Origin of the sequence: Novosphingobium endophyticum (assembly GCF_014640675.1) — a bacterium.
Classification (GTDB): domain Bacteria; phylum Pseudomonadota; class Alphaproteobacteria; order Sphingomonadales; family Sphingomonadaceae; genus Novosphingobium; species Novosphingobium endophyticum.
In genome coordinates this window covers 1-110,995 of record NZ_BMHK01000002.1, presented here as the reverse complement: position 1 = coordinate 110,995, position 110,995 = coordinate 1, and the positions used below count along the sequence as shown (strand labels likewise).

109 protein-coding genes and 1 pseudogene (1 of these 110 cut by a window edge) are annotated in these 110,995 nt (G+C 65.2%); 63 read left to right on the top strand and 47 right to left on the bottom strand.

The genetic code is table 11. The features are described from left to right. Window positions 1-846: the 3' portion of a peptide MFS transporter gene (locus tag IEX32_RS02010; protein WP_188767816.1), read on the top strand. Its footprint begins 810 nt before the window's first position; only the last 846 of its 1,656 coding nucleotides appear in the window; the start codon falls outside the window, past its left edge; its stop codon occupies window positions 844-846. A 107-nt stretch (window positions 847-953) separates the two neighbouring features. Here IEX32_RS02010 and dxs read toward each other — a convergent pair whose 3' ends face one another. The 5 genes from dxs to purH form a co-directional block, all read right to left on the bottom strand. Then, on the bottom strand, window positions 954-2,876 hold the full coding sequence (dxs, locus tag IEX32_RS02005) for a 1-deoxy-D-xylulose-5-phosphate synthase (RefSeq protein WP_188767814.1): 1,923 nt from the start codon (window positions 2,874-2,876) through the stop codon (window positions 954-956). Window positions 2,877-2,989: 113 nt separating this feature from the next. Further along, window positions 2,990-3,451, bottom strand: coding sequence for a Fur family transcriptional regulator (locus IEX32_RS02000; protein WP_188767811.1), 462 nt, complete (start codon window positions 3,449-3,451; stop codon window positions 2,990-2,992). A 53-nt stretch (window positions 3,452-3,504) separates the two neighbouring features. Next, complete coding sequence (locus IEX32_RS01995) at window positions 3,505-3,654, bottom strand: hypothetical protein (RefSeq protein ID WP_188767809.1); 150 nt, start codon at window positions 3,652-3,654, stop codon at window positions 3,505-3,507. A gap of 146 nt (window positions 3,655-3,800) precedes the next feature. Further along, a complete protein-coding gene (locus IEX32_RS01990; protein ID WP_188767807.1) occupies window positions 3,801-4,001 on the bottom strand; it encodes a hypothetical protein in 201 nt (66 codons plus the stop codon). A 22-nt stretch (window positions 4,002-4,023) separates the two neighbouring features. Continuing rightward, window positions 4,024-5,616: a bifunctional phosphoribosylaminoimidazolecarboxamide formyltransferase/IMP cyclohydrolase gene (purH, locus tag IEX32_RS01985; RefSeq protein ID WP_188767804.1), complete on the bottom strand. Its 1,593-nt coding sequence runs from the start codon at window positions 5,614-5,616 to the stop codon at window positions 4,024-4,026. Between the two features lie 187 nt (window positions 5,617-5,803). Between purH and glmM the strand changes: the two genes are divergently transcribed. Genes glmM through thiD form a run of 3 tightly spaced genes read left to right on the top strand, consistent with a single transcriptional unit; the run spans window position 5,804 to window position 8,165 of the window. After that, window positions 5,804-7,144, top strand: coding sequence for a phosphoglucosamine mutase (gene glmM / locus IEX32_RS01980; RefSeq protein ID WP_188767802.1), 1,341 nt, complete (start codon window positions 5,804-5,806; stop codon window positions 7,142-7,144). Then, a complete protein-coding gene (locus tag IEX32_RS01975) occupies window positions 7,144-7,368 on the top strand; it encodes a DUF1272 domain-containing protein (protein ID WP_188767800.1) in 225 nt (74 codons plus the stop codon). The genes glmM and IEX32_RS01975 overlap by 1 nt, the downstream gene beginning before the upstream one ends. 38 nt (window positions 7,369-7,406) lie before the next feature. Next, window positions 7,407-8,165, top strand: a complete 759-nt coding sequence (thiD, locus tag IEX32_RS01970; RefSeq protein WP_188767798.1) for a bifunctional hydroxymethylpyrimidine kinase/phosphomethylpyrimidine kinase — start codon at window positions 7,407-7,409, stop codon at window positions 8,163-8,165. A 122-nt stretch (window positions 8,166-8,287) separates the two neighbouring features. Here the strand turns inward: thiD and IEX32_RS01965 are convergent, their stop codons facing one another. Beyond that, the gene (locus IEX32_RS01965) at window positions 8,288-9,172 is read right to left on the bottom strand and encodes an LOG family protein (protein ID WP_188767796.1); all 885 of its coding nucleotides are present in this window, start codon (window positions 9,170-9,172) and stop codon (window positions 8,288-8,290) included. 125 nt (window positions 9,173-9,297) lie between these two features. Here IEX32_RS01965 and IEX32_RS01960 point away from each other — a divergent pair, with 125 nt between their 5' ends. Next, entirely contained in the window at window positions 9,298-10,344 is a 1,047-nt protein-coding gene (locus IEX32_RS01960; protein ID WP_188767794.1) for a S66 peptidase family protein, read from the top strand. Window positions 10,345-10,613: 269 nt separating this feature from the next. Here IEX32_RS01960 and IEX32_RS01955 read toward each other — a convergent pair whose 3' ends face one another. Then, entirely contained in the window at window positions 10,614-10,964 is a 351-nt protein-coding gene (locus tag IEX32_RS01955) for a hypothetical protein (protein ID WP_188767792.1), read from the bottom strand. 162 nt (window positions 10,965-11,126) lie between these two features. Then, window positions 11,127-11,408: a response regulator transcription factor gene (locus tag IEX32_RS01950; protein ID WP_188767790.1), complete on the bottom strand. Its 282-nt coding sequence runs from the start codon at window positions 11,406-11,408 to the stop codon at window positions 11,127-11,129. A 607-nt stretch (window positions 11,409-12,015) separates the two neighbouring features. Here IEX32_RS01950 and IEX32_RS01945 point away from each other — a divergent pair. The 5 genes from IEX32_RS01945 (at window position 12,016) to IEX32_RS01925 (ending at window position 14,937) form a co-directional block, all read left to right on the top strand. Continuing rightward, entirely contained in the window at window positions 12,016-12,510 is a 495-nt protein-coding gene (locus IEX32_RS01945; protein WP_188767788.1) for a hypothetical protein, read from the top strand. An 86-nt stretch (window positions 12,511-12,596) separates the two neighbouring features. After that, window positions 12,597-12,968 (top strand): hypothetical protein, encoded by a 372-nt coding sequence (locus IEX32_RS01940; RefSeq protein WP_188767786.1) that lies wholly within the window; start codon window positions 12,597-12,599, stop codon window positions 12,966-12,968. Between the two features lie 54 nt (window positions 12,969-13,022). Continuing rightward, the gene (locus tag IEX32_RS01935) at window positions 13,023-13,760 is read left to right on the top strand and encodes a C39 family peptidase (RefSeq protein ID WP_188767784.1); all 738 of its coding nucleotides are present in this window, start codon (window positions 13,023-13,025) and stop codon (window positions 13,758-13,760) included. A gap of 25 nt (window positions 13,761-13,785) precedes the next feature. Further along, entirely contained in the window at window positions 13,786-14,397 is a 612-nt protein-coding gene (locus tag IEX32_RS01930; RefSeq protein WP_188767782.1) for a hypothetical protein, read from the top strand. A 216-nt stretch (window positions 14,398-14,613) separates the two neighbouring features. Next, window positions 14,614-14,937, top strand: a complete 324-nt coding sequence (locus IEX32_RS01925) for a YnfA family protein (protein ID WP_188767780.1) — start codon at window positions 14,614-14,616, stop codon at window positions 14,935-14,937. Window positions 14,938-15,049: 112 nt separating this feature from the next. Here IEX32_RS01925 and IEX32_RS01920 read toward each other — a convergent pair whose 3' ends face one another. Next, window positions 15,050-16,372, bottom strand: a complete 1,323-nt coding sequence (locus tag IEX32_RS01920; RefSeq protein ID WP_188767778.1) for a transporter — start codon at window positions 16,370-16,372, stop codon at window positions 15,050-15,052. After that, a complete protein-coding gene (locus IEX32_RS01915) occupies window positions 16,369-17,085 on the bottom strand; it encodes a helix-turn-helix domain-containing protein (RefSeq protein ID WP_188767776.1) in 717 nt (238 codons plus the stop codon). The genes IEX32_RS01920 and IEX32_RS01915 overlap by 4 nt, the downstream gene beginning before the upstream one ends. A gap of 310 nt (window positions 17,086-17,395) precedes the next feature. Between IEX32_RS01915 and IEX32_RS01910 the strand changes: the two genes are divergently transcribed. Continuing rightward, window positions 17,396-18,640, top strand: coding sequence for a Zn-dependent hydrolase (locus tag IEX32_RS01910; protein WP_229735789.1), 1,245 nt, complete (start codon window positions 17,396-17,398; stop codon window positions 18,638-18,640). 421 nt (window positions 18,641-19,061) lie between these two features. Here the strand turns inward: IEX32_RS01910 and asnB are convergent, their stop codons facing one another. From asnB to IEX32_RS01885, 6 genes are all read right to left on the bottom strand, one after another. After that, the gene (gene asnB, locus IEX32_RS01905; protein WP_188767772.1) at window positions 19,062-20,990 is read right to left on the bottom strand and encodes an asparagine synthase (glutamine-hydrolyzing); all 1,929 of its coding nucleotides are present in this window, start codon (window positions 20,988-20,990) and stop codon (window positions 19,062-19,064) included. Window positions 20,991-21,037: 47 nt separating this feature from the next. Then, a complete protein-coding gene (locus tag IEX32_RS01900) occupies window positions 21,038-22,132 on the bottom strand; it encodes an aspartate/ornithine carbamoyltransferase family protein (protein ID WP_229735788.1) in 1,095 nt (364 codons plus the stop codon). Further along, complete coding sequence (locus IEX32_RS20890) at window positions 22,129-22,251, bottom strand: hypothetical protein (protein WP_268236699.1); 123 nt, start codon at window positions 22,249-22,251, stop codon at window positions 22,129-22,131. Before IEX32_RS20890 ends, IEX32_RS01900 begins: the two co-directional genes overlap by 4 nt. Then, window positions 22,252-23,673: a sodium:solute symporter family transporter gene (locus IEX32_RS01895; protein ID WP_188767768.1), complete on the bottom strand. Its 1,422-nt coding sequence runs from the start codon at window positions 23,671-23,673 to the stop codon at window positions 22,252-22,254. Beyond that, window positions 23,666-24,040 (bottom strand): hypothetical protein, encoded by a 375-nt coding sequence (locus tag IEX32_RS01890; RefSeq protein WP_229735786.1) that lies wholly within the window; start codon window positions 24,038-24,040, stop codon window positions 23,666-23,668. The genes IEX32_RS01895 and IEX32_RS01890 overlap by 8 nt, the downstream gene beginning before the upstream one ends. Before the next feature lie 312 nt (window positions 24,041-24,352). Then, window positions 24,353-24,670, bottom strand: coding sequence for a hypothetical protein (locus IEX32_RS01885; protein ID WP_188767766.1), 318 nt, complete (start codon window positions 24,668-24,670; stop codon window positions 24,353-24,355). Window positions 24,671-24,988: 318 nt separating this feature from the next. Between IEX32_RS01885 and IEX32_RS01880 the strand changes: the two genes are divergently transcribed. From IEX32_RS01880 to IEX32_RS01870, 3 genes are all read left to right on the top strand, one after another. After that, window positions 24,989-25,126: a hypothetical protein gene (locus IEX32_RS01880; protein ID WP_188767764.1), complete on the top strand. Its 138-nt coding sequence runs from the start codon at window positions 24,989-24,991 to the stop codon at window positions 25,124-25,126. Between the two features lie 199 nt (window positions 25,127-25,325). Continuing rightward, window positions 25,326-25,664 (top strand): P-II family nitrogen regulator, encoded by a 339-nt coding sequence (locus IEX32_RS01875; protein ID WP_188767762.1) that lies wholly within the window; start codon window positions 25,326-25,328, stop codon window positions 25,662-25,664. Between the two features lie 17 nt (window positions 25,665-25,681). Then, the gene (locus IEX32_RS01870) at window positions 25,682-27,004 is read left to right on the top strand and encodes an ammonium transporter (RefSeq protein ID WP_188767760.1); all 1,323 of its coding nucleotides are present in this window, start codon (window positions 25,682-25,684) and stop codon (window positions 27,002-27,004) included. Window positions 27,005-27,166: 162 nt separating this feature from the next. On the opposite strand, the gene IEX32_RS01865 is transcribed toward IEX32_RS01870, so the two are convergent. Further along, window positions 27,167-27,595, bottom strand: a complete 429-nt coding sequence (locus IEX32_RS01865) for a protein tyrosine phosphatase family protein (RefSeq protein ID WP_188768155.1) — start codon at window positions 27,593-27,595, stop codon at window positions 27,167-27,169. A gap of 301 nt (window positions 27,596-27,896) precedes the next feature. On the opposite strand from IEX32_RS01865, the gene IEX32_RS20975 reads away from it, so the two are divergent. The 6 genes from IEX32_RS20975 to queC all read left to right on the top strand — a co-directional run bounded on the left by IEX32_RS20975 (window position 27,897) and on the right by queC (window position 33,065). Beyond that, entirely contained in the window at window positions 27,897-28,646 is a 750-nt protein-coding gene (locus IEX32_RS20975; protein ID WP_188767758.1) for a cold-shock protein, read from the top strand. Between the two features lie 143 nt (window positions 28,647-28,789). Then, window positions 28,790-29,980 (top strand): aspartate aminotransferase family protein, encoded by a 1,191-nt coding sequence (locus IEX32_RS01855; protein ID WP_188767756.1) that lies wholly within the window; start codon window positions 28,790-28,792, stop codon window positions 29,978-29,980. Beyond that, complete coding sequence (argF, locus tag IEX32_RS01850) at window positions 29,980-30,906, top strand: ornithine carbamoyltransferase (RefSeq protein WP_188767754.1); 927 nt, start codon at window positions 29,980-29,982, stop codon at window positions 30,904-30,906. Before IEX32_RS01855 ends, argF begins: the two co-directional genes overlap by 1 nt. After that, the gene (gene hslO / locus IEX32_RS01845; RefSeq protein ID WP_188767752.1) at window positions 30,903-31,814 is read left to right on the top strand and encodes an Hsp33 family molecular chaperone HslO; all 912 of its coding nucleotides are present in this window, start codon (window positions 30,903-30,905) and stop codon (window positions 31,812-31,814) included. Before argF ends, hslO begins: the two co-directional genes overlap by 4 nt. 111 nt (window positions 31,815-31,925) lie before the next feature. Then, window positions 31,926-32,330: a hypothetical protein gene (locus IEX32_RS01840; protein ID WP_188767750.1), complete on the top strand. Its 405-nt coding sequence runs from the start codon at window positions 31,926-31,928 to the stop codon at window positions 32,328-32,330. A gap of 39 nt (window positions 32,331-32,369) precedes the next feature. Then, complete coding sequence (gene queC / locus IEX32_RS01835) at window positions 32,370-33,065, top strand: 7-cyano-7-deazaguanine synthase QueC (RefSeq protein ID WP_188767748.1); 696 nt, start codon at window positions 32,370-32,372, stop codon at window positions 33,063-33,065. A 214-nt stretch (window positions 33,066-33,279) separates the two neighbouring features. On the opposite strand, the gene IEX32_RS01830 is transcribed toward queC, so the two are convergent. The 4 genes and pseudogenes from IEX32_RS01830 to IEX32_RS01815 form a co-directional block, all read right to left on the bottom strand. Beyond that, complete coding sequence (locus IEX32_RS01830; RefSeq protein ID WP_188767739.1) at window positions 33,280-34,299, bottom strand: OmpA family protein; 1,020 nt, start codon at window positions 34,297-34,299, stop codon at window positions 33,280-33,282. Between the two features lie 191 nt (window positions 34,300-34,490). Further along, window positions 34,491-34,817: a DUF2793 domain-containing protein gene (locus IEX32_RS01825; RefSeq protein WP_229735826.1), complete on the bottom strand. Its 327-nt coding sequence runs from the start codon at window positions 34,815-34,817 to the stop codon at window positions 34,491-34,493. Between the two features lie 73 nt (window positions 34,818-34,890). Then, window positions 34,891-35,352 (bottom strand): annotated as a pseudogene (locus IEX32_RS01820) (terminase large subunit domain-containing protein); the annotation flags it as partial. Then, entirely contained in the window at window positions 35,345-35,830 is a 486-nt protein-coding gene (locus IEX32_RS01815) for a hypothetical protein (RefSeq protein WP_188767737.1), read from the bottom strand. The pseudogene IEX32_RS01820 and the gene IEX32_RS01815, both read right to left, overlap by 8 nt. A 194-nt stretch (window positions 35,831-36,024) precedes the next feature. On the opposite strand from IEX32_RS01815, the gene IEX32_RS01810 reads away from it, so the two are divergent. From IEX32_RS01810 to IEX32_RS01785, 6 genes are all read left to right on the top strand, one after another. Continuing rightward, complete coding sequence (locus tag IEX32_RS01810; protein WP_188767735.1) at window positions 36,025-36,663, top strand: YqaA family protein; 639 nt, start codon at window positions 36,025-36,027, stop codon at window positions 36,661-36,663. 66 nt (window positions 36,664-36,729) lie between these two features. Continuing rightward, a complete protein-coding gene (locus tag IEX32_RS01805) occupies window positions 36,730-37,689 on the top strand; it encodes a TauD/TfdA dioxygenase family protein (RefSeq protein ID WP_188767733.1) in 960 nt (319 codons plus the stop codon). A gap of 35 nt (window positions 37,690-37,724) precedes the next feature. Next, window positions 37,725-38,591, top strand: a complete 867-nt coding sequence (locus tag IEX32_RS01800; RefSeq protein ID WP_188767731.1) for an alpha/beta fold hydrolase — start codon at window positions 37,725-37,727, stop codon at window positions 38,589-38,591. A gap of 4 nt (window positions 38,592-38,595) precedes the next feature. Next, entirely contained in the window at window positions 38,596-39,138 is a 543-nt protein-coding gene (locus IEX32_RS01795) for a nuclear transport factor 2 family protein (protein ID WP_188767729.1), read from the top strand. Between the two features lie 122 nt (window positions 39,139-39,260). Then, on the top strand, window positions 39,261-39,548 hold the full coding sequence (locus tag IEX32_RS01790) for an usg protein (RefSeq protein ID WP_188767727.1): 288 nt from the start codon (window positions 39,261-39,263) through the stop codon (window positions 39,546-39,548). Window positions 39,549-39,625: 77 nt separating this feature from the next. Next, window positions 39,626-40,183, top strand: a complete 558-nt coding sequence (locus tag IEX32_RS01785; protein WP_188767723.1) for an NADPH-dependent FMN reductase — start codon at window positions 39,626-39,628, stop codon at window positions 40,181-40,183. A 50-nt stretch (window positions 40,184-40,233) separates the two neighbouring features. Here the strand turns inward: IEX32_RS01785 and spt are convergent, their stop codons facing one another. From spt to IEX32_RS01770, 3 genes are all read right to left on the bottom strand, one after another. Next, entirely contained in the window at window positions 40,234-41,469 is a 1,236-nt protein-coding gene (spt, locus tag IEX32_RS01780; RefSeq protein WP_188767721.1) for a serine palmitoyltransferase, read from the bottom strand. Between the two features lie 66 nt (window positions 41,470-41,535). Next, the gene (locus IEX32_RS01775; protein ID WP_188767720.1) at window positions 41,536-41,775 is read right to left on the bottom strand and encodes an acyl carrier protein; all 240 of its coding nucleotides are present in this window, start codon (window positions 41,773-41,775) and stop codon (window positions 41,536-41,538) included. 215 nt (window positions 41,776-41,990) lie between these two features. Further along, entirely contained in the window at window positions 41,991-42,353 is a 363-nt protein-coding gene (locus tag IEX32_RS01770; RefSeq protein WP_188767718.1) for a response regulator, read from the bottom strand. A gap of 24 nt (window positions 42,354-42,377) precedes the next feature. On the opposite strand from IEX32_RS01770, the gene IEX32_RS01765 reads away from it, so the two are divergent. From IEX32_RS01765 to IEX32_RS01745, 5 genes are read left to right on the top strand one after another with little or no spacing between them, the layout of a single operon-like run. Then, window positions 42,378-42,704, top strand: a complete 327-nt coding sequence (locus tag IEX32_RS01765; RefSeq protein ID WP_308421014.1) for a DUF3572 domain-containing protein — start codon at window positions 42,378-42,380, stop codon at window positions 42,702-42,704. Continuing rightward, window positions 42,701-43,336, top strand: a complete 636-nt coding sequence (locus tag IEX32_RS01760; protein WP_188767717.1) for an HAD family hydrolase — start codon at window positions 42,701-42,703, stop codon at window positions 43,334-43,336. The genes IEX32_RS01765 and IEX32_RS01760 overlap by 4 nt, the downstream gene beginning before the upstream one ends. A 4-nt stretch (window positions 43,337-43,340) precedes the next feature. Beyond that, window positions 43,341-43,805, top strand: coding sequence for a RidA family protein (locus IEX32_RS01755; protein ID WP_188767716.1), 465 nt, complete (start codon window positions 43,341-43,343; stop codon window positions 43,803-43,805). Then, window positions 43,786-44,574 carry a glycerophosphodiester phosphodiesterase family protein gene (locus IEX32_RS01750; protein ID WP_188767715.1) on the top strand — a complete coding sequence of 263 codons (789 nt, stop codon included), beginning with the start codon at window positions 43,786-43,788 and terminating at the stop codon, window positions 44,572-44,574. Before IEX32_RS01755 ends, IEX32_RS01750 begins: the two co-directional genes overlap by 20 nt. After that, entirely contained in the window at window positions 44,571-45,707 is a 1,137-nt protein-coding gene (locus IEX32_RS01745; protein WP_188767714.1) for a GNAT family N-acetyltransferase, read from the top strand. Before IEX32_RS01750 ends, IEX32_RS01745 begins: the two co-directional genes overlap by 4 nt. A gap of 19 nt (window positions 45,708-45,726) precedes the next feature. Here IEX32_RS01745 and IEX32_RS01740 read toward each other — a convergent pair whose 3' ends face one another. Beyond that, on the bottom strand, window positions 45,727-46,065 hold the full coding sequence (locus IEX32_RS01740) for an SEL1-like repeat protein (RefSeq protein WP_188767713.1): 339 nt from the start codon (window positions 46,063-46,065) through the stop codon (window positions 45,727-45,729). Between the two features lie 304 nt (window positions 46,066-46,369). Here IEX32_RS01740 and dksA point away from each other — a divergent pair, with 304 nt between their 5' ends. The 14 genes from dksA to IEX32_RS01670 all read left to right on the top strand — a co-directional run bounded on the left by dksA (window position 46,370) and on the right by IEX32_RS01670 (window position 63,868). Then, the gene (gene dksA, locus IEX32_RS01735) at window positions 46,370-46,828 is read left to right on the top strand and encodes an RNA polymerase-binding protein DksA (protein WP_188767712.1); all 459 of its coding nucleotides are present in this window, start codon (window positions 46,370-46,372) and stop codon (window positions 46,826-46,828) included. Between the two features lie 148 nt (window positions 46,829-46,976). Then, window positions 46,977-47,339, top strand: a complete 363-nt coding sequence (locus IEX32_RS01730; protein ID WP_188767704.1) for a PilZ domain-containing protein — start codon at window positions 46,977-46,979, stop codon at window positions 47,337-47,339. 67 nt (window positions 47,340-47,406) lie between these two features. Next, window positions 47,407-48,933, top strand: a complete 1,527-nt coding sequence (locus tag IEX32_RS01725; protein ID WP_188767700.1) for an ABC transporter substrate-binding protein — start codon at window positions 47,407-47,409, stop codon at window positions 48,931-48,933. A gap of 70 nt (window positions 48,934-49,003) precedes the next feature. Further along, on the top strand, window positions 49,004-49,393 hold the full coding sequence (locus tag IEX32_RS01720; protein WP_188768144.1) for a DUF4112 domain-containing protein: 390 nt from the start codon (window positions 49,004-49,006) through the stop codon (window positions 49,391-49,393). Between the two features lie 26 nt (window positions 49,394-49,419). Beyond that, the gene (locus IEX32_RS01715) at window positions 49,420-49,620 is read left to right on the top strand and encodes a hypothetical protein (protein ID WP_188767698.1); all 201 of its coding nucleotides are present in this window, start codon (window positions 49,420-49,422) and stop codon (window positions 49,618-49,620) included. A 221-nt stretch (window positions 49,621-49,841) separates the two neighbouring features. Next, on the top strand, window positions 49,842-52,349 hold the full coding sequence (locus IEX32_RS01710; RefSeq protein WP_188767696.1) for a GcvT family protein: 2,508 nt from the start codon (window positions 49,842-49,844) through the stop codon (window positions 52,347-52,349). A 3-nt stretch (window positions 52,350-52,352) separates the two neighbouring features. Beyond that, a complete protein-coding gene (locus tag IEX32_RS01705; protein WP_188767694.1) occupies window positions 52,353-53,606 on the top strand; it encodes an aromatic ring-hydroxylating oxygenase subunit alpha in 1,254 nt (417 codons plus the stop codon). After that, window positions 53,603-53,974 carry a cupin domain-containing protein gene (locus IEX32_RS01700; protein ID WP_188767692.1) on the top strand — a complete coding sequence of 124 codons (372 nt, stop codon included), beginning with the start codon at window positions 53,603-53,605 and terminating at the stop codon, window positions 53,972-53,974. Before IEX32_RS01705 ends, IEX32_RS01700 begins: the two co-directional genes overlap by 4 nt. Then, window positions 53,971-55,224, top strand: coding sequence for a sarcosine oxidase subunit beta family protein (locus IEX32_RS01695; protein ID WP_188767690.1), 1,254 nt, complete (start codon window positions 53,971-53,973; stop codon window positions 55,222-55,224). Before IEX32_RS01700 ends, IEX32_RS01695 begins: the two co-directional genes overlap by 4 nt. Window position 55,225: 1 nt before the next feature. Beyond that, entirely contained in the window at window positions 55,226-55,498 is a 273-nt protein-coding gene (locus tag IEX32_RS01690; RefSeq protein WP_188767689.1) for a sarcosine oxidase subunit delta, read from the top strand. Beyond that, window positions 55,495-58,356, top strand: coding sequence for a 2Fe-2S iron-sulfur cluster-binding protein (locus tag IEX32_RS01685; protein ID WP_188767687.1), 2,862 nt, complete (start codon window positions 55,495-55,497; stop codon window positions 58,354-58,356). The genes IEX32_RS01690 and IEX32_RS01685 overlap by 4 nt, the downstream gene beginning before the upstream one ends. Further along, window positions 58,349-58,855 carry a sarcosine oxidase subunit gamma gene (locus IEX32_RS01680; RefSeq protein ID WP_188767685.1) on the top strand — a complete coding sequence of 169 codons (507 nt, stop codon included), beginning with the start codon at window positions 58,349-58,351 and terminating at the stop codon, window positions 58,853-58,855. Before IEX32_RS01685 ends, IEX32_RS01680 begins: the two co-directional genes overlap by 8 nt. A 297-nt stretch (window positions 58,856-59,152) precedes the next feature. Next, window positions 59,153-61,798, top strand: a complete 2,646-nt coding sequence (locus IEX32_RS01675; protein WP_188767683.1) for a TonB-dependent receptor — start codon at window positions 59,153-59,155, stop codon at window positions 61,796-61,798. A gap of 93 nt (window positions 61,799-61,891) precedes the next feature. Next, window positions 61,892-63,868: a sulfotransferase family protein gene (locus tag IEX32_RS01670; RefSeq protein WP_444543970.1), complete on the top strand. Its 1,977-nt coding sequence runs from the start codon at window positions 61,892-61,894 to the stop codon at window positions 63,866-63,868. A 7-nt stretch (window positions 63,869-63,875) separates the two neighbouring features. On the opposite strand, the gene IEX32_RS01665 is transcribed toward IEX32_RS01670, so the two are convergent. Genes IEX32_RS01665 through purU form a run of 3 tightly spaced genes read right to left on the bottom strand, consistent with a single transcriptional unit; the run spans window position 63,876 to window position 66,600 of the window. Further along, complete coding sequence (locus IEX32_RS01665; RefSeq protein ID WP_188767679.1) at window positions 63,876-65,252, bottom strand: L-serine ammonia-lyase; 1,377 nt, start codon at window positions 65,250-65,252, stop codon at window positions 63,876-63,878. After that, window positions 65,249-65,743, bottom strand: coding sequence for a prolyl-tRNA synthetase associated domain-containing protein (locus IEX32_RS01660; protein WP_188767670.1), 495 nt, complete (start codon window positions 65,741-65,743; stop codon window positions 65,249-65,251). The genes IEX32_RS01665 and IEX32_RS01660 overlap by 4 nt, the downstream gene beginning before the upstream one ends. Continuing rightward, window positions 65,740-66,600, bottom strand: a complete 861-nt coding sequence (purU, locus tag IEX32_RS01655; protein ID WP_188767667.1) for a formyltetrahydrofolate deformylase — start codon at window positions 66,598-66,600, stop codon at window positions 65,740-65,742. Before purU ends, IEX32_RS01660 begins: the two co-directional genes overlap by 4 nt. A gap of 125 nt (window positions 66,601-66,725) precedes the next feature. Here purU and IEX32_RS01650 point away from each other — a divergent pair, with 125 nt between their 5' ends. After that, complete coding sequence (locus tag IEX32_RS01650) at window positions 66,726-67,694, top strand: LysR family transcriptional regulator (protein ID WP_229735782.1); 969 nt, start codon at window positions 66,726-66,728, stop codon at window positions 67,692-67,694. A 15-nt stretch (window positions 67,695-67,709) separates the two neighbouring features. Here IEX32_RS01650 and IEX32_RS01645 read toward each other — a convergent pair whose 3' ends face one another. Beyond that, complete coding sequence (locus IEX32_RS01645) at window positions 67,710-69,695, bottom strand: BCCT family transporter (RefSeq protein WP_188767662.1); 1,986 nt, start codon at window positions 69,693-69,695, stop codon at window positions 67,710-67,712. Between the two features lie 313 nt (window positions 69,696-70,008). On the opposite strand from IEX32_RS01645, the gene malQ reads away from it, so the two are divergent. After that, window positions 70,009-71,988 carry a 4-alpha-glucanotransferase gene (gene malQ / locus IEX32_RS01640; RefSeq protein ID WP_188767660.1) on the top strand — a complete coding sequence of 660 codons (1,980 nt, stop codon included), beginning with the start codon at window positions 70,009-70,011 and terminating at the stop codon, window positions 71,986-71,988. Here the strand turns inward: malQ and IEX32_RS01635 are convergent. Next, entirely contained in the window at window positions 71,966-72,487 is a 522-nt protein-coding gene (locus IEX32_RS01635) for a GbsR/MarR family transcriptional regulator (protein ID WP_188767658.1), read from the bottom strand. The two genes, malQ and IEX32_RS01635, sit on opposite strands and share 23 nt — an antisense overlap. 88 nt (window positions 72,488-72,575) lie before the next feature. Here IEX32_RS01635 and IEX32_RS01630 point away from each other — a divergent pair, with 88 nt between their 5' ends. Then, a complete protein-coding gene (locus tag IEX32_RS01630) occupies window positions 72,576-73,754 on the top strand; it encodes a sulfotransferase family protein (protein WP_188767656.1) in 1,179 nt (392 codons plus the stop codon). Continuing rightward, on the top strand, window positions 73,751-74,767 hold the full coding sequence (locus IEX32_RS01625; protein ID WP_188767655.1) for a hypothetical protein: 1,017 nt from the start codon (window positions 73,751-73,753) through the stop codon (window positions 74,765-74,767). The genes IEX32_RS01630 and IEX32_RS01625 overlap by 4 nt, the downstream gene beginning before the upstream one ends. 25 nt (window positions 74,768-74,792) lie before the next feature. Here IEX32_RS01625 and arfB read toward each other — a convergent pair whose 3' ends face one another. The 4 genes from arfB to pabB all read right to left on the bottom strand — a co-directional run bounded on the left by arfB (window position 74,793) and on the right by pabB (window position 78,976). Further along, a complete protein-coding gene (gene arfB, locus IEX32_RS01620) occupies window positions 74,793-75,203 on the bottom strand; it encodes an alternative ribosome rescue aminoacyl-tRNA hydrolase ArfB (protein ID WP_188767653.1) in 411 nt (136 codons plus the stop codon). After that, window positions 75,196-75,849, bottom strand: a complete 654-nt coding sequence (locus tag IEX32_RS01615; RefSeq protein WP_188767651.1) for an RluA family pseudouridine synthase — start codon at window positions 75,847-75,849, stop codon at window positions 75,196-75,198. The genes arfB and IEX32_RS01615 overlap by 8 nt, the downstream gene beginning before the upstream one ends. A gap of 140 nt (window positions 75,850-75,989) precedes the next feature. Then, the gene (locus IEX32_RS01610; protein ID WP_188767649.1) at window positions 75,990-77,156 is read right to left on the bottom strand and encodes a pyridoxal phosphate-dependent aminotransferase; all 1,167 of its coding nucleotides are present in this window, start codon (window positions 77,154-77,156) and stop codon (window positions 75,990-75,992) included. Continuing rightward, a complete protein-coding gene (gene pabB, locus IEX32_RS01605; RefSeq protein ID WP_188767647.1) occupies window positions 77,156-78,976 on the bottom strand; it encodes an aminodeoxychorismate synthase component I in 1,821 nt (606 codons plus the stop codon). Before pabB ends, IEX32_RS01610 begins: the two co-directional genes overlap by 1 nt. Before the next feature lie 124 nt (window positions 78,977-79,100). On the opposite strand from pabB, the gene IEX32_RS01600 reads away from it, so the two are divergent. Continuing rightward, on the top strand, window positions 79,101-80,699 hold the full coding sequence (locus tag IEX32_RS01600) for a helicase HerA-like domain-containing protein (RefSeq protein ID WP_188767645.1): 1,599 nt from the start codon (window positions 79,101-79,103) through the stop codon (window positions 80,697-80,699). Between the two features lie 45 nt (window positions 80,700-80,744). Here IEX32_RS01600 and IEX32_RS01595 read toward each other — a convergent pair whose 3' ends face one another. The 4 genes from IEX32_RS01595 to IEX32_RS01580 all read right to left on the bottom strand — a co-directional run bounded on the left by IEX32_RS01595 (window position 80,745) and on the right by IEX32_RS01580 (window position 85,531). Next, window positions 80,745-82,166, bottom strand: a complete 1,422-nt coding sequence (locus IEX32_RS01595; RefSeq protein WP_188767643.1) for an ATP-binding protein — start codon at window positions 82,164-82,166, stop codon at window positions 80,745-80,747. Then, window positions 82,163-82,897: a response regulator gene (locus tag IEX32_RS01590; protein WP_188768142.1), complete on the bottom strand. Its 735-nt coding sequence runs from the start codon at window positions 82,895-82,897 to the stop codon at window positions 82,163-82,165. Before IEX32_RS01590 ends, IEX32_RS01595 begins: the two co-directional genes overlap by 4 nt. Window positions 82,898-82,923: 26 nt before the next feature. Further along, the gene (locus IEX32_RS01585) at window positions 82,924-83,514 is read right to left on the bottom strand and encodes an EF-hand domain-containing protein (protein WP_188767642.1); all 591 of its coding nucleotides are present in this window, start codon (window positions 83,512-83,514) and stop codon (window positions 82,924-82,926) included. A 202-nt stretch (window positions 83,515-83,716) separates the two neighbouring features. Then, window positions 83,717-85,531 carry an aminopeptidase P family protein gene (locus IEX32_RS01580; protein WP_188768140.1) on the bottom strand — a complete coding sequence of 605 codons (1,815 nt, stop codon included), beginning with the start codon at window positions 85,529-85,531 and terminating at the stop codon, window positions 83,717-83,719. Window positions 85,532-85,591: 60 nt separating this feature from the next. Between IEX32_RS01580 and IEX32_RS01575 the strand changes: the two genes are divergently transcribed. Next, window positions 85,592-87,670 carry a S9 family peptidase gene (locus IEX32_RS01575; RefSeq protein WP_188767641.1) on the top strand — a complete coding sequence of 693 codons (2,079 nt, stop codon included), beginning with the start codon at window positions 85,592-85,594 and terminating at the stop codon, window positions 87,668-87,670. A gap of 10 nt (window positions 87,671-87,680) precedes the next feature. Next, complete coding sequence (locus tag IEX32_RS01570; RefSeq protein WP_188767640.1) at window positions 87,681-88,079, top strand: acyl-CoA thioesterase; 399 nt, start codon at window positions 87,681-87,683, stop codon at window positions 88,077-88,079. Here IEX32_RS01570 and IEX32_RS01565 read toward each other — a convergent pair. From IEX32_RS01565 to IEX32_RS01550, 4 genes are all read right to left on the bottom strand, one after another. Next, entirely contained in the window at window positions 88,066-89,778 is a 1,713-nt protein-coding gene (locus IEX32_RS01565; RefSeq protein WP_188767639.1) for a sensor domain-containing diguanylate cyclase, read from the bottom strand. The genes IEX32_RS01570 and IEX32_RS01565 overlap by 14 nt on opposite strands. A gap of 69 nt (window positions 89,779-89,847) precedes the next feature. Continuing rightward, window positions 89,848-91,602: a cation:proton antiporter domain-containing protein gene (locus IEX32_RS01560; RefSeq protein WP_188767638.1), complete on the bottom strand. Its 1,755-nt coding sequence runs from the start codon at window positions 91,600-91,602 to the stop codon at window positions 89,848-89,850. Window positions 91,603-91,694: 92 nt separating this feature from the next. Continuing rightward, a complete protein-coding gene (locus IEX32_RS01555) occupies window positions 91,695-94,073 on the bottom strand; it encodes an FtsK/SpoIIIE family DNA translocase (RefSeq protein WP_188767629.1) in 2,379 nt (792 codons plus the stop codon). A 53-nt stretch (window positions 94,074-94,126) separates the two neighbouring features. Beyond that, on the bottom strand, window positions 94,127-94,732 hold the full coding sequence (locus tag IEX32_RS01550) for a thiamine phosphate synthase (RefSeq protein ID WP_188767620.1): 606 nt from the start codon (window positions 94,730-94,732) through the stop codon (window positions 94,127-94,129). Between IEX32_RS01550 and IEX32_RS01545 the strand changes: the two genes are divergently transcribed. Continuing rightward, window positions 94,731-95,396, top strand: coding sequence for a YggS family pyridoxal phosphate-dependent enzyme (locus IEX32_RS01545; protein WP_188767612.1), 666 nt, complete (start codon window positions 94,731-94,733; stop codon window positions 95,394-95,396). The genes IEX32_RS01550 and IEX32_RS01545 overlap by 2 nt on opposite strands. A gap of 162 nt (window positions 95,397-95,558) precedes the next feature. On the opposite strand, the gene pyk is transcribed toward IEX32_RS01545, so the two are convergent. Beyond that, window positions 95,559-97,040 (bottom strand): pyruvate kinase, encoded by a 1,482-nt coding sequence (gene pyk / locus IEX32_RS01540; RefSeq protein WP_188767610.1) that lies wholly within the window; start codon window positions 97,038-97,040, stop codon window positions 95,559-95,561. A gap of 77 nt (window positions 97,041-97,117) precedes the next feature. On the opposite strand from pyk, the gene IEX32_RS01535 reads away from it, so the two are divergent. The 7 genes from IEX32_RS01535 (at window position 97,118) to ruvC (ending at window position 102,571) form a co-directional block, all read left to right on the top strand. Further along, complete coding sequence (locus tag IEX32_RS01535; RefSeq protein ID WP_188767608.1) at window positions 97,118-97,438, top strand: DUF1244 domain-containing protein; 321 nt, start codon at window positions 97,118-97,120, stop codon at window positions 97,436-97,438. A gap of 143 nt (window positions 97,439-97,581) precedes the next feature. After that, window positions 97,582-97,809 (top strand): hypothetical protein, encoded by a 228-nt coding sequence (locus IEX32_RS01530; protein WP_229735780.1) that lies wholly within the window; start codon window positions 97,582-97,584, stop codon window positions 97,807-97,809. Beyond that, on the top strand, window positions 97,809-99,188 hold the full coding sequence (locus tag IEX32_RS01525) for a class I SAM-dependent methyltransferase (protein WP_188767606.1): 1,380 nt from the start codon (window positions 97,809-97,811) through the stop codon (window positions 99,186-99,188). The genes IEX32_RS01530 and IEX32_RS01525 overlap by 1 nt, the downstream gene beginning before the upstream one ends. Window positions 99,189-99,191: 3 nt before the next feature. Beyond that, a complete protein-coding gene (locus tag IEX32_RS01520) occupies window positions 99,192-100,751 on the top strand; it encodes a sulfatase-like hydrolase/transferase (protein ID WP_188767604.1) in 1,560 nt (519 codons plus the stop codon). A gap of 117 nt (window positions 100,752-100,868) precedes the next feature. After that, window positions 100,869-101,105 (top strand): DUF2312 domain-containing protein, encoded by a 237-nt coding sequence (locus tag IEX32_RS01515; protein WP_188767602.1) that lies wholly within the window; start codon window positions 100,869-100,871, stop codon window positions 101,103-101,105. 249 nt (window positions 101,106-101,354) lie between these two features. Next, window positions 101,355-102,098 (top strand): YebC/PmpR family DNA-binding transcriptional regulator, encoded by a 744-nt coding sequence (locus IEX32_RS01510; protein WP_188767600.1) that lies wholly within the window; start codon window positions 101,355-101,357, stop codon window positions 102,096-102,098. Then, window positions 102,095-102,571: a crossover junction endodeoxyribonuclease RuvC gene (ruvC, locus tag IEX32_RS01505; RefSeq protein WP_188768137.1), complete on the top strand. Its 477-nt coding sequence runs from the start codon at window positions 102,095-102,097 to the stop codon at window positions 102,569-102,571. The genes IEX32_RS01510 and ruvC overlap by 4 nt, the downstream gene beginning before the upstream one ends. Before the next feature lie 3 nt (window positions 102,572-102,574). Here ruvC and IEX32_RS01500 read toward each other — a convergent pair whose 3' ends face one another. Further along, window positions 102,575-104,086 (bottom strand): glycosyltransferase family protein, encoded by a 1,512-nt coding sequence (locus IEX32_RS01500; RefSeq protein ID WP_188767598.1) that lies wholly within the window; start codon window positions 104,084-104,086, stop codon window positions 102,575-102,577. A 95-nt stretch (window positions 104,087-104,181) separates the two neighbouring features. On the opposite strand from IEX32_RS01500, the gene ruvA reads away from it, so the two are divergent. From ruvA to ruvB, 3 genes are read left to right on the top strand one after another with little or no spacing between them, the layout of a single operon-like run. Continuing rightward, window positions 104,182-104,781 carry a Holliday junction branch migration protein RuvA gene (ruvA, locus tag IEX32_RS01495; protein ID WP_188767596.1) on the top strand — a complete coding sequence of 200 codons (600 nt, stop codon included), beginning with the start codon at window positions 104,182-104,184 and terminating at the stop codon, window positions 104,779-104,781. A gap of 2 nt (window positions 104,782-104,783) precedes the next feature. Next, window positions 104,784-105,266, top strand: a complete 483-nt coding sequence (locus IEX32_RS01490; protein WP_188767595.1) for a hypothetical protein — start codon at window positions 104,784-104,786, stop codon at window positions 105,264-105,266. Then, entirely contained in the window at window positions 105,263-106,300 is a 1,038-nt protein-coding gene (gene ruvB / locus IEX32_RS01485) for a Holliday junction branch migration DNA helicase RuvB (protein WP_188767594.1), read from the top strand. The genes IEX32_RS01490 and ruvB overlap by 4 nt, the downstream gene beginning before the upstream one ends. Before the next feature lie 498 nt (window positions 106,301-106,798). Here ruvB and IEX32_RS01480 read toward each other — a convergent pair whose 3' ends face one another. The 3 genes from IEX32_RS01480 to acnA form a co-directional block, all read right to left on the bottom strand. Next, window positions 106,799-107,332: a hypothetical protein gene (locus IEX32_RS01480; protein ID WP_188767593.1), complete on the bottom strand. Its 534-nt coding sequence runs from the start codon at window positions 107,330-107,332 to the stop codon at window positions 106,799-106,801. A gap of 277 nt (window positions 107,333-107,609) precedes the next feature. Further along, window positions 107,610-107,918: an alkylphosphonate utilization protein gene (locus tag IEX32_RS01475; protein WP_188767592.1), complete on the bottom strand. Its 309-nt coding sequence runs from the start codon at window positions 107,916-107,918 to the stop codon at window positions 107,610-107,612. Between the two features lie 134 nt (window positions 107,919-108,052). Beyond that, window positions 108,053-110,728, bottom strand: a complete 2,676-nt coding sequence (gene acnA / locus IEX32_RS01470; RefSeq protein WP_188767591.1) for an aconitate hydratase AcnA — start codon at window positions 110,726-110,728, stop codon at window positions 108,053-108,055. Window positions 110,729-110,995: the final 267 nt, after the last annotated feature.

The window sequence follows — 110,995 nt, the reverse complement described above, 5'->3', positions numbered from 1 at the left end:
TTCCTGATCCAGTTCGTCGACGTGATCCAGAGCCTGCTGATCGTCTCGGGCCTGGCGATGCTCGCCTATACGCTCTACGAGGCGTTCAAGCTGCCCAAGGAGCCGCGCGAGCGCATGTTCGCGATGCTGTTCCTGATCGCGCTCAATCCGGTTTTCTGGGGCCTGTTCGAGCAGGCCGGCGGTTCGCTCAGCCTCTTTACCGACAAGTACGTCGATCGCGGCGGAGTGCCGACCAGCCTGTTCCAGTCGATCAACCCGATCTACATCGTGATCTTCGCGCCGCTTTTCGCCGGGTTCTGGCAGTTCCTCGCCAAACGCGGGCTTGAGCCTTCGGCGCCGGCGAAGTTCGGTTTCGCGCTGGTCCAGGTCGGGCTGGGTTTCCTGGTCTTCGTCTGGGGCGCGGGCACCGGCGATCCGGCGGTGATGACCTCGGTCGTGTTCGTCTTTCTGATCTACCTGCTGCACACCACCGGCGAGCTGTGCCTGTCACCCGTCGGCCTTTCGGCGATGACGCGCCTCGCGCCGCTGCATCTGGGCAGCTTCATCATGGGCGCGTGGTTCTACATGACCGCCGTCGGCAACTTCGTCGCCGGCAGGATCGGCGAGGCGACCGGCGGCGAGACCGGTGAGATGTCCAAGGCGCTGACGCTCGAAATCTATAGCAAGATCGGCTGGATCACGATCGGCGTTGCCGTCGTCGTCCTGCTGGTTTCGCCCATCGTCAAGCGCTGGATGCACCTCGATACGCTGGGCGATTCAAACCCAACCAACGATCTGGCGGGGCAAAGAGAGATGGGCATCGAGGCGCAGGAGGCCGGGATGCATCCGGCCACCAGGACGGACTGATTGCTTGTGCGAGGGATATGTCGCGAGGTCTTCGCCGGCATGTGACGGCGAGCGCCCGCGCTTCTCGTGCCGGGACCGGCACGACGGCGACGGGGCGAGAAACGCGCTCAGGCGCGCGCTTCGCTGACCCCCGCGCTGTTGTGGCGTAGCGCTTTCAGCACCGTATCCACGATCTGCGGCGCATTAAGCCCGGCTGCGTCGTACTGCACCTCGGGCTTGTCCTGGTCCTGGAACACGTCCGGCAGGCGCATGGTGCGGATCTTGAGGCCCGAATCCGTCAGGCCCTCGTCGCTGGCCATGGTGAGGACGTGCGCGCCGAGGCCGCCGATCGCGCCTTCCTCGATCGTCACGATCACGTCGTGGCTCAGCATCAGCTTGCGGATCAGCGCGGTGTCGAGCGGCTTGGCGAAGCGCAGGTCGGCGACGGTGGCGGAAAGGCCCTTGGCCTCCAGCGTATCGGCAGCCTTCATCGCCTCGGAAAGACGCGTGCCGAGCGAGAGCAGGGCAACCTTGCTGCCTTCCCTGACGATCCGGCCCTTGCCGATCTCGAGCAGTTCCGGCGTTTCGGGAAGCTCGACGCCGGTGCCGTTGCCGCGCGGATAGCGAAAGGCGATCGGCCCCGCGTCGTACCGCGCGGCGGTGTGGACCATGTGGACCAGTTCCGCCTCGTCCGCCGCCGCCATGACGACAAGGTTGGGCAGCGTCGCCAGATACGTGATGTCGAACGAGCCGGCATGGGTCGCGCCGTCCGCGCCGACCAGGCCCGCGCGGTCGATGGCGAAGCGCACCGGCAGGTTCTGGATCGCCACGTCATGCACCACCTGGTCGAAGGCGCGTTGCAGGAACGTGGAATAGATCGCGCAGAACGGGCGCATGCCCTGTGCCGCGAGGCCGGCGGCGAACGTCACCGCGTGCTGTTCGGCGATGCCGACATCGAAACTGCGCTCGGGGAAAGCCTGCGCGAACTTGTCGAGCCCCGTGCCCGAGGGCATGGCCGCCGTGATCGCGCAGATCGACGCGTCCTTCTCGGCCTCGGCGATCAGCGCTTTGGCGAAGATGCCGGTGTAGCTGGGCGGGCCGGCGGGGGCCTTGGCCTGCTCGCCGGTGACGACGTTGAACTTCTGCACGCCGTGATACTTGTCGTCCGCTTCCTCGGCCGGGGCGTAGCCCTTGCCCTTCTGGGTCACGACGTGGATCAGGCATGGCCCCTCGGCGGCGTCGCGCACGTTTTCCAGAATCGGGATGAGCTGGTCGAGGTTATGGCCGTCGACCGGGCCGACGTAGTAAAAGCCCAGTTCCTCGAACAGCGTGCCGCCCATTGCCATGCCGCGCGCGAATTCGTCGGTCTTCTTGGCGGCGCGGTGCAGCGGTTCGGGCAGGCGGCGCGAGAGCTTGCGCGCGAACTCGCGGATGTTGAGGAACGGGCGCGAGGATACGAGCTGCGCGAGATAGGCCGAAAGCCCGCCGACGGGCGGCGCGATCGACATGTCGTTGTCGTTGAGGATCACGATCAGGCGATTGCCGGCCTGCTTGGCGTTGTTCATCGCCTCGTAGGCCATGCCCGCGCTCATCGCGCCGTCGCCGATCACGGCGATGCCGCGTCCGGGCTCGTCCCTCAGCTTCGCGGCGGTGGCAAAGCCCAGGGCGGCCGAAATCGACGTCGAGCTGTGCGCGGCGCCGAACGGATCGTATTCGCTCTCGGACCGCTTGGTGAAGCCGGAAAGGCCGCCGCTCTGGCGCAGCGTGCGGATACGGTCGCGCCGGCCGGTCAGGATCTTGTGGGGATAGGCCTGGTGGCCGACGTCCCAGATCAGCCGATCCGCGGGCGTGTCGAACACGTAGTGGATCGCGACGGTCAGTTCGACCACGCCGAGGCCCGATCCCAGGTGGCCGCCGGTCTGGCCGACGGCGGAGATCGTCTCCGCGCGCAGTTCGTCGGCGAGCTGGCGCAACTGTGCGGGCCTGAGCTGACGCAGGTCCCTGGGCGTATCGACGGTGTCGAGAAGAGGCGTTGCCGGGTTGGCGGTCATGGGTCTCGTCTACACGTATTGCGCAAGGGAGTCGAATGCGCGCTCCTGCCGAAGGTTGGCATACTTCGCAAGCATGGGAGGCACATACGTCAGTCCAGCTCGCCGAATATCCGTCAATTGCAGGCGGCGCAGGTGCCGCGCAGCTCTACGACGGGGCGCACGTCCGCGAATCCCGCTTCGCGTGCGGCGGCGATCAGCGAGCCGGTCAGGCGGTCGTCGTCGATATGGACGGCCTGGCCGCACGAATCGCAGATCAGGAAAATGCAGTCGTGCCGGCATCCGGGGTGGCTGTTGGCGACATAGGCATTGGCGCTCTCCACCCGCCGGGCGAGGTTAGTGCGCACGAAAAGATCGAGAATGCGATAGACGCTGTTGGGCGCCACGCGCTTGCCGCGAAGCGCGGAGACGTTCTCCGCAAGGTCATAGGCGGAGGCGGGACGGTCATGGTCCGCAAGCGCCGTGAAAACGTCGGCCCGCATCTCGGTCCACTGCTCGCCCGCCGTGAGAAGCGCGGACTGCGCGGCCTTTACAAGACCTTCGCCGGAATGTTCGTGATGTGCGTGCTTGCTGGCCATGGCCGCAATATGGGGCCAGCGGCGCCGGGAAGCAATCGCCCCGGTGCCGCGGCTCAGCGCGTGGGCGCTGCTTCTGCCGGAGGGACGATGTTGTCGGAAAGCGAACCGCCGTGATCGAGACCCATGGTACCCAGGATCAGCAGAGCGCCCCCGGCGAAGCCGAGAGCGAAGAAGCGATAGAAGTCGGCCTTGAAGAGTCCCATGATCGGAGCGGCATTCTCTGGTTCGAATTTTCGTTGCGGCCCACATGCCGCGAAAGTGCTTTCGGTCCAGTGAACATTGCCACATTTTGTTCATATCTGCGGCCAGTGGAGCAAGCGCTGCGACGAAGCGAGGAGCGTTTATGAGTTTACGGCCTAAGCACCCCGCCCGCGATCGCCAGGAGTGACAGCGCCAGCAGCGGCACCGCCAGGCAGCCGAATGGCAGCGCGATGGCGGCGAGCACACGGCGGGGGCCGTGAACCTTGCCCATGCGCAAAAGCACCGCGGCCGTCATCAGCCCGCCGAGGAAAGCCAGCACCAGAACGGGTCCGAGCCAGTACAGCCCCATCGCCGGCTCCCCCACCTCCGCCTCAGTGCTTGAAGTGCCGCATGCCGGTGAAGATCATCGCCAGCCCCGTATCGTTCGCGGCCTTGATAACCTCATCGTCGCGGATCGAGCCGCCCGGCTGGATCACCGCTGTCGCGCCGGCCTCGGCGGCGGCGAGCAGGCCGTCGGCGAAGGGGAAGAAGGCGTCCGATGCCACCGCGCTGCCAACCGTGCGCGGCTTTGCCCAGCCGAGTTTCTCCGCTGCCTCGGCCGCCTTCATCGCGGCGATGCGCGAGGAATCGCGGCGGTTCATCTGTCCCGCGCCGATGCCGGCGGTGACGCCGTCCTTCGCATAGACGATCGCGTTCGACTTGACGTGGCGGGCGACGGTCCAGGCGAAGAGGCAGTCCTTGAGTTCCTGATCGGTCGGCTCGCGTGTCGTGACGACCTTGAGGTCGTCGAAGCTGATCGTGCCATTGTCGCGGTCCTGGACGAGAAGGCCGCCGGTGATCGGCTTGACCAGCAGGCCGCCACGACGCGGATCGGGCAGGTCGCCGGTCAGCAGGAGGCGCAGGTTCTTCTTCCTGGCGAAGAACTCGCGCGCCGCTTCGTCCGCGTCGGGGGCGACGACGACTTCGGTGAAGATCCCGCAGATCGCCTCGGCCGTGGGGCCGTCGAGCGTGGTGTTGACCGCGACGATGCCGCCAAACGCAGAGACGTCGTCACAGGCGAGCGCGCCTTCCCATGCCTCCAGCAGGGCATCGGCCTGCGCCACGCCGCAGGGATTGGCGTGCTTGACGATGACGACGGCGGGCTTCTGTCCCTTGAATTCGGCGGCAAGTTCGAAAGCGGCGTCGGCGTCGTTGTAATTGTTGTAGGAAAGTTCCTTGCCCTGCACCTGCTCTCCCTGGGCGAGGCCCTTCGTGTGCGGGCCGGCGGGCACGTAAAGCGCGGCCTTCTGGTGCGGGTTTTCGCCATAGCGCAGTTCGGTGACGAGGCGGCCGTTAACGGCCAGCATCTCGGGGAAGCGCTGCTTCTGGTCGGCGAAGGCGAACCACTGCGAGATCATCGAATCGTAGGCGGCGGTCTGCGCGAAGGCGCGCGCGGCCATCAGCTTGCGAAAGGCCAGCGTGGTGAAGCCATCGGTGGCTTCCAGCTCGACCAGCAGGCCCTCGTAGTCGCTCGGGTCGGTGACGATGGTGACGTAGGCGTGGTTCTTCGCCGCCGAGCGCACCATCGAGGGGCCGCCGATGTCGATATTCTCGATCACCGTGTCGCGGTCGGCACCCTTGGCGACGGTCGCCTCGAAGGGGTAGAGGTTGACGACGACGAGGTCGATGGCGCCGATATCGTGGTCGGCCATGGCCCTGGCATGCTCGGGATTGTCGCGCACGGCGAGAAGGCCGCCGTGGACCTTGGGATGCAGCGTCTTGACGCGGCCGTCCATCATCTCGGGAAAGTCCGTGATCTCGGAAATGTCCTTCACGGTCAGGCCGGCATCGCGCAGGGCCTTGGCGGTACCGCCGGTCGAGACCAGTTCGACTCCGCGCTCGGCAAGCGCCGTGCCGAGCTGCGCGAGGCCCGTCTTGTCGGACACCGAAAGCAGCGCGCGGCGGATCTGGACGGAATCGGTCATGGCGGTGGTGTCCCTGCGATAGCTTGGTTTGCGCGCCCTCTAGGTCGAGACCGGCACGGGGGCAAGGTGTCGTCGGGCGGCTGAAGCATGGTTGCGCTCGACAATGGCTGGCCTTCCCGGACATCAGACAGTAACGGACTCTCCCGAGATCGCAATTCGTCAGCAAGACCCCGGTAGTGACCAGATCATGAGCAAGCAGTTTTTCGGCACCGACGGCATTCGCGGACGCACCAATCAGGGTGCGATGACCGCCGCCACCGCCATGAAAGTCGGCCAGGCTGCCGGCACCCACTTCCTGCGCGGCGCGCATCGGCACCGCGTGGTGATCGGCAAGGACACACGCCTTTCGGGCTATATGTTCGAGAACGCGATGGTGGCCGGTTTCACCAGCGTCGGCATGGACGTGGTCCTGCTCGGCCCGATGCCGACACCCGCCGTCGCCCTGCTCACGCGTGAGCTTCGGGCCGACGTCGGCGTGATGATCTCAGCCAGCCACAACGGCTATGAGGACAACGGCATCAAGCTCTTCGGTCCCGACGGGTTCAAGCTTTCCGACGAGGACGAACTGGCGATCGAGGCCATGCTGACGCAGGACGTCGCGCTGGCGCCGTCCGAGGAGATCGGCCGCGCCCGCCGCATCGAGGATGCGGGCGGGCGCTACATCCACGCCGTCAAGCGCTCGCTGCCCGAGGCGGTGCGCCTCGACGGCCTCAGGATCGCGGTCGATTGCGCCAATGGCGCGGCCTATCAGGTGGCCCCGTCCGCGTTCTGGGAACTGGGCGCGGAAATCATCTCCGTCGGCGTCACCCCGAACGGCAAGAACATCAACGCCCGGTGCGGTTCGACCCATCCGGCGCTGTTGCAGGAGACGGTCGTGTCCTCGGGCGCGGACATCGGTATCGCGCTCGACGGCGATGCCGACCGCCTGATCGTCGTCGACGAAAAAGGCAAGGTCGTGGACGGCGACCAGCTCATGGCGCTGATCGGCAGCCAGTGGGCGGAGCAGGGCCGGCTTGCCGGCGGCGGCGTGGTGGCGACGGTCATGTCGAACCTCGGCCTCGAACGCTTCCTGAAAGGTCGCGGGCTGGACCTCGTTCGCAGCAAGGTCGGCGATCGCTATGTGCTGGAGAAAATGCGCGAGGGCGGCTTCAACGTCGGCGGCGAGCAGTCGGGGCACATGATCCTGCTCGACCATGCCACCACCGGTGACGGCACCGTGGCCGCGCTGCAGGTGCTTGCCGCGCTGGTCCAGTCGGGCAAACCGGCGAGCGAACTGCTGCATCTGTTCGACCCGGTCCCGCAGCTGCTGCGCAACGTACGCTTCGCCGGCGGCAAGCCGCTCGAGGCGGACAGCGTCAAGGCGGCGATCGCCGATGCCGAGGCTTCGCTGGACGGCCGGGGGCGGCTGGTGATCCGTCCCTCGGGCACCGAGCCGGTGATCCGCGTCATGGCCGAAGGCGACGATGCCCGCGAAGTGGAGGCGGCGGTCGCCTCGATCTGCAGCGCCGTCGAGCAGGCCTGCGCCTGATGCTGGAGATGCGCCCCGACTGCGAGCGCTGCGGCGCCGACCTGCCCGCCGAGGCTCCGGGGGCCTTCATCTGCAGCTTCGAATGCACCTTCTGCGCCGAATGCGCCGAGGCGCTGGACGACATGTGCCCGAACTGCGGGGGCGAACTGACCGACCGGCCGACACGGGCGAAGAAGCACGACGCGGCGCATCCGCCTTCGCAGGTGCGGCGTTACAAGGGGTGAACGTCCTTCCGCTCGACACGAACGGCTAGGGAATTGACATGGCAAACCTGACCCATCCTCCCCGCATCCTGACCATCGCCGGTTCAGACAGCTCGGGCGGCGCGGGCATCCAGGCCGACGTGAAGACGATCACCATGCTCGGCGGCTATGCCATGACCGCGATCACCGCGATCACCGCGCAGAACTCGCTGGGGGTGCAGGCGGTGGAGGCACTTTCGCCCGAGATGGTGGGCGCGCAGATCGATGCCTGCCTCTCGGACATCGGCGTCGATGCGGCAAAGATCGGCATGCTCGGTTCGGCCGGGATCGCCGGCGTTGTGGCGGAACGGCTGGAGGGATTGGGCGTCCCGGTGGTCTTCGATCCGGTCATGGTGGCGACCAGCGGTTCGGTGCTGGCGGATGCCGCGACGGTCGCTGCCTTCGAACGACTGATCGGCCTGGCGACCCTGACGACGCCCAATGTGCCCGAACTGGCGGCATTGGGGGGCGAGCGGGCCATGGCATCGCGCGGCGCGGTCTACCTTGCCAAGGGCGGCGATGCCGAGGGGGACACGGTCGAGGACCGTCTCATCGTGCCCGGCCGCGAGCCTGTTGTCTGGACCGCGCCGCGCATCGCAACCCGGCACAACCACGGCACAGGCTGCACCCTGTCGAGCGCGATCGCGACCGGACTGGGGGAGGGACTCTCGCTGGACGAAGCCATCACGCGCGGCCGCGAGTTCGTGCGTGCCGCCTTGCGCAATGCCCCCGGCTTCGGCGCCGGACACGGCCCGATGGGGCATCAGGCCGTGCGATAGCCCCCGTCATCCCGGCGAACGCCGGGACCGGTGGCGGTGTTTACGCACAGCCTTGCCGAGAACGTCCGCCGAACGATCGCCAGCGGTCCCGGGGCAAGCCCGGGATGACGCCTACTATCCGCCTACCCGCAGTCGAGGTCGTAGAACCTCCGGATCTTGGCCCAGCCTTCCTCACCGGTTTCGCACCAGTGGAACAGGTCGAGGTCGTTGCGGTTGATCGTGCCTTCTTCGGCCAGCGCCTCGAAATTGATGATCCGGTCCCAGAACTCGCGGCCGTAGAGCAGCACGGGGATCGGTTTCATCTTGCCGGTCTGGATCAGCGTGAGCAATTCGAGCAATTCGTCCAGCGTACCGAAGCCGCCGGGGAAGACCGCGACGGCGCGGGCGCGCAGCAGGAAGTGCATCTTCCTGAGCGCGAAGTAGTGGAACTGGAACGAGAGTCGCGGCGTGACGTAGGGGTTGGGGGCCTGCTCGTGCGGCAGGACGATGTTGAGCCCCAGCGATTCCGCGCCCACGTCGGCCGCGCCGCGATTTGCCGCCTCCATGATCGAAGGCCCACCGCCCGAGCAGACGACGAACTGGCGCATGCCCTGCTCCACCACCGCGCACTGGCTGGCGAGCTTGGCCAGCTTGCGCGCCTCCTCATAGTACCTGGCCTTCGCCGCGAGCCGCTCGGCGATCTGCTTTTCCTCTTCGGTGGCGGCGGGCAGGGATAGGAACGCTTCGCATTGTTCGGGCGCAGGGATGCGGGCCGACCCGTAGAACACCAGCGTCGAGCCGATATTGGCCTCTTCGAACAGCATCTCCGGCTTGAGCAGTTCGAGTTGGAAGCGCACCGGGCGCAGTTCCTCGCGCAGCAGGAATTCGGTGTCCTGGAACGCCAGGCGGTAGGCCGGGTGCTGTGTCTGGAGCGTTCCTTCCTGCTGGTCGGCAAAGGAGGCTTCCTGCTCGGCCTTGTAGAAGCGGCGTCCGGCGATGCTCTTGTCTTCGTGGTTCTCGTCAGTCATGTCCGTTTCATGGCGGCTCGATCGCTTTCCGTCGAGAGATAAGCCCGCCATTCGCAAATGTTTGTAAACGGCGGCGCTCGCGGGACGATTGCCCGGCGCGGGGACAGGCTCTAGTCTCGCGCTCCATGAGCAGTCTTACTACGACACGGCGCGGCGCGCTGGGCGGGCTCGGTGCTGCCGCTGCCCTGCTTGCCGCTCCCGGCATCTCGGCACCCGCGGGCGCCGTGCGCAAGGCGCCGCGCCTGCGCGAGGGCGATGTGCTGGGTCTCGTCGCGCCCGCCGGCTTCATCGCCGACCGTTTCGGGCTGGAAGAGATCATGGAGACGGTGCGCGCCATGGGTCTGGAACCCCGGCCCGCGCCGCACCTGCTCGACCGGGAGGGCTATCTCGCCGGGTCCGACCGCGACCGCGCGCGCGATCTCATGACGATGTTCGCCGACGATTCGGTGCGCGCCATCATGGCGGTGCGCGGAGGATGGGGTGGCGCGCGCATCCTGCCGCATCTCGACTTTGCCGCGATCGGCCGCAAGCCCAAGCTCTTCGCCGGATTCAGCGACAATACCGCGCTCCATCTCGCCTTCGCCGCGCGCGTCGGCGTGCCGAGCATCCACGGGCCGAACGCCTCGGCGTCGTGGCCGCCCGCCGCGTGGCAATCGTTCCGCGCGCTTGCCTTCGAAGGCGCGACGCCGGCTTATACTGTTTCCCCGGTTTCCGGACCTTACCTCGGCCGGCGCGGCAACCGCGTGCGCACCTTCAGGGGCGGCACGGCGCGCGGGCGGCTGATCGGCGGGAACCTGACGGTGCTCGCGGCGCTTGCCGGAACGCCTTATCTCCCGGATTTCACCGGCGCGATCCTGTTCCTGGAGGAAACAAACGAGGCCGAGTACCGCATAGACCGCATGCTCACCCAGCTGGCGCTCGCGGGCATTCTCGAACAGGTGGCGGGGGTGGTCTTCGGCCAATGCACCGATTGCCACAATCCCGATGGCGGCTATTCCAACTTCTCCGTCTACGAAGTGCTCGACCGGCAGTTCTCGCGGCTCGGTGTGCCGGCTTTCCAGGGCGCAGAAATCGGCCATATCGCTGCGCAAATGAGCATCCCGGTGGGCGTCCTGGCCGAGATCGACGCCGATGCGGGCACGATCCAAATGCTGGAGCCGGCCGTGGCGTAATACCAAGCTGCAGCGATCCCGACCTATGAGGATTGCCAGTCCCGTTTGCTGGCGAGGAGCAGCGGAAACGGCGATGTGGTTCATCGTCGTGACGCTGCGACGAAGTCCAGCGGACGGGACTGGCAACCCTGCGGGCGGCATCCTGCCGGCCCTCGGACATCGTCACGCCCTCGGAACGATGAACCACATCGCCCCTTCGGGCGTTCCTCGCCGAGAACCGCCATTAGGCCGTCCTCATGGGTCGGGATCGCTGCAGCTTGGTATAAGGTTCAGGCCGGACGAAGCCCGTCAGGGTTGTCCCGCGCCGCTCCGCCAAGTCCGTGCTCGGCGACGAGGTCGGCAAACACCTGATCGTCCATCGGCTCGGCGAATTCCAGCCCCGCGCAGTGCTCGTTCGACCAGGCGACGAAAGCCATCGTCGGACGGCAGCCAGGAAGGGCAAGGGTCACCGCCTCGTCCGGGGCAAGCGGACCCACGCCCTCGATCCTCGCGCCGAACCGCGTGAGGTCCTTGAGCATGACAGTGATGCTTACGATCCCGCGCCGGAACTTTGCCAGCATTTCGACCTGCTCGCGGTCTTCCCGGCGGCCTTCCGGGCCGGGAGTGCGATCGTGTGCCATGCAGCGCTTCTCCGGCGAACGAGATACCAGCTCTTAACCAGAGTCCAGCCCCTAGCGCATGGCGCGTTAATGTTTCAGTTAAAGAAGTGCAAGTCCGGGAATATCTCGAAAGTTAATACCGAACGGAACTATCTCGACCGCCGTTGTTCCTTTTTTTCGCGTCTATAACATTCCAGAGACGAAAAGGCCGGACGGCGGCGGGCCGGGGATCAGCATGTCCCCTTCGTCGTCGACGGTAAGCATCTGCGCCGCGATGGCTCTGGTGACCATGTGGGTACGGTTGCGCGCCCGCAGTTTCAGCTTGATGGTGTCGATGTGCCCCTCGACCGTGCGCGGCGCGATGTTGATCTCCAGTGCCACTTCCTTTGCCGAATAGCCCTTTGCGATGAGTTTCAGGATCTGAAACTCGCGGCGTGTCAATTCGGGTTCTTGTTCGCTTTTCATTCGCCTCTCCGTCCCCAAAAAAGATTGGCGGGGTGTCTGGGGGCCGTGAACGCAGCGTGTTCATGCGCGCAATGCTTCCCGCAGGTTCATGCGCATGACCGGTCCGACCGTTGTTTGGCGGCGGATCGGCGATAACCCCGTTTGCGAGCAGCAACGGCCCCTGTAATTGTTGGTCTATAAATAATCACTTATCTTGCAACGCCTGCAAGGCATCATCGGAAATACTCCTTTGTGGGCAGAATTCTTATGTCGTTTGGGGCGCCGTTCGTTAGGGCTACCAGTTAGGGGTAAATTTACGTAGATCAAAATACCCCGTGCCCCCGTTATCGCGTGTAGTCCGGCGGCAGGACGTTCCACGGGGCGGTGCGGAACTTTCTCCACCTGCCAATTAGTTAACGACCTCGCCAGGGCGGCGCGGCCATTCGTTCCCGCCGCCCCTCGGCCGGCCAGGATACGGCGGTGCGGGGCGGCGGCATGACAAATCGCAATATGGCCCCTGCCGCGATGCATAGGCTGATCCTCGTCTGCAGGAGTGGACGACTCAGCGGCTGCCTGCCGTTTCAGGTTTCAGGGGGCGGGCGCTCGCATCAACACATGGGAGTGAATCATGAACAGGAAGCATATCTTCGCGGTCTCTGCCCTCGCGCTCGGCATGGCGCTCAGCAGCCCCGCTCTTGCCGACGGTCGCGGCCACGGCGGTCGGGACGGCGGCACCGAGTTCGAACAGGAGCAGGGCCAGGCCCAGGGCCAGGCTCAGGGGCAGGCCCAAGGCCAGGCGCAGAGCACGGACGTTGATCAGAACCAGTCGAACTCGCAGAACCTCGCCGTTATTCTCGACAACGACTATGCCGTCGACGTGGACGTCGCCAAGGACTACGTGGTCGCCGACCAGGTGCTCAAGGCGTCGATCGTCAACCGTGACATGGACGAAGTCGTCGACATCGAATGGGGCAACTACGAAAGCGGCGACAATTCGGTCGAGGACAGCGCCTTTGCTTCCTTCGCCGGTATCCTGAACCAGGCCTGGAACACGGGCATCAATGCCAACACCCAGGCCGCGAACAACGTCGCGGCACGGGGCACGGTGTCCATCGGCAACTGATCCTTCGCGGGATCGGGTCGATCGGGCCGGCCCCCCACGCCGGCCCGGTCTTCCGCCGTCATTCGGCGGCATTCGGGAGATGTGCCATGACGCGCAATGTTTGCCTGAGCCCGGTGGCCATCGGGCTGTTCCTTATCTGCGCCGCACCGGCCCATGCACAGGCCGGGTCGGATTCGCCGCAGAATCCGACGATTTCTGAGGCGGAGGCGCTGCCCGTGCCTATCAAGGACAATGATCTTGCCAATTTCCGTGGCGGTCAGGCCCTCACGATCGCCAATCAGACGATGACTTCGATCCTTTCCGATACGGACATTCATGGCAACGTCACCGCGGGCGCGGTCAACCTGACGGACAACGCGCTGTCCAGCTTCAACGGACTGGGCAATATCGTGATCAATACCGGATCGCAGGTCAGCGTGCAGTCGGGAATGAACCTCGTCATCAACGTCAGCCAGTGAGCGAAGACCATGCTTGCACAAACCCGACAATCCGGAGGACGCCCTGAGCGGCGAATGGCGTGGCGGCGCCTTGCCGCTCTTCTGCCCGTGGCGGCGGCGCTGGCCTTTGCCGCGCCTGCCCAGGCCAATGTCCGGATCGGCGGCGATTCGAACGGGTACTACACGGTTCAGGTGAAGAGCTGGTGGGAAATCCCCTTCCGCACCGTCGTGCGCCAGCACTACGATTTCAGCTGCGGCTCGGCCGCCGTCGCGACGCTGCTGACCTTCCACTACGACACACCGACCGCGGAGAATGACCCGTTCGTCGCGATGTGGAAGGCGGGGGATCAGGAGTCCATCCGCAAGACCGGCTTCTCGATGCTCGACATGAAGCACTACCTGCAAGGGCTGGGCTTCCAGGTCGCGGGCTTCCGCCTTGATGCGCAGCAGCTTACGGGGCTGAACCAGCCCGTGATCGCACTGCTCGACCTCAGGGGCTACAAGCATTTCGTGGTGGTCAAGGGAGTCTTCGACGGCGAGGTGCTGGTCGGCGATCCGGCGCTCGGTCTTCGCAAGATGAAGCTGGAGGACTTCGCCGCCGCCTGGAACGGGATCGCTCTTGCGATCGTGAAGACCCCGGATGACAGCGAGCCGACCTTCAATCTGGCTTCGGAGTGGGACCCCTGGGCACGGGCGCCTGCCAGCAAAGGCGTCGATCGCCGGTCGATCGGCGATCTCATGACTTTCGTTCCGCCGATCTATCAGCTGACCACCCAGGTTCTGATTGATCTGCGTCCGCCGGCGGGGAACTGACATGTCGGCTCTGTGTCTCTGTACGATGGTACTGCTGGCAGCCGGCCCCGCCTTGGCGCTGCCGGAACCGGATTTGCCGCCCGCGGCGGACGCGATGACGTCGGCCGTGGACGCGGCAACGCAAGCGCCCGCGTCGCTGTTCGCCGGGGCCGTGGAGGAACTGGGCGACGATGTACTGGCGGAGCAGCGCGGCGGCTTCTCGATCAACGGGCTCGACGTTTCGCTCGGCGCGCAGATCGAGACGTTCATCGACGGCCAGCTCTCCCTGGTTACGACGGTCAACTGGGCTGACTCGACCGCCACCGCGACCCGGACGGTCTCCGGCCTTCTCACGCCCGCCAGCGCGGCGGAATTGCAGGAAGGCCTGCTCAATACCGGCCAGATCAGCATGAACGTCGGTGACGCCTCGGTGTTTCTGGCCCATGGCGGCCGGACGGCGGTGCTCCACAACACTGACAGCGGCATCCAGAGCGTGCTGATCAACACCGCCAACAACACCAGCATCAGGACCGAGGTCACGGCGACGCTGGACCTCGCCGGCTATTCGGGATTCAGGGAGAACCTCCAGATCGGAACCCTGGCCGGGAGCCTCGGCCAGGCCATCGGCGCGGCTATCACGACCAGCGTGACGAACTGAGCGGGGCCGCCAGGCACCCGAACGAAGCACATCCGGTAGCGACACGACGAAGCGTCCCCCTCTTCTGACGAGACCCACACCGGCACCGGCCTCGCCGAGGAGGCAGCAGACCGCATCCAATCTTAAGCAGCGGACATTCATTCCGAAGTGCCAGAGCGTGGATGCCGAACCGTTGAGGCTATTGCGCACGCCAGCGCAAATCGCCAAACGCAACAGATGAGCGCTATTGTTTATATTGGGGCAGCTTTGGGGGAAATAGCCGGATGCTTCGCCTTTTGGGCATGGCTGCGCCTCGACAAATCGCCGCTATGGCTGGTTCCCGGAATTGCCTCCCTTTGCCTCTTTGCCTACCTACTAACGCTCGTGGATGCAGAGCACGCGGGGCGCACTTACGCGGCGTATGGGGGCGTATATATTCTTTCGGCGCTGATTTGGCTTTGGATAGCTGAGGGGGTCAGGCCGGACCGCTGGGACCTTACAGGTGTTACAATCTGTCTTGTTGGAGCGGCGACTATCCTATGGGGTCCAAGAGCAGCCTGAGAGCAAGCCAACATTTTGGAGGCAATGAAGCCGGTTTGGTCACATTGTTGCATTCCACCCGCGTTCAATACCCCCTCAGGCGAGGGGGATGCTTCGCCGGTGGCTGCAACCCCTAGAACCCGACGTTCAGCGGCAGCCGCAAGGTGACGGCCACGTTGGGGGCGTCTTTGGTCGCGCCAAACTGGAAGCTCCAGTTCATCGATTGCTCTTCGCTCAGCCGGTAGGACATCCCGAATGAGAAAGAGCCCACCTGAAGCCTTCTGGACTTCTGCAGCGTATCGCCGATTTCCGTCTTGGTCGGGAAGATATAGGCGTGTTCGTATCCCAGCGAGAACGAAAACCGCGGATTGAGCGCGAAACCGAATCCCAGGTTCCCGGTGATGGCGTCGCCCGGATCCACGCGGCCGACGGACGCCCCGCCGATCGTCTGGTCAATGTCCCTGGCGATGTTGAACAGGTAATTCGCGCTGCCATAGATCACGACGGGATCGGACGGCAGGAGAAAGCTGAGCCCCGGCTGGACGCTCCAGAAACCCGAGCCCGTAGCGACATCGGTGGCGATGCCGAACTCGTCGTAGTCTATGTCGAAGGGTCCGATTCCGGTGTCGCTCTTCACCCGGATGCTGCCGACGAAGATCGGCTGCTGCCCGCGTTTGGGATTGTTGAGCTGGTAGCGCAGCGCGAATTCCACGTCGCCGATATCCGTTTCCTCGAATTTCAGCGTGCGCACGATCCCCTCGTCGCGCTGCTGGACGAATTCGACGGTATCGTGGCGGTAGACGAACGGAATCCGCACTTCCGCTTCCAGCCGGTTGGTCAGGCCATAGCGCATCGTGCTGGTGGCCAGAATCGTGTTCCTGTCCGCGGAACTTGCTTCGATCAGACCGATCTGGATGCCGGGAACAAGCTCGATTCCCCGGAAGACCAGCCGGTCGGTCGACGACTGGACATAAGTGATCGAGGGTTCGAGGTTCAGCATGCCGCGCGGCGTGAGCACGCCCTGTCCTTCGGGCACGGCCTGGACCTGCGCGCGCACCTGCTCCTTTCGGCTTTCGCTGGGCGGCGCTTCGCCGACCGGGGCGGCAGGCGGCGCCGCGGCGGCCGCCTGGACTTGCCGTGGAAGCACGGGCTGGTCCTGCGCGCCTGTCCCCAGGCCCCTGACGATCGCCAGCGCGTCGTCTTGTTCGCGCAGCAGCCGCTTCAGGGCGTCGATTTCCGTTTGCTGCTGCTGCAGGTGCATTTCCAGCATTTCCAGGCGCTGCTCGGCGGATGCTTCGATCGTCACGTCCTGCGCGTGTGCTTCGGCCGCCGTCATCGAAAGGACGACTGCGACGGGCAATAGACAGGCCCGCGAAAGCCCTTGGGCGTTGCGCTCCATGTTGGTCACTCCCTTTATGCCGGGCGAGGAGGCGGCTGCATGGAACCGCTGCCTCATGGTTCACTCGTGATCGGGGGATTCGTGTCGCTTCCCATGCCGGCCAGTGCGTTGAGGCGATCCTGGTCGATGATCCGCACCAGATGATGCTTGGGTTGGGCGATGAGCCGCTTGCGGATGAGCTGGCTGAATGTCCGGCTGACCGTTTCCACGGTAAGGCCCAGATAGTCCGCGATGTCCGCTCGGGACATGGGAAGCGGGATCCAGTGCGCGTTGCCGGTGCGTGAACGGAGGTCCACCAGGAATGCCGCGATCCGGCTCAGCGCCGTGCGGCGGCCGATCAGCAGGATCGAGTTCTCGACAAGCTCCAGCGCGTTGTTCAGGGCGCGTTCGTCGTCGGCGCTGTCGCCCCAGCGTATGCGCCGTATTTGCGCGGTCTCGCTCACGACCTCGGCCGATGACTTGTAGAAGCCGTGGTCCGTTCCGAAGACCTCGCCCTTGAAGCAGAAGCCGGTCACCTGCCGCCTGCCGTCGGCGAAAAGATAGGAGGTGCAGATGACCCCGGATACGACTTCGTAGCGGACCGACGCCGGATCGTCCTGACAGTAGATGACGGTCCCTTTGGCCGCGTTGCGAATGGAGGAACCGATCTCGGCCTTGCAAGCCATTGAATTCTGGAGATAGTCCGCCGCAGCATCGGCCTTGCGCCTTGCCTTTGACAGAGGCGCGGCGCGGTTGGCCGCGCGGGCGTCTTCCAGTCGGAAACTGCCCATTAACCGTGCCCCCGGGCGGTCAATTCCAGGCCCATGGAGAACGAGAATATCGCGTATGTCATTCTATCCATGAGATAGTTCATCGCCCCACTCCCACTGTTGAAGAACGGTAACAGGTGCCAGGAAGGCTGAGGAGCGCACTCCTACCCACGTAGATTTGCGGTACTGGGTCCTGAAAAGGGACGCGCCGTCTGCGTGGATGGCCCTCAGGGCAGATCCGGAGGCCGGTTGGCGGCGTCGGGCACGTCGGGGGCTTGCCCGAGGCGGTGCCGGCACCCTAGGCTGCCCGCCGGCAAGCACAGGAGACCAAGTGCCCCAGGTCAGCATCGAACGCATCGAGCAGGACGTCACCGCCCTTTCGCAATTCGGCTTCAACGAGGAAGACCGGGGCGTCTACCGGCCGGGTTTCAGCGAGGCCGACATGGCGGCCCGCCAATGGCTGCGCGACAGGTTCGGGGAACTGGGCATGGAGCACTGGATGGACGGGGCGGGCAATGTCGCGGGGCGTTTCGGTCCTTCAGGAAAGCCCGCCATCCTGATCGGCTCCCACCTCGACAGCGTTCCGGCGGGCGGCATCTTCGATGGCGTGCTGGGGGTTGTGGCCGGGCTCGAAGTGGTGCGCGCGATGCAGGATGCGGGGATCGCGCCCGACTATCCGATCGAGGTGATCGGCACCAGCGAGGAGGAAGGGCGCTTCGGCGGCATGCTCGGCGCGCAGGCGATGACGGGGCACCTGACGGCCGAATGGCTCGACACCGCGAAGGACGAGCACGGCTATTCGCTGAAGGATGCGATGGAGGCGGCCGGGCTGGAGCCGCACGGCGCCCTGCGCGCCTATCGCCGCCCCGAAGAGATCAGGGCGTTTCTGGAACTTCATGTCGAACAGGGGCCGGTGCTCGATGCCGAAAAGACCACGATCGGCGTGGTCGAGGGCATATCGGGTGTGTTCAAGTGGAACTGCCGCCTGATCGGCAAGGCCGACCATGCCGGCACCGCGCCCATGGCCATGCGCAGCGATGCGCTGATGGGCATGGTCGACTTCGCGCACGAGATCCAGCGCATCATCGACGAGGAGGGGACGGACAAGAGCCGCATCACCATCGGCCACGTCGCCTGCAAGCCGGGTTTCCCGCACACCGTGCCGGGCGAAGTGGACTTCACCATCGTCGGCCGCGATCTTGACGAGGAGATCATGCACGGCCTTGCGAACGCCTGCCGGCGCGTGCTGTCCGCCATTGCCCGCAAGCACAAGCTGAAGTTCGAATATGAGCAGATGAGCTGGCTCAAGCCCGCCAATTGCGACCCCCGGATAATCGCGCTGATCGAGGCGAAGGCCGCAGCGCTGGGCTATTCGTACAAGCTAATGCCCTCCGGCGCGGGGCACGACGTGCAGTTCTTCTGCGACCACGCCCCGGCAGGAATGCTCTTCGTTCCCAGCGTCGGCGGGGTCAGCCACGCGCCCGACGAATGGACGCACTGGTCCGATTGCGAGCGGGGCGTGCAACTGCTGCTGGAATGCGTGATGGAACTCGCCTGCGAGAAAGTGCCGGCCTAGCGCGCGTGGACACGTTCCGGCCCGGGCGGGCAGCTCGAATGGCGGGAAGGTTGGGATTCTCCGCCCTCCTCTTCAGAGGAGGGGATGACGGCTAACGAGAAATGTTCCAGTGACCTGTTTCGGCCGGAAAGTCGGGGGGCGCGGTAACTTGAAATCCTCCCCTTCCGGGGGAGGTGGCTGTCACGAAGTGACTGACGGAGGGGGCGCGGTCGGGCGCAATGCTGGCGTGTGCAAACCCCCTCCACCGCCCTACGGGCGGTCCCCCTCCTCCGATGGGGGAGGATCGGCAACGTCAGCAATGTCGGCGTGCCCGTCAGGCCGGTTTTGGAGAAAAATTGCGGATAGCCGTCGTCAAGCCGGCCCATCGGATTTGGCCAGGCGACCTGGGCAGTATCTCAATTCTCCTTGAGTACTCATCACCTCAGAACAGCGCATCCATCGCGTGGAGCGCGATCGCGTGGTTGAGGATGATGTCCTTTCGCGTGTTCTGGGTGTGATCGTCGCTCTTGCGGTATTCCTCGATCGAGGCGCCCAGTTTGGCTTCGTCGAAAATGCCGTGCGCGGCGATTTCTTCGGATGACAGCCACTTTTCGATGAGCTTGTCGATCTCGGCCGCCTTGGCCTTGTCGGTGTGGGCGGGCGGGGCCATGAAGGCGAACTTTTCGCGCTTGTAGAGCACTTCGGGCAGGACGTGCTTCATCGCCTCGCGCACGACCCATTTCTCCACGCCGTCGCGGATGCGGACGTGCGGCGGGATGCGCATCGCGAGTTCGGCGACGTGGTGGTCGAGGAAGGCCGGCCGGCTTTCGAGGCTGTTGGCCATGTCCACCCGGTCGCCGCCCCAGTTTAGAATCTGGCCTTCCAGCATCGTCTTGATCCAGCTGTACTGCGCCTTGTCGAGCGGATGGCGCCCGTCGAGCATCGACCTGTCGAGGCTGTAAGCGATGGCGGCGATCGGATCGTAGTCGCCCAGCTTTTCCCTGAACGCGTCGGACAATAGCGGCCTCACCCGTTCGAGCACGAGCATCCAGGGCTGGATCCATGAAGGGGTGAAGCCCATCACTTCCTCGAAGGCCGGGTGGCTGATCTGCCTTTCGGCCAGCACCGATCCGGAGAAGATCGCGTTGCGCTTCTTCATCTCCTCGCCCGCCGCGCTGCCGGCGTGGGCGGGGTCGTGGAGGAAGTAATCGGCCTTGAACTGGGCATAGCCGCCGAACAGCTCGTCGCTGCCTTCGCCGGTGATCACCACCTTGTAGCCGACGTCGCGCACATGGCGGCTCATCAGCATCTTGGCGACACCGAGCGTGTTGTAGAAAGTCCGCTCCGAGTAATAGACCGCCTGCTCGAAATTCTCCCCGTAAAGATCGGTCGCCTTCACGATGAGGATGTCCTGATCGGCGCCGACCTTCTGTGCCATCTCGGTGGCGATGGCGGCTTCGTCGTAGCGGGCGTCGTCGAAGCTGATGGTGAAGGCCTTGACCGGCGATTGCTGGATCGCCGCCGCCATGCCGAGGATCGAGCAACTGTCGATCCCGCCGGAAAGGTAGCAGGCCACCGGCACGTCGGCTTCCAGGCGGAAGGCGATGCTTTCCACCAGGGCGGCGCGGACCCGCTCTATGTGTTCCTCGTCGGGCAGTTCGTCATGCTCGCCGTCGAGCGGGAATTCGGCGTCCCAATAGCGCCTTTCCTCGATGTCGAACCCGTCGCCCTTTCGGGTGACGATCAGCATGTGGCCGGGCTTCAGCGCATGGATACCCTCGAACAGGGTCATGCCCGGCACCATCACCTGCATCATCTGGTGGAGCTGGGCTTTGGGGCACATCTCGCGCGGCACGTCCGGATGGGCGAGCATGGACTTCATCTCGCTGCCCCAGAAAAAGCCCTTCTCGCCCGCATGGTAGAAGAGAGGGCGGATGCCGAAACGGTCGCGCACCAGGATCAGGCGCTGCTTTTGCTCGTCGAACAGGACGAAGGCGAATTCGCCGCGCAAGTGCTCGACGAAATCGAGGCCGTGCTTGCGGTAGAGCTTCAGCGCGATCTCGCTGTCGCTCTTGGTCGTGAATTCGTAGCCGTCGGTGCGCAGCAGGCCGCGAAGGCGCTTGTAGTCGTAGAATTCGCCATTGGCGGTCAGGATCAGCCCGGCGTCCCGGTCATGGATGGGCTGGTCTCCGGCATCGAGGCCGATAATCGAAAGGCGGGTGTGGACCATGCCGAGGCCCGTCTCGGGGTCGAGATGGGCTCCCCAGCCATCTGGCCCGCGATGGACCATCCTTTCGGCCATGCGTTCGGCGATCTCCGCCATGTCGTCGCGATAGGCTGTGGGGCTCCAGACCCCGGCAATTCCGCACATTGTATTCTTCCTTGGGGGCAGCGCGCCAACGAGCGCGGCTCAGATAATCAGATAAGCAGGTCATCGGGCACGGTTCCCCGCACCCGGCCGAAAATGGCAAGCAGCAGCGCCTGCCGCACCCAGACCGCACCGTCGGCCTGGTTGAAATAGAGGTTGTGAGGCGTGTCATCGAGATCGGCGGCCAGTTCCGGCCCGCGCGCCAGCGGATGGAGGATGACGGTGTCGGCCTTCAGCCTGCTCGCGGCGCTGAGCTGGAAATCCTCGCTGTAAAAGCGGTAGCCGTCCCCCAGGAAGGCAATGGCGTTCATGTAGATCACGTCGAGGTATTCGAGGTTCCCCTGAAGGTCGCGGCTGAAATTGATCCCGATCGGGCTGTTGTCGCACAGCTCGCGCAAGTCGTCGCCCAGCGGGTCCGCCATTTCGGAGAAGATGGTGATGTGGTTGATGTTCTCGTGAAACAGCAGCGCCAGCGTGAGGAAGCTCTTGACCGTGCGCATGTTCCCCGGCGTGCCGATGATGCCGATGTTCAGGCGGAACCGTTCCGGGATCGCGCCGAAGGCGATCTCGGGCCGCCACTTGAGCAACGCGTACCAGTCCGCGAGGGCCTGCGTGGGGTGCTCGTCCGAACCGTTGCCGCCGTTGATCAGCGGAATGCGCAGGTATTCCGACATCTCGGCGATGGCCGATTGCTCGGTATGGCGCACGACGACCAGGTCGGCGTAGGAATTGAACATCTGCCCGATGTCGCGCAGGCTTTCGCCCTTGGCGACGCCAGTGGTCTTGGCATCGGCGACGCTGATCGTCTTGCCGCCCACGCTCAGCATTGCGCTTTCGAAGGAAAGGCGCGTGCGGGTGCTTGGCTCGAAGAAGGCGGCGGCCATGATCTTGTCTTCCAGCGCCTTGCTCACCGGACAGCGGCGGAGCTGGAGATGGGCCGCGAGCTTGGCGAGTTCGCCGAGCAGGTCCTTGTCGAACTGCGCGGCGGAGAGCACCGAGCAGTTGTGCAGCCGGTCGAGCACGTCAAGGCGCAGCCGGGGTTCCTGCCGCAGCAGCCCCTGGGGATCGGGACAGGTGCCGATCCGGCCCGACTTGCGTTCCGGGTCGGCGATATGGGCCACCTGCGAGGCCGGGATATTGTTCACCAGCTTTCTCCACGAAGGATGTCCTTCAGCAGCAGGCCGCCGAGGCCGAGGGCGGAGAGCGCGCACCAGATCAGCGCGCCGTGGACGAGCAAGCTCAGGAATCCGGATGAAAACGTCATTCAAGCCTCCTTGAGGCGGTTCCAGTCGAAACGTTCCTTGGAAAGCGAGGCTGCACCCAGCACCCAAGCCATGGAAACGGCGGTGCCGATCGTGCTGGCGACGAACCAGCCAATCTGGAAATAGGCGATCAGCCCCGCGCCTGCGCCCAGCAGCATGCCCCCGACGGCGCCGGTGCTGCTCGCGCGCCGCCAGTAGAGGCCGGTGACGATCGGCCAGATCATCGACCCGACCAGTGGCCCCGCGAAGAACAGCACTGACGCCAGCGTGCCGATGCGGGGGACGCACACAGCCCATGTGCCGAGGCCCAGCGCCAGCGTGATCCACTGCGCCATGCTCTTGAGCCGTTCCGGCGTGGCGGCGGGCTGGATCAGCCGGCGATAGACATCCTCGGTGATGAGGTCGCTGGTCGCGGCCAGCAGGCTGTCGATGCTGGAGGCGAGCGAACAGAAGACGACAATGAAGATCGCGATCGCACCCAGATCGCCCAGCACGTTGGCGATCACCAGCGGGCCGACCATGTCGGGACTCGGCACGCCCACGCCCAGCACGCCGCTGGCCAGCGCGATGAAGCCGGCCGCGACCGGGATCGGCAGCCACACCAGCCCGCCGATCAGGAAGGCCTTTGTCCCCACGCCCTCCCGGAAGGCGAAGGCGCGGCTCCACCAGACGTTGTTGTGGAACACTTCGCCAAGGCCGAACAGCAGGTTGTTGAAGATCGCCATCAGCGCGGCGGGGAACAGCACGTCGATAAGCGCCGGCTTGTTGGCGGCAAGGTCCGCGTGGATCTGCTCGACCGAGACGTTCCGCAGCACCGCAAAGCCGACCACTACGATGCCGATGAGGATGATCAGGCTCTGGATGAAGTCGGTCCCGATCACGGCGGCCAGCCCGCCGCGCATGGTGTAGATGACGCAGACGGCAAGGATAACCGTCATGCCCCAGACGTAATCGATCCCCGCCAGCGCCTCCAGCAGGATGCCGCCCGCCATCGCCATGCTGACCAGCCAGGTCAGCGAATAGAACAGCGTGAAGACCAGGAAGATGCCCCAGGCCGTGCGGCCATAGCGCAGGCGGAAGAAATCGCCCGAAGTATAGCCGTGCGGCATGAGCTGCCGGATGCGCCCGGCCAGCGGAGCGAAGAGGATCAGGCCGAAGGCGGCCATGGAATAGGCCAGCATGCCCCACACGCCCAGCTGCAGCGCGAACTGCGGGGCGAGCATGGTGGTGTTGGACGTGATCCAGGTTGCCGCCGCCGTTGCCGAGGCGAGCGCGAGGCCGACGTTGCGCCCGGCCAGCGCATGATCCTCGAAGTTCCTGTTGCGCTTTCCCCAATAGATGCCGAGCCCGATCCACAGCGCGCTGAACAGTGCGAGCAGGATCCAGCCGATGGTCGGTTCAAGCAGGACCTTGTCCTCAGTCATCGCGCGCCCCCCGCAGGATCGTGGCGACGACGGCCAGCGTGATGACGAGGCCGATGGCGGTCAGCCACAAGGCCTGCGCGAGCGACTGGTGGGTGACGGAAAGCCGGAGCGGCGCCGATGCTTCGCCGCTTTCGTTCTCCAGCCGAAGGTAATAGTCGCCGTCGGCAAGGCCGGAGAGGAAGTAGGAGCGCTCATCCCCGCGATAGAGCGGGCGGGCGTCAGACAGGTCCGGCTCGTGTGCGATCGACAGGACAACCGGCTCTTCCGCTTGCCAGGACAGCACGGCATGGCCGGTAGTGCTGGAGATTGCGCCGCTCTCGGAGAAAACCGGCGATTGCGCGTTGGCGGGAGCGAGCCCGGCGGTCAATGCCGCCAGTCCCAGCGCCAGGCCCGTGATAGAGCGCGCAGGAGCGGGGCTTCGCCACTTCCGGAAGACAGGAAAGCCGGGACGTTCAGGGGCCTTGCCGGGCCTCGGTGCGATGTTCTCGCTCGGGAAAAAGATTGTGCCTTGACCGTCCTGCCGGCCCGCCGCCGGTGCGCATGGTGTTTCGGGGGAACGCTCCGGTTATCAAACGCAATGATCGTTGTGAACCGGCAAAGCCACGTTTTCGACCGCGTGCGAACTCCCGGCAAGGGTGCTGTCATGCTTGTCGCGCGCTGCTATGACAACGGCGTCTCCCTATCGATGGTCGCGCCTGGCCATCGGACGCAACCGGACCGCGAGGCTGAGCACGAATGGCCAGAACAATGTGTTGGCGATGTCCAGGTACGTGTCGGTCGGCCGCCAGCCATAGGCCATGTAGTCGAGGATCTCATTGGCCGCCTCTGCCAAAACCACGAACGCGAAAGGGATGAATGTGCCGAGCGAGCGTCCGCTGACGAGGCGCGCCAGCAGCAGGACCGCCATCCCGGCGTGGATGTGGAGAATCGAATCGGGAAGTCCCGTCCCGTCGCCGACCCAGACAATGAGGGAATGATAGAATTTGGGAAAGCTCATGCGCTCTTCCAGATACCGATTTCGTGGAGGTGGCAAGAACATTTGCCGCGGAAAGTCATGCTCTCCTAAGGCGTTCGGCGGAATGGTAAATGCGGCGTTGTCCGAACCCGGAAATCACTGCGATACTTTCTCGAAGATACGTCGCTGTGACGGAGGCGAGGGTTTGTCCGATCTCATTGTGCGACGAATCGACAGGCGCGAGCGACGGCAGTTTGGAACAGGCGGCATTTGTCTGCTAATACGATAGGTGTTCGGCGATGTGACTTTGCTCCGGATCATCATGGGGTCAGTCACGTTTCGCGAAAAAATTTGGTACTTATGGAAACACGCATTCTCATTGCTATCGCCCTGATTGCCGTGGTGGCGATCACCGGCATTGTCGGGGGAACGGTCGCACTGCGCCGTCGACGCCGCGAGCGTCTCCGCCGCCGTGGCATCAAGACCTACGGGCACTGAAACCCCTCGCCCCGGAAGCAATCAGTCATTTCGACTGCCTAAAAAATAGGCACGTGCACAGGATTCGAGCGCCTCGTCGTTGAGCGAGCTCGGTACGTCGTGCGAGTCTGCCCGGAATCTTGCCGATTGGTAAATTGGCACGTCGCTTGCTTTACCTATCCCTGGCCGGCGCTGGGCCGGCGGCTAACAGGGGATAGGCATGAAGTTCATCATAGCCATCATCAAGCCCTTCAAGCTCGACGAGGTTCGGGAAGCACTGGGCGCGATCGGTGTCGCCGGCATGACCGTGTCCGAGGTGAAGGGGTTTGGGCGCCAGAAGGGCCAGACGGAAATTTACCGTGGGGCCGAGTATTCGACCAACATGTTGCCGAAGGTGAAGATCGAGGTCGCCGCGACCGACGATCTGGCGCCGAAGATCGTTGAGACGATCCAGCAGGTCGCCAGCACCGAGGCCATCGGCGACGGCAAGGTCTTTGTTCTCGACCTTGCTTCGGCCGTGCGCATCCGCACGGGCGAATCCGGCGACACGGCGCTTTGATTGGGAGGGAAACCACTATGATCCGCAAGATTCTCTGCGGTGCCGGCGCCTTGAGCGCGTCGATGCTTGCCGCCATGCCCGCCTGGGCCCAGGATGTCGCCGAAGCGGCGGCCCCGGTGCCCAACCCCGGCAACAATGCCTGGATGATGACCGCGACCATTCTGGTCCTGCTCATGATCCTCCCGGGCCTCGCCCTGTTCTATGGCGGTCTGACCCGCTCCAAGAACATGCTTTCGACGATGACCCAGATCGGCGCCGCAGCGGCGCTGGCGATGCTCATCTGGGTGATCTACGGCTATTCGACCGCGTTCGGCCCGGAAGGCAATGCCTTCTTCAGCTGGGGCAACCTGTTCCTCGCGAACACCACGCCCGACAGCACCGCTGCCACCTTCTCCGATGAAGTCATCAGCGAATATGTCTTCATCTCCTTCCAGATGACCTTCGCCGCGATCACCGCTGCCCTCGTTCTGGGCGCCACGGTGGAGCGCATGAAGTTCTCGGCCGTGATGGTGTTCACTGCGGTCTGGCTCACGATTGTCTACTTCCCGATCGCGCACATGGTGTGGGCGGGCGGCGGCCTTCTCTTCGAGATGGGCGCGCTGGACTTCGCTGGCGGTACCGTCGTTCACATCAACGCCGGCGTTTCGGCGCTCGTGGCAGCTCTGATTCTCGGCAAGCGCAAGGGCTATCCGGCCGAGCCGATGCCGCCGCACTCGCTGACGCTGACCATGGTCGGCACCGGCCTGCTGTGGGTGGGCTGGTTCGGCTTCAACGCCGGTTCCGAGCTCGAGGCTGACGGCACCGCCGGCCTTGCCATGATCAACACGTTCGTCGCGACTGCCTCGGCAGGCCTGTTCTGGATGCTCGCAGAGCGTTTCTCGGGCCACAAGGGATCGGCCCTGGGCTTCTGCTCGGGCATCATCGCCGGTCTCGTCGCCGTCACCCCGGCCGCCGGCAACTCCGGTCCGTTCGGTGCGATCGTGCTGGGCGCCGTCGCTTCGCTCGTCTGCTTCTACTGCGTTTCGAAGCTCAAGCCGGCTCTCGGATATGACGACTCGCTCGATGCATTTGGCATCCACGGCATTGGCGGCATCGTCGGCGCCATCGGCACCGGCATCGTTTACCAGCCGGTCTTCGGTGGGCCTGGCGACGGTTCGACCGCGATGGGCGCTCAGGTCTGGATCCAGATCCAGGCGGTTCTCGTCTCGATCGCCTGGGCCGCCGTGGGCACCGTGATCGCGATCTTCATCGCCAAGCTGATCACCGGCCTGCGCGTCACTCCCGAAGTCGAGCAGGAAGGCCTCGACATCGGCGAGCACGGCGAGCGCGCCTACAACTAAGTCTCAAGAGTTTGGCGGCGGCGGGTACTTTTCCTCTCCTCCCACCCGTCGTCGCCAACCGATGTTCCTCCTGCGAACACAAACTCAAAGGGCCGGAGCTTTACGCTCCGGCCCATTTTTCTTTTTGATCTTGAGCTATGCGGCGGAAGTATGGACGTCGGTTCAGCTTCTGGCCGCGAGCATGTCGATCAACTGGCGAATCGGGGAGACGTCGTAACCGGCGGCGGCGGCTTTCGAGGCGATGACGGCGGGATTGTCACCAGCCTTGGCCCGGGCCAGCGCCCACAGCAGCGTCGAGCGCGTTCCCGAACGGCAATAGGCGAGCACGGGACCGCCGGCCGTGTCGAGCGCATCGCGCATCGCATCGACCTGCGCCTCGCTGAAGCCGGCGTGAGTCACCGGGATTGCGACATAGCCGATGCCGGCCGCTTTCGCCGCCGCCTCGATTTCTTCGCCCGGGGTCTGGTCATCGCCTTCGCCCTCGGGCCGATTGTTGATTATCCGCACGATTCCGAGGTCTTTGGCGGCTGCAATGGCGTCGGTGCCGATCTGCGGGCTGGCGTAAACGGAGTCGGTGATCTGGCGGAACATGGTCTGGATTCTCCGGTCTGGAAGGGCTTCGCGCATGTCGTGCTGCTTTCTGCTCGGTGTCGTCAAGAGACCGGTTTCAAGCAACTGACAAGCCTGTACGCCGGCCGTACTGTGGCATTCCGGCAATGTCTGGCGCAAAAGGGACGTATTTCTGTTCGCCATGGCGCCGAGACTCGTGTATGACGCATGGTCGCAGGCAGGGGCTGAGGTGCAACTTGGTCACTCTGACTGACGCTCGGCGCGGCTCGTCCACGCGTTAGGGTGAATGCTTGAGGGGCGCATCGAAGGTACGTTCGTAAACATGGGTTTTGACAGAGGTCGTCGCGGAAGGGGACGCGACAAGCGGGATCGGTTCGGAGGAGAGGACGATTTCGATCCGTTCTTCGCCGGACAGGATCGTTTCGGTGGCGGTGGCGACCGATTTGGTGGCGGTGGTGACCGTTTCGGCGGCGGCAGTGGCGGCGGCGATAGTCGCGGCGGCTTCGGCGGTGGTCCGCGGGCCGGCGGTGGCGGCTTCGGCGGCGGCCCGCGCGGCGGCGGCGGTGGCGGTGGCGGAATGCCCGCCCAGGTCGTTGGCCAGGGTCGCGGTACCGTCAAGTTCTTCAACGCAGCCAAGGGGTTCGGCTTCATCCAGCGCGATGAGGGCGGCGATGATGTGTTCGTGCACATCAGCGCGGTCGAGCGTGCGGGCCTGGAAGGCCTCGCCGAAGGTCAGCAGCTGGAATTCCAGCTCGTCGATCGCGGCGGCAAGGTTTCGGCCAGCGACCTCGCGGTCATTGGAGACGTGATCCCCGTGGCCAAGCGCGAAGTCGCGCCCCAGCGCGAGCTGACCGGCGAAAGAGCGACGGGCACGGTGAAGTTCTTCAATTCGATGAAGGGCTTCGGCTTCATCACGCGTGATGATGGTCAGCCCGATGCCTTCGTGCATATTTCCGCGGTGGAACGTTCGGGCATGTCGGCCCTGAACGAAGGCGACCGTGTGGAGTTCGACATTGAGGTCGATCGACGAGGCAAGTACTCGGCGGTCAACCTGACGCCGCTTCAGGGTTGAGCCAGCCTGCACCCGCCCCGGTGGTTTGACCGGGGCGCTGCAACTGCATAAAAGCGCGCAAATGGCGGTCCGCATAGGGCCGCCATTTGTCGTTTGCGTTTCGCGACTTCGTCTCACTGATTCGTTTTTCGAGGATAATCCAGATGTCGATCACCCCGCTGATGCCCGTGTACCCCCGGTGCGGCGTGCGGCCCGTTCGCGGCGAGCACTGCCATCTCATCAGTGAGGACGGCCGCCGATTTCTCGACTTCGCCAGCGGTATCGGCGTCAATGCCCTGGGCCATTCACATCCCGGCCTGATCGGTGCGATCCAGAAGCAGGCCGAGACGCTGATGCACGTCTCGAACCTCTACGGTAGCCCGCAGGGAGAGGCGATTGCCCGGCGGCTCGTCGATCTGACTTTCGCGGATACCGTCTTCTTCACCAATTCGGGGGCCGAAGCGGTGGAATGCGCGATCAAGACGGCGCGTGCCTATCACCAGTCTGCCGGCAATGAGCACAAGTACGAGCTGATCACCTTCAACAACGCCTTCCACGGCAGGACCCTGGCAACGATCAGCGCATCGAGCCAGGAGAAGATGCACAAGGGCTTCCTGCCGCTGCTGCCCGGCTTCAGGTACGTCGATTTCAACGATCTGGAGGCGGCGAAGGCAGCGATCGGGCCGAACACCGCCGGCTTCCTCGTCGAACCGATCCAGGGCGAGGGCGGCATCCGCATCGCGACGGACGCATTCCTGCAAGGGCTGCGCGCGCTCTGCGACGAACATGAACTGATGCTGGTGCTCGACGAAGTGCAAAGCGGCGTTGGCCGTGCGGGCACATTCTATGCTTACGAGCAGTACGGCGTGGAGCCCGACATCATGGCGACCGCCAAGGGCATCGGCGGCGGCTTCCCGGTCGGCGCCTGTCTCGCCACCGAGAAGGCGGCGCGCGGCATGGTCGCCGGTTCGCACGGCTCGACCTACGGCGGCAATCCTTTCGCCATGGCGGCGGTCGGCGCGGTGCTGGACGTCATTCCCGACGAGGCCTTCCTGGCCGACGTGCGCGCCAAGGGCGAACGGATCAAGGCCAGGCTGGAACAGTTCATCGGCAACTATCCCGACCTCTTCGAGCTGGTGCGCGGGCGCGGCCTGTTCATCGGCCTCAAGATGAAGGTCGAGCCCCGGCCCTTCGTCGCGCACATGCGCGACAATCACCAGTTGCTCACCGTTTCGGCCGGAGACAATGTCGTGCGGATCGTCCCGCCGCTGGTGATCGACGACAGCCACATCGACGAATTCATGGAGAAGCTGTCCGCCGCGGCGGCGAGCTATCAACCCGAGGAGGTGGTTTGATGACCCGGCACTTCCTGAGCCTGACCGACGCCGGCGGCGACATGATCGCCGCCATGCTCAACGACGCGATCGACCGCAAGGCGGCGCGCAAGGCATGGCCCAAGGCACAAGTCGACGCGGATGCGCCGCTGGCCGGCCACGTCCTGGCGATGATCTTCGAGAAGAACTCCACCCGCACGCGTGTCTCGTTCGACATGGCCATGCGCCAGCTCGGCGGCAGCGCGCTGATCATGGAAGCGGGCAGCACGCAGCTTGGCCGGGGAGAGACCGTGGCCGACACCGCGCGGGTTCTCAGCCGCATGGTCGACGCGATCATGATCCGGACCGACGATCACGCCAAGATCGAGGAACTGGCCCATTATGCCGAGGTGCCCGTCATCAACGGACTGACTGATCTGTCGCATCCCTGCCAGATCATGGCCGACCTGCTGACCGTGATCGAACGCGGGTTCGCTCTGCCCGGCCTGCAGGTCGCGTGGCTTGGAGACGGCAACAACGTCGCCAATTCGCTGATCGAGGCGGCGGGTCTGATGAAGTTCAAGGTCCGCATCGGTGGACCCGCGGGTTATGAACCCAACGCAGGGTTCATCGATCAGGCGCGCGCCGCCGGCGGCCAGGTGATCCTCACGCAGGATCCGGTCGAAGCGGCAAGAGGGGCGCACGTGATCGTGACCGATACCTGGGTCTCCATGGGACAGGCCGGCGGTGAGAAACACATTGCCGCGATGCAGCCGTTCCAGGTCAACGCGGCGCTGATGGCGCATGCCGCGCCCGATGCCATGTTCCTCCATTGCCTCCCCGCGCACCGCGAGGAGGAAGTGACCAACGAAGTCATCGACGGGCCGCACTCGGCCGTCTGGGATGAGGCGGAAAACCGTCTTCACGCGCAGAAGTCGGTACTGCTCTGGGCGCTCGGCAAGCTGTGAGCGAGGAGTACCTGATCCAGATCGAGGAAACCGGTTTTGACCGGGTCCTCGTCTTCACGGTCCCGGCCCGTCACGCACGCGGCCGGGTCGTGCGGCTCGGGCCGGTGCTGGAAACGGTGCTGTCGGCGCACGACTACCCGGACAGGATCAGGCATCTGCTGGCCGAGGCGCTCGTCCTGACCGCGCTGATGGGCTCGCTCCTCAAGGAACAGGGCGCGCAGCTGACGTTCCAGGCGCAGTCAGAGGGCGGCCCGGTGGACCTGCTGGTGTGCGATTACCGCGACGGGCAGGTGCGCGGCTATGTGCGCCACGATGAGACGCTGCTGGCGGGCATCGAAGATGGCGATGTTTCGCTCGAAGCGCTGTTCGGCAAGGGTTATCTGGCGATCACTTTCGATCTGGCGGTGACGAGGGAGCGATACCAGGGTGTCGTGCCGCTGGAAGGCGAATCCCTCGCGCAGGCGTGCGAAAGCTACTTCGCCCAGTCGGAGCAGGTTCCCACGCTGATTCGTGTCGCGGTTCGCTCCAACGGTCCCCGCTGCGTCGCGGGCGGGCTGCTGGTGCAGCATCTTCCCGAAGGTGAGGACGGCAAGGCGCGGCTTCATGCCCAGGAAGATCACCCGGACTGGACTCATGTCTCGATCATGGCGGGGAGCGTGCGGCGCGAGGAACTGGTGGATCCGGTTCTGAACCTCGAACAGCTCGTCTGGCGGCTGTTCCATGAGGAAGAGGAGGTCCGCGTGGAACCGCTGCAGCATCTGGAGCGTGGTTGCCGCTGCACGGTTGAACATTACCGGTCTGTCCTGTCCCGTTTCGCTGAAGAAGAACTGGCTGAAATGCGGGATGAAGACGGGCTTATCCCAGTCGATTGCGCCTTCTGTTCGAAGATACTTCGCATTCCCGCCTGAGCAGGTATTTGCGCGGCTCGTCTTGTCTTACGCGAGAGACTAACGATATTGTACCGGGAACAGAGTTCAATCCGGAAAACTGACGGACATTGCGGAAAGCGATACGGAACGATGAAAAGACTTGCGCTGGCAGCGCTGATCGGGGGCATCTCCACCGTCTTCACCGTGCCGGCTCACGGTGAGCGGGCCGCGCTCGCCATGCTCGACCAGCTGGACAGCGGGGCCTGGGAACTGCGCCAGATTGGTCACGCCGGCGTGTCGCGCAGCATTTGCCTCGACAATGGACGAAAGCTGATTCAGCTGGAGCACCCCGGCGCGGTGTGCAGCAGCGTCATCGTCGAGGACAAGCCGAACGAGGTCACCGTGCAGTATACCTGTCGCGGGAAAGGCTATGGCCGTACGCACATCCGGCGTGAGACCAACGCTCTCGTCCAGATCGACAGTCAGGGCATCGTTGACGGGCGCCCCTTCGCATTCGCCGCGGAAGGGCGCCGGGTCGGCGGCTGCCGTAGCTGACGATTGCCGTTTGTGAGTTTACGGCCTAACGGGGCGAACATGGAGACTGACAGTTCCAGTGACGTCCGGCAGGCCGTGGTCCTGCTGTCGGGCGGGCTCGATTCGATGGTGACCGCCGGCCTCGCCCGCGAGGCCGGGTTTGCGGTCAATGCGCTGACGATAGACTACAACCAGCGCCATCGCCGGGAGATCGACGCGGCCCGGCAGATCGCCGGCGTACTGGGCGCCACGCGCCACGTCGTACTGCCGCTCGATCTGCGGCAGTTTGGCGGTTCGGCGCTGACCGACGACATCGCCGTGCCCAAGGGCGGCGTCGGCCCGGATATACCGGTCACTTATGTACCCGCCCGCAATCTCGTGTTCCTGTCGTTGACGCTGGCCTGGGCCGAGGCTGTGGATGCCAGCGACATCTTCATCGGCGTCAACGCGCTCGACTATTCGGGCTATCCCGATTGCCGCCCCGAATTCATCGGCGCTTTCGAGGAGATCGCGTCGCTGGCGACGAAGGTCGGTTCGGAGGGCAGGGGCTTCAGGATTCACGCGCCGCTGCAGTATCTCGGCAAGGCGGATATCGCCCGCGAGGCTGACCGGCTCGGTCTCGATCCCGGCATGAGCTGGTCCTGCTATGACCCCCAGCCCGATGGCCGGGCCTGCGGCCTTTGCGACAGTTGCCGCCTGCGCAAGGCCGGTTTCGCCGATGCGGGGCTGACGGACCCGACCGCCTACGCCGCCTGAACCTGGCTTTTTGAAGTCACCCTGATCCTGTGCGCTCTTTTCGCACGACGCCTGCGGGCGTCGCGCGTCCTTGCGCGTCGCTTCCCGGGAGGGAGGATTTGTCCCGGCGTTACAAACTTGCAGGCGACACAATCGCCAAACGAAAAGGGGGCGCCAAAAGAAAAGGGGGCCGGATTTCTCCGACCCCCAAATCTTTTCACCGTTGCCGGTTCGCTTACATGCCCGAGCCCGGACCGTAAGTGATCTCGACGCGGCGGTTCTGCAGCTCGCGCACACCGTCGGCGGTGGGAACGCGCGGGTTGGCTTCACCGAACGCCTCGCTCGAGATGACGCCGTCGGGAACGCCATGGCTGGTGAGGTAGCCACGGACCGAAGCGTTACGACGCCCGGCGAGGCCGAGGTTGTATTGCACGGTACCCGAACGGTCGGTGTAGCCGGCCAGCATGATCGGCACGTTGTCGCAGTTGCCATAGGCGCTGACCGCGCTGTCGAGGATCGACGCGGCTTCCGGCGTGATGTCCGACTTATCCCAGTCGAAGAACACGATGTACGGACCCTTGTTGCAGACCACTTCCGCGGGCGGCGGCGGCGGGGGCGGCGGGGGCGGCGGAGGCGGCGGGGGCGGCGGGGGCGGCGGAGCGGGCTCCGCGCCACCGAAGTTGTACGCCAGGGTGCCCATCAGCGAGTGCGAACGCCAGCGGGTCTCGATGCTGGAGCCTGCGGCGTCGACCAGATCGACGTTGTCGACGTTCATGAAGCGGTACTTCAGGCCAACGTCCCAGTGATCGTTGACCGGTGCGCGAATGCCCGCCAGAGCCTGCCAGGCAAAGCCGCTGTCGGTGTCGTCGATGACGTCGGCGTTGACGCGGGCAACGCCCACGCCGCCGCCGACGAAGCCCTGAAGGCCATCATCGGGACCGAAATCGAGCAGGCCGTTGGCCATGAACGACAGGTTGCTGGCGTCGCCGGCAAAATCGTCGTAGTCGGCCCGGCGATAGCTGGCTTCGGTTTCCAGACGGAACGGACCGAAGTCGTAACCAATAACCGCGCCGCCATCGAAGCCATGTTCGAAGTCGATCGTGTCGACGTTGCTTTCGCCGTCGATATCGAGGTCAGCGTCTTCGACAATCATTCTGCCGAAGTCACCTTGGATATACCACGAGTTGTCGCGCGCGAGTGCGGGCGTGGCGATAGCTGTAGAAGCCAGCGCCAGTCCAATGACGAGTTTCCTCATATGTTTCCCCTACAAATAGAGATTTGGAGCCACCGAGTGCTTCGAGTGTCTAGCTCTTCAACAAACCGGGTGCAAGCGCACAATGAACGAGACTGTTGCAAGAATGTCGCGTTTTTGGGAGGTTGGATGTTTCGGCGGATCCGTTTTGTGTGATTGACGCCACATTGTTAACCCCTGTTCATCGTTGCCAGTCACGCGGAGGGCAGGAGCCCCAAGGCCTGCAGGGCCGTGATCAACTCGTTGATCGCAAGCCGAGCCTCACCGTCAACGGTCGAACCGCCGAGTGGTTCCGTCGGGAGCGAAGCTTTTCTCCAGGAACCGAAAAGCACCTGCTCCTGGCCGGTGGAGCGGTCGAGTATCCGCAAGCCGTCGCGCGGCTCCACGAAAAGCCAGTTGCCGCCCTGCCGGCAGGCCAGCGAAAGGTCACGTCCGGCCCATGCGCCGACAGCTCCGGTTGCCACCAGCCAGGTCTCCCCTTCGGCCGGCTCGGCGGGAGGGGCGGCGCTTTCTCCTTCGATAGTGCAGTGCAGCAGCGCATCGGCGCGCGCCAGGGCTTCGTTGACGAAGGCTTCCTTCTGCGCCTGTCCGGCGTGCGTGGCTGTGCTGGGGGCCGCGCAGCGAATCGGCCTCGCCCGCCGAATAGAGCAGCGCCTGCGCCCCGTTGGGCCATGTCAGCCGCCGCAGCGACGGCTCGAAAGCCGGCCGGCGCCACGGCGCGCCGATCGAAAGCAGGCCGCTTTCGCCTTCGACCATGACGGAGCGGGCTTCGGCCAGATTCGCCGCGACGAGTGCGATGCGTGCCTCGGGATTCTCCTCGGCCACCATGTTGACCCATTCGGCGCCGCTGCGCGTCTTGCCGAAACCGCGTCCCGCCACGATCAGCCAGATGCGCCAGTCGCCGGACGGCGCGATTTGGGAAGGTCGCGCCCAGATCGGCCAGGTCCAGCGCCATTCGCGCTGTTCCGACGGGGCAAGCGTGCGCACGAACCGTTCCAGTTCCTCGTCACCGGCGCCGTCCAGCCAATGCAGCGGATCCAGTTCGGGCTCATGCATGATTCGCGGCCTCCTCGCGGCGGGCGATGACCTGTTCGCGCAGTTGCGCCAGCTTGGCCTGGATGGAGGCGCGCACCGCCGCGAGGTCTTCGTTTACCCGGATCGCGCGTTCGCGCGCCACGGTGTCGCGGCGCAGGCCCAGCAGCCGTAGCGCCGCCGTGTTGTCGAACTTCATCTCCGCGTCCTTCGGCTCGCCGAAGCGCAGGCGGTGCAGCAGTTCCATTTCGAGGTGTTCGTATCCCTCGAGCAGGGCGGCGCGCCATGCGCGGGCGAACTCGGGTTCGTGGCGGCGCACCTTGTAGGGGCGGCTGGGATGAACCCCGGCGGCGGCGCTGGCCGCGGTCACGTTCGAGGTTTCCGCCAGTCCGGCCAGGAAAGTGCCGCGCCAGTGGCGATTCAACTTGTCTTCGCCCCCGGTCAGGGCGGCGCTGATTTTCGACCGGCGCTTGCCGGACGAGGCCCGCTTCGGCTCGACCACGAGATGTACCTGCTTTTTCGGATGAAGAGGCTGGCGAAAGATCGCCGCCGGGCGCCCCGGTTCCTCGCAATGTTCCTGTTATGTACCAAAATGAGGTCGCGATGTCAAGCAAAAGTAACCGTATGGGTTATGCTCTTGTCGCGGCGCAGCATCGCCTATAAGCACCCGCGCGCAACTTCCCCCCGGAGAATCCGATGCTGCGCCGCCTCTACGACTGGACCATGGCCAAGGCCGCGCATCGTCATGCCGAATGGTGGCTGGCCGCGTTCTCGTTCATCGAGGCCAGCTTCTTTCCGGTGCCGCCGCACCCGCTGCTTGGCCTGATGTGCCTGGCCGAGCCGAAGAAGGCGATCCGTTTCTCTGTGATCGCCACGCTTGCTTCGGTCGCAGGCGGGATGCTGGGTTATGCCATCGGTTATTTCGCATACGAAGCTTTCGGCGAAGCCATGCTGCGCGCGCTGGGGCTGGCCGAAAGCTTCCCGCAGGCGGCCTGCTATCTGCGCGAATTCGGGGCGGAGATCATCATCGTCAAGGGCGCGACGCCGATCCCCTTCAAGCTGCTGACGATCACGGCCGGCTTCATCGGCATGAACCTGCTCGTCTTCATCGGCGCCTCGATCATCTCTCGCTCGATCAGCTTCATGATCGTGGGCATATTGTTCCGCATGTTCGGCGCGCCGATCAAGGCGGTGATCGACAAGCACCTCGGCAAGGTTACCGCGGCCTTCGCCATTCTCGTCGTCGCGGGGTTTCTCGCCATCGCTTTGCTCGGCGGCGGCGCTGACCAGACCAGCGAGAAATGCCAGGCGCCCACGGCGGCAACGCGCGCCTGAGCGGGCTTACTATTTCCGGGCCAACATGCGATAGCCGGGGCGAGACCACTGTTCCCGGAGAGTGTGATGCGAGCCTATACCGTCAGCCCCTTGCGCGAGGACTTGCCCTTCGGCGTCCGCATCGGCGGGCTTACGCGGGAGCTGCTTGAGGGCAAGGCGCTACGCGACGAGATCGACCGGCTCTTCGTCGAGCACGGCATGATCGTGTTCGAGGATGTCGAGCAGTCCGACGAGATACAGCTTGCGCTCAGCAGCTGCTTCGGTCCGCTCAAGGAACACCCGGTCAAAGGCGTGGCGCGCGTCGACGGCGCCCGGCTTCCGGGCGTGATCGAGATCCGCAGCCGAAGGGGGCGGGGCATTGTCGAGGTCGATGGCCGTCAGCTCTCGCACTGGCTGCCCTGGCATTTCGACCATTGCTACAACGACGAACTCAACCGCGCCGGCGTGCTGCGCTCGGTCGAGCGGGTGGAGGAAGGCGGGATCACCGGCTTTCTCGACGGCAAGGCGCTTTACGATACCTTCCCCAAGGACCTGCTGGAACGGATCGAGGGCAGGGACATCGTCTATCGCCTTGAAACACAGTACGACGACCTGCGGTTCGGCCGCCCGGCGCGCTACCGGACGATCGAGCCCAAGCCGATGCCCGCCGGTTTCGAGGAGCAGGTCGCCGCGATGCCGAGGGCGATCCATCCCGCCGTCTGGACTCGTCCCACCGGTGAGAAGGTGCTCCACGTCTCCGCCTACATGGCACAGGGTATCGCCGGCGACGAGACGCCCGAGGGCTGCGCGCTGCTGGAGGACGTCTGCCAGGAGATCAACCGGCTCGCCGCAGCCTGCAGCTATCATCACAAGTGGCGGCCGACCGACATGGTGATCTGGGACAACCTGCGCATGCTCCACTGCGTTTCGGGCAACGACCCCGACCAGGAGCGGCTGATGTACCGCACCACGATCGCGGGGGACTATGGCCTCGGGCGTTGGGAGACGGCGCCGCGCGAAGCGGCGAACGTCGATGCGATGGCTTGAGCCCGGCATGAGGTGAGAAATCCGAGGGAGAGGCAATGGCAAGGATCGACGTGAATGGCCTGGCGCTCGACTACGAGCTGATCGGCGACGAAGCCGCGCCGCCCCTCGTTCTGACTCCCGGCGGCCGTTACCCGCGCGACACCGCCGGTGTGCCGGAGCTGGGCGAAAAGCTGGCCGAGGGAGGATTTCGCGTGCTGCTCTGGGACCGTCCGGGTTGCGGGGCTTCCGACATTGCCTTCACCGCTCCGTCGGAGTCGGCGATGAACTGCGAGGCGCTCGTCGGGTTGGTCGAGGCGCTGGAACTGAAGGACGTGACGCTTGTCGGCGGCTCGGCCGGTTCGCGGATCAGTTTGATGGGGGCGGCGCGCATGCCCGAAAACGTGCGCAGGATAGCGATCTGGTGGATCAGCGGCGGACCGGTCGGCCTTGCCGGTCTCGCCTGGTTTTACTGCGGGGATCAGATAGCGGCGGCTTCGAAGGGCGGCATGGAAGCGGTCGTCCAGCTTCCGAGCTGGGCCGACCAGATCGGCCGCAATCCCGGGATTCGCGACATTCTCCTGGCACAGGACCCGGACGAGTACATCGCCACCATGCAGCGTTGGGGCAAGGCCTTCGCCTATTCGGACGAATCCCCGGTGCCCGGCATGACCGAGGCCGACTTAGCGAAGCTGACCATGCCGGTCCTGACTTTCCGCAGCGGCAAGAGCGACATGGCCCATACCCGCGAGACGTCCGAATGGGTTCACCGCCTGCTGCCAAATTCGACCTTGGTAGAGCCGCCCTGGGGAGACCAGGAATGGAACTACGTCTCGACTTTCCCGGTCGATTCCACCAACCGCCGCGGCAGGTTCGAGCGCTGGCCGCTGTTGGCGCCGATGCTGCTCGACTTTCTGAGGGGCTGAACCGATGCCTGACTTCGACAGCAAGCTGGCCGAAATGGTCGACCGGCACGAGATCCATCAGGTCCTGCTGCGTTACGCGCGCGGGCTGGATCGGCTGGACAATGAACTCGTGCGCTCGTGCTACTGGGACGATGCCATCGAGGACCACGGCCATTTCGTCGGCAGGCCCGATGATTTCATCCGCTGGGCCGACGGCACGACGCTGATGTTCGAAGCGACGCAGCACGCCATCCTCAACCACGTCTGCGACCTGCAGGGGGATGAGGCCTTCTGCGAGACCTACTACCACTTCTCCGGCGTGACCGCCGAGGGTCCGAACTTCATGTCCACGGGGCGATACGTCGATCATTTCCGCAAACGCGGCGGCGAATGGCGGATCGCGGGACGGGTGACGGTGGTCGAGGGAACATACGACGTGCCCAAGGCCGCGCTCGCGCCGCATCCGGATACGGCCTACACGCCCGAAGAGCCTTGCCAGGCGACGCGCGACCGCGGCGACATAAGCTATCATCGCCCTCCGGCGCCGCGCCGGCCCGCGGAGGGATAAGGGGCGCGTCGTCCGCGTAGGGATGCTTTTCCCGCTTTCGCGCAACCACTTGACTGTAGTTGCCGTTGTGTCATTCTTTCGTTGCTGCACTGCAATAAGTAGGCAGTGCCGAAAGGAGGGCCATGGCGGTTCGGACGGTCGGATCAGACAGCGATTTCCTCAGGCAGCTCGAAGGCTACGGGCTTTCGACCATCGAGGTGCACTATTTCCTTCCGGACCATCCGGCGCTGCTCCAGCTCTTCGCGTTCCAGCAATACGACATAGCCCCGAAGTTCCCGGTCCTGCGCGATTTTCTCGATTACTGGCGGCGCGAAATCGAAGGCCCGCTCCATTCGGTCCGCGTGGCGCACAAGCACCTGATCGGCCCGCAGGAATGGCGCGCCGTCGACGGGATAATCTCCATCCACTGACGATTTGAGCCGGCCGGCCGGGGAACAGCCGCGCGCTTTGCGGGTTGCTGAAGTATTCTCGCAAGAGGGAGCTCAGCATGTCGTTCAAGATCGCCGTCCTCGTCGGCAGCCTTCGCGCCGAATCCTACAACCGGCGGCTGGCCCGGGCGTTGATTCGCCTACCCGTGGCGCAGGACCATGAATTCACTTTCGCGGACATCGCCGCACTGCCGCTCTACAACCAGGACGAGGACGACGATCAGCCGCAGGCGGCAAAGGCACTGAAGGCCCTCGTCTCGGGATCGGACGGCGTGCTCTTCGTTACCCCCGAATACAACCGTTCGATCCCCGGCGTCCTCAAGAACGCCATCGATCACGGCTCGCGGCCTTACGGGAAAAGCTGCTGGACGGGCAAGCCGGCGGGGATCATCGGCGTTTCTCCCGGCTTCTCCGGCACGGCCATGGCGCAGCAGCACTTGCGCAACGTGCTCGCCGGTCTCGACGTGCCGACCGTCGGCCTGCCCGAGGCCTTCATGCGCTGGAAGGACACGCTGATCACCCCCGATGGCGAGATTGGGGACGAGGCGGTGGAATTCCTCACGCGCTGGATGAAGGCGTTTCTCGAATTCGTGGAGGACCACAAGGCCCCGTCATAAGGGAGCTGACTCAACCGTCATCCCGGAGCAAGTCCGGGATGACGGTTGAGTCAGAGTATTCCCACGGCGTTCCCGGCGCGCGTGAACATGCCGATGATCTGCTGCACCTGTTCCGCCGAATGCTCGGCGCACAGCGAGCAGCGCAGCAGCGTCATGTTCGCGGGCGTGGCCGGCGGGCGGGCGAGATTGACGTAGAGCCCTTCCTTCAGCAGCGCTTCCCACATCGCCGCGCCGCGCTCGAGGTCGGGCATGATGACCGAGATGATCGCGCTCTGCGGGGTTTCGGTGCCGATCTGGAAACCGGCATCGCGCAGGCTCTTGTGCAGGGTGCGGGAATTTTCCCAGAGGTGCGCGCGCTTGTCGCCCGCGTGCATCAGCTTGCGGATCGAGGTGGCGGCGGTCGCCACCACGCTTGGCGGCAGGCTGGCGGTGAAGACGTAGGGGCGGCAGACGAGGCGCATGATCTCGAACTTGGGGTGGTTCGAGACGCAGAAGCCGCCGACGGTGCCGACCGACTTGGAAAATGTGCCGATCACGAAATCCACGTCGTCGAGGCAGCCCTGCTCCTCGGCGACACCGCGCCCATTGGGGCCGATGAAGCCCATCGAATGTGCTTCGTCCACAAGCACCATCGCGCCGTACCTTCTGGCGACCGCGATCATCTCCTTGAGCGGGGCGATGTCGCCCAGCATCGAGTAGACGCCCTCCAGCACGACGAGCTTGCCCGCGCCCGCCGGAATGCGGCGCAGGCGCTTTTCCATCGCCTCGATATCGTTGTGCTTGAAGGGCACGACTTCGGCGTCGCCCATCTTACACCCGTCCCAGATCGAGGCGTGGCTGTCGATGTCGAGGACGATGTAGTCGCCCTTGCCGGCGATGGTGGAAATGATGCCGAGGTTGGCCTGATAGCCGGTCGAGAACACCATGGCGTGATCCATGGCGTAAAAGTCACAGAGAGCCTGCTCAACGGCCTTGTGACCGACATAGGTCCCGTTGAGCACGCGGCTGCCGGTGGTGCCCGAGCCGAACTCGTCGAGCGCCTGCTTGCCCGCCTCGATCACGTCGGGATCGAACGTCATGCCCATATAGTTGTAGGTGCCGAGCAGGATCGTCTCGCGCCCGTTGCACATCGCCACGGTGGGCGAGATCACGCGCTCCATGACGAGGTTGAAGGGATCCTCGACGCCCGAAGCCAGCAGGTTCTCGCGCATCTGGATGAGCGGATCGAACTTGCTGAACAGGTCCGTGTGGGGCTGGGTGGCGTTGTCGCTGAGCATGTCGGTCATGGCCTGCTTCCTTGAAGCAAATTGTCTATCTCGTCATCCCGGATCAAGTCCGGGATGACGCCTCGTTCAGCCGTGCAGCTTCACCACGGCGTCGACGAGCTGGCCGTAGTTTTCGATCTCGGCCTGCTGGTTCATCGAGATGATGATGTCGAACTCGTCCTCGATGGCGGCGACGAAGTCCATGACGGTCAGGCTGTCGAACTCGAGGTCGTCGGTGAAGCGGGTGGCATCGGTGATCTCTGCGCCCTTCTTGTTGAAGGGTTCGATCAGGGCGGCGATCCGGGCCGATGTCTCTTCGCGGTCCATGGTCTTGTCAACTCCGATAGGTTCGGGCGGCTCTCTGGCCGGGAAATGCGGCGCAAAAGCGGCGCCGGGGGGCAAAGTCAAGCATGGCCGTCAAACATAACGTCATCCCGGACCTGATCCGGGACCGGTGGCGGTCGCTCGGCGCGCGTTCTCGGCGAGGCCGCGTGTAAACACCGCCACCGGTCCCGGCGTTCGCCGGGATGACGGGAAGGGCGTCACAGCAGCGCCCTTACCGCCTGCATGAACGGGCCGATGGAGACCGGCTTGGCCAGATAGCCCTCGGCGCCGGCCTCGCGGATGCGTTCCTCGTCGCCCTTGCCGGCATAGGCGGTAACCGCAAGGACGGGAATGGCGCGCAGCACCGGATCGTTCTTCGCCGCCTCGATCAGGTCGAGGCCGGAGACATTGGGAAGCTGGATGTCCATGATGATCAGCCCGGGCACGAACTGACGGGCGCGGTCGAGCGCGTCGAGCCCGTCCGCCACCGGCTCGACGGCAAAGCCCTGGCTCCTGAGAACGTCGCAAAAGAGCTTCCGGTTGAGGTCGTTGTCCTCGACAACGAGGATTCGCTTTGCCATTCGAGGCCCTGACTACCATCTTGGGTGCAGAGCCCGCTCTATGACAGCCAAGCGAGACTGACAATTCTTGGAAAGCCGCCATCCCCAGCCGACGGTCCCGCCGCCGATCCTCATGCCCTCGCGCTGAACGCGCTCGGCTGGGTGCTGGGCGATGGCGATCGCGCCGCCCGGTTCCTTGCCCTGACCGGCCTCACGCCCGATTCGCTCAGGGCCTCGCTCGGCGAGCCGGGCACGCTCGCGGCGGTCATCGATTTCCTGCGCGCGCATGAGCCGGACCTGCTCGCCGCGGCCGACGCGCTCGGCGTGGAGCCGGAGAAGCTGGCGAGGACACGCGAAAGGCTGGGCGCATGAGCAGGCCGCTCCTCATCACCGACTGCGACGAAGTGCTGCTCTACATGGCCACGCACTTTCGCGACTGGCTGGCCGAGGAGGAAGGCGTCAGCTTCGACTTGAGCCGGGGTGATTTCAGCAGCGCGATGCGCCGTCTCCAGACGGAGGAACCGCTGGAGCCGGCGGAGATGTGGACGCTGCTGGGCAAGTTCTTCGACGGACAGATGCACCGCCAGACTCCGGTCGAAGGCGCGGTCGCCGCGATCGGCGAGATTTCGCGGCATGCCGATGTCGTGGTGCTCACCAACCTCATGGATTTCCGCAAGGAAGCGCGTACGCGGCAGCTTGCCGAGCACGGCATAGACTTGCGGGTCTTCACCAATCAGGGGCCGAAGGGGCCGGCGCTCAGGGCGATCATCGAGGAATATGCGCCGTGCCGTGCGGTCTTCATCGACGACCTTGCCCATCACCACGATTCGGTGTCGGAAGTCGCGCCCGAGGTGGTGCGGTTGCATCTCTGCGCCGAACCGGCGCTCGCGCCGCACATTCCCTGCGCCCTCAAGGCCGGCTGCGCCCACGCCCGCATTGACGAATGGGAAGCCGCGCTGCCCTGGCTTCTGGACCAACTGGCATACGCACAAGAGGATCGTTGAGAAAATGAGCGAAATAGACGCACGCCTGGAACAGCTTGGCCTTGTCCTTCCCGAGCCCGCCGCGCCGGTGGCGGCATATGTGCCGGTGGTGATAGCCGGCGGCTTCGCGCACGTTTCCGGCCAGCTTCCCTTCATCGACGGCAAGCTTGCGACCGGCCGGCTGGGCGAGGACGTTTCGCTCGAGCGGGGGGTCGAGGCGGCACAGGCCTGCGGCGTGATGATCCTGGCGCAGCTCAAGGCCGCGCTCGGCTCGCTCGACCGCGTCGAGCGGGTGGTGAAGCTCGGAGCCTTCGTCAATTCCACCGGAGACTTCACCGATCAGCCCAAGGTCGCCAACGGCGCTTCCGAACTGATGGTGGCGGTGTTCGGCGAAGCGGGCAGGCATGCCCGCAGCGCGGTCGGCGTGCCGGTGCTTCCGCTGGGCGCTGCCGTCGAAGTGGACGCTGTCGTTGCCGTTCGCCCTGCTTGATCGCTGGCTCTCGCCGCCGCCCGCCCCGCGCAGGGTCGCGTGGATCGGCGAGCACGACTATGCCCATCGCGGGCTCCACGGCCCCGGAGTGCCCGAGAATTCTCCGGCGGCCTTCCGGCGCGCGGTGGCGCGGGGGTTGGGGGTCGAGCTGGACGTGCAGCGTTCCAGCGACGGGCAGCCGGTGGTCTTCCACGACACGGACCTCGACCGGCTGACCGGCGAGACCGGCCCCGTGGCCAGGCGCAGCGCGGCGCAGCTCGGCGCGATTCCGCTGGCCGGCTCAAGCGAGACGATCCCGACGCTGCGGCAGGTTCTTACCGCAGTGGCGGGGCGGACGCCCGTGCTCATCGAGGTCAAGTCGCGCCGCGAGCAGCACCCCGCCGCGCTCTGCCTGGCCGTGCGCCGGGTGCTTGAAGGATACACGGGACCGCATGCGGTCATGAGCTTCGATCCGCGCGTGGCGCATTGGTACGCGAGGCATTCGCCGCACACCGTCAGGGGCCTGGTCGTGTCCGAAGGCGAGGACAGGGCGCTTCCGGGAAAAGTGCGCAGGCATCTTGCGCTCTGGCGTGCAAGGCCCGACTTTCTCGCTTACGATATCCGCGATCTGCCGAGCGGTTTCGCGGCGGCGCAGCGGCGCCGGGGCCTGCCGGTCGCGACATGGACGGTACGATCGGCCGAACATCGTGAGCGGGCCTCGGCCCATGCCGACGCGGCGATTTTCGAAGGCGCTCCGGCCGCAGCGAAAGGAGCCAGCGCGCAGGCGTGAGCGAAGGCGAATTCACGGCAAGGGTCCACGGCGCGATCGGCGAAATTCCGGCCGGGGAATGGGATGCCCTGACTCCGGGCGGCAATCCTTTCGTCTGCCATGCCTTCCTGAAGGCGCTGGAGGATTCGGGCAGTGTCGGCGGGCACAGCGGCTGGACACCGGTGCCGATCACCATCGCCGCGCCGGACGGAAGCCTGGCAGCGGCCGTGCCGAGCTATCTTAAGCAGCACAGCCATGGCGAATACGTCTTCGACCATTCCTGGGCCGACGCCTGGCACCGGGCGGGCGGCGAATACTACCCCAAGCTCCAGATCGCGGCGCCCTTCACGCCGGCGACCGGCCCGCGCCTGTTGACGCGCCACACCGAACTGGCGCTGCCGCTCCTGCGCGCCGCCGAAACGCTGTGCCGAGACCACGGGTTTTCCTCCGCCCATGCGACGTTCATCGAGCCCGGTCAGGTGCCGGCGTTCGAAAGGGCGGGCTGGATGCTGCGGGAGGATATCCAGTTTCACTGGGAAAACCGGGGTTATGACAGCTTCGACGCCTTCCTTGCCGCGCTGTCCTCACGCAAGCGCAAGGACATCCGCAAGGAGCGGGCGAAAGCGCAGGAAGGTGTGGAGATTCGCGCCCTCACCGGCGCCGACATTCGCGAGGAGCACTGGGATGCGTTCTGGAGCTTCTATCAGGACACCGGCGCGCGCAAGTGGGGCAGGCCCTACCTGACGCGCGAGGCCTTCTCCCTGTTCGGGGAGACAATGGCCGAGCGGATCCTGCTGGTCCTCGCGTTCATGGACGGCGAACCGATTGCCGGCGCGCTCAACTTCATCGGCGGCGAGGCGCTTTACGGGCGTTACTGGGGCGCGCGGATCGACAAGCCGTTCCTGCATTTCGAGCTGTGCTATTATCAGGCGATCGACGCGGCGATCGCGCTGGGCCTGTCACGCGTGGAAGCGGGCGCGCAAGGCGGGCACAAGCTGGCGCGCGGCTATGAACCGGTGCGCACGGTTTCGGCCCACTACATCGTCCATGACGGTTTTCGCGAGGCCATCGCCGACTTCCTCGAACGCGAGCGCGCCGGGATCGCCCAGGATCGCAACTGGCTGGGCGGGAGGACGCCTTTCCGCAGGGCCTAGCGGGTCGTCGCTAACCGCGTCAGGCGGCCTGGCGGGTCGCGGCGGCGAGCCATTCGCGCGCCCGGCGCTGGGCCTCGGCGATTTCGCGAGCGGTCATCTCGTCGGCCACTTCGGCGCGGCAGACCGACGCTTCCTCATGCCCGCCGACTGCGGCGAGGTTGAACCACTTGTGCGCCTCGATGAGATCGCAACTGGCCCCGTGGCTTCCCGTGGAATAGGTAACGCCGAGGTCGAAATAGGCCGAAACGTCGCCTTGCGCGGCAGCGGCAAGGCAGTTGGCGACCAGCAGGTCTTCGGCTTCGATATCCGCCTCGGCGGTGGCGATAAACAGGTTCTTCCTGGTCCAGGCAGTTTGCATTGCGTGATACCCCCCAAGTCTTCGCGATCCGACTGGAGCCGCGGTCGACCGGAGGAAGCTGGAGCCAGCGTGGTCAACATATGGTTAACGCGGCGCGTAAAAGTTTCAGATCGCAGTCCGAAAGATGGCTCAAGCCGAGACTGGATCAGGATTTTTGTGGACTGGCGGGCCATATGTGCTTGTGCCGCGAAATCCTCGCAATTATAGGCCCCTCCAACCGCGGATCGTCAGATGGTTGCCGGAAATGTCCGGGGCCGCTCGGGGCGTTGGAGGTCCGGGGGGGATTCGTGCGGAGATTCTCTGGATGGTAATGGCCCTGTCTGACGAAATTGATGTGCTGGCTAAGGCCAAGCGCGCGCTTGGAGGTTCCTATGTCGCCGAGAAAGGCGAAGCCTACATGTGCAAGGCGCAGCTGGATTATTTCCGCGAGTTGCTGCTGTCGTGGAAACGCCTGATCCTGGAAGCTGCCGCGGGAACGCTTCAGCAGTTGCAGGATGGTCCGATTCGCGAACCCGATCTCAACGACCGGGCTTCGAGCGAGACTGACTGGGGGATCGAACTGCGCACGCGCGACCGCCAGCGCAAGCTGATCGCCAAGATCGATTCCGCGCTGCGCCGCATCGAGGAAGGCGAATACGGGTTCTGCGAAGTGACCGGCGAACCGATCGGCCTCGGCCGGCTCGAGGCGCGCCCGATCGCGACGATGACGGTGGAAGCACAGGAAGCGCACGAACGGCGCGAAAAGGTTTCCCGCGACGACTGACCCATATTGGCACGGTGCTGCGAAACGCCGCCGGGTTACCAGGTTGGTAACCTTTTGTTTGCCACTGGTGCATAGCCTTCGCCAGCAGTTATATTCGCGAGCGCGTGCGGATGATCGCCTGCGCAATTCGAAACGCCGGATGGAGCTCATGATCAAAGGTGACAATCGGCAGATCGCGCGCGACAGCCTGTTTCTCCTGGCCGATTTGCGCGTCGATGGCATCGAGGGCGAACATCGCATCAAGGTGCGCAACCTGTCTGCCCGCGGCATGATGGGCGAAGGCGTGGTGCGGGTCGTGCCCGGCGCCTTTGTCTCCGTGAACATCCGCAATGTCGGCTGGGTGGACGGTTCGGTCGCCTGGGTTCAGGACAGTCGCTTCGGCGTTGCCTTTCGCGACGACATCGATCCCAAGCTTGCCCGCGTGCCGATAGGTTCCGGCGAGAATGCGACGCCGCGACACGCGCGCGGACATCGGCGCCCCATGACCGGCGGCGGCCTGCGCAAGATCTGAGAGGCCTTCGGGCGGAAATTTTCGTTAGCGCATTGCGGTACGCCGCAAATCGGCTACTCCGGCATTCATGCTCGCTGCGCGTAAAGCCTTCCGGGTCCTTGCCACTCTGGTCGCGCTCAGTCTCGCCGGGTGCGATTCGTTCGACGATGCCGCGCTCAATGTCGCCGTTATCGGCGACACGTCCGATCCGTTTGAATCGGGCATTCGCCTGAGTGTCGCGGGCCAGCTCACCAGGGCCGCCAGGGCGGAGGGGCTTGTCGCCTTCGACGAGAAGGGCCGCGTCATCCCCGCCCTTGCCGACCGCTGGATCGTGACCGACGATGGCCGCAGCTACATCTTCCGCCTGCGCGATGGCGACTGGGCGTCGGGCGATCCGATCACGGCGGAATCAGCCAGGGCGTCGCTCGTCGCGGCGCTGAAATCGCTGAACGGCACCTCGCTGGGGCGCGACCTGTCGGTGATCGACGAAGTGCGCGTCATGGCCGGCCGCGTGATCGAGATCCGCCTCGGACGGCCCATGCCCTATCTCCTGCAGCTTCTCGCGCAGCCCGAAGTGGGTCTGTTCGAGGACGGGAAGGGGGCCGGGCCGATGTCGATGACCAAGCTGGGGAACGTGGCGCGCCTGACGCCGATCAATCCGGCCGAACTCGGCCTGCCCGAAATCCTGAACTGGGATGAACGGACGCGTCAGATCAACCTGCTGGCGATCGGCGGAGCCCAGGCCGTGGAGCGCTTCAACGAGGGGCAGGCCGATCTCGTCCTGGGAGGGCAGATCCAGGATTTCCCGCTCACCCGCTCGGTCGGGATCCTGCGCGGCACGATCCAGCTCGATCCGGTGGTGGGCCTGTTCGGATTGCTGGTCATGAACGAGAAGGGCTTTCTGGCCGATCCCGCCAATCGCGAGGCATTGGCGATGGCGATTGACCGCGGCAAGCTCATCGCGCCCTTCGGCCTGGGCGGCTGGGATCCGACCACGCGGATCGTCACTCCGGCGCTCGACGGGGATATCGGCACGATCGGCGAGCGCTGGAGCGAACAGTCGCTCGATCAGCGGCGGGAAGTTGCCGCCGCGCGCGTGCGGCAGTGGCGATCCGCCTCTGGGAGAGACGAGCAAAAGGACGGTGACGCGGCCACCAGGGCTCCTGCCGCGCCGGGGGGCCTCGTGCTGAGGGTCTGGCTTCCCGAAGGCGAGGGATCGACGATTCTCTTCGACAATCTCGCTTCCGACCTCGCCACGATCGGCGCGAGTCTCGAACGGGTGGACGAATTTGCCGATGCGGACCTGGCGCTGATGGACGATGTCGCTCGTTATCCCAGCGCCGTCTGGTATCTCAATCGCCTGTCCTGCGGCTTGAAGCGCGGGCTGTGCTCGAAGCAGGCTGATGCCCTGGTGGCGGAGGCAGCGACCGCCGGGACGCCGCAGGAGCGCGCGGCGCTGCTGACCGAAGCCGAGGCCGAGCTGACTTCGGCAAACGTCTTCATTCCCTTCGGCTCGCCCGTCCGTTGGTCGCTGGTGCGCGGCAGTGTCGATGGCTTCGCCGTCAACGGCTGGGGCTGGCACCCCTTGATGCCGCTTGCCTGGCTGCCCAAATGACAGAGAGCATTTTTGGCGGTGTGGAGAGAGAGGCAGGGCTTTGGTGACTGGACGAAATTCCGCGCGGCGCATGGATGCCGATCTGCCGTTCGGCTCTGATCCGTCGTCTGTGCGCCGGCGCATCGAAGCACTGGAACAGGTCCTTGAGCGCGCCTTCGAGGTTCCGGGCATCGGCCGCAAGGTCGGGCTCGACGCGATTGTCGGTCTGGTGCCGGTCGTGGGCGACCTCATCGCCGCCGCCCTTGGCATGTATCTCGTCTGGGAAGCGCGCAACCTGGGCATGTCGAAGTGGCAGATCGCGCGCATGACGGCCAACGTCGGCGTCGATACCGCGCTCGGCGCGATCCCCTTGGTGGGCGACGCGTTCGACTTCGTCTTCCGTTCCAACACCCGCAATCTCAGGATCATCCGCAAGCACCTCGACAAGCACCATCCCGAAACGCGGATCATCGAGGGCTGAGGTTCCATGTCGTCAGGATTCATCGCATGAGAACGCCGTGTCTGCTGCTCGCCGTGCTGGCGCTGTCCGCGTGCGGCAAGGGCGATTCCGAACCCGGCCCCGGCGGTGTGACCGTGGGCGAGGCGCGCGCGCTCGACGAGGCGGCCGCCATGCTCGACGAACGCCGCCCGCCGGCCGAGGCGCTCCAGGGCGCGACGGAGGAGACGGCGACCGAAGCCGCCGAGTAGCGAGGCGTTTCCTGCCGTCATCGCGGACGTAGCGTACCGGGTCGCGCCGTATTCAACGGCGCCTTGCCTTCGGGGCGGAACGTGCACCGTGCCGGGTTTGAGCATCTCGGCATAAACCCGCGTTTGCACGTCACATTAGACATTGTAATTCTTTTACTCGTCATTGCGGAGAGGCCGAGCAGACTGGCATATCCGGTGCGAGAACGCGCTTGGAGAATGAAATGCAGTCAACCGCACGAGTGGTGGTAATCGGGGGTGGCGTCGTCGGCGTCAGCACGCTCTACCATCTGGCCAAGATGGGTTGGTCGGATGCCGTGCTGCTTGAACGCCACGAGCTGACGTCTGGTTCGACCTGGCACGCGGCAGGACTTCTGCCGCTGTTCAACATGAGCTACTCGGTCGGCAAGCTGCACCAGTATTCGGTAGAACTCTATCCTTCGCTGGAGGAAGAAACCGAACTCAATGTCGGCTTCTCCAACGTCACCAACATTCGTCTTGCGACCAGCCCTGACCGCATGGACGAATACCTCTATTACGCGGGCGTCGCCCAAACCATCGGCGTGGATGTCGATTTCCTCACGCCCGAGCAGGTGAAGGAAGTCTGGCCGCTGTGCCAGACCGAGGGTATCATCGGCGCGATCCAGCACCCGGCCGACGGCTATATCCAGCCCGCCGACCTGACCCAGGCGCTGGCCAAGGGCGCCCGCATGCGCGGCGCGAAGATCCATCGCAACACCGTCGTCACCGGTATCGCCCAGAAGCCGAACGGCGAATGGGTCGTCTCCACCGACAAGGGCGACATCACCTGCGAGCACGTCGTATCGGCCTCGGGCAACTTCGCCCGCCAGACCGGCGCGATGGTCGGGCTCGACATTCCCGTGGTTCCGGTCGAGCACCAGTACATCGTCACCGAGCCGCATCCGGACATCCTGGAGCGGCGCGCGAAGGGCCTGCCCGAGATGGGCGTGCTGCGCGAATCGGATGCGTCCTGGTACATGCGTGAGGAAGCCGGGGGCCTGCTGCTCGGCCCCTACGAAGTCGGCGCCCCGGCCTGCTATCTCGACGGTCCCGCCGACAACGCCGAGTACGAGCTGTTCCCGGACGCGCTCGATAGGCTCGAGCCCTATATCATTTCCGCGATCGAGCGAGTCCCCGCCTTTGCGGAGGTCGGCCTCAAGAAAGTCTACAACGGCGCAATCGCCTATACGCCCGACGGGTCGCCCATCGTCGGTCCTGCCTGGAACCTGAAGAACTTCTGGCTCAACGAAGGCCACAGCTTCGGGATCACCGCCGCCGGCGGCGCCGGGTGGCAGCTTGCACACTGGATCGTCGAGGGCGAGCCCTCGATTGACATGATGGGTGTCGATCCGCGCCGCTTCGGCGATTACGCCAGCCGTGGCTATCTGATCGAGAAGAACGAGGAGGCCTATGCCAAGGTCTTCACCGTCCACTATCCCGACGAGGAGCGCGAAGCCGCCCGCCCGCTGCGGCAGACCCCGTGCTATGACCGCATGAAAAAGCTGGGCGCCGTATTCGGCAGCGTCTTCGGTTGGGAGCGTCCGAACTGGTTCGCGCCGGAAGGCTACGAACTGACCGATGCCGATCTCGACAAGCCCGAGGTCATCCTCAACCACAACCACCCGGCCGTCGAGGGTGAGCCGATCCGCGAGAAGTGGTCCTTCCGGCGTTCGAACTATTTCGAGCACGTAGGCAACGAATGCCGCCACGTGAGCGAAAAGGTCGGCCTGCAGGACATGAGCGCCTTCGCCAAGTGTGAAATCTCCGGCCCCGGCGCGGAAGCATGGCTCGATACGCTGCTCACCAACGCCATTCCCAAGAAGGTCGGCCGCGTTTCGCTCTCCTACCTGCTGACGGCGAAGGGCGGGGTGCGGAGCGAGTTTACCGTCTACAAGGTCGCTCCGCAGCGCTACTATCTCGTTTCGGCGGGCGCTTTCGAGCGGCACGACCACGATTACCTGAGAAAGGCGCTGCCCGGTGACGGCTCGGTCAGCTTTGAACGGCTGACCACCGCGATGGGCGTGCTGGTGCTGGCCGGACCGCGTTCGCGCGATGTGCTGGCCAAGGTGACCGGCGCCAATCTTTCGAACGAGGCGTTCCCCTGGCTGACCGGTCAGAAGATCAGCATCGGCGCCGCTCCGGTCGATGCCTTGCGCGTCAACTTCATCGGAGAGCTGGGCTGGGAAATCCATCACCCGATCGAGATGCAGAACTACATCTTCGACAAGCTGATGGCGGCGGGCGCCGAATTCGACATCAAGCCCTTCGGTATCCGCGCCATGGATTCGATGCGGCTCGAAAAGAGCTACAAGCTGATCCCGCGTGAACTCTCGGTCGAATACTCGGCCTTCGAGAGCGGCCTCGACCGTTTCGTCAGCATGAAGAAGCCGACGTTCCAGGGCCGCGATGCCCTGCTTGCCTGGCGGGAACGGGGCGTATCCAATGCGTTCGTGACGATGGAAGTCCACGACGTCACCGATGCCGACGCGCGCGGTTCCGAAGTCATCTACCTTGGCGACAAGGTCGTCGGCCGCGTCACCTCGGGCGGTTACGGCTGGCGCGTGGGCAAGAGCCTCGCGCTGGCGATGGTCGGCCCCGAACACGCGGCGCCGGGCACCGAACTTGAAATCGCAATCCTCGGCAAGCGGCACAGGGCGACCGTCATTGCCGATTCGCCCTTCGATCCGGACAACCAAGCCCTCAGGAGCTGACCAATGTCACGCTTTGAGTCCATATCGGCATTGCTTTCCCAGAACCGTCCCGGCCTGACTCTCCCTCGGGATCTCTATGTCAGTCAGGAGGCTTTCGAGTTCGATACCCAGGTGATGCTCAAGTCGGTCTGGCTCTATGCCGGCACGGTTGCGCATGTGAAGAAGCCGGGCGATTTCTTCCTGTTCGAAGTCGCCAACAACTCGATCATCGTCGTGCGCGGAAAGGACATGCAGGTCCGCGCCTTCTACAACAGCTGCCGCCATCGCGGTGCGCGGATCTGTCAGAACAACAGCGGCCATTCGTCGCGCCTGACCTGTCCCTATCATCAGTGGACTTATGGTCTCGACGGCTCGCTGATCGTGGCGCGCGGGATGGTGGCGGGCTTCAGCAAGGCGGACCATGGACTGGTCCCCGTGGCCCTGGAGAACATCGGCGGACTGCTGTTCATCTGCATGAACGACAACCCGCCGCCGATCGACCGGGTGAAGAAGGACATCGGCGAACAGATCGCGGTCTATGACCTCGAACGCTGCAAGGTCGCGGTGCAGGACAACCTGATCGAAGACGCCAACTGGAAGCTGGTTATGGAAAATAACCGCGAGTGCTACCATTGCGGCGCCGGCCATCCCGAGCTGATCAAGATCCTGGGCACCTACGGCTTCGGCAAGGGCCTGCCCGAGGACGGCGAAGAGGATCTCGTTGAGGACGACGTCTTCGACGCCATGCTTCATGCCAAGCGGGACGAGTGGAAGAGCCTGGGCATCTATCATGACCTCATCGAGTTTCCCGGCGACTGGTGGCACCGTGTCGCCCGCCTTCCCCTCGCCAATGGCGCGCTCACACAGTCGGTCGACGGCAAGCTGGCATGCAAGAAGCTGATCGGCCCGTTCAAGGAGCCCGAGACTTCCAGTCTTTCGGTCTGGACCGAGCCCAACAGCTGGCACCACTTCTGCTGCGATCATGTGGTGACGTTCTCGCTCACCCCGATCGGGCCGGACAAGACGCTGCTGCGCACGAGCTGGCTCGTCCACGAGGATGCGGTGGAAGGCGTGGACTACGACCCGGAGCATATCGCGGGCCTGTGGCGCGCCACCAACAAGCAGGACAGCTACTTCTCGTCGATCAACCACAGGGGCATCGCGACGGACGGCTATCGTCAGGGGCCTTACGCGGTCGAAGAAAAACTCTGCGGCCACTTCAAGGACTTTTACGTCGAGCATGGCAAGGCCGCGCTGGAACGGATGCGGGTTGCATGACCGAACTCTTCGCGAACACGGGAAGGGGTGCGTTGCCGCTACCCTCAGACGGTTCGGCCGTGCTGCGGACCGGCCGGGAGTGGCGGGAATGCGGCACGCCCGGTTTTCTGATCCAGCCCCTGCTGGAGGATGAGGACGCGGGCGTGCGGACCTGGCTGATGAAGATCGAGCCCGGAGCCTTCGCCGGTGTGCATAGCCACGCCGAAGTGGAACAGGTCTACGTCCTCGACGGGGAATTCTACGACGACGATGCGAGTTACGGCGCGGGCGACTACGTCGTGCGTGCGGCGGGCACCGAACATGTTTCGGGCAGCCGCGAAGGTGCGACCGTACTGCTGGCCTATTCGCGAGCGGAGCACGCCGCATGACCCGTTTCAACGCGTTCAATCTCTTCGCCAAGGCCCTGGGCGGGCACAAGTCCTGGCCGGAGCAGTGGCCCGATGCCCGGCCGAAGCCGTTCTATGACGCGATCATCGTCGGTGGCGGCGGCCATGGGCTTGGCGCTGCCTATTACCTGGCGAAGAAGTACGGCATCCGCAACGTCGCGGTGATCGAGAAGGGCTGGCTGGGCGGCGGCAACACCGGCCGCAACACCACGATCATCCGCTCGAACTATCTCTACGACGAGAGCGCCCATCTTTACGATCACGCGGTGAAGCTGTGGGACGGGCTGAGCCAGGAACTCAACTATAACACCATGTATTCCAAGCGCGGCGTGATGATGCTGGCGCACAACGTGCATGATGTTCAGAGCTTCAAGCGGCACATCCACGCCAATCGCCTGAACGGCGTGGACAACGAATGGCTGACGCCCGAAGAGGCCAAGGCCTATTGCCCGCCGCTCAGCATCGATCCGGGGGCGCGCTACCCGGTACTGGGCGCCGCCTTGCAGCGGCGCGGCGGCACGGCACGGCATGACACCGTCGCCTGGGGGTATGCCCGCGCGGCAGCGGCGCTGGGCGTGGACATCATCCAGAACTGCGCCGTCACCGGCATCCGCCGTGGTCCAAGCGGCGCGATCGAAGGCGTCGAGACGGAACGCGGTTTCATCGCCGCCCCCAAGGTGGGCGTTTCGGCCGCCGGCAACAGCTCGGTCATCATGCAGATGGCGGGACTGCAGTTCCCGCTCGAAAGCTATCCCCTGCAGGCGCTGGTTTCCGAGCCGATCAAGCCGGTCTTCCCCTGCGTCGTCATGTCGAACACGGTTCATGCCTACATGAGCCAGTCCGACAAGGGCGAACTGGTGATCGGCGCCGGCACGGACCAGTACGTCAGCTATTCGCAGCGCGGCGCCCTGCATATCATCGAGCACACGGTGGCGGCGATCTGCGAGATCTTCCCGATCTTCCGCCGCATGCGCATGCTCAGGAGCTGGGGCGGCGTCGTCGACGTGACGCCCGACCGTTCACCGATCCTCGGCAAGACGCCGGTTCCCGGCCTTTACGTCAATTGCGGCTGGGGCACCGGTGGCTTCAAGGCCACGCCCGGCGCGGCGGACCTGCTTGCCTACACGATCGCCAGGGACGAGCCCCATCCCATCAACGCGCCCTTCAATCTCGATCGCTTCCGCAACGGAAGACTGATCGACGAAGCGGCGGCAGCAGCGGTGGCGCACTGAAATGCTTTTGATTCACTGCCCCTATTGCGACGAGAAGCGTCCCGAAATCGAATTCGCCTATGGTGGAGAAGCGCATATCGCGCGGCCTCACGATCCTTCGACGCTGAACGACGAGGAATGGGAAGGCCACCTCTTCATCCGTTCCAATCCTCGCGGCCGGCATCATGAACGCTGGCGCCACATCCATGGCTGCGGGCGCTTTTTCAATGCGGTGCGCGATACGGTGACCGACAAGTTCGAAACCACCTACAAGGCCGGAGAGCCCCGTCGATGAGCGGATACCGGATGGAGGGCGCGGGGCGCCCGGACCGCTCGCAGCCGGTGCGCTTCAGCTTCGATGGCGAGAGCTATCAGGGCTATGCCGGCGATACGCTGGCCTCCGCGCTGCTGGCGCAGGGCGTGACGCTGTTCGGCCGCTCGTTCAAGTATCACCGCCCGCGCGGTGTGCTGGGCGCCGGCGTGGAAGAGCCCAACGCGCTGGTTTCGGTCATCCGCGGCCCCGGACGCTTTACCCCCAACGTGCGCGCGACCTCGGTGGAGATCTACGAGGGGCTGGAGGCGGTCAGCCAGAATCGCTGGCCTTCGCTGAAGACGGATGTCGGATCGATCACCGATCGGCTCGGCATGTTCTTCCCGGCGGGCTTCTACAACAAGACCTTCATGTGGCCGCGTTCTTTCTGGGAAAAGGTCTATGAACCCGCGATCCGCCGCGTGGCGGGCCTGGGCGACGCACCGACCGAAATCGACCCCGATCGCTACGCCGCGACTTACGCGCATTGCGATCTGCTGATTGTCGGCGCCGGCCCGGCGGGCATTGACGCCGCGCTGGAGGCAACCGGCACCCGCAAGCGGGTGATCCTGATCGACGAACAGAACGAACTGGGCGGCGGCGCGCTTTCCGATCCCGCGCTGAATCCATGGCTGGAAGCCAGCGTGCGGGATCTGCGGGCGGCCCCGAACGTGCAGATCCTGACGCGCTGCACTGCCTTTGGGTTCTATCACGACAACTTCGTGGGCGCGGTGGAGCGGCTGACAGAGCATCGCGCCGATATCGGCGACGGCCCGCGCGAAAAGCTGTGGCGTATCCGCGCGGGCGAAGTCGTGCTGGCGCAAGGTGCGATCGAACGTCCGCTGGTGTTCGAAGGCAACGACACGCCCGGTGTGATGCTGGCCTCGGCGGCGCGCGCCTGGCTGCTGCGCTATGGCGTCGCGGTGGGCCGCAAGGTCGTGCTGATGGCGAGCCATGACAGCGGCTGGCGCGATGTGTTTGCGATGGCGAAGGCGGGCATGAGTGTTGCCGCTATCGTCGATGTGCGCGGCACCGTGGACCAGGCCCTGCTCGATTCTGCGGCGCAGCTCGGCATCACCGTCCATCTCGGATCGAGCGTGATCGGCGTAAGCGGCCGGCATGCCGTTTCGGGCATCGAGGTGGCCGCAAACGACGGCGGCAACCGCCGCAAGATCGCCTGCGATGCGCTGCTGATGGCGGGCGGCTGGACGCCGACCATCCATCTCTGGTCGCACAGCAAGGGCACCATTGCCTGGCGCGACGACCTCGGCGCCTATGTGCCGGACAAGCCCAACGAGAACGTGCGGTGCGTCGGCGCCTGCGCCGGCAAGTGGGACTTCGGTTCGGGCGTGGTCGTCCCGGCCCTGCCCACACCCAGGGACCCGACCCGGATCAAGGCCTTCGTCGATTTCCAGAACGACGTGACCGCCAAGGACATCGGCCTGGCGGTGCGCGAGGGCTTCAGGTCGATCGAGCACGTCAAGCGCTACACCACCAACGGAATGGCGACCGATCAGGGCAAGACGTCCAACCTGAACGGTCTGCAGCTCGCTTCCACCGCCCTGGGCCGCGCGGTGACGGAGGTTGGCCTTACCACCTTCCGTCCGCCCTATACGCCGCAGACGTTCGGGGCGCTTGCCGGACGGGCCAAGGACGCCCTGTTCCAGCCGACGCGCAAGACCGCGATCGACGGCTGGGCCGAGGAGAACGGCGCCGTCTACGAGCCCGTCGCGCAGTGGCGCCGCGCGCGCTATTTCCCGCGCGGCAGCGAAGACATGCACGCCGCGGTCAACCGCGAATGCCTTGCCGTGCGCGAGGGGGTGGGAATTTTCGATGCCTCCACGCTGGGCAAGATCGAGGTTGTCGGCCCCGATGCGGCCGAATTCCTCAACCGCATGTATACGAACCCGTGGAAGCAGTTGCAGCCGGGGCGGTGCCGCTATGGCCTGCTGCTGAAGGAAGACGGGTTCATCACCGACGATGGCGTGGCCGGCCGCATTACCGACGATCGGTTCCACGTGACGACCACCACCGGCGGCGCAGCGCGCGTGCTGAACATGATGGAGGACTATCTCCAGACCGAGTGGCCGGACCTCGACGTCTGGCTGACCAGCACGACCGAGCAGTGGTCCGTGATCGCCTTGCAGGGTCCGCGCGCGCGCGACGTGATCGCCCCGCTGGTCGACGACATCGATCTCTCCGCCGAGGCGTTTCCGCACATGGCCGTGAGACTTGGTCATATCTGCGGCGTGCCGACCCGCCTGTTCCGCGTGAGCTTTACCGGTGAGCTGGGCTTCGAGATCAATGTGCCCGCGCAGTACGGCCGGGCCATATGGGAACGCGTGTTCGAAGCCGGCCGGCCCCATGGCATCACGCCCTACGGCACCGAGACGATGCACGTGCTGCGTGCGGAGAAGGGTTATATCATCGTCGGCCAGGACACCGACGGCACGGTGACGCCGATGGACGCCGGGATCGACTGGGCGATCGGCAAGAAGAAGCCCGATTTCGTCGGCAAGCGCTCGCTCTCGCGGCCGGACATCGTCGCTCCCGGCCGCAAGCACCTGGTCGGCCTGCTGACCGAGGATCCCGACGTGGTGCTGGATGAAGGGGCGCAGATCGTGGCCGATCCTTCGCAGGCCGTGCCCATGACGATGCTCGGACACGTGACGTCATCCTACTGGAGCGCCTCGCTCGGCCGCTCGATCGCGATGGCGCTGGTCGCTGGTGGGCATGAACGCATGGGCGAAACCCTGCACATCCCCATGCCCGGCACGACGCACCGTGCGGTGGTGACCGGCACCATCTTTTTCGATCCGGAAGGGAGCCGTCTGAATGGCTGACAGTCTGCATCGCGCCTCTCCGCTTCCCGGCGGGACCGTCACGCTTGAAGGCGCCACGCTTTCGGCTGCGCCGGAAATGGGCCGCTATTCGCTGCGCGCCCGCGACCCTGCCGCGCTTGCCGCGCTCATCGGGCGCGAACTGCCCGATGCGATCGGCGCTTGCAGCGGCGGTATCGCGCGGTTGGGTCCGGACGAATTCTACGCTCTGCTGCCGGCGCAAGATGCCTTGCCTTCGGGCGAAGGCGGACCGGTAAGCATCGTTGACGTAAGCGCGCGCGCGGTGGGCATCGTCGTCGAGGGGGCCGGTGCGGCGCGGGCCATCATGGCCGGCTGTCCGCTCGATCTGGACAGGATGCAGCCCGGCCGGGCGACGCGCACGGTATTCGAAGGGGTCGAGATCCTCCTCGTGCGCGAAACCGAAACCCGTTTCCAGATCGACGTCTGGCGCAGCTTCGCTTCCTGGTTGTGGCGCTCGCTCGCAGGGGTGAATGCTGCCTGATGTCGTCGTCGGCCGAGCAACGGACAAACGCCACTCTGCGGCATGAAATGTCAGGTGCGCCTGAGTATCATGGCGCACGCTCGGGATACATCGGCGCCTCGATAAGATCACGTTATGAATGCGATAAACTTTCTTTTTTGGGGGATTGCGAGGGTTTTGCGCATTGATTTGTTTTCGAGTGTGCGCACTATCGCCCGATGGTGCTGACGAGGTTCACCGGTTCGCACTCCGATCAAGAGCAAAATAATAAAAGTGTTCCTGAGAGGGCAGGTCGTAACTTTATCTATCGGGGGAAGCATGAGCAAACTACTTAACGCCGCTTCATCAATCGCGATCATCGCGGTTTCAAATACAATATCCTTTTCTGCCATAGCGCAGAACGCAACCGAATCCGAAGGTCGCGCTTCGCCCCAGGCCGGTGGTGGTATCGCTGAAATCGTGGTCACCGCCACGAAACGCAGCGAGAGCCTTCAGAAGGTGCCGATCTCGGTGCAGGCCATGGGCGAGGAAGCTCTGGCGCAACTGGGCGTCGCCAACGCCTCGGACTACATTACGCAGATGCCCAACGTCACTGCTGGCGGTGGCGGACCGGGTCAGAACACGATCTATATCCGCGGCCTCGCATCGACGACGCCCAACCTGACCACGGCCGGCGTGGCGGGTCTTGCGCCCAACGTTGCGATGTACCTGGACGAGCAGCCGCTTTCGCAGCCGGGCCGCAATCTCGACGTCTATGCCGCCGACCTGGCGCGTATCGAAGTCCTGTCGGGTCCGCAGGGAACGCTGTTCGGCGCCAGCAGCCAGGCGGGCGTTATCCGCCTGATTACCAATGAACCCAAGCTGGGCGTATTCGAAGGCAACGTCAAAGCCGGCGTCGCCTTCACCAAGAGCGGCGACATGAGCGCCAACGCAACGGCCGTCGTCAACGTGCCGGTCACCAGCAATCTGGCGGTTCGCGGCGTTGTCTACCTTGACCACCAGGGCGGCTACATCGACAACGTGGCCGGTACGCGCGACGCGTCGGAAAGTGCGCGTTTCCGTTCCGCCGATACCGTGCGCTACAATGGTACCGTCGTCGGTCCGGTTCGCGCGGGCTTCCAGTCCGGGGCGGACCTTTCGGGCGTCAACTTCATCCAGGCGAACAACGCCGGCCTTGTTGAAAAGAATTTCAACGACGCCCAGTACAGCGGCTTTCGCGCCACCGCGCTGTGGGAGATCACGCCCGACTGGTCGATCAAGGTGGCGCACACCCGCCAGGGCCTCGAAACCGACGGCGTCTTCTTCGAGGATCCGACGCTGGGCGACCTCGAAATCCAGCGCTTCGAAGCCGACAAGATGGAGGACAACTTCAGCAACACGGCGTGGACCGTCGAAGGCCGCCTCGGCGCGCTCGAACTGGTCTACACCGGCGCCTATACGGATCGCGAAACCCGCCAGCGGGTGGACTATTCCGACTATCTCTTCGTCGGCCAGTACCTGCCGTACTACATTTGCGACGGCTCGGTTTCCTACCCCGGCGCGGGCGGTCCCTCGGGAACCTGCCAGGCACCGAACCTGTTCGTGAAATCGGACTCCGATTTCACCAGCTTCACGCAGGAACTGCGCTTCAACACTCCCGCGGAAAGCCGCTTCCGGGTCACGGCGGGCGGCTTCTTCAGCGACCAGGTGCTTAAGGAGCGCAACGACTTCCACTATCCCGGATCGCAGTTCGTGCAGGGCTTCAGCCCGGGCGTGGTCGGCTTCGCGCCCAACTTCCCGTTCATGACGGGCTACACGTCCGATCCCGGCCCGTTCCCGGCCGGCGTCATCTTCCGCAACGACGTGAAGCGCACCGACAGGCAGTTCGGCGTGTTCGGCGAAGCGAGCTTCGACATTGTGCCGGACGTGGTGACGGCCACCTTCGGTGCGCGCTACTACAACGTCGAGGTCGATCTGGCAGGCAGCGCCAACAGCTCGTTCTGTAACCTGTCCGGCCCCAACGGTACCGACACCGACAGCTTCGGCACCGACATCAGCGACCTCTACAACGGCGACGGTCAATACACCGACCACGCCAGCTGCGGTGCGCCGACCACCTACACGCTTGACGGCGTCGATGCGACCACGCCGGACCGTATCGTCGCGGCCCTCAACGCGCCGGACAAGGCGAAGGCCAAGGGTGTGATCTTCAAAGGCACCGTCAGCGTCAGGCCGACCGACAACATCATGTTCTACGCCACGTATTCGGAAGGCTTCCGTCCCGGCCTGCTGAACCGTCCGGGCGGTGCGCAGGGTCCCGGCGGCTATACGGTGCCCTTCGCGCTTGATACCGACGATGTCCGCAACTACGAAATCGGCTGGAAGACCAAGCTGTTCGAAAACCAGCTGATCTTCAACGGCAGCGCGTTCTACGTCGATATCTCCAGGCTGCAGACCACGATCTTCGATCCCAGCATCACCAACCTGTTCTTCTCGGACAACGCGGCTGACGCCTGGATCAAGGGTATTGAGGGAGAGGTCACTTTCGCCCCCTATGCGGTTCCGGGGTTGACGGTGTCCGGTGCGTTCTCGCTGCTTGACACCAAGATCACGAAGGTCCTCACGCCGACCGACGACGTGCAGGTAGGACGCGACCTTGCCTATGCGCCGACCTTCCAGGGCAACCTGCGGGCGCGCTATGAGTGGGAAGCCGCTCCGGGCCTGACCGCGCACGTCATGCCGCAGATGGTGCATTCATCGTCCAAGTTCACCGACATCATCGACATCAACAGGCTGAAGCTGGATGGCTATACGACCTTCGGCCTTGCCGCCGGTGTCGCGAAGGACAACTGGACCTTCGAAATCTACGGTGACAACCTGAGCGATGAGCGCGCCCAGATCAGCGGCGACTTCTACTACGATCGGCCCCGCGTGGTCGTGAACCGTCCGCGGACGATCGGGATGCGCGTCTCCTTCCAGTATTGAACTGGCGCGCCCGACCCGTAGAAGGGGAGGCAGCCCATGGCGGCTGCCTCCCGCTACGGCATAGGGGAATGCAAAGTGAGCCGCGCAGCAGCAGTGCAAACCGACGAAAGCCTGTTGGAAGATGCCAAGGAGGCACTGCGCAATCGGGCTTACGATCGCGCGATAAGCTCGTGCGAAGCGATACTGGCCCGCGATCCCGCAAACAACGAAGCGCTCTACATCGCGGCCGTCGCGGCACGTTTCGCCAGCCAGTTTGATCTTGCCCGCAATTTCGTCCTTCGCTTGCGCGAGGCAGCGCCGGAATATGGGCGCGGCTGGCAGGAAGCGGGGCATTTGGCCCGCGACACCGGCAATATTGCCGAGGCCATCTCAGCCTATCGCAGGGCCTGCGAATTCAACCCCTCGCTGGAGGCAAGCTGGACCCATCAGACGCAATTGCTGGCCCGGTCAGGGCGACAGGCCGAGGCTCAGGCCTGCATCGCCCAGGCCGAGCGGCTCGCCGGACTGCCCAGGGCGCTGGTAGCAGTCCTCAACCATATTCACGAAGGGCGTGTCCTGCGGGCCGAGGAACTGTGCCGCCGCTTTCTGCACGAGCATCCCCACCATGTCGAAGCGATGCGCCTCCTTGCCGACATCGGCAGCAGGCTGGGCGTGCTCGACGATGCCGAGTTCCTGCTGGAAAGCGCGGTCGGCTTTGAGCCGGACAACATCCAGCTTCGGCTCGACTACATACAGGTCCTGCGCAAGCGGCAGAAGTTCGCCGCGGCGCGGGAACAGGCGCAAGGCCTCTATGATCGCGATCCGGAAAACCCGCTGTTCCAGTCGCATCTGGCAATCGAAAGCATGCAGACCGGCGACTATGACAAGGCGCTGGAGCTGTTCGACACGATCCTGGCCAGACTGCCGGAGGATCCCGCGACGCTGACCTCGCGCGGCCATGCGCTCAAGACGTTCGGCAGGCAGCAGGAGGCGGTTGCTTCCTATCGCGCGGCCACCGCTGCCCGGCCCGGTCAGGGCGATGCCTATTACGCGCTCGCCAACCTCAAGACATATCGTTTCGAGGACGGCGAAGTGGCGGCGATGCGCGATCAGCTTGACCGCAACGATCTGCGCCTGATGGACCGGGTCCACCTCAATTTCGCGCTCGGCAAGGCGCATGAGGACCGCCGCGAATATGCCGAATCGTTCAGCTTCTATGACGCGGGTAATGCCCTGAAGCGCCAGCAGCTTCGCTATAGCGCCGACCAGATGACGGAGGAACTGCGCGCCCAGTCCCTAACCTGCACGGCCGAACTGTTCGAGCGGCACGGGGGGCACGGCTGCGCGGCGCCCGACCCGATCTTCATTCTGGGCCTGCCGCGTGCGGGATCCACGCTGCTGGAGCAGATACTCGCCTCGCACAGCCAGGTCGACGGGACGCTGGAACTGCCCGATATCCTGGCGCTGGCGCAGCAGCTCAAGGGGCGCGGGCGGGATCGCTATCCCGCCGTGCTACATGAACTGACCGCCGAGCAACTGCGCGAAATGGGCGAGGCCTACATTGAAAACACGCGCATCCATCGCCGGGGAGCGCCGTTCTTCATCGACAAGATGCCGAACAACTTCCGGCATATCGGCCTGATCCACCTGATCCTGCCGAACGCGAAGATCATCGATGCCCGCCGCGCGCCGATGGATTGCTGCTTCTCGGGCTTCAAGCAGCTCTTCGCGGACGGACAGCAGTTCACTTATGGCCTGACGGAGATCGGCCGCTATTACAGCGACTATGTCGACCTGATGGACCATTGGGACGAAGTGCTTCCGCAAGGCCGCATCCTGCGGGTGCGACACGAAGACGTGCTGGCGGACCTCGAGGGACAGGTCCGCCGGATGCTCGATTATCTCGAACTGCCGTTCGAGCAGGCCTGCCTCGAATTCCACAAGACCGAACGGGCAGTGCGCACCGCCAGCTCCGAACAGGTGCGCCGGCCGCTCAATACCTCGGGCGTGGAGCAATGGAAGCCGTTCGAACCGTGGCTCGGCCCCTTGAAGGTAGCGCTGGGCTCGCTGGTGGAAGCGAACCGCGGTTAAGCCGCCGTCAGCACTCCACCACGTTGACGGCCAGGCCGCCCTGCGAGGTTTCCTTGTACTTGTCGTGCATGTCGAGGCCAGTCTGGCGCATGGTCTCGATCACCTTGTCGAGGCTGACCACGTGTGAGCCATCGCCCAGCATGGCCAGACGCGAAGCGTCGATGGCCTTGACCGCGCCCATGGCGTTGCGCTCGATGCAGGGCACCTGCACCAGCCCGCCCACGGGATCGCAGGTGAGGCCGAGGTTGTGTTCCATCCCAATCTCGGCGGCATTCTCGATCTGGCTGTTGGTGCCGCCCAGCACCGCCGTCAGACCCGCCGCCGCCATCGAGCAGGCGACGCCGACTTCGCCCTGACAGCCCATTTCCGCCCCCGAGATCGAGGCATTCCGCTTGTAAAGCACGCCGATCGCCGCAGCCGTCAGCAGGAAAGTGCGGCGGGCTTCCGGGCCGCCGCGATAACAGCGTTCGTGATAGCGCATCACGGCCGGGATGATCCCGGCTGCGCCATTGGTCGGGGCGGTGACGACACGGCCTCCCGCCGCGTTCTCCTCGTTCACGGCCATGGCCCACAGGTTGATCCAGTCGAGCACTGCCAGCGGTTCGGCCAGCGCCAGTTGCTGTCGTGCCGCCAGTTCGGCCGCGAGGGCCGGGGCGCGGCGCTTGACGCGCAGGCCGCCCGGCAGGACGCCGGCCTGGGCGCAGCCACGGTCGATCGAGCGGGACATGGTTTCGGCGATGAGATCCATCCCGGCGTTCACGTCCTCGATCGCGCGCAAAGCCAACTCGTTGGCGAGCATGATGTCGGCGATCGAAAGGCCGGTTGCCTCGCCGATCTCCATCAGCTCGGCGCCGGACGTGAAGTCATAGGGTATGGCTTCGATTTCGGGATCGGGCGCGTTGCGCTGCGCCTCTTCCTCGTCGAGGATGAAGCCGCCGCCGACCGAATAGTAGAAGCGCCGCTCCAGCGGTTCGCCGCCTGCATCGTAAGCGGTGAAGGCCATGGCATTGCTGTGATAGGGCTGGCGCTCGCGCTGGTGAAACCGGATGTCGATTTCCGGATCGAAGGCCGTATCGTGACGGCCCAGCAGGGCGACCCTCTTGCTTTCGCGGATTCCCGAGACGAGGGCCGGCACCGCATCCACATCCACGTCGGCCGGCCGCTCGCCCGCCAGCCCCAGGATGATCGCGGTATCGGTACCGTGCCCCTTGCCGGTCAGCGCGAGCGAGCCATAGAGATCGACGGCGACGCGGGCCGTGCGGTCAAGCAGCCGGTGCTCGGCAAGACGCTCGCAGAAGCGGCGCGCCGCGACCATCGGGCCGACCGTGTGCGAACTGGAAGGTCCGACACCGATCTTGAAAAGATCGAACAGGCTGACGCTCACGTCCGCTCCGGAATTTCGGCGATGATCGGCGTGTGTCCCCAGTGGCCGAGCGCGCGCTGCAGGGCCTCGCCGGAAAGGCCGACCGTCGCGGTGTTGCGAAGCGGGTGGACGTTGACGCAAGGGTTCCGGGCCAGGTCGCTGTCCAGCACCACCTGCACCTTTCCCTCGTTATCGTTGATCGCGGCCAGCGGGGTAACCGCGCCGGGCGCGACGCGCAGCAGCGCTTCCATGTCCTCGGCCTTGCCGAAGCTGAGCTTCCTGGCACCGATCGCGCCGGCCAGCGCCTTGAGGTCCACGCGCAGGTCATGGCGGACGGTGACAAGCCAGAATTGCTTGCCCGCGTCCTTGAGAAACAGGTTCTTGGTATGCGCACCGGCTATCGTTTCGTGCAGATGCGCGCTTTCCTCGACAGTGAAGACCGGCGCATGCTCGTGCAGCGTCCAGCCGATGTCGAGCGCTTCCAGGTCGGCAAAGAGCGCCGTTTCGCTCATTTGAACACCACCGTTCTCAAGTTGTTCAGCATGACGCGATGCTCGCAGTGCGCCTTGACAGCCCGGGTAAGTACGCGGCTTTCCGATTCCTGGCCCTGCGCGATCAGGTCATCGACGGTGTCGGCATGATCGACGATCGAGACATCCTGCGCGATGATCGGCCCTTCGTCCAGATCGGCGGTGACGTAGTGCGCGGTGGCACCGACCATCTTCACGCCGCGGTCGTAGGCGCGGTGATAGGGGCGCGCGCCCTTGAAGCCGGGCAGGAAACTGTGGTGGATGTTGATCGCGCGGCCTTCGAGCTTCCGGCACAGATCGTCGGAGAGAACCTGCATGTAGCGGGCGAGAATGACCAGGTCGGCTTTCTGCTCGTCGATGAGTTCGAGCAGGCGCGCCTCCTGTTCCGCCTTGGTATCGGGCGTGACCGGCAGGTGATAGTACGGGATATCCTCGTGATCGGCCCGGCGCTTCCAGGTCAGGTGATTGGAAACGATGCTCGTCACCGTCATCGGCAGATAGCTCGTCGCGGTGCGGTAGAGCAGATCGTTCAGGCAGTGACCGCCCTTGCTGACCATGATGATGGCGCGTTGCTTGACCTTGAGGTCATGAACCTTCCAGTCAAGGTTGTATGCGGTGGCCACTGGCATGAAGGCTTCGCTGAAACTTTCGACGGTCACATCGTCGGGCGCCGCGAAGGAAATTCGCATGAAGAAACGGCCCGTCGCCGCATCGCCGAACTGCGAGTTCTGGACGATGTTGCAGTCCTGGCTGGCGATGGAATTCGCGATCGCCGCGACGAGGCCCTTGCGATCCACGCATGACAGCAGCAGAACAAAATCGGGCTTTATCAACGCCATGAACCAAAACTCCTCGCTTGCAGTCCCGGGGATATACTTTTTCCCTTGAGTGAATGGGAATGACTTTGCGCCCTTATAAAAATCTATAATAAGAGGGCTTAGGCTGTTTGATTGTGGGGCACGTGATGCGGCTGCCTGCGGAATTCGATCTTCACGCGCTCGAGGTTTTCGTGATGACCGTCGAACTGGGCGGGATGACGCAATGCGCCAACCGGCTGCAAGTGACACAGTCCGCCGTTTCGCAGACCATCGCGCGCCTGGAACAGGGCGTGGGAACCGCGCTGTTCGACCGCCGGTTGCGTCCGTTGGGCCTGAGCCCGGCCGGCCGGGCGCTTTTCGAACGTGGACGGCGTCTGCTTGTGGCCGCCAGGGCCACGTTCGATGAAGTGCGCGAAGGTGCCGATCTGCCGATCGACATGGTCACGGTGGGTATGTCGGAAAGCCTGGCAACGCAGATGACCGCCCCCCTGCTGCAGCGGTTCGGCGCGCGAGCGAACAGATGGAGGATGCGCTCGGGCATCTCGATCAACCAGCACGCCGAATTTCTCGCGCGCAAGTTCGACATGCTGCTGACGGGCAGCAACATGCTCGAGCGGGTCGAAGGGCTCGACCATCACGGGATCGTCCAGGATCCGTTCCTGCTGATCTTCCCCGGCGATTACGATGGGTCCATCGAGCCCGCCGAGGTGAACAGCGACCTGCCGTTCGTGCGCTATGCGCTCGATTGCGGCACGGGGCAGCGGATCGAGCAGCAATTGACGCGCATGAAGCTGCGTCTGCCCAACGTGATCGAAGTGGATATCACGCACCAGCAGGTCACGACGGTGGCGCTCGGCATGGGCTGGAGCATCAGTTCGTTGCTGTGCCTGGCGGCGCAGCCCGGACTCCTGAGCAAGATGCGCGTGGCACCGCTGTCGAAGGGTGGTTTTTCCCGCCGGATAGAGGTCGTGGCGCGTTCCGGCGAAATGGGTGATCTGCCGGCGCTCACCGCCCAGCTCGCGCAGGACGTCCTGCGCGAACAGACGTTTCCACCGCTCATCGAAGCGCTGCCCTGGGTAGAGCCGCTGATCGAGTGGTTTGACATCGAGACCTAGCGCCCGACGTCAGCCCTATCCCAGGTGCCTGGCGTGACGGAAGTGTGCGTAGCGATTCAGCAGGTCGTTGATAACCTGCTCCTGGCCCAGGCCGGTGACATCGTGCGGCTGATCGCCCTCGGACGATCGCGCGATCGCCCGGAAGTGTTTGCGGGTACTGGGCTGCGTCTTTCGCTGCTCTGCCCAGGCGAAGCTGGGCGCATTGATGGCCTTTGCCCGAACGGAATATTGGAACATGCCCAGTTCTCCGTGCGGAACCGTCAGGTCGACCGAGTCTTCGTTTCGCACGACGACCGGGGTGAGGCCGCTCTTCTGCAACTGGCTCGCGACCGCTTCCAGTGCGGGGCGTGCCGTGCCATCGAGAAAACTGGCGATTTCGCTCTGCCCGTAATGGCGCACGATGCCGGTCAGGCGCTGCTGCCATTTCATACCGACTTCGGCAACGGCGTCTTCGGCTATCGAAAGATCGATCGCCGTGCCCGCGCCTTCCATGCGCAGCGCGCGCAGCAGGCCGTAACACATGAACACCATCACGATCGCGAAAGGCAGCGCGCTGGCGATTGCCGCGGTCTGTAGCGCCGCGAGCCCGCCGGCCACGAGCAGCACGGCGGCGACGACGCCGGCGCCGACCGCCCAGAAGACGCGCTGCCACACCGGGCTTTCGCCGCCGCCGCTGGTAATGGTGTCGACGACCAGCGCGCCCGAATCCGCCGATGTCACGAAAAACGTGATGATGAGAAGGGTCGCGATCCCCGAACTGATCGCGGGGTATGGCAATGCGGCTAATGTCTCGAACAGCGCGACCGGCATGTTGTTGGCGACGGTTTGCGCGATCGGCGCCGCTCCCGAAAGGTCGAGGGCAATGGCCGTGTTGCCGAATACGGTCATCCAGAGAAACGTGAAAAGAACCGGCACCATCAGCACGCCCACCACGAATTCCCGTATCGTCCGCCCCCGCGAGATGCGCGCGATGAACATGCCAACGAAGGGCGACCACGCGATCCACCACCCCCAATAGAACAGCGTCCAGTCCGCCAGCCAGGGGTTGGGCGCATAAGCGTACATGCGGAATGTACGCGGAACCACGGCGCCCAGATAGGCGCCCAGGTTCTGCATGAACGCCTGGAGCAGGAACACCGTCGAACCCGCGAAGAGGACGAACAGGAGCAGCGACACGGCGAGGATGATGTTGAGTTCGGAAAGTCGCTTGATGCCGCGATCCAGCCCCAGCACCACCGACAGCGTGGCGAGGCCGGTAATCACCGTTATCAGCACGAGTTGCGCGCCTATCTCGAGCGGCAGGCCGAAGAGGTAGTTAAAGCCCGCGTTGACCTGAAGCACGCCCAGGCCGAGCGAGGTCGCCACGCCGAACATGGTGCCCAGTACGGCGAAAATGTCGATCGCATGGCCGATCGGTCCGTAGATCCGCTTGCCGATCAGCGGGTAGAGCGCCGAGCGAACGGTGAGCGGCAGGCCGCGCCTGAACGAGAAATAGGCCAGCGCGAGGCCGACGACGATGTAGATGGCCCAGGCGTGGAGCCCCCAGTGAAAGAAGGTCAGCACCATGGCATGGCTCGCCGCCTCGACGGTTCCTCCCTCGCCCAGCGGAGGCTTGGTAAAGTGCTGGATCGGCTCGGCCACTCCGAAGAAGATCAGGCCGATCCCCATCCCGGCGCTGAACAGCATCGCGAACCAGGAGAGATAGCTGTAATCGGGCTCGCTCTCGTCCGGCCCCAGCTTCACGTCCCCATACCTGCTGCACATGAGAAACAGCACGAATATGAGAAAACCTGCCACGACTCCGATGTAGAACCAGCCGAAATCCTCCACGATCGTGGCCTGGACAAGGCTGAAGGCGCGCCCAGCCTGAACAGGGAACAGCGCGCCGAACACGGAAAAGGCAACGACAAGCACCGCTGACACGAAAAACACCGGTGGATTGACCTTCAGCCATCGGCTGTTCATCAGCCCGGCGGCGTTTGTCGTTTCCGGATCGGCCATGCTTTTCCCCGTTTATCATGCGAACCCCCCGTGACCGGGGGCATGTTGTGTGCCCGTACCGATTTCAATGTGTCAATCGCGGCGGCATTGCTTCACGAAATTAGTAAGCCTCCATCAGACCTGCTGATCCAAGGTATATCCATCCTGGAGAGTCCGGTCGAGGGTAGATGGCGCCCGCGCGAGGCCGGTACGGCCGTTTCTTGTGGCTTTCCGTTCCCGGGATGGTCAGCAGCGGCCGCTTTGATGCTAGATGCGCGCGTAGGCCGATACACGAACCGCTGGCGCCCCGGCCTGAAGGGAGAGTGAAAGAGGCATGAGACTTCACGAACTCGCGGAAGCCGCCGGGCTTGCCATCGACTGGGTGGATGCCCGGCACCAGCCGCATCGGGTCTCCGACGAGTCGCTCGGGCGAATACTCGAAGCCCTGGGCTATCCGGCGGGCAGCGAGATGGATGTCACCCGGAGCCTGGCACGGCTGGCCGAGGAGAAGCACGCGCCCCCCGCCTTTCTCTCCGTGGACGCGGGTGCCGCGCTCGATCTGCCCCCGGCCCTCGCCGCCGCCGGCAGGGTCCATCTGGTTGCCGAGGACGGCACAGAACGAAGCCTCGCGGTCGAAGACCCAACGATGCAGCTGGTGAGCGAGCCGGGCTACTACACCCTGCATGCCGGCCCGCACGAAATCGCGCTTGCCGTCGCTCCCCCCACCTGCCTTCCCATCGAAGCCGTATCGCGCAAACGCATGTGGGGTCCGGCGGTCCAGATACCCGCCCTGCGCGATTCGCGGGGCCGGGCGTTCGGCAATCTCGGCCACCTCGCGCGCACGGCGGAACGGTTCGCGCGCGAAGGCGCCAATGCGATTGCGATCAGTCCGGTCCATGCGCTCTATCCGGGCGCCGGCGACCGCTACAGCCCTTATGGTCCTTCCAGCCGCCAGTTCTTCAATACCGCGCTGGCCGATCCCGAATTGCTGGGGCTTGCCTCGCTGCCGGCGGCGCCCGAACCGGCGCTGATCGACTGGGCAGCGGCGGTCCCCGCGCAGTCCAGGGCGCTCGTGCAGGCCTTCCGGGGTCTCGACCGGCGGAAGCGCGACGGCATCGATGCCTGGGCCTCGGCGCGCGGAGAGGCGCTGCGCCGCCACGCCCTGTTCGACGCGCTCTACGTGCATTTCGCCGGCCAGGGCGCCAGAGCATGGCAGGACTGGCCCGCTGCGTTTCACGATCCCGCAGGCCCCGCCGCGCGGGCCTTCTCGGAAGAGAACGCGGAGGCCGTCGACTTCCAGATCTTCGCGCAGTGGCTGGCGCGGCAGGGGCTGGAGCGCGTGCAGTCCCGCGCGCGCGCCGCGGGCATGGCGCTGGGGACCATCGCCGATCTCGCGGTGGGCGTCGAGGGGGGCGGCAGCGACAGCTGGAGCATGGGCGATACGCTGCTCAAAGGCCTCTCCATCGGTGCGCCGCCCGACCCGCTGGGGCCTGACGGGCAGGACTGGGGCCTCACGACCTTTTCGCCTCGCGGGTTGCGCGAGAGCGCCTTTCGCCCCTGGCTGGAAATGGTCCGGACGGCGCTGGGATCGTGTGGCGGGCTGCGCATCGATCACGCTTTCGGCCTGCGCCGGCTCTGGGTGATCCCGCAGGGGGCCAGTGCGATAGAGGGCGCCTACCTCGCCTATCCCTTCGACGATCTTCTCCGCCTGCTCGCGCTGGAATCGCATCGCGAGCGCGCCCTCGTCATCGCCGAGGACCTCGGCACCATGCCATCCGGCTTTCGCGAGGCGATATCGCACAGGGCGATCCTCGGCATGGGCGTCCTCTGGTTCGAACGTCACTATGACGGACGCTTCCGCGCGCCGGATGAATACGCCGTGACGAGCATCGCCATGACGGGGACGCACGACACCCCGACCGTCGCCGGGTGGTGGCGCGGGCGCGACATCGACTGGGGCTGGCGGCTCGGCCGCGCCTCCGACACCGGGAGCAGGCAGGCCGACGAGGACGCGCGCGAGCACGAGCGCGACCGCCTGTGGTCCGCAATCGGGCACGACCAGCCGCGTCCCGCCCCTGACGAAACGCCGCCCGTGGTCGATGCCGCCATCGCCCACGTGGCGGCAAGCGATTCCCCGCTGGCGATCGTTCCGCTGGAGGACCTGCTGGGGCTGGAAGAGCAGCCGAACCTGCCCGGCACCATCCGCGAGCATCCCAACTGGCGCCGCCGCCTTCCCCGGCCGCTCGGCGACATGCTCGACGAACCGCGCGTGGCCGGCCGCCTCGCCGAGCTTAACGCGGCGCGTTCACGGTGACGCTGTCACCCGCAGTTCGCAGATCCTCATCCGGTCCACGACGAAGGAATTCATCGGACAGTTCCTCGATCCGTCCGGTAATGGTTGCCGCCATCTTGCGGTGGAACGAGGCCAGGTAGCGCAGTCGCCGCAGCGTCTCGCCACTGGTCACGTGGTGAGCGCGGGACTCCGCCAGCCGACCGATGTCATCGAGCAGACGCGCCTGTGCTGCGAGGAATCCGGAATAGGAGTTGGACGCGCCATACCGCACGCGCTTGGTCCCCGGCTCGCCATGGCGGCGGGCAAGACCGAACTGTTCGAGCAAGCGGGCCGCCACGCTGGCGCTGCTCTTGGCCATGCCGAGCGCGGCGGCGATGGTGTCCAGTGTTGCCGGTTCGTCGCAGAGCAACAGGTAGGCGTAAAGTCTGGCCGTGCCCGGCTGCAGACCCCACGGCGCCAGTAGGACCGCCATGTCATCGACGAAGCGGCGTTGCTCGGCGGTCAGGGCGCGGTTTGACATATTCGGCATTTACCGAATATTACAGAATATAGTGACCGAATCAAGCCGGCTGCCCGCAGCCGCGTGGCGCGAATAACGGGAGAGAGACATGCTCGATGCAGCAGCGATCATCGCCGAAGCGGAAGAGAAGACCGGCATTGCCGACAGCGATCCCGGTGTCGCCGGCAATCTCGAGCGACTGATCAAGGCCTTGAACGAGACCTTCCCCGTGTCCGAGGCAGGGGAAGCGAGGGTTCGCGCCGCAATGCTCATGGACGCGACCAACCGGCTGGAAAGCCTGAAATGGCTGCGGGATTATCCGGAGATCGGTGAAGAGCCGATCGAGGCGCCGGTGTTCCTGATGGGCCTGCCGCGCTCGGGCACGACATACCTGCAGTACCTGTTCGACCGCGACAGTCGTTTCCGCCTCATACGGACCTGGGAATCGAGCATGCCCTCGCCCCCGCCGGGATTCGATTCCGCCTCGGTCGGGAAGCGCCGCGCGGAATGGAGGGAGTTGCAGCGGAAACGGGGCCATTTCGAAGGGTTCGAGGCGCTTCACCTCTACGACGAGGACGGCTCGGATGAATGCCACGCTTTCCTCCAGCAGAGCTGGGGCGCGGCGGGGCTGCACAACCTCTATCGGGTGCCGCAATACTTCGACTGGTTGCTCGACGGGCTCGACCTTGTTCAGACCTATCGCGTCCACAAACGCCAGTTGCAGTGCCTGCAGTGGCGGTCCGCGCGCAAACCGTGGGCGCTCAAGTATCCCAACCACGTCATCGCGATGAACGAGATCCTCGAAGTCCATCCCGACGCTCGTTTCGTGATGACCCATCGCGATCCGGTGCAGGTGCTCGCTTCGATCTCCAAGATGACCTGGAACCTGCGCGGCATGTGCGCGGCCACGCCGGTCGACCGGCACGAGGTCGGACGCGACATGCTGCATTTCATTCATCGCCATATCGACCGCATCATGGATTTCGATGCGGGACCGCTCGGCGGGCGCGTGGTCCATGTCGACTATTATGCCCTTGTCGGTGACCCGGTGGGCCAGATGCGGCGCATTCACGCCGGGCTCGGCATCGAGACGCCCGGTGAAGTCGCGCAGGCCGTCGGCGACTGGCACGCGGCCAATCCGAAGAACGCGCGCGGTACGAACGATTATTCGCTCGACCAGTACGGGCTGGACGCCGAGGCGGTGCGGGAACGTTTCGCGCCCTATGTCCGGCGTTTTGCCATCCCCACCGAAAGCGAAGGCCTCGGGCGCATCGGCGCATCCGCATGACCGGTGGCTGGGAGATTCTCGAGGCAGCGATAGCCGAAGCCCGCGCCCTGGTCGCCGCCGAGGCGCCGGAACCGGCAATCGCGGCGGAAGGCGAAGCCTATGTGATCCGCGTCGTCACGGCCGCGCTGGGCACGGCCTTCATGGGCCACCGTCTCGCGCAGAGCGGGCTGACCATGGCGCTACCCGTCCACGGCGGACCGAACCCCGATTATATCATGCGCCATGCCGCGATCGATGCGGCTGGCCGCTACCGGCTCCAAGGCCGGCTCAATGGCTCGGAGCGGGTAGGCGTCGGCCTTTACACGATCGGACGCAACGGGGCGCCGCTGATTGCCGCGTACAAGGCCTTCGATCACACGAACTGCGGCCCGGACGGCGGGTTTGCGCTCGATATTGCCGCCGATGCGGCTGGGCCGGACACGCTCGCCATACCTTCAGGCGCGCGTGTCCTGATGGTCAGGGTACTGCACCGCGATGGTTCCGAGCCCGCGCATCTCGATCTCTCCGGCGGCGCACCGCCGCGAGGACCCACCCTCGTCACCGGCAGCAGCGAACGTGCCCTGGGATTCGTCGCCGGCACCGTGCGCGCCAATATCGCCGAATACATGAATTGGGTGGCTGCCGCTCGAGACTTGCCGAACGCCCTGGCGGAAGCGCCCGATGCGCTGGCCGCGACCGTGATCGGCGATGTCGAGACGCAGTACTTTCTTGGGGGCTTCGACCTCGCCAAGGGCGAATGGCTGGAGATAGTCCTGCCCGCGGGCCTGCCGGGCTATTGGTCGCTCCATGCCTACAACTACTGGTACGAGCACCTCGTCACCCCCGGCGTTCACGACCGCAACGCTGTTCCCGAGGCTGACGGTACGATCCGCATCGCCATGGGGCCGGACGTCCCGGCAGGCGCCTCCAACGGTATCGACACCCTTGGCCGCCGCAGGGGCGCGCTTGTCTGCCGGATCGTCGGCCAAACCTCCCCGATCGCGCCGCCCATCACCCGCCTTCGCTCATCCTGAAGGGCCCGGAATTTATCCCCGCAGCCTAATCGAAACCGACCTTGCCGCGCCCGGCCTTGACCGCTCCGCGCAGCTTCTTGCCTTTCAGGCGCTGCTCCTTGCCGATGCGGTTGAGGCGGCTCTTCGCGCGCTTTTCGGGCAGCTTGTGGGCTTCGCGCAGCAGCTGCGCGAGCCTTTCGCGGGCATCGGCGCGGTTGGCCTCCTGGGTGCGGAACCGGCGCGCGGTGAGCACGAGTTCGCCCTTGGCCGTCATGCGGCTGCCGGCGAGTTCCTTGAGCCGCTTGAACACGGGAGGTGGCAGGCACAGGGCGTAGATGTCGAGCCGCAGCTGCACCGCCGTCGCCACCTTGTTGACGTTCTGCCCGCCGGGCCCGGCCGAGGCGATGAAGGTCTCGGTCGCGAGGGCATGGGCGCGCTCGACGACCTCATCAACCATCGCTGAACCCCAGTACGGCGAAGTCCGCCGGCAGCGGACTTGCGGCGATGATCGGCGGCTTCTCGCCGCGCGGCACGGTGAGGCCGGCGGCATGCAGCATCGTGCGGGCCGCGCCATTGCCCGAACCATAGACCGGATCGCCCAGCAGCGGCATGCCCAGCCCCGATGCGGCGTGGACGCGGATCTGGTGGGTACGGCCGGTCTCCGGCCGGAACTCCACCAGCGGCAGACCGCCGCGCGTGTCGAGCCTGCGCCAGTGCGTCACGGCGGGCTTGCCCTTGCGCGCCGGAATCATGCGCCAGCCGTCCTTCGCGGTGCTGACCTTGGTGAGGGCGAGGGTGATCGTGCCTTCCGCCTCCGCCAGCTCGCCCGCGACAATGCCGAGATAGCGTTTCTCGACCAGACGCTCCTCGAAGGCGGCGGCGAAACGCTTGAGCGCCTTGGGGTTGCGCGCCAGCAGCAGGCAGCCGGACGTATCGCGGTCGAGCCGGTGGACCGGCACGGGCGCGCGCTGGAAGCCGAGTTTCAGCGTTTCGATGTGATCTTCAAGGCTCTCTCCGCCCGCGCGCGGACGGTCCAGCGGCAGGCCCGCCGGCTTGTCGACGACCAGCGCCTCGGCGTCCTCGAAGAGTATTTCCGGTTTCATGTGTTATCGCTTTCGTCATCCCGGCGAATGCCGGGACCGCTGGCAGTGTTTACGAGCCGCATGGCGGGGCGCCTGCGCGCGCAGTTGCGCCTAAAGACTGCCCGCGGTCCCGGGTCAAGCCCGGGATGACGGTGATGGCATCACGCCACCGCCCCGGCAATACGGCGGCAGGCTTCCTCCAGCCGGGCCTCGTCGGCGGCGAAGCTGATGCGAAAGCCGCCGCGTCCGCCGAAGGCGGAAGCCGGGACGATCGCCACGCCGTTGTCGAGCAGGTGCAGCGCCAGCTTCATGTCGTCGCCGAAGCGCGCCATCAGCGGCGCGGCATCGACCATGCAGTAGAATGCCCCATCCGGCGATGGTGTCGACAGGCCCGGGACGGCGTTGATCGCGCCCACCACCATGTCGCGCCGCGTGCGGAAGCGTTCGCGCCACTCGGTCAGGAAATCCTCCGGCCCTTCGAAAGCGGCGACGGCGGCGGCCTGGCTGATCGAGCAGGGGTTGCCCGAGGAATGGGACTGCAGCTTTTCCATCGCGCGGATCAGCCACTCCGGCCCGGCGGCGACGCCGATCCGGAAGCCCGTCATCGCATGGCTCTTGGACACGCCCGAGACAGTGAGGATGCGGTCGGCGAGGTCCGGGCAGAGGTTGGCGAGCGTCGCGTGCGGCTGACCGGTGTAGTTCAGTGGCGCGTAGATGTCGTCGGAGAGCACCATGATGCGCGGATGGTGGCGCAGGGCCTCGCCTATGCTTTCCAGCATCTCGGCGGGATAGCAGGCGCCGGTGGGATTGCCCGGGCTGTTGAGCAGCAGCCACTGCGTGCGCGGCCCGATCTGCGCCTCGAGGTCGGCGGCAGTGAAGCGGAAATTGTCCTTGGCCGCGGTCATCAGCGGGACGACCTTGCCGCCGGCGAAGCGGACGATTTCGGGATAGCTCACCCACCAGGGCGCGGGCACGATCACTTCATCGCCTTCGCTGATGGTGGCGAGCAGGGCGTGGAAGATCGCCTGCTTGCCGCCCGCGCTGACGGTGACCTGCGAGACGGGCACCTCGATACCGAGATCGCGCGCGAAATGCAGCGCGGCGGCCTGTTTGAGGCGCGAGGTGCCGCCGACCGGCGTGTACTTCGTCTCGCCGTTGTCCAGCGCGGCCTTGGCGGCCTCGACAACATGCGGCGGCGTCGCGAAATCGGGTTCGCCCACCGAAAGCGAGATCACGTCCACGCCCTGCTCGCGAAGCCGGGTGGCGCGGTCGGTCATCGCCGTCGTTTGTGAAGGCGTGATGCGGGAAAGGGCGGTCGAAGTGTGCATCAGGTGAGCAGTCTTGCCGGAATGAGGCGGCGCAGGGCGTTGCCGATGTAAAACCCGTCCGCGAGGTCGGACAGCGTAAGCTCGGCTTCGATCGCGCGCCCCTGGTCGATGAGCGAACGGCGCAGGACGCCCGGCAGCAGGCCCAGGCTGGCCGGCGGCGTCAGCACCTTTCCGTCACGCTCGACGAAAATGTTGGTGAAAGTGCCTTCGGTGACGAGCCCGTCGTCACGCAGGAAAATCGCCTCGTGCGCCCCGGCCTGCCGGGCGGCGGCAAGACCGGCCTCGTAGAAGCCCCTGTCGCTGGTCTTGTGGCGCAGCCGCCAGTCGCCGCTGTCCACGGGCAGGCGCAGCACGGCGACGGTTGCCGGTTCGGGAAGGCTCTCGGCCATGTCCGCCAGTTCGAGCGCATAGGCGCCGCTGCGCGCGGCGACGAGGCGCAGTTTCGCACGACGGTCGGCATCGAAGCACAGCGCCTGGATGGCATTGCGCACGGCGTGGCGATCGAAAGAGAAGCCGAGTTCGCTTGCGCTCGTCTTGATCCGCTCCAGATGCAGTTCGAGCAGGGGAACGCCTTCTTCGGGCGTGAAGCGCATGGTCTCGATCAGATCGAAACTCGCGGGCGAGGGTGCAACCCCCGATGGTCGCGTTTCCGACTCTCGCACGAAACCCCCTTTGATCAGGCACTCCCGCCATTCGGGAAGCGCTTGCGAATCGGCGACGATGGCCGATCCGACCCCCAGCACCGCCCGTCCCCCGCCGTTTTCGCCGGGCGTCAGGCGCAGGGTGCGGATTGCCACATTAAAGGCGGCATCGCCAGAGGGTTCGATGTGGCCGATCGAGCCGCAATAGGGACCGCGCGAATGGCCTTCGACCTCGGCGATCAGTTCCATCGCGCGAATCTTGGGCGCGCCGGTGATCGAACCGCAGGGGAACAGCGCCCGCAGCAGGTCGACCGCGCCCCGGCCCGGCGCGAGCGTCGCGCGGACGGTCGAGACCATCTGGTGAACCGTGGGGTAGCTTTCGATCGTGAAGGGATCCTCCACCCTGACCGAGCCCGCCTCCGCCACGCGTGACAGGTCGTTGCGCATGAGGTCGAGGATCATCAGGTTTTCGGCGCGGTCCTTGACCGAAGCCGCCAGTTCCTCGCGCAGGTGCCCGTCCTCGTCCTTGTCGCGGCCGCGCGGCCGGGTGCCCTTCATCGGCTTCACCCGCACCGAGCGGCCATGGAGCGCGAAGAACATCTCGGGTGAGAAGCTCAGCATCCAGTAGCTCCCGTCATGGATGACGCCGCCGTAGCCCGCCGCGGCCGAGGGGCGGATCGCCGCGTAGAGCGCCAGCGGATCGCCGCGCCACGGCCCTGCCAGCGGGAAAGTGAGATTGGCCTGATAGATGTCTCCCGCCGTGATCGCATCGCGCAGCAGGTCGAAGGTCTGCCCGTAGCGTCCAAGGGAAACCTGCGGTTCGAGCGGCCCGATCGCGGCATCGCCGCCGGTCGCGGCATCGGCCAGCCATGAGGGGACGTCGCCGGCGCGAATCGTCTCGTGGCCCGCGAAGACGCCGAACCACACGAGCGGCCCGGCCGCGCCCGCCCTTTCCGGCAGGAGATCCCGAAGCCGGGGTTCGAGCGCGAGACCGGCTTCGTAGGCGATATAACCGGCAAGGTGCCAGCCCGCCTCGTGCAAGGCTTCGATCCTCTCCAGCGCGGGAGCGACGTCTTCGGCGAGCAGGGCGACGACGGTCTCCACCGGGCTACGGTAGAGCCGGGCATCGGCTGCCCCGGTCGCGCGGGCATCGTCGAGAAGGACAAAAGGTTCTGGCATGGCGTGCGTTTCGCCCCCGCCTTTAGCCGCGCAATCGGCGGCTGGCAAAATCCCTCTCGCGCTTGTGCGCATGCGGTTCTATCATTGACGGAACGGCTGCGGAAATGGGGGCGTTGAACCGGTAATGCGCGACATTTTTCTGGGGCTGGGGGCGGACGGCAACGGGCAGGAACTGCGGCTGGGCCGGGCCAACCGGCACGGGCTCATCGCGGGAGCCACCGGCACCGGCAAGACCGTGACGCTCCAGACCATCGCCGAACAGTTCTCCGCCGCGGGCGTGCCCGTTTTCCTCGCCGACGTGAAGGGCGATCTTTCCGGCATCTCGATGGCCGGCAGTCCGCAATTCAAGCATGCCGACAAGCTGGAGGGCCGGGCGAGGGAAATCGGCCTGGCCGACTACGCCTATTCCGACAATCCCGCTGTCTTCTGGGACATCTACGGCGAGCAGGGCCATCCTGTTCGCACGACCATCTCGGAAATGGGGCCGCTGCTGCTGTCGCGGCTGATGGACCTCAACGAGACGCAGGAAGGCGTGCTCAACATCGTCTTCCGCTTTGCCGACGAACAGGGAATGCTGCTGCTCGATCTGGAAGACCTGCAGGCGATGCTCGCCTTCACCGCCGAGAACGCCTCGGAACTGTCCGCGAAGTACGGCAATGTCACAAGGGCCAGCGTTGGCGCCATCCAGCGGCAGTTGCTGATGCTCGACAGCCAGGGCGGCGCGCGCTTCTTCGGCGAGCCGGCGCTGGAAATCCAGGACTTCATCAGGTGCGACGATCAGGGGCGCGGCTTCATCAACGTGCTCGCCGCCGACAGGCTGATGCGCAGCCCGAAGCTCTACGCCACGTTCCTGCTCTGGCTGCTTTCCGAGCTGTTCGAGGCCTTGCCCGAAGTGGGCGATCCCGAAAAGCCGAAGCTGGTGTTCTTCTTCGATGAGGCGCACCTGCTGTTTGACGATGCGCCCAAGGCGCTGCCGGACTCCGTCGAGCAGGTCGTGCGCCTGATCCGCTCGAAGGGCGTGGGCGTCTATTTCGTCACCCAGAACCCGATCGACATTCCCGAGGAGATCGCCGGCCAGCTCGGCAACCGCGTCCAGCACGCGCTGCGGGCCTTCACGCCGCGCGACAAGAGGGCGATCAAGGCGGCGGCAGAGACATTCCGGATCAATCCCGATCTCGATGTCGAGGCGGCGATCACCGAACTCAGGGTCGGCGAGGCGCTGGTGTCCACGCTTGACGGGGATGGCGCGCCCACGGTGGTACAGCGCACGCTGATCGCGCCGCCGCGCTCGCGGCTGGGGCCGGTGACGGAAAAGGAACGCGCGATCATCCAGTCGATCAGCCCCTGCGAAGGCAAGTACGATGCCCGCATCGACCGCGAAAGCGCCGGGGAAGTGCTTGCCGCCAAGGCCGCCGATGCCGCCGCCACGGCGGAGGAAGTGGACGAGAAGGGTGAAGAGCAGGTCCGCAAGCGCGAACGCAGGCACCCGAGCCTGTGGGACGGGGTCGGCAGCAGGGTCGCCAAGGCGGCGGCGGGCGCTGCCGCGGCGAGCGCGGGTTCGATCCTCGCCCAGACGCTCAAGGGCAGGAAAAGCCGCGCCAATCCCGGCGCCTCGGCGGCAAGCGCTGCGGCGGGAACCATCGGCGATACGCTGGGCAGGGCTATCGGCGTACCGGGGATAGGCCGCTTCGCGCGCAATCTGATCGGTGGCCTGATGCGATAGCGCCGGGGCCGCGCGGCCGATCGCGGTTTTCGTCCCGCGTCGGGATCAGGTGATCGGAATCTCCAGGCGCGCGGTCAGGCCTACTGTCTTCCCGTCCCCGGAAAGGCGGTTCGAGAGCCTGAGCGCCCCGCCGTGCTGATCGGCGATCGCGCGGGCCAGCGCGAGTCCCAGCCCGGCGCCACCGGTCGCCGTGTTGCGCGACGGGTCGCCGCGCGTGAAGGGGTTCGTCATCGCCTCGATCTCGTCCTCGGGAATGCCGGGGCCGTCGTCGTCGATGAGGACGATGGCACGGCTGCCCTCGTGCCGCAGCGAAACCCTGGCTCGCTGGCCATAGCGCAAGGCGTTGCCGATCAGGTTGCGCAAGGCGCGGCGCAGCCAGGTCGGGCGCAGTTCGAGGACGATCCGCTCGCTTTCGCCGAGTTCGACCGCCTCGCCCATGTCCTCGTATTCCTCGACCACCGAGGCGACCAGCGCGGACAGTTCGGTTCGCTCCAGCGGATCGCCGGGCCGGCCGACGCGCGCCAGCGACAGGATGTCGTCGAGGGTGCGCACGATGTCTTCGATGGTCGCGGCCATGCGCGCGCGCTCGCTTTCGTCCTGCACCGACTCGATGCGCACGCGCAGCGCCGCGAGCGGGGTCTTGAGATCGTGGCCGATGGCGCCGAGCATGACGTCCTTCTCATCGAGCATGGCGGCGATTCGGCCTTCCATCGCGTTGTGCGCCACGATCAGGCGGCGCATGTCGTCGGGGCCGGACGGCGCGAGCTGGCCGTCCGCGTCCTGCCTGACCGCGAATCGCTCGACCCGGTTGGTGAGGGCGGCGAGCGGGCGGGTGATCCGGCGCAGGATCAGGGCGACCGCGCCGACCAGAACGATATAGATCACCAGCGTCTGGAGAATGAGCGGCGTCACCAGGATGTTCACCGCGCGCGGCGTACGCACGCGGGCGACCATCCAGGTCTCCTGCTGCAACGGTCGCACGGCGACCACTAGCAGGTGATTGTCCATCACGTCCCGCGTCTTGCCCTGCGCCCAGCGATGATGGCGGGACCGCGCGAGGGTGGCCGCCCGCGCCACGGGATCGGCGCCGACCGAACGATGAACGACGGCGAGTTCGGCCTTGGGGAAATTCTGGTCATTGAGAATCTGCGCCAGTTTCCTTTCCGCCCGGCTGTCCCGCGCTTCGCTGGCCGCGATGGGGGCGGCGGCGCTGTATTCCACGTCGAAACCGCGCGGCGGAATCCCGCCGAACGGCACGTCCGGCCTACGCAGGCGCCGGGAGTACCAGCCGGGTCCGCGCGTCTCGGCGATCAGCCGGAAGGCGGCGGCATTGAGCATGCCGACTTCGTAGCTTTCGCGCTGCGCCCGGTAGATGAGCACCGCGCCCAGTCCCTGCACCAGCAACAGCGCCGCTGCCACCGCGAGCAGCATCTGGCCCATCAGACTGCGGGGACGCGGAATCCTCATTCGGCGTCGAGCGGCGCGCGTCTGACGTCGGTGGCCAGCATGTAGCCGCCGCCCCACACGGTCTGGATCAGCTGCGGATTGCGGCTGTCGGCCTCGATCTTGCGGCGCAGGCGGCTGACCTGGTTGTCGACCGCGCGGTCGAACAGGTGCGCCTCGCGCCCCTGCACCATGTCCAGCAGGCGGTCGCGGTCGAGCACCTGCCGGGGATGTTCCAGAAAGGCCATGAGCAGGCGGAACTCAACCGACGAAATGGCGACGACGGCGCCTTCGGGATCGATCAGCCGCCGCTTGAGCGGGTCGAGCCGCCAGCCTTCGAACATCAGGGCCTCGTTCTCGGTGGGCACGGCGGGCGCGCGTGCGGAGCGCCGCAGCACGCTGCGGATCCGCGCCACCAGTTCGCGAGGTTCGAAGGGTTTGACCACATAGTCGTCGGCGCCGATCTCGAGGCCGACGATGCGGTCGGTTGCCTCGCCGCGGGCGGTGAGGAAGATGACCGGCAGATCCTGCGTCTCGACCAGATGGCGGCACAGCGAAAGGCCGTCTTCGCCCGGCATCATGATGTCGAGCAGAACGAGGTCGGGCTTATCCTCGCGCAGGCGGCTGCGAGCCTCGGCCGCGCTGGTCGCCTGAGTCACGGCGAACCCCTGGCGCGAGAGGTACTCGGCCAGGGGTTCGCGCAGGGCCGCTTCGTCATCGACGAGAAGCAGCTTCGGGGGCGAGGTATCGTTCATCCGGTTCCTGGCTTCGCGCCCGCCGTTCAGTTGGAGGTGCCGGTCTTTTCCGCTTTCCTGGCTTTCCATTCGGCCTTCATCTTCTCGCGGGCGGCCTCGCGTTCTTCCTTGGTGACGTTGCCATCCTTGTTGGCGTCGGCCATGTCAAAGCGCTTGTTTGCCGCCGCGAGGAACTCGGCCTGGGAGACCGCACCGTCGTTATCGGCGTCGGCCTTCTGCATCATCATCATGCCATGGCCTCCGCCGTGCTTGCCGAGATGCTTGCCCATTCCGGCGCCGTGGTGCCCGCGCATCCCTTCGCGTCCCGGGCGCTTGCCGGCCATGAACTCCTGCTTCGAGATGCTGCCGTCCTTGTCGGTATCGAGCATTTCGAACATCTTGCCGCGCATCTCCTGATGATGCGCTTCGCGGTCGCTCTGGTCGAGCTTGCCGTCCTTGTTGGCGTCGAACTTCGCGAACATCGCCTTGGCGGCCGCCTGCGCTTCGGCGCGGGCGATGACGCCGTCGCTGTTGGCATCGAACCCGGCCTTGTCACCGGACATCTGTGCATATGCAATTCCGCACATCGCCAGCGCGGCGGCGGAGATCGCGATCGAAATGCCTTTGATTCTACGCATTGTCGTTGTCCTTCCTGCTCCCGAAAGAATTGTGTGAAAGTCGCGGGGCCGGGGAAGGGAGGGGGGAAAATCGTGCCCCGCGACTTTCTGTTGTCCTGTCTAGGCATCGCTTGTCGCGCAGTTATGCCGGAAAACCGGCTTATTGTCGCGAATTGTCACAAGCGGAGAGGGTTGTTCATGGACATGCAAGGAATCCAGCCGCTCACAAGGGCGCGCACTGGGCCTCGAGCCAATCCCTTGCCTCGCCTTCGAGCTGCGGGCCGATCATATCGAGAACGCGCGCGTGATAGGCGTTCCACCAGTCCGTCTCAGCGGGCGTCAACAGGCGCGTGTCGACGAGACGGCGTTCGATCGGCACCAGCGTCAGCGTCTCGAAGCCGTGGAATTCACCTTCCGCACCCTCGATCTTTCGCGGTTCGACCAGGACGAGGTTCTCGATGCGGATGCCGTATTCGCCCGCCTTGTAGTATCCGGGCTCGTTCGAGACGATCATGCCGGGTATGAGGGCTTGGTCGGCCCCGGCCTGCCCCCCCGCCGACTTGGCGATGCGCTGCGGGCCTTCGTGGACCGAAAGGAACGAGCCGACGCCGTGGCCGGTGCCGTGCGCGTAGTCGAGCCCCGCCGCCCAGAGGAACTGGCGCGCGAGCGCGTCGAGCTGGCTGCCGACCGTGCCTTTGGGAAAGACCGCGCGGGCAAGCGCGATATGGCCTTTGAGCACGCGGGTGAAGCGGTCCTTCACCTCCTCCGGCGGCTCACCCGGACCGACCCAGACCGTCCGGGTGATGTCGGTCGTGCCGTCGGGATACTGGCCGCCGGAATCGACGAGATAGACGCTGTCCGGCTCGAGCGTGCGGTTGGTCTCCTCCGATACGCGGTAGTGGACTACCGCGCCGTTGGGGCCAGCGCCGGAAATCGTGTCGAAGGACAGGTCGCGTAAGTCGCCGCAGGCCTGGCGGAACGCCAGAAGCCGGTCGGCGGCCGCCATCTCGGTCACTTCGCCCTTCAGCGCCTCGACCGAAAGCCAGTGCAGGAAGCGTGAGACGGCGCCGCCGTCGCGGGTCTGGGCGTTGCGATGCCCCTGTTGTTCGACCGGGTTCTTGATCGCCTTGGGCAGGACCACGGGATCGCGTTCCTCGACCACGTCCGCGCCCGCACGGTTCAGAACCTCGAAGATGGCGCTCACCGCCCGTTCGGGATCGACCGCGACGCGCTTGCCGGAAAGGCTTTCAAGGCCCGCCACGAACTGGTCGCGTGCGCTTATGCGCACGGCATTGCCGAGGTGCTGGCGAAGCTGCGGCGTCACCTTCTCCTCGGCGATGAACAGGTCCGCCGTGCCGTCGGCATGGGCGATGACGTAGGACAGCGCCACGGGCGTGCGCTCCACGTCGGTGCCGCGAATGTTGAGCAGCCACGCGATTGAATCGAGCGCGGTGATGACCGCCGCGTCAAGCTGCTTGCCCGCGAGCCATTCGGACACGGCGGCGCGCTTGGCTTCGCTCGATTCGCCGGCGAACGCGTCGGGATGGACCAGCGCGGGCGCTGCAGAGGGGGCAGGCTGGTCGTCCCAGATCGAGTCGACCGGGTTGCTTGCGACCGGTGTGAGCTTGCCTCCTTTCGCCGTGATGGCCTTGTTGGCCGCCTCGACCCAGCCTTTGCCGTGGAGCCACGCGTCGTAGCCGAGGTTGATGCCCTGCGGGGCATGCTCCTCGAGCCACCTGGCGATGCTGGTCTGCGGCACGCTCTCGTAGTCATAGAGCCGCCCGTCGACCTGATCGCGCACCTGCAGCGTGTAACGCCCGTCGACAAAGATCGCCGCCGCCGGCTCAAGCGCCGGGTCGGTCAGGACCACGACGGTGCCCGCCGATCCGCCGAAGCCGGTCAGCCAGGCAAGACGCTGGGCATAGGCGCCGACATATTCACTCATGTGCTCGTCGGAGATGGGAATCACGAAGCCGTCGAGACCGCGGGATTTCAGCTCCTTGCGCAAGGCATCGAGGCGCGCTTCGTCGGTATTCATCAACATGGGATCGACATCCGAATTGCAGGGCGACTTGCGAGGGTCATCCCGCCAACATAGATGCGGGGCATGGCAGATTCCACCCAGACCCTGATCGGTCCCCCGCTGGCGGCGAAGAAGCCGCATTCCTTCACTCACCACGGCGTCACGCTCACCGACGATTACGCCTGGCTGCGCGACCCGGGCTATCCGCAGGTCACCGACAAGGAAGTGATCGCGCACCTGGAAGCGGAGAACCGCTGGTTCGAGGCGCGCATGGCCGATCGGCAGGACGCGATCGAGTCGCTCTTCAGGGAAATGCGCGCGCGCATCAAGGAAGCCGACAAGTCCGTGCCGCAGAAGGACGGCGACTGGCTCTACTGGATCGAGTTCGAGGAAGGCGCGGAGTACAAGAAGTGGTGGCGCCGGCCGGTCGGCGGCGGCGAGGACGAACTGATCCTCGACGAGGTGGCGCTGGCCGAGGGTAAGGAATACTTCCGCCTCGGCGCGATCTCGGTGAGCAACAATGGCAGGCTGCTCGCCTATGCGTTCGACGATAACGGCTCCGAGCGTTACACCGCGCGCATCAAGAACCTCGAGACCGGCGAATTGCTGCCGGACGAGATTCCCGGCACGCTCTCCGCGCTGGTGTGGGTCGGAGGGGGCAAGGGCCTCGTCTATTCGCTCGCCAACGAGCAGTGGCGGACCGACAACGCCCGCCTGCACTGGCTGGGCGATTCGCTGGACAAGGACGTCGAGCTCTATCACGAGGACGACGAGGGCTTTCGCGTCGGCTCCTCGCTCTCGTCCAACGAGAAGTGGCTGATGATCTGCACCAGCGACCACGAGACGAGCGAAGTGCGCCTCATCAGTGCCGACGATCCGCTGGGCGACCAGATCCTCGTCAAGCCGCGCGTCAAGGGCGTCGAGTACGACGTCGATGAGCGCGAAGGCGTGCTCTACATCCACGCCAACGACACCCACGAGAACTTCCGCCTCGCCACCGCGCCGCTCGACCATCCGGGCGACTGGACCACGCTGATCGCGGGCACGGATGAATTCTACCTCACCGGCGTGGACCTGTTCCGCGATTTCTACGTGATCGAGGGACGCCGCGCCGGGCTCGACCAGATCGAAGTGCGATATTACGACGATCCGGCGCGCGTGGAGCCGATCGCGTTTCCCGAGGCGAGCTATTCCGCGGGCCTTTCCGACAATCCCGAATGGCACATGGACAAGCTGCGGCTCAGCTACGAGTCGATGGTCAGCCCCGCCACGACCTACGACTACGACGTGAAGGGCCGTTCGCTGGAAACGCTCAAGGTCCAGGAAATCCCCTCGGGCTACGACGCCTCGCTCTATGCTACCGAGCGGCTGGAGATCACCGCGCGTGACGGGACTGCTATCCCCGTCAGCGTGGTCTACCGCCGCGACCGGACCGGTGCGGGGCCGCTGCACCTTTACGGCTACGGCGCCTATGGCATCGCCATCGAGCCGGGCTTCTCGACCACGCGCCTCAGCCTCGTCGATCGCGGCTTCGCCTTTGCCATCGCGCATATCCGTGGCGGCGACGACCTCGGACGCGCCTGGTACAAGGCGGGCAAACTGGAGCGGCGGACCAACACGTTCAACGATTTCGTCGATGTCGCCAGGGGCCTGGTCGAGCGCGGCTTTACCGCGCCGGGCAATATCTCGATCTCGGGCGGCTCCGCGGGCGGCGAACTGATGGGCGCGGTGATCAATTCCGATCCGGAGCTGTACGGCGCGGTCGTCGCGCATGTGCCGTTCGTCGACGTATTGAGCACGATGCTCGACGAAACGCTGCCGCTCACCCCCGGCGAGTGGCCGGAGTGGGGCAATCCGGTCGAGGACAAATCCGCCTTCGATCTGATCCTGAGCTATTCACCTTACGATCAGGTCAAGGCGCAAGGCTATCCACCGATCATGGTCACCGCCGGCCTCAATGACCCGCGCGTGACGTATTGGGAACCGGCCAAGTGGGTCGCGAAACTGCGCGAGCTGAAGACCGACGGGCACGAGCTGATTCTCAAGACCAACATGGGCGCCGGGCACGGCGGCAAGTCCGGCCGGTTCGAGAGCCTGCGCGAAACGGCCGAGGAGTTTGCCTTTATCCTGTGGCAGTTGGGCGTGGAGGTGTGATTTCTTTCCTGTGACCAACTCCTTCACCTGCACTTTCACCGCCGAGCGGGAGCACATCGATCAGATGGGCCACGTCAACAACGCGGTCTGGGTGCAGTGGATGGAGGCGATCGCTACCGCCCATTGGGAAGCCGACGCGCTGCCCGAGCACAAGGCCCGCTACGCGTGGGTCGTGGCCCGGCACGAGATCGACTATCGCGGCAATATCCGCGAGGGCGAGAGCGTCGTGGCGGAGACTTTCATTCCTGATGCGCCGCAAGGCGCACGCTTCGACCGCCGGGTGGATTTCCGCAACGCGGCGGGCAAGGTGATCGTCTCGGCGCGCACGACGTGGGCGATGATCGACATCCAAAGCGGGCGGATCATGCGCGTTCCGCCGGAGATCGCGGCGCGTTTCAGCGCAAGTTGACGATCGTCGCCCCCGTCGTCGGGGCAGATGCGGCGGGCGCAGCCAGTGTGATGCATTCGGTGCAGTTCCGCCCCACCGCTTTCGCCGCGTAGAGCAGGCGGTCGCACTGCGCATAGAGTTCGGCAAAGCGCATCGGGGCGCTGCAAGTCACCATGCCCATGCTTGCCGTGACAAGGCGCTCGAGCCCGGGCACCTGGGCCGCGACCCGCGCCGGAACGGACTTGCGCCGGCGTTCTGCGCGTTCGGCGGCATCCTTGCCCCGCGCCAGCAGCAGGAATTCCTCGCCGCCGATGCGCACCGCCACCGTGTCCTCGTCGGGCGTCAGCGCGAGCGCGACGGCCCGCAGCACAGTATCGCCCGTGGCGTGGCCCAGGGTGTCGTTGATGACTTTGAAGTGATCGAGGTCCAGCAGCGCCATGGTGTCGAACCCGTCGCGGACGAGCCCGTCGAACCGTTCCTCGATCCCGCGCCGGTTGTAGAGGCCCGTCAGCGGATCGCGTTCGGCCAGCTTTTCCAGAATCCTGGTATGGGCAAGCGCCTGGTCGCGCTGGCGCTTGAATGTCATGAAGCGGTCGGCGACACCGATCGAGGTCACGATCACTTCCCAGCCGATCGAGACGTGCTGTTCCAGCATGAGTTCGGCCGGCGTCTCGAAAATGCCCAGTGCGGAAACGATGCGCAGCACGCCCATGAGCATCATCGGCGCCCAGGCGACGATCTGGAACAGGATGGCGCGGCTGCCCCGGTTCGCCGCTGTCGCCATGACCCAGGCAAAGATCAGGATCACCGGCAGGTAGCTCGCCAGGTAGGCCTGGGCGGAATAGGGGCGGATGGGGTCACCGGTGAAAAGGTAGATATAGCTCCATGCAATGATCCACGGCCCCAGCCAGCGCAGGAGGCGAATCTGGATGCGGTCGAGCTTGCCCGGTTCGATCAGCTCGCTGATGAACAGCGATGCAGTGGCGATCGCCATCGCCCAGCTTCCGGCCGACAGTACGCTGAGTTGCATCATCGACAGCGAGAAGAAGCGGTTGATCAAGCCGGTGGTGACGACGGTCTGGATCAGCATGAAGAACACGGCGGCGGTATGCCACAGGACGAAACGCTGGCGCAGCACCCGGAAGAACGCGAAGTTGAGGACGAGCGGCACGCACAACAGCCCGCAGAGCCAGGCGATGACGAGTTCCGACCGGCCGACATCCGCCGTGTCGGGCGCGGAGCCGATCCGGGCGCTGGTCAGCATGCCGACGTGGCGGGGCAGGTCGACCTCGACGACATAGGCGGCAACCGGCTCCGAAAGGCGTGGCAGCGCGCCACGCATCAGCCAGTCGTTGGTGGCGAAGGTCATGTCATCGCGGTCGTAGGCCAGCGTCGCCGTCGCGCCGTCCTGGCCGATGGCGGTGACCCGCAGCGACGAAAACAGCGTCAGCCGCGTGGTCAGGATCGGATCGGAGATCGCCTTGCGACCGGTCATGTCGAAACGGACGAACGCACGCGGCGTGACGATAGACGCGCCTTCGCCCTGACATGCCCAGCGCGCCGGATCGCGCGCGATGTCCGCATAGCCGGTGTCGAGCGATGCTCCGGCAAAGCAGGTCGATCCCGCCGGAAATTCCTGCGTCGGGCGCGCGGCGGCGGGACCGCCGGCCCACGCGAGCAGCAGCGCGACGACCAGCATGTTCCACAAGCCCCGGTGCATTCACATGGAATGCACCAGTGCCCTGAAAATAGGGTTAACTGAACTTGAGAATCTTGACGGAGAACAGCCTCATCGCGGGTCGCGGATCGGCTGCGTGATGATCCGGTCGCGCGCGGCGCGAAGATCGTCCGCCTCGATCTGGAGCGAAAGCCGTTCCTTGTCGCTCGAACGGTACATGCTCTCCGCACGGTCGATGTTCTCGAGCGAAAGGCCCGTTCCCTCCAGCGCCGACCGCGCAAGCGCGACCGCTGATTCGATTACCTCGCGGGACATCGACTTCACCGGTGCGTCCTTGAGCCGCAGCAAGGCGCGGCGGTCGAAGACCCGGGCATGGATATCGGCGTCGGGGAACGCGCCGTGAACCGCGTGGAGCAAGCTTTCGCTCAGCTGGTTGCCGTCGATGCAGAACACGATCATCTGTGCCTCGCCGGCGCCGGCCTGGCGCAGCAGGTCGATGCGGGTGCCGTCGCCGAAATAGACCTTGGCGCCGAACGAGCCGGCGACGTCGATCATTTCGATGTCGTTGTCGATCAGCGTGACCTGTATGTCGGCCGCGATCAGCATCTGCGCCACGGTCTGCCCGAAGCGGCCATAGCCGACGACGAGCGCGCTGGCGCCATCCGCGCGTGGTGACTCGCGCTCTTCCTTGCTCGCGGGCATTTCCCGGATGCGGCGGGTCGCCATCATCAGGAACGGCGTGGTGACCATCGAGAGAGTGACGATCGCGCCGAAAAGGCTCGCCGCCCGGGGCTCGATCAGCCAGGCGTTCTGCGCCTGGGTGAACAGGACGAAGCCGAATTCGCCGCCCTGGCTCAGCAGCAGGCCGAGCGCGAGCGCGCTGCGCCAGTGCATGCGGAAGGCGAGTGCGAGGCCGAAGATGATCGCGGACTTCACGGCGATCAGCGCGGCGGCCATGGTCACAACGAAGAGCGGCCGCTCGGCGATCGCGGAAAGGTCCAGCATCATGCCGACCGAGATGAAGAACAGGCCGAGCAGGATGGAGCGGAACGGTTCGACGTCGGCCTCCAGTTCGTGCCGGTACGGCGAATCGGCCAGCATGACTCCGGCGATGAACGCGCCCAGCGCGGTCGACAGGCCGAGCGATTGCATCAGCGCGGCAGAGGCAATCACCGTGAAGAGCGCGGCGAACACGAACATCTCCCGCTCGCCGAGGTTGCCGATCAGGCCGAACAGCGGCCGGATGACGAAGCGTCCCGCGGCGATCAGGCCGGCGATCGCACCCACGGTCAGCAGTGCGAGCTGCCATCCCGGGGGCCCCTCGGTCAGGTTGGGATTGCGATTCATGGCCGCGACGATCGTGATCAGCGGGATGATCGAGAGGTCCTGGAACAGCAGCACCGCGAAGGCGCGTTCGCCGAACGGGGTATGCAGGCGTCCGGCGCTTTGCAGCATCGGCAGGACCTGCGCGGTCGAGGACAGGCCCAGAGGCAGGCCCAGTGCCAGCGAGGCCTGGAGGCTGAACCCGGCGAAATGGTGGATGACCGCCGAAATCGCGAGACCGCAGAGCACGACCTGCAACAGGCCAAGCCCGAATATCTCGTGCCGCATGCGCCACAGCCGGCGCGGCGCCAGTTCCAGGCCGACGATGAACAGCAGCAGGGTGATGCCGAGTTCGGCAATTCCGATCTTGCCTTCCGGATCGCCGATCAGACCCAGCACATAAGGACCGAGCACCGCGCCGGTAAGAAGATATCCCAGCGTCGCACCCAGCCCGAGCCGGCGGAACAGCAGTACAAAGACGAGCGCGGTGCCGAGCAGCAGGAAACCGTCCCTCAGCAGGAATTCCTGCGTATTGTGTTCCATTGGGGTCTTTCCGGTGAGCGGGTAAGCGGCCTGGGGCGTTTCTGTTCAGCTCTGGTGTTCACGACGTGCGGTCTGGGGACCAATGCGTAAACTCACAAAGGGTTGCCGTATTCGTCGCGATAGATGTCGCGGCGGCCGACGTGGTTGGCGGGGCCGACGAAGCCGTCGTTCTCCATGCGCTCGACCCATTTGGCCGCGGTATTGTAGCCCACGCCCATCTGGCGCTGGAGCCAGGAGACCGAGACCTTCTGGTTCTCGAACACGAGCTGGCAGACCTGCCGGTATTTGCGTTCCTCGGGCGCGTCGGACGCGGTGGCGTCGAGATCGTCGAAGCCGAAGCTGCCTTCCTCCGGCTCTTCGGTGACGGCGTCGATGTAATCGGGTTTGCCCTGCGTGCGCCAGAAGTCGGCGACGCGCTCGACTTCCTCGTCCGAGACGAAGGGGCCGTGGACGCGCTTGATCGGGTCGGTATTGGGCTTGTAGAGCATGTCGCCCTTGCCCAGCAGTTGCTCGGCGCCCTGTTCGCCCAGGATCGTCCGGCTGTCGATGCGGCTGGTGACCGCGAAGGAGATACGCGTCGGCAGGTTGGCCTTGATGACGCCGGTGATGACGTCGACCGAGGGCCGCTGCGTCGCCATGATGAGGTGGATGCCCGCCGCACGGCTCTTTTGCGAGAGGCGCTGGATCAGGACTTCGATCTCTTTGCCGACGGTGACCATGAGGTCGGCCAGTTCGTCGACGATGAGGACGATCTGCGGCAGAACCTGATAGTCGAGCTGGTTTTCCTCGTAGAGTTCCTCGCCCGTTTCGGGATCGAAGCCGATCTGCACGCGGCGCCCCAGCGGCTTGCCCTTGGCGGCGGCGGCGCGGACCTTTTCGTTGAAGCTGGCGAGGTTGCGCACCGAGATTTCGCTCATCTGGCGATAGCGGCGCTCCATTTCCTCGACCGCCCATTTCAGCGCGCGCACCGCCTTGGGCGGCTCAGTGACCACCGGCGAGAGCAAGTGCGGGATGTCGTCATAGCTCTTGAGTTCGAGCACCTTGGGATCGACGAGGATCAGGCGACACTGAGCCGGGGTCAAACGGTACAAAAGGGACAGCAGGATGCAGTTGAGCCCCACCGACTTGCCCGAACCGGTAGTACCGGCGACCAGCAGGTGCGGCATGGCCGCAAGGTCGGCCACGACCGGCTCGCCGGCGATGTCCTTGCCCAGGATGATCGGCAGCATGCCCTTGTGATGCGCGAAGTTCTCCGAGGCCACCATCTCCTTGAACGAAACCATCTGCCGATTGGCATTGGGCAGTTCGATGCCCATGACCGTCCGCCCGGGAATCGAGGAAACGCGCGCCGAAATCGCGCTCATGTTGCGGGCGATGTCGTCGGCAAGGCCGATCACGCGGCTGGCCTTAATGCCCGGTGCCGGTTCCAGTTCGTACATGGTGACGACCGGACCGGTGCGCACGGCGGTAATCTCGCCCTTGACGTTGAAATCGTCGAGCACGGTTTCGAGCAGGCGGGCGTTCCGTTCCAGGCTCAGCTTGTCGATCTTCGGCTGCGCGTTCGCGGGCGGATCGGCGAGGATGTCGAGCGGGGGCAGCTCGTACTGATCGAACAGGTCCTTCTGCCGGCTGCCCGAGCCAAGCTGGGCGGGGCGCGCGGGCGTCGTCGGATCGACGATCTGCGGCGTCTTGCGCGCGGTTTCGCTGGAGGGCGCGGGCGTTGGCGCTGTCGGGCGCGACGGCGCGCCGGGCTTTGCCTGCTCGTCCTCCCCGCCGCGCGCGAAAGGCAGCTTCGAGGCGGAGGGGAGCGCCTCGCGCACGCGGCCGATGCGGCCGGGCAGGGTCAGCAGGCGGATCCAGTCGATGGCGAAGACCTTGCCGATCAGAACGAAGCCGGTGGTCAGGCAGGCCAGCGCGAAGCCGAGCGTGACCCAGCCCGCGGCCCCCTCGGGCGTCAGGCCGGAGAGCCCGGTGACGGCCTTGGCGCCGAGCAGACCCGCGAGGCCGCCCCATGAGGCGGGCAGCGTTCCGCCCGGCTCGTCGATCCACAGCGAGAGCACCGTCGCGATGAGCAGCATCGCCAGCAGCAGCATGCCGACCGGGCGCCACCAGCGCTGGTTGGAATGTTCCATCTCGCTGTCGTCTTCCTCGACCAGCAGCCACAGCTTGCGGGCGAAGACGTAGAGCAGCGGCACGAACAGGGCGGAGACGGGGCCGAAGAGCGTCAACGCGAAATCGGCGACCCAGGCGCCCGCCGGCCCCATCCAGTTCTGCACGTCGCCGCTGGCGGCGGTCGAGGCCGAGGGGTCGGTCTGGTGATAGCTGACGAGAGCCAGCGCCAGGAAGGCCATCGCGGCGAACAGCGCGAGCGCGCCGCTGAGCTCGCTCGCGCGGCGCAGGCTGCGCTTCAGAACCGCGCGCCAGTTCGGCTTGGCGATGCGCCGTCCGGACGCGATGGGCCGTGTCGCCATGTGAAATTCCCCTGATTACGGCGAGCGATAATGCGCCTTGCCGGGACTCGCCGTCAAGAATGGATCGGGAACATGCTTGTGGGCGCTTTCGCAAGCGCCTGAATTGCCGCCCATTTCGGGGCGCCGATGGACCGGGCGCGACGGGCGTTCATTCCCCCCAGCGCGATGACGGGGAGGTGCGAACGCGCGGCCAGGAGCCGGAACCGGACCGGGCCGAGGTGCGGTGCGCCCGGATGCGAACGGGTGGGGAAGACCGGCGAGATCAGCACTATGTCGGCCCGGCCGAGGTTCGCTCGCGCCACTTCGCGCAGTGAATGCGCGGTGACGAGGCGCAGCAAGGCAGGGCCGCGCGCCAGTCTTTCGGGAGGGCCATAGACGGCGTCCGCGCGCCACTGCCGCGCCTCGCGCGGGGTGCCGGACAGCGCGGCGCGATGTCCGCGGCGGCGGGCCATGCGGGCCAGTTCGCGGAAACGCGCGCGGCGCTGTCCGGGCGCCAGACCGTAGTGCCGGAAAATGAAACCCGATCCGCGCGGCAGGCGCGCCAATGCCTGCGGCAAGAGGCTGTCCACGCTTTCATCGCTGACGAGCCACAGATCGGGGAGGCTGGCGGGAAGAGGCGGGTGGCGGATCGGCACGCAGCCGCTATAGCAGCGCGCCATGGATCAGCCAGACCTTACACCGCTGCAGGACGTCCGCGCCCGGATCGCCCGCGCCGCCGCGATTGCCGGGCGCAAGGGCGACGACGTGGAACTCATCGCCATTTCCAAGACCCATGCCGCCGAACGGATCGTGCCGCTGATCGAAGAAGGCCAGCGCGTCTTCGGCGAGAACCGCGTGCAGGAAGCGCAGGAAAAATGGCCCGCGTTGCTGGAGCGATACGAAGGGGTGAAGCTGCATCTGGTCGGCCAGCTTCAGTCCAACAAGGCGGAGGACGCGGTGCGGCTGTTCGACTGCATCCATTCGCTCGACCGGCCTTCGCTGGTGTCGGCGCTCGGCAAGGCGATGGACAAGGCCGGACGCCGTGTGCCCTGTTTCATCCAGGTCAACATCGGCGACGAAGAGCAGAAGGGCGGCTGCGCGATTGCCGAAGTGCCGGCGCTGCTGGCCTCGGCGCACGACGCCGGTATTCCGGTAACGGGCCTGATGTGCGTTCCGCCCCTGGGGATAGAGGCCGCGCCGTTTTTCGCGCTGCTCGCCAGGATCGCGGCCGAGAGCGGCCTTGACCAGCTCAGCATGGGCATGAGCGATGATTTCGAAACCGCCGTCATGCTGGGCGCGACCCATGTGCGCGTGGGCAGCGCGCTGTTCGGCGCGCGGCGGTAAACCGAGAGGCACACAAATCGTCATCCCGGCGCACGCCGGGACCGCTGGCGGTGTCTACGCGCAAGCTCTCGCAAGGACGCCCGGCCGAGCAGCGCGCTGGTCGAAGCCGCGCGTAAACACCGCCAGCGGTCCCGGGGCGAGCCCGGGATGACGCTGCATTGGCTACTTGGGCGTATCGAGTTCGTTGCCGGTCAGCGTCACCACATGCAGCAGGTTGGTCGATCCCGGCACGCCGAACGGCACGCCCGCCAGCGCGATCAGGCGAGATCCTGCGGCGCCGAAGCCGTGGCGCAGGGCCATGCGCTTGCCCTTGGCGATCATTTCCTCGAAGCTGCCGATGTCCTTGGTCGAGACGGTGTGAGCGCCCCAAAGCAGGGTCATGCGGCGCGCCGTCTTCGGCGAGGGCGTGAGCACTAGCATGGGCGCGGATGGACGCTCGCGGGCGACGCGGCGGGCGGAGATGCCCGAACCGGTAAAGACGATGATTCCCTCGATCGGCAGCGTGTCGGCAATCGTCGCGCAGGAGGCCGAAAGCGCGTCGGCCATCGTCGGATCCGGCGGCGTCTGGGCGATATGGATGCGCTCGTGATAGGTGTCGTCGCTTTCCACGCGCGTGGCGATGCGGTCCATGATGGTCACCGCCTCGACCGGCCACTGGCCCGCCGCCGTCTCGGCCGAGAGCATCACGGCATCCGCGCCGTCGTAGACCGCGTTGGCGACGTCCGACACTTCGGCGCGCGTCGGCGAGGGGCTGGTGATCATCGATTCGAGCATCTGTGTCGCGACGACCACCGGTTTGCCGTAACCGCGGGTCTTTTCGATGATGCGCTTCTGGATCGGCGGCACTTCCTCGGGCAGCAGCTCGACGCCGAGATCGCCGCGTGCGACCATGATGCCGTCGGACAGCTCGATGATCTCGTCCAGGCTGGTGACCGCCGCGGGTTTCTCGATCTTGGCCATCAGCGCGCCATGCCCGCCCATCAGCCGGCGCGCTTCGGCCACGTCCTCGGGCCGCTGAACGAAGGAAAGCCCGATCCAGTCCGCGCCATGCTCGATCGCGAAGGCCAGGTCGCGCCGGTCCTTGTCAGTGAGCGCGGGGACGGGCACGATCGCGTCTGGAATGTTCACGCCCTTGCGGTCCGAGATCGCGCCGCCGACCTCGGCGCTGCACAGGATCGCGTCGGAATCGGCCCTGATTACCACGAGGCGCAGTTTGCCATCGTCGATCAGCAGGCGCTGGCCGCTGTTGAGCACTTCAAACAGTTCGGGATGCGGCAGAAACACGCGTTCGCCGTTACCCGGCGCGGGATCGCGGTCGAGCGTGAAGTGGGCGCCGTGGCGGATGAAGGCCTTGCCGCCCTCGAACGTGCCGACGCGCAGCTTCGGCCCCTGCAGATCGCACAGGATCGCGACCGGGCGCATCAGGTCCTTCTCGACCGCGCGGATATTGGCGATCGTCTCGCGATGGGTGTCATGGTCGCCGTGACTCATGTTGACGCGAAAGGCGTCCGCGCCGGCCCTCAGCAGTTTGCCGATCGTTTCCTTGTCGCGGCTGGCGGGGCCGAGCGTCGCGAGAATCTTGACCTTGCGGGTACGCTTGATACCGCGATGATGGGGGGAACGGCGATTGGGGAGGGTAACCAAGACCTGTCTGCCTCTTTCGAAAGTGCCGGGTCATATGGCAAAGGGTTTCTCACAAACCAAGGACGATTGTCGGACAAATGAACAAAAAAGACGAACTCGACGCTCTCGATGCTCTCGACGATGCCATCGCGGCAGCCGCCTTCCGCCGACTGGTGCGGCATCTGCGACATCGCCACGATGCGCAGAACATCGATCTGATGGGCCTCGCCGGCTTTTGCCGCAACTGTCTGTCGGACTGGATTCGCGACGCCGGCTATGAAGGCGACAAGGCCGCCGCGCGCGCGCTGATCCGCGGCATGCCGGCGGACGAGTGGAAAGCGAAGTACCAGACCGAAGCAACGCCCGAACAGCTGGCGCGCATGGACGAGAGCCTGAAGAGGAACGCCGGCGGGCATTGAGCGGTTCGCCGACTTCCGGTTCCTGCCGGTTTCGGCATGAGCCGAGGCGAGGCTCCGCACGCGCTTTAACGTCGTGATAACCATCTCGGCCTACTTGTCGGCTGGAAGGTTCGATTGAACTTCTGTCAGCGTGGGTGGACGACATGGGATTACTTGTGCGATTTGCCGTGATGGTGGCGGTGACGACTGTCATCCCGATCAGCGCGGCCCATGCCTATCTTGACGCCGCCAGCGCCAGCCTGGCGGTACAGGCGCTCGTGGGAACGGTCGCGGCCTATATCCTGACTGGCAAGATCTATTTCCGCAAGCTGAAGGGCTTGTTCGCGCGCAAGAGGAATTCGGACGTGGAATCGTCGGATGTCTCCGACTGATGTACTACGATCCGGGATCCTATCGCGATCCTGCGGGGCGCGTGGTCATAAAGGACGGACGCGTTTTTCGAGCCGTCTTTGAAGCCGGCCGCGATACATTCGAAGCCGCACTTGCCGCGGGCGTCATCGATCGATCGATCGATCGAACACAGCTGCTCTCGATGCAGGAAATCGATCCGGAGGCGCTTGCCTCGATGGAGCCGTCGCCTTGCCATCTGCTCGAGCATCCCCGGCTCGATTTTGTCTCGTATCCCTATGAATGGTGCTTTTCCGCGCTGAAGAGCGCAGCCCTGCTTCACCTCGACTTTCATCTCGATCTGCTCGCGGACGGTTTCACCTTGTCCGATGCGACGGCTTACAATCTGCAGTTCAAGGGTACGAAACCCGTTTTCATCGATCATCTTTCGATCGTTCCCTACGTTGAAGGCGAGCCGTGGGTGCCCCAGCGCCAGTTCACGATGCAGTTTCTGGCGCCGCTCATTTTGTGGGCCAAGAAGGGGATTGCTCCCAATCCGTGGTACCGGGGCAGCCTTGAAGGGATTCCCCCCGAAGACCTGCTTCCGATGCTTTCCTTTCGCGAGAAGCTGTCGTTCACCGTCATCGCGCATATCGTCGGCCAAAGCGGACTGCAGAAGCGCGCGATCAGGAGTCGTTCGGAAAACCGGCAACCGGTGGTCTCGCTTACGCGCAAGCGGCTCGAGGCCATCCTCATCGGACTGCGCGATTACATTGCGGGGCTTTCGCCACCTGGCGCGGCGACGGTCTGGGGGGATTACGAAACGAATAACAGCTACGACGCCGAGAAGCGGGCCGTCAAACACGCCTTCGTCGCGAAAATGGTCGCCGAATGTCGGCCGGGACAATTGTTCGACGTAGGCTGCAACAGCGGTGACTACACCCAGACGGCCATCGACAACGGCGCGGGCAATGTCGTGGGCTTCGATTTCGACTTCGGAGCGCTTGAGCGTGCCTTCGCGCGGTTTTCGGCCTCGGACGCGCCCGTCCTGCCGCTCTGGCTCGACGCCACAAATCCGAGCCCTGCCCAAGGATGGGCCGGCATGGAACGCATGAGCCTGGCGCAACGGTCCAGAGCGGACTCGATGATTGCGCTCGCGTTCATTCATCACCTGGCGATTGCGCGGAACGTTCCGCTGGAAATGGCTGTCGACTGGCTGGTTTCGCTGGCCCCGACCGGAATCATCGAATTCCCGGACAAGGCCGATCCCATGGTTCGAAAGCTTCTCTCGACCCGCAAGGACATCTTTCCCGGCTATACGGAGGAAGCGTTCGTCAGCGCCGTTCGCGCGCGGGCACGGGTCGTCGAATCCCAGCGTATCGAGGGCGGGAACCGGCTACTGCTGCGCTATGACAGAACCTGACCGATGCGTCAGTTCGTTGCCCGGCTTGGCCGCCTGCCCGTTACGCCGTTCGCAATTCCGATTCTCGCCTGCATCCCGCTCTGGATCGAGAATTTCCCGCGCATTTCCTATCAGATGGTGTTGCCCACGGTGCTTGGGCTTCTGTCGCTTGCGGCGCTCCTGCTCGTCGGCATCTGGCTCGCGGCAAGAGACTGGGCGCGCGCGTCTCTGATCGCCTCGATCTGGATCGGCTTTCTGCTGTACCTGCCCTCGCCGATCCGTGTCGTCACCGAAAGCCGGTGGGTAATGTCGGGCGCCATCGTAATAGGTGCCGCGCTGGCCTGGGACATGTCTCGCCGTGTGCTTCGGGAAACCGGGCGTTTCCGACGGGCAAACGGTATCGCGAATCTCCTCAGCGGTCTTCCGGCATTCGTTATGGTGGGCGCGTTGATCATCCAGCAGCAGCATATCGAGCGCGGCCGCCCCGATCCACGCGATAGCTTCGCCGCCTTTCCGGGGCAGGCGAACGCGCAGAGCCCGGATGTCTGGCACATCGTCATGGACCGGTACGCGGGGGCCAGCACTTTGTCCCGCAGTTACGGGTTCGACAACAAGGCCTTTCTGTCCGCGTTGCGCGAACGCGGCTTTACCGTGGCTGACGATGCCTATGCCAATTACCAGATCACGCCGCTGTCGCTGGCCTCTACCCTCAATGCCTCTTACCTGGACGCCTATACCCCCAGGCTCGGAAACCAGAACGACATTGTGCCCATGTTCAGGGCGATCGACAAGAACGCCGCCTTCGATTTCTTCAGGCGGCAGGGCTATGAGGTAATCTTTGCCGGCGGCTGGGCCGACGTCACGAACGACAATTCACAAGCCGATCGCAAGATCGAGTTTCGCAGAATCGGGGAACTGCCAAGAACCGTTGTGAATCAGTCGGTACCCGGCGTTCTGGCACAGATGCTCGGCATGCCGTACGCCGACGGGCGCGGCGACCAGTGTCTGCGTGCGAAATACAAGTTCGATCGATTGCGGGAAGTCGCGGGCGAGCCAGCGCGCAAGTACGTTTTTGCCCATTTCCTGGTCCCTCATCCGCCCTATGTCGTCAAGGCCGACGGAACATGTCAGAGCGTCAGCGAAGCGCAGGAACTCGGTCGCGTGCGCAGCTATATCGAACAGATCGAGTTCTCCAACAGGGAGTTGCTCAGGCTCATAGACACGATCCTGAAGGGGCCGCGGCCCGCCACGATCGTCCTTCATGCGGACGAAGGCCCTTATCCGGCGACCTATGCGGTGGATGAGCCGGAGTTCCCGCAATCGCCCAAGCCGGGCATGAACTATCTGACCGACACAGCGGAGGTCAGGCGCGAGAAGACCGGTATCGTCCTGGCTGTCCGTCACGCCGATGGGACCCGAGGTCAGGCATTGCGCTCGCCGGTGAACATCTATCCGGTCATCACCAATCATTCGTTCGGCACGAACATCCCGCTCCGGCGCGACAGAACCCTGATGTTCGGCGCGGGCCCCAACTATCGGGAACTGCGGGACGTCACGTCCGAGACGTTCGGAGCGGCCCGCTGACGCAAGCAGGCACCGCCCCAGTCGCAATTTCCACAGCTGTGACTTTGCTCGAATCCCGGGCCGCCGCTATCAGCCCCGGTCAATCGATTCACACTGCATGACCGGAGCATTGAACCCATGGCCGAAACCACCGACGATCGCCTGCGCCTCCTGATCGAGCGCGTCGAACGCCTCGAGGAAGAGAAGAAGGGCATCTCGGACGATATCCGCGACGTCTACAACGAGGCCAAGGCGGTCGGATACGACGTCAAGATCATGCGCCAGATCGTGCGTCTCAGAAAGATGAAGCCGGACGACCGCAAGGAAATGGAAATGGTGCTGGATACATACAAGTCCGCGCTGGGGCTGGGCTGATCCGTCATCCCGGACTTGCTCCGGGACCGCTGTCCAGCTTCGGACACCGTCATCCCGGCGCACGTCGGGAACGGTGGCGGTCTTTAGACGAAACCTCTCGCAAAAACGCCTGGCCTGAAAGCGCGCCGATCCGATGTCGCGCCTAAAGATGGCCCGCGGTCCCGGAGCAAGTCCGGGACGACGATTGCCCCCGGCGCGTCCGTGGGCTAGGGGCGGCTCAACGCTAAACCCGAGCAGACGAAGCGAGCAATGGCAGGCCATTCCAAATTCAAGAACATCATGCATCGCAAGGGCGCGCAGGACAAGAAGCGCTCGGCGATGTTCTCCAAGCTCTCCCGCGAAATCACGGTCGCGGCCAAGATGGGCATGCCCGACCCGGATATGAACCCGCGTCTGCGCGCGGCGGTCAACGCCGCCAAGGCGCAGTCGATGCCCAAGGACAATATCCAGCGCGCGATCGACAAGGCCAGCAAGGGCGACGGCGAGAACTACGAGGAAGTGCGCTATGAGGGCTATGGCCCCGGCGGCGTCGCGCTGATCGTCGAGGCGCTGACCGACAACCGCAACCGCACCGCCACCAATGTTCGTACCGCTTTTTCCAAGAACGGCGGCAACCTGGGCGCTTCGGGCGCGGTGAGTCACGGATTCGAACGACTGGGCCTGATCGAGTACCCCGGCAGCGTGGGTGACGAGGAAAAGGTTCTCGAAGCCGCGATCGAGGCAGGTGCCGACGATGTCGAGAGCGACAGCGAAAGCCACGCCATCTGGACGGCGGTGGAAAGCCTGCACGAAGTCGCCGGCGCGCTCGAAAAGGTGCTGGGCGAAGCGGAAGGCGTGAAGCTGGCGTGGCGTCCCAACCTCAAGGTCGATGTCGACGAGGGCACGGCGAGCACGCTGCTCAAGCTGGTCGACACCCTCGATGATGACGACGACGTGCAGACCGTCTGGGGCAATTACGAAATCTCGGACGAGGTGATGGAGAAGCTCGGCTGATCATCATCGGTCTCGACCCCGGCCTCACCTGCACCGGCTGGGGCATTGTCGCGAAATCGGGCAGCCGCCTCAGTCATGTCGCCAACGGCCAGATCCGCACCGACGCCAAGGCTTCGATGGCCGAGCGGCTGGTCGAACTCGACGCGGCGCTGACCGACGTGATCCTCCACCACCGCCCCGACGCGGGCGCGGTGGAGGAAGTCTTCATGAACAAGAATCCGCAATCGACCCTGAAGCTCGGTCAGGCGCGCGGCGTCGCGATGCTGGCGCTGGCGCGCGCGGGTCTGCCCGTCGCGGAATATCCCACCAAAGTCGTCAAGAAGGCGCTGGTCGGCACGGGCGGGGCGGAAAAGGCGCAGGTCCAGGCCATGCTCAAGGTGCTGCTGCCGGGCGTCGGGCTGGCCGGCGAGGATGCGTCCGACGCATTGGCGGTGGCGATCACGCACGCCAACATGCTGGGCAGCCATCGCTGAGGGTTACATGCCTCCGCGTTCGAGAGAAGTCTGGAAATCGTAGACAGGATCCGGTGTGCACGTGCCGGGTCGGACGTAGAGGCAGGGACGCTCGCTGGGAAGCGTCAGGCAGGCTACCTGGCGGTACTGCTCCGTCCCCAGCGGCCGCTTTTCCGCAAGCAGCGCATCGGCTGCTATGACAAGCTCCGGGGGGAGTGGCCGGGTGCCTTCGTAGACACCCTTGGGCGCGACTGAGATGGGCACTCGGCGAGGCATGATCGAAGGCGCCACGTAGGCATAGTAGGCTTCGACCACCGCCAGTCTGCACACGTCCGGCCGTGCGCCTGCCATGGCCGCAAGCTTCGAAAGCGCGCCGCCGCCACGGAACGCTGAATAGCCGCCGGTGATCTGGAAAGAGGACAGCGATAGCAGCGCCCATACCGCCAGCGTCGCTGCCAGCGGGACCGGCCCATCGCCGCTGCCGGGCCTGCGCCGGTCGGCCAGGAACCGGAAGAGGTTCAGCGAGCCGATCGCTGCCAGCGCCAGCAGGGTCAGCGTGGCGATCCAGACGAAGCGGTATTCCTTGTGGCCGATCAGGCTGTGCGCGGCGACTGTCACCACGGCAGCGCACAGCAGCGGCCAATAGCGTCGTCCGGCCAGGAGCACGCACAGCAGGGTGAAGATCAACGCGCCCGCGCCAAAATGGAAGTAATAGTCCACAAGGTACTGAAACGGTCCGCTGACGCCAAAGCCGGCGGCGCGTCCCTCACCGATGTTCATGGTGAAATTGGCGAAGACCCACGAGAACGGAGCCGCGCCGCGTGCGAGATCGCTCGCCGCGCCGAGTGCCGCCGCGATTATTCCGCCGGTGACAAGCGGCAGAATACGGCGCCTGTCGCGCCACTCCGCGTAGAGGAACAGCACTGCGGCGAACGGGGCGAACTGGAACCTGACGAGAAGGCCCAGCCCCAGCAGGAATCCGCTCATGCGCAAGGCTCTCACGCCGGCCTTCTCGTCGAGCAGCGGCGCGGCTGAAAGCAACAGGATCGCTGCGCCGAGACTCTCCGACAGCAGGAGGTTGGAATAGAGCACGCTTTCCCACCAGATCGCCACCACGAACAGCGCGGCCAGCGCGTGTCGGCGCGAGACGAGCGCACCAAGCCGCCAGGCCGCCGGCAATGCGATCAGCGTCAGCGCCGCGAATGTTACGCGCGCCAGATACATTCCGGCAAGCGTGCCCGGCGCGATCCGGTGACCGATCCAAAAAGGAAGCGAAAGGAGTTGCGGGATCAGTTCGTTACGCACGCCATAGCGGGTTTCCCACGGTCGGATGCCGTGGCCCGTCGCGATGCGGTTGGCCTGTTCGAGGTACTGCATCAGCTCGTCGGCGTGGCTGATGTCGAACGGCGAGAAGGCGTGAACCCGCAGCACCACCGCGAGCGCGACGATCGCCAGTATCGCCAGTTGCCAGGTCCGCTCGTTGCTTTGCCAGCTGATGCCGCGGCCCCGCGCGCCGATGCCCCCGGTATTCCCCATGGGACGGGTCATAACCCGCCCGGCGGGCAATGTCACCGAGGCTTGCGGAGTTTGCGCTTGCCGCGCGACTCCCGGCTGTGCCATAGGAACAAACCATGATCGCCAAGCTTACCGGAGTGCTCGACGACACTGGCGCCGACTGGGCGATCGTCGACGTGAACGGCGTCGGTTTTCTCGTCCACTGCTCGGCCCGCACCCTCGACAATCTCGGCATTCGCGGCGACCGCGTGGTGGTGCATACCGAAATGCAGGTCTCCGAAACCGACCAGCGCCTGATCGGCTTCGCCTCCGCCGCCGAACGCGAGTGGTTTCGCCTGCTCACCATGGTGCAGGGCGTCGGCTCCAAGGTGGCGCTGGCGATCCTCTCGGCGCTCACTACCGAGGAGCTGCAGCGCGCCTGCGCCGGCGGGGACAGCGCCATGGTCGCGCGCGCCAACGGCGTCGGGCCGAAGCTGGCGAGCCGGATCGTCAACGAGTTGAAGGACAAGGCAGGCGGATTGCCGGGCGCGCCCGGTGTCGCGGCGGCGACCGTGCCGGCGGGCTCGGCGAGCGCCGACGCGGTCTCGGCTCTGCAGAACCTGGGTTTCAAGCCCGCCATCGCCAACGCGGCCGTGGCGCATGCGGTCGGAGAGCTTGGCGAGGACGCGGAGCTGAACGACCTGGTGCGCGTGGCGCTGAAGAAGGCGGCGGGGTGATAATGGACGGAGACGATCAGGAACGGGCGCTTATTCGAAGGGTCGCGGAGGTTGAATTCTCTAACAGCCTCGCTTTACAGGCGCGATTGCTCGACGAGAACGGTGCCACATTTCGCTGGCTTCTGGCATCATTGCTCGCCGTGAATGGTGGAAGTGCTGTGGCCATTCTCACTGCGGAAAAGATCTCCGGAAAGGCGATGATTTTGGGAGGGGGAGCCTTCTCGATCGGAGTGTTTTTCGCACTACTCCTTGCATTCTTTACGATGAAATCCACTGAGCGAATGGTCGCGCCTCTCGGGACGTTATCGGGATTTTGGCTTGCGGCCATTGAATCTGGCGACATCGACTTGAAGGCACTCGCCAAAGCAAAGCTGAAAATGCAGAAGCAGCTCAAGCCCACAAAGTGCGCATCCAATTTTTGTGGTTGGGCGTCGGCAATGTTTTTTATCGCAGGTGTTGTTGCGATCGGGTTTAATTTGAAATGACCGATAACCCCATCCTCACCTCTACCCGCCAGGCCGAAGATGCCGACGCGGCGCTGCGGCCCAAGATGCTGGCAGAGTTCGTCGGGCAGGCGGGGGCCAAGGACAACCTGCGCGTGTTCATCGAGAGCGCGAAGTCGCGGCGCGAGGCGATGGATCATGTGCTGTTCTTCGGGCCGCCGGGGCTGGGCAAGACGACGCTGGCGCAGATCGTCGCGCGAGAGCTGGGGGTGGGGTTTCGCTCCACTTCGGGGCCGGTGATCGCCAAGGCAGGAGACCTCGCGGCGCTGCTCACCAATCTCGAACATGGCGACGTGCTGTTCATCGACGAGATCCACCGCCTCAATCCCGTGGTGGAGGAAGTGCTCTACCCGGCGATGGAAGACCGGGCGCTCGATCTCATCATCGGCGAGGGGCCGTCGGCGCGCTCGGTGCGGATCGACCTGCCGCCCTTCACCCTGATCGGCGCGACAACGCGGCAGGGGCTGTTGCAGACGCCCTTGCGCGACCGTTTCGGCATTCCGGTGCGGCTGCAGTTCTACTCCGTAGAGGAACTGGAGCACGTCGTCACGCGCGGCGCGGGGCTGCTGGGCATCGGCATCGACAAGGGCGGGGCGACCGAGATTGCCCGCCGCGCGCGCGGCACGCCGCGCGTCGCCGGAAGGCTGATGCGCCGGGTGCGCGACTTTGCCCATGTCGCCGGCAGCGACGTGATAACGCGCCGTATCGCCGATGAATCGCTGACTCGGCTCGAGGTCGATGCCATCGGCCTCGATGCGCAGGATCGCCGGTATCTCCACATGATCGCCGATATCTACAAGGGCGGCCCCGTCGGCGTCGAGACATTGGCGGCGGGCCTGTCCGAACCGCGCGACACGATCGAGGAAGTGATCGAGCCCTATCTGATCCAGCTCGGCCTCGTCGCCCGCACCGCGCGCGGGCGCTGCCTCAACGACCGGGGCTGGACGCACCTGGGACTCACGCCGCCGGACGGGCCGCAGGGCGGACTGTTCGATTCGGACCAATCGGCTGACTAGGCTCGAAAACCAGTCGGTCACGTTTACAAAGCGCACCCCGCACAGTCCCGTTTCGGCACAGTCCCGGGTTCCTCGCGATTAATTAACCAGGTTTCCCGCATCGGGACGCCGGAATCGCGGTTAACGCGGTTGTGGCGTTAAGCACTCTGCGGTGATGCTTGTGCCAGATGGACTTTCTGGAAATGCCCCTCCGGCATCCCGGAAAGGTTCAGAGGTAACGAAGAGAGCATCGCTTATGTCGGTTCGGATGGCCCTTGCGAAATTGTCTGCCTGTGCGGCAGGCTGCGCAGTTATCGGTGGCGGCGCCGTCCATGTCGCGGAGACGCCTTCGAAAGAGGTCCAGTACCGCAAGGTGAAGCAGGCCAAGGTCGAAAAGGCCCAGCCGGTGAAGCGCGTCGTTCGCAAGGAGCAGCCGCGCGAGACCAAGCGCGTGCGCAAGATCGTCAAACGCACCTGCTGTGAGCAGCCGCAGATGGCCATGGTGCCGCTGCCGCCGCCCTATATTCCGCCCGCGCCGCCGCAGACGGGCGGTGGCGGCGGTGTCCCGGTGGTGATCGGGGGCGGGCCGATCGGCGGCTTCGGCGGAGGGTTCTTCGGCGGGTTCTTCGGCGGCGGCGGTGGCGGTGGCGGCGGCAATGTCGTCATCAGCTCGACCACGAGCGGCGGGTCCACGTCGACTTCCACTGGCGGGCTCACCTCGACCACCAGCGGTGGGTCCACGTCGACATCCACCGGCGGCCTCACCTCGACCACGAGCGGCGGGTCGACGTCTACGTCGTCCTCGACCGGCGGCGTGACCTCGACCACAGGCGGCGTGACTTCTACCACAGGCGGCGTCACTTCGACGACCGGCGGCGTCACCTCGACGACCTCGACCAGTTCGGGCGGCGTAACATCGACCACCTCGACCAGTTCGGGCAACGTCACCAGCACCAGCTCTTCGTCGTCTTCGTCTTCGAGCTCCTCGTCGTCTTCGACCTCGTCGAGCACGTCCTCGAGTTCTTCGACCAGTTCCTCGACCTCGTCGAGCACGTCGTCGTCCTCGGGCGGAACGACCAGCACCAGCTCGGGCGGTCACGAAGTTCCGGCGCCGCCGATGCTGATCCTGTTCGGCGCCGCAGCCGCCGCGATCGTCGGCCGTGGCCGCCTCGCGCGGGGCAAGACGAACGCCTGATTCCAGGCTGATACCCGTTTACCGGGGGGAGGGCGGCGCTTTCGTGGCGCCGCCCTTTATCGTCTCTTACGGGCGCCGCCGCATTGCCTTTGAACCGGCGTCTCGAAAGCCGCCGATCGCGCCGGAGCAAGCCGTTCAGCTACGCTTGCGGACAAATTCCGCGCGAAGGACCAATCCCTTGATGCCTTCATAGCGGCAGTCGATTTCCTGGGCATCGCCGGTCAGCCTGATCGACTTGATGAGCGTGCCGCGCTTGAGAGTCTGGCCGGCGCCCTTGACGACAAGGTCCTTGATCAGGGTCACCTGATCACCGTCTTCCAGCAGGTTGCCCACGGCATCGCGCACTTCCACCTGGCCGCCGGACGCGGCCTGGCGCTGCTCCAGTTCGGATGCCGGCATCCACTCGCCGGTCTCCTCGTCATAGACGTATTCTTCATCGCTCATCGTATGGCTCCATGAGGCTGTTTTGACGTTCCCGGCAGGGCAGAGGCGGCGGTCGGCGTCTCCGCCAAAAGAAAACCCCCGCCCTGCTCTGCGCGGGGCGGGGGGTCTTTCTCAGCCATCAGGCCGGCGCCGGGTCAGGCCGCCAGCTTGCGCAGCACGTACTGCAGGATGCCGCCGTTCATGAAGTATTCGACTTCGTTGGCGGTATCGATGCGGCACAGGGCGGTGAAGGTGAACTTCGATCCGTCCGGCCGGGTCACTTCGACTTCCACGTCCTGACGCGGCTTGAGGTCGGCGACGCCCAGGATCGTGAAGGCATCGTCGCCCGTCAGGCCGAGGCTCTCGCGGGTGTCGCCGTCCTTGAACTGCAGGGGCAGCACGCCCATGCCGACCAGGTTCGAGCGGTGGATACGCTCGAAGCTCTCGACGATCACGGCGCGCACGCCCAGCAGGTTGGTGCCCTTGGCCGCCCAGTCGCGGCTGGAGCCGGTGCCGTATTCCTTGCCGGCGACGACCACCATCGGGGTGCCCTGCGCCTTGTACTTCATCGCCACGTCGTAGACCGGCAGAACCTCGTTGCCGAAGCGCGAGATGCCGCCTTCGGTGCCCGGCACCATTTCGTTCTTGATGCGGATGTTGGCGAACGTGCCGCGCATCATCACTTCGTGGTGGCCACGGCGCGAACCGTAGGAGTTGAAGTCGTGCTTGGCGACCTGATGATCCATCAGCCACTTGCCCGCCGGGCTGTCGGCCTTGATCGAGCCGGCCGGGCTGATGTGGTCGGTAGTGATCGAATCGCCTAGGATCAGGAGCGGCTTGGCCGCGACGATGTCGGAGACCGGCGCCGGGGTCATTTCCATGCCCTCGAAGTACGGCGGGTTGGCGACGTAAGTCGAACCGGCGCGCCAGTTGTAGGTTTCAGAGCCGGTGACGTCGATCGCCTGCCAGTGCTTGTCGCCCTTGTAGACGTCGGCGTAGCGGTTCTGGAACATGGCGCGGTCGATGGCGCCGTTCATCACGGTGGTCACTTCCTCGTTGGTCGGCCAGATGTCCTTGAGGAACACGTCCTTGCCGTCGTTGTCCTGGCCGATCGGCGTGGAAACGAAGTCCTCGATCACCGTGCCCTTGAGGGCATAGGCGACGACCAGCGGCGGTGAGGCGAGGAAGTTGGCGCGCACGTCGGGCGAGACGCGGCCCTCGAAGTTGCGGTTGCCCGAAAGGACCGAGGCGGCGACGATGTCGTTGCCGTTGATCGCCTTGCTGATCGGCTCGGCGAGCGGGCCGGAGTTGCCGATGCAGGTGGTGCAGCCGTAGCCGACGAGGTTGAAGCCGATGGCGTCGAGGTGGCTCTGCAGCCCGGCCTTCTTCAGGTAGTCGGTGACGACCTGTGAGCCCGGCGCCAGCGAGGTCTTGACCCAGGGCTTGGGCTTGAGGCCGCGCTCGTTGGCCTTCTTGGCGACGAGGCCGGCGGCGACGAGCACCGAAGGGTTCGAGGTGTTGGTGCACGAGGTGATCGCGGCGATCACGACGTCGCCGTCACCGATGTCGTGGCCCTTGTCGTCGACGGGGACGCGCTTGAAGCCGTCGTGCTTGTAGACTTCGGCAAGATCCTTGTTGAAGACGTCGTCGACCTTGTCGAGCGCGACCTTGTCCTGCGGGCGCTTCGGGCCGGCGAGCGAGGGCGTGACCGTCGACATGTCGAGTTCGAGGACCGAGGAGAACACCGGCTCCGGCGCGTTCGGATCGAGCCAGAAGCCCTGCTCCCTGGCATAGGCTTCGACGAGCGCGATCTGCTCCTCGTCGCGGCCGGTGAGGCGCAGGTAGTCGATGGTCTTGTCGTCGATGCCGAAGAAGCCGCAGGTCGCGCCGTATTCCGGGGCCATGTTGGCGAGCGTGGCGCGGTCGGCGAGGCTCAGCGAGGCGAGGCCGGGGCCATAGTATTCGACGAAGCGGCCGACGACGCCGTGCGCACGCAGCATCTGGGTGCAGGTGAGCACGAGATCGGTGGCGGTGATGCCTTCGGCGAGCTTGCCGGTCAGCTTGAAGCCCACGACTTCGGGGATCAGCATCGATACCGGCTGGCCGAGCATCGCGGCCTCGGCCTCGATGCCGCCGACGCCCCAGCCCAGCACGCCCAGGCCGTTGACCATGGTGGTGTGGCTGTCGGTGCCGACGCAGGTGTCGGGATAGGCGATCAGTTCGCCGTTCTGGTCCTCGCTCGACCACACGGTCCTGGCGATGTTTTCCAGGTTGACCTGGTGGCAGATGCCGGTGCCCGGCGGCACGGCGTAGAAGTTGGCGAGCGACTTGGAGCCCCACTTGAGGAAGTCGTAACGCTCGTAGTTGCGCTGGTACTCGATCTCGACGTTCTGTTCGAAAGCCTTGGGATGGCCGAACTCGTCGACCATGACCGAGTGGTCGATCACGAGATTGACGGGAACCTGCGGGTTGATCTTGCTGGTATCGCCGCCGAGCTTGGCGATGGCGTCGCGCATCGCGGCCAGGTCCACCACGCAGGGAACGCCGGTGAAGTCCTGCAGCAGCACGCGGGCCGGGCGATACTGGATTTCCTTGCCGGTGACGGGGTTCTTCTGCCAGTCGGCGATCGCCTGGACGTCATGGGTGGAGACGGTGAAACCGCCGTCCTCGAAGCGCAGCAGGTTCTCCAGCAGAACCTTCATCGAAAAGGGCAGGCGGGAAATGTCGCCGATCTTCTCCGAGGCCTTCTTCAACGAGTAGTATGCGACCTGCTTGCCGCCGACAGTCATGGTGCTGCGGGTGCCGAGCGTGTCCTGTCCGACCTGTGTCATGGTGGGCAATTCCCCTTCGTTATGGAGCTTGCCTTCCTTGCTCGGCTATCCATGGGCGATGCCCGATGGGATGCACGGCCGTGCTGCAGTGCGACAAGCGGATTCGTCGGCCCCGCCGATGCGCGCTATGGGGGCTCAGGTCAAGAGGGCGCCCCCTCATCCACAGGGCTATCGCATTTGGCCGATGATGGATCGAGCGAAGTCGTTGGACCAGCCTGAGCGTTTGCGCTTGCGTCTGATGGAGATTTCGGGTCGTGCGGTTCGCAG

Excerpts from the sequence above, each read along its gene's own strand:
- dxs (WP_188767814.1), bottom strand. The coding sequence starts at position 2,876 with ATGACCGCCAACCCGGCAACGCCTCTTCTCGACACCGTCGATACGCCC.
- IEX32_RS02000 (WP_188767811.1), bottom strand. The coding sequence starts at position 3,451 with ATGGCCAGCAAGCACGCACATCACGAACATTCCGGCGAAGGTCTTGTA.
- IEX32_RS01995 (WP_188767809.1), bottom strand. The coding sequence starts at position 3,654 with ATGGGACTCTTCAAGGCCGACTTCTATCGCTTCTTCGCTCTCGGCTTC.
- IEX32_RS01990 (WP_188767807.1), bottom strand. The coding sequence starts at position 4,001 with ATGGGGCTGTACTGGCTCGGACCCGTTCTGGTGCTGGCTTTCCTCGGC.
- purH (WP_188767804.1), bottom strand. The coding sequence starts at position 5,616 with ATGACCGATTCCGTCCAGATCCGCCGCGCGCTGCTTTCGGTGTCCGAC.
- glmM (WP_188767802.1), top strand. The coding sequence starts at position 5,804 with ATGAGCAAGCAGTTTTTCGGCACCGACGGCATTCGCGGACGCACCAAT.
- IEX32_RS01975 (WP_188767800.1), top strand. The coding sequence starts at position 7,144 with ATGCTGGAGATGCGCCCCGACTGCGAGCGCTGCGGCGCCGACCTGCCC.
- thiD (WP_188767798.1), top strand. The coding sequence starts at position 7,407 with ATGGCAAACCTGACCCATCCTCCCCGCATCCTGACCATCGCCGGTTCA.
- IEX32_RS01965 (WP_188767796.1), bottom strand. The coding sequence starts at position 9,172 with ATGACTGACGAGAACCACGAAGACAAGAGCATCGCCGGACGCCGCTTC.
- IEX32_RS01960 (WP_188767794.1), top strand. The coding sequence starts at position 9,298 with ATGAGCAGTCTTACTACGACACGGCGCGGCGCGCTGGGCGGGCTCGGT.
- IEX32_RS01955 (WP_188767792.1), bottom strand. The coding sequence starts at position 10,964 with ATGGCACACGATCGCACTCCCGGCCCGGAAGGCCGCCGGGAAGACCGC.
- IEX32_RS01950 (WP_188767790.1), bottom strand. The coding sequence starts at position 11,408 with ATGAAAAGCGAACAAGAACCCGAATTGACACGCCGCGAGTTTCAGATC.
- IEX32_RS01945 (WP_188767788.1), top strand. The coding sequence starts at position 12,016 with ATGAACAGGAAGCATATCTTCGCGGTCTCTGCCCTCGCGCTCGGCATG.
- IEX32_RS01940 (WP_188767786.1), top strand. The coding sequence starts at position 12,597 with ATGACGCGCAATGTTTGCCTGAGCCCGGTGGCCATCGGGCTGTTCCTT.
- IEX32_RS01935 (WP_188767784.1), top strand. The coding sequence starts at position 13,023 with ATGGCGTGGCGGCGCCTTGCCGCTCTTCTGCCCGTGGCGGCGGCGCTG.
- IEX32_RS01930 (WP_188767782.1), top strand. The coding sequence starts at position 13,786 with ATGGTACTGCTGGCAGCCGGCCCCGCCTTGGCGCTGCCGGAACCGGAT.
- IEX32_RS01925 (WP_188767780.1), top strand. The coding sequence starts at position 14,614 with ATGAGCGCTATTGTTTATATTGGGGCAGCTTTGGGGGAAATAGCCGGA.
- IEX32_RS01920 (WP_188767778.1), bottom strand. The coding sequence starts at position 16,372 with ATGAGGCAGCGGTTCCATGCAGCCGCCTCCTCGCCCGGCATAAAGGGA.
- IEX32_RS01915 (WP_188767776.1), bottom strand. The coding sequence starts at position 17,085 with ATGGGCAGTTTCCGACTGGAAGACGCCCGCGCGGCCAACCGCGCCGCG.
- asnB (WP_188767772.1), bottom strand. The coding sequence starts at position 20,990 with ATGTGCGGAATTGCCGGGGTCTGGAGCCCCACAGCCTATCGCGACGAC.
- IEX32_RS20890 (WP_268236699.1), bottom strand. The coding sequence starts at position 22,251 with ATGACGTTTTCATCCGGATTCCTGAGCTTGCTCGTCCACGGCGCGCTG.
- IEX32_RS01895 (WP_188767768.1), bottom strand. The coding sequence starts at position 23,673 with ATGACTGAGGACAAGGTCCTGCTTGAACCGACCATCGGCTGGATCCTG.
- IEX32_RS01885 (WP_188767766.1), bottom strand. The coding sequence starts at position 24,670 with ATGAGCTTTCCCAAATTCTATCATTCCCTCATTGTCTGGGTCGGCGAC.
- IEX32_RS01880 (WP_188767764.1), top strand. The coding sequence starts at position 24,989 with ATGGAAACACGCATTCTCATTGCTATCGCCCTGATTGCCGTGGTGGCG.
- IEX32_RS01875 (WP_188767762.1), top strand. The coding sequence starts at position 25,326 with ATGAAGTTCATCATAGCCATCATCAAGCCCTTCAAGCTCGACGAGGTT.
- IEX32_RS01870 (WP_188767760.1), top strand. The coding sequence starts at position 25,682 with ATGATCCGCAAGATTCTCTGCGGTGCCGGCGCCTTGAGCGCGTCGATG.
- IEX32_RS01865 (WP_188768155.1), bottom strand. The coding sequence starts at position 27,595 with ATGTTCCGCCAGATCACCGACTCCGTTTACGCCAGCCCGCAGATCGGC.
- IEX32_RS20975 (WP_188767758.1), top strand. The coding sequence starts at position 27,897 with ATGGGTTTTGACAGAGGTCGTCGCGGAAGGGGACGCGACAAGCGGGAT.
- IEX32_RS01855 (WP_188767756.1), top strand. The coding sequence starts at position 28,790 with ATGTCGATCACCCCGCTGATGCCCGTGTACCCCCGGTGCGGCGTGCGG.
- argF (WP_188767754.1), top strand. The coding sequence starts at position 29,980 with ATGACCCGGCACTTCCTGAGCCTGACCGACGCCGGCGGCGACATGATC.
- IEX32_RS01840 (WP_188767750.1), top strand. The coding sequence starts at position 31,926 with ATGAAAAGACTTGCGCTGGCAGCGCTGATCGGGGGCATCTCCACCGTC.
- queC (WP_188767748.1), top strand. The coding sequence starts at position 32,370 with ATGGAGACTGACAGTTCCAGTGACGTCCGGCAGGCCGTGGTCCTGCTG.
- IEX32_RS01830 (WP_188767739.1), bottom strand. The coding sequence starts at position 34,299 with ATGAGGAAACTCGTCATTGGACTGGCGCTGGCTTCTACAGCTATCGCC.
- IEX32_RS01810 (WP_188767735.1), top strand. The coding sequence starts at position 36,025 with ATGCTGCGCCGCCTCTACGACTGGACCATGGCCAAGGCCGCGCATCGT.
- IEX32_RS01805 (WP_188767733.1), top strand. The coding sequence starts at position 36,730 with ATGCGAGCCTATACCGTCAGCCCCTTGCGCGAGGACTTGCCCTTCGGC.
- IEX32_RS01800 (WP_188767731.1), top strand. The coding sequence starts at position 37,725 with ATGGCAAGGATCGACGTGAATGGCCTGGCGCTCGACTACGAGCTGATC.
- IEX32_RS01795 (WP_188767729.1), top strand. The coding sequence starts at position 38,596 with ATGCCTGACTTCGACAGCAAGCTGGCCGAAATGGTCGACCGGCACGAG.
- IEX32_RS01790 (WP_188767727.1), top strand. The coding sequence starts at position 39,261 with ATGGCGGTTCGGACGGTCGGATCAGACAGCGATTTCCTCAGGCAGCTC.
- IEX32_RS01785 (WP_188767723.1), top strand. The coding sequence starts at position 39,626 with ATGTCGTTCAAGATCGCCGTCCTCGTCGGCAGCCTTCGCGCCGAATCC.
- spt (WP_188767721.1), bottom strand. The coding sequence starts at position 41,469 with ATGACCGACATGCTCAGCGACAACGCCACCCAGCCCCACACGGACCTG.
- IEX32_RS01775 (WP_188767720.1), bottom strand. The coding sequence starts at position 41,775 with ATGGACCGCGAAGAGACATCGGCCCGGATCGCCGCCCTGATCGAACCC.
- IEX32_RS01770 (WP_188767718.1), bottom strand. The coding sequence starts at position 42,353 with ATGGCAAAGCGAATCCTCGTTGTCGAGGACAACGACCTCAACCGGAAG.
- IEX32_RS01760 (WP_188767717.1), top strand. The coding sequence starts at position 42,701 with ATGAGCAGGCCGCTCCTCATCACCGACTGCGACGAAGTGCTGCTCTAC.
- IEX32_RS01755 (WP_188767716.1), top strand. The coding sequence starts at position 43,341 with ATGAGCGAAATAGACGCACGCCTGGAACAGCTTGGCCTTGTCCTTCCC.
- IEX32_RS01740 (WP_188767713.1), bottom strand. The coding sequence starts at position 46,065 with ATGCAAACTGCCTGGACCAGGAAGAACCTGTTTATCGCCACCGCCGAG.
- dksA (WP_188767712.1), top strand. The coding sequence starts at position 46,370 with ATGGTAATGGCCCTGTCTGACGAAATTGATGTGCTGGCTAAGGCCAAG.
- IEX32_RS01730 (WP_188767704.1), top strand. The coding sequence starts at position 46,977 with ATGATCAAAGGTGACAATCGGCAGATCGCGCGCGACAGCCTGTTTCTC.
- IEX32_RS01725 (WP_188767700.1), top strand. The coding sequence starts at position 47,407 with ATGCTCGCTGCGCGTAAAGCCTTCCGGGTCCTTGCCACTCTGGTCGCG.
- IEX32_RS01720 (WP_188768144.1), top strand. The coding sequence starts at position 49,004 with ATGGATGCCGATCTGCCGTTCGGCTCTGATCCGTCGTCTGTGCGCCGG.
- IEX32_RS01715 (WP_188767698.1), top strand. The coding sequence starts at position 49,420 with ATGAGAACGCCGTGTCTGCTGCTCGCCGTGCTGGCGCTGTCCGCGTGC.
- IEX32_RS01710 (WP_188767696.1), top strand. The coding sequence starts at position 49,842 with ATGCAGTCAACCGCACGAGTGGTGGTAATCGGGGGTGGCGTCGTCGGC.
- IEX32_RS01705 (WP_188767694.1), top strand. The coding sequence starts at position 52,353 with ATGTCACGCTTTGAGTCCATATCGGCATTGCTTTCCCAGAACCGTCCC.
- IEX32_RS01700 (WP_188767692.1), top strand. The coding sequence starts at position 53,603 with ATGACCGAACTCTTCGCGAACACGGGAAGGGGTGCGTTGCCGCTACCC.
- IEX32_RS01695 (WP_188767690.1), top strand. The coding sequence starts at position 53,971 with ATGACCCGTTTCAACGCGTTCAATCTCTTCGCCAAGGCCCTGGGCGGG.
- IEX32_RS01690 (WP_188767689.1), top strand. The coding sequence starts at position 55,226 with ATGCTTTTGATTCACTGCCCCTATTGCGACGAGAAGCGTCCCGAAATC.
- IEX32_RS01685 (WP_188767687.1), top strand. The coding sequence starts at position 55,495 with ATGAGCGGATACCGGATGGAGGGCGCGGGGCGCCCGGACCGCTCGCAG.
- IEX32_RS01680 (WP_188767685.1), top strand. The coding sequence starts at position 58,349 with ATGGCTGACAGTCTGCATCGCGCCTCTCCGCTTCCCGGCGGGACCGTC.
- IEX32_RS01675 (WP_188767683.1), top strand. The coding sequence starts at position 59,153 with ATGAGCAAACTACTTAACGCCGCTTCATCAATCGCGATCATCGCGGTT.
- IEX32_RS01660 (WP_188767670.1), bottom strand. The coding sequence starts at position 65,743 with ATGAGCGAAACGGCGCTCTTTGCCGACCTGGAAGCGCTCGACATCGGC.
- purU (WP_188767667.1), bottom strand. The coding sequence starts at position 66,600 with ATGGCGTTGATAAAGCCCGATTTTGTTCTGCTGCTGTCATGCGTGGAT.
- IEX32_RS01650 (WP_229735782.1), top strand. The coding sequence starts at position 66,726 with ATGCGGCTGCCTGCGGAATTCGATCTTCACGCGCTCGAGGTTTTCGTG.
- IEX32_RS01645 (WP_188767662.1), bottom strand. The coding sequence starts at position 69,695 with ATGGCCGATCCGGAAACGACAAACGCCGCCGGGCTGATGAACAGCCGA.
- malQ (WP_188767660.1), top strand. The coding sequence starts at position 70,009 with ATGAGACTTCACGAACTCGCGGAAGCCGCCGGGCTTGCCATCGACTGG.
- IEX32_RS01635 (WP_188767658.1), bottom strand. The coding sequence starts at position 72,487 with ATGTCAAACCGCGCCCTGACCGCCGAGCAACGCCGCTTCGTCGATGAC.
- IEX32_RS01630 (WP_188767656.1), top strand. The coding sequence starts at position 72,576 with ATGCTCGATGCAGCAGCGATCATCGCCGAAGCGGAAGAGAAGACCGGC.
- IEX32_RS01625 (WP_188767655.1), top strand. The coding sequence starts at position 73,751 with ATGACCGGTGGCTGGGAGATTCTCGAGGCAGCGATAGCCGAAGCCCGC.
- arfB (WP_188767653.1), bottom strand. The coding sequence starts at position 75,203 with ATGGTTGATGAGGTCGTCGAGCGCGCCCATGCCCTCGCGACCGAGACC.
- IEX32_RS01615 (WP_188767651.1), bottom strand. The coding sequence starts at position 75,849 with ATGAAACCGGAAATACTCTTCGAGGACGCCGAGGCGCTGGTCGTCGAC.
- IEX32_RS01610 (WP_188767649.1), bottom strand. The coding sequence starts at position 77,156 with ATGCACACTTCGACCGCCCTTTCCCGCATCACGCCTTCACAAACGACG.
- pabB (WP_188767647.1), bottom strand. The coding sequence starts at position 78,976 with ATGCCAGAACCTTTTGTCCTTCTCGACGATGCCCGCGCGACCGGGGCA.
- IEX32_RS01600 (WP_188767645.1), top strand. The coding sequence starts at position 79,101 with ATGCGCGACATTTTTCTGGGGCTGGGGGCGGACGGCAACGGGCAGGAA.
- IEX32_RS01595 (WP_188767643.1), bottom strand. The coding sequence starts at position 82,166 with ATGAGGATTCCGCGTCCCCGCAGTCTGATGGGCCAGATGCTGCTCGCG.
- IEX32_RS01590 (WP_188768142.1), bottom strand. The coding sequence starts at position 82,897 with ATGAACGATACCTCGCCCCCGAAGCTGCTTCTCGTCGATGACGAAGCG.
- IEX32_RS01585 (WP_188767642.1), bottom strand. The coding sequence starts at position 83,514 with ATGCGTAGAATCAAAGGCATTTCGATCGCGATCTCCGCCGCCGCGCTG.
- IEX32_RS01580 (WP_188768140.1), bottom strand. The coding sequence starts at position 85,531 with ATGAATACCGACGAAGCGCGCCTCGATGCCTTGCGCAAGGAGCTGAAA.
- IEX32_RS01575 (WP_188767641.1), top strand. The coding sequence starts at position 85,592 with ATGCGGGGCATGGCAGATTCCACCCAGACCCTGATCGGTCCCCCGCTG.
- IEX32_RS01565 (WP_188767639.1), bottom strand. The coding sequence starts at position 89,778 with ATGCACCGGGGCTTGTGGAACATGCTGGTCGTCGCGCTGCTGCTCGCG.
- IEX32_RS01560 (WP_188767638.1), bottom strand. The coding sequence starts at position 91,602 with ATGGAACACAATACGCAGGAATTCCTGCTGAGGGACGGTTTCCTGCTG.
- IEX32_RS01555 (WP_188767629.1), bottom strand. The coding sequence starts at position 94,073 with ATGGCGACACGGCCCATCGCGTCCGGACGGCGCATCGCCAAGCCGAAC.
- IEX32_RS01545 (WP_188767612.1), top strand. The coding sequence starts at position 94,731 with ATGGATCAGCCAGACCTTACACCGCTGCAGGACGTCCGCGCCCGGATC.
- IEX32_RS01550 (WP_188767620.1), bottom strand. The coding sequence starts at position 94,732 with ATGGCGCGCTGCTATAGCGGCTGCGTGCCGATCCGCCACCCGCCTCTT.
- IEX32_RS01535 (WP_188767608.1), top strand. The coding sequence starts at position 97,118 with ATGAACAAAAAAGACGAACTCGACGCTCTCGATGCTCTCGACGATGCC.
- IEX32_RS01530 (WP_229735780.1), top strand. The coding sequence starts at position 97,582 with ATGGGATTACTTGTGCGATTTGCCGTGATGGTGGCGGTGACGACTGTC.
- IEX32_RS01525 (WP_188767606.1), top strand. The coding sequence starts at position 97,809 with ATGTACTACGATCCGGGATCCTATCGCGATCCTGCGGGGCGCGTGGTC.
- IEX32_RS01520 (WP_188767604.1), top strand. The coding sequence starts at position 99,192 with ATGCGTCAGTTCGTTGCCCGGCTTGGCCGCCTGCCCGTTACGCCGTTC.
- IEX32_RS01515 (WP_188767602.1), top strand. The coding sequence starts at position 100,869 with ATGGCCGAAACCACCGACGATCGCCTGCGCCTCCTGATCGAGCGCGTC.
- IEX32_RS01510 (WP_188767600.1), top strand. The coding sequence starts at position 101,355 with ATGGCAGGCCATTCCAAATTCAAGAACATCATGCATCGCAAGGGCGCG.
- IEX32_RS01500 (WP_188767598.1), bottom strand. The coding sequence starts at position 104,086 with ATGGGGAATACCGGGGGCATCGGCGCGCGGGGCCGCGGCATCAGCTGG.
- ruvA (WP_188767596.1), top strand. The coding sequence starts at position 104,182 with ATGATCGCCAAGCTTACCGGAGTGCTCGACGACACTGGCGCCGACTGG.
- IEX32_RS01490 (WP_188767595.1), top strand. The coding sequence starts at position 104,784 with ATGGACGGAGACGATCAGGAACGGGCGCTTATTCGAAGGGTCGCGGAG.
- ruvB (WP_188767594.1), top strand. The coding sequence starts at position 105,263 with ATGACCGATAACCCCATCCTCACCTCTACCCGCCAGGCCGAAGATGCC.
- IEX32_RS01475 (WP_188767592.1), bottom strand. The coding sequence starts at position 107,918 with ATGAGCGATGAAGAATACGTCTATGACGAGGAGACCGGCGAGTGGATG.
- acnA (WP_188767591.1), bottom strand. The coding sequence starts at position 110,728 with ATGACACAGGTCGGACAGGACACGCTCGGCACCCGCAGCACCATGACT.